Genomic DNA, 115,343 nt, shown 5'->3' with positions numbered 1-115,343 from the left:
TTGTTATTCGTTTGTAGTGCATATTCAAAAGGCGTCATTCCCTGAGAATCTTTAATGGATTTATCAGCTTTGTGCTTTAATAATAATTCGATAAGCTCTTTATTTCCAAATTTCACGGCCCAGAATAAGGGAGTAGATCCTGTAGCATCTGCAATATTCGGATCAGCATTTTTTTCCAGTAAATAAGTCGTAAGATCTTTGTTATATTTCACGGCAAGTCCTGCCAATGCAGTTCCTTCCTGGCTTTTGTAATTCACATCTTTCACATGATCCATCAGAAATTTGGCGACCTCTGTATTCCCCCTGTAGCAGGCAAGAATAAGCGGCGAAAAGCCCCCTTCATTGGTCTGATTAATGACATCCGGATTTTTTTTCATCATGTTTTTTAGCTCTTCTACCGTGCCGCTTCTGGCGACATCAAAGACCGTTTTCATCTTTTCCTGAGCGGTAATTAAAGAAAAGCTCAGAAAAAGCAGTCCTATAAAAATAATTTTTTTCATTGTTTTACAAGCGTATAATTGTATTCTACATTGACGTTTTCAGCCACTTTTTTCATGACCATTTTTGGGATCGTTACTTTAAAATCCGCAGATTTGGCAACGAAATTTCCTTTCATCACTATTTTGCCGTCTTTGGCAAAAACGGTTGCCGTTGAAGAAACATTTCGATCGACCCCGTGAAAGTTTAAAACTCCCTGAACGGTATATTTCTGAGGATTGGCGGTAAGCTTGGTTTTATCAAAGTTTACGATCTTTCCTTTAAAAGTTGCTTTCGGGTATTTTGCGGTTTCAGCATAGCTTTCGTTAAAATGCTCTTCCATCAGTTTTACCTTAAAATGGAAATTTTTTACCATGGATACAGAAGCCATTTCGCCGGTATCTGCATTAAGGATCACTGTATTATTATCATCCTGGGCAAATACATCTTCAAATAAAGGTACAGATGCCTCAATGGTCACTTTTCCTGTTTTTGAACTGTATTTCTGGGCAAAAGTCAGACTTCCGCATAGCGTTAAAGCTAGTATTACGACTACATTTTTCATTTTTGCAATTTTTTAGTTTTCTGTGAGCCCATCGGCTTTCCATTTAATGAAAATATTGATCTGCGATGGTGATAATGAACTTCCCTGCGGCATTTTCTGCGGGTCACCATTAGGACGCTGCAGCCTGTTGAGAATATTATCAATATTATTTTTTACCTGTGTGTAATCTGTCAGCGGAAATGCTCCGGAACCGCCTACAGCATGACAAGGCATACAGTTGGCATCAACGATCGGTCTGATATCTTTGGCGTACGTCACCTCATCCGGAATGGGGGTATTGTCTGAAATTTCCTCATACGTCCTGCTTTCGCAAGAGGTAAGAAATAGAACCGGGATTAATGTATAGATTAATTTTTTCATCTTAAAATACTCTGTAAAGATTAAACCCAAAGAAAATCTGTCCTTTCTCCCACTTCCCGGCTGCATTGGTAAGATACCCAATATCAGAATTCAGCTGTGAGTTGCTGAATAAAAGCTGGAAAACATGCCCTCCCGTTTCTATATCCATGCCTACTGACAGAGGGTTTTTATAGAAACTGTGATTGTCAAAATTCACAAAATACTCGGCATTGATCGAGATTCTTTTTGAAATTTTGTACCGTCCGCCCAATCCTGCCAAAAATTGGTTTTTGTCTTCAATCATAGGCTCATAAAGGTTTTTATGAACATAAGATGGAGACAGCTGTAAAGAAAACTGATCATTGAATCTTCTGGAGATCAATGCCTGTGTGAGATAAGAAAGCCGGTCACCAAACTGAAGGTTCGGATAATTATCTTTATCAAGATCTGTGTTTAAAGCCATCACATTGTAACCCACAATGTCTAAGGGAAAATTTTCATTTTGTTTTAAAAGTTTATACTTTGCTCCGAATTCAAAGGTTTTCATGTTGGTTTCTCTTGACAAACTTAACGATAAGCCATCGGTAACCCCATAAATCACTCCTAATTTTGTAGAAGCGTCATCAAGTCCGAAAAAATTTTTAAACCCTTCACTTACATCACCAAATCGATGTGCAATCACAATGTACCACTCTTTTTTTGCCGTGAGTTTGGTAGATTGGCCTGTAACGATCTGTAATGCTTTAAAAGCGGGTGGAGAACTTGATGCTGTTGTAGAAACGGTGTCAATATCCTTCAGCAAATCTTCCTGTGAATAGGCAAAAATTGAGAAAAATACCGACAAAAATAAGAGAGTTTTTGCCATATAATTTTAGTTAAAAATAATACAACAAACTTATAGAGTTATCCTTTTAAAAATGGGTGACAAAAGTCACCAGACAAATTGTTTTTATCAATTAAAATTCTAAAAGCATTAAAACATTATAAATTAGACATGACTAACATTATTGCTAACCAGGATTTTAATACCCTCTCTGTTTTGGGAAATTTCGCCTTCGTTTTCTATTTTTTTCAGGACGCGGCTTACCACTTCCCGTGATGTTCCTAAATGCGTGGCAATTTCGCGGTGGGTAATTTTGATGGGATGATTTCCTGTTACATTGATCTGATGTTTGATATAATTCAGGATTCTTTTATCCAGACGGTGAAACACAGCTTCATTTACCATGTTCATGAGTTCGGAAAACCTGTTGTCGTATTCCTGGTAGAAAATCCTGTTGATACCTGGAAAACGAATCAGCCAATTGTGCATTACAGAAACCGGGATCTGTAAAACATCAGAATCTTCTTCTGCAACGACATAAACCTTGCTGATATAGTCATTAAAAATAGTTGAAAATGTCATAAGACAGCTTTCATTTGGCCTTACATAATAATAGATCAGCTCTCTTCCATCATTCAATGAATATACTTTCACCGAACCTTTTAATACAAATAAAACATATTTCGTTTTCTGTCCTTCTCTGAGAATTTCAGTTTTTGATTTTATGGTTTCGGTATATGCAAATTTTTCGATCTCACTGATCAGATCATTTCCTAAAAACCCGAATTTATTAAAGATAAGCTGTTTATTCAAAGCATTCATTGCATCAGATTAAAATCCAAAGATATAAAATTGAACCTTCTATTATGAATTTTTTTCATCAAAATTAATTTTAATAGGGTATAATTTGCGTGTACAGATTATTCCCAGACTTTACGACAAAAAAAATACCCCAATTACTTGAGGTATTTTTTATATATCTTAAAAAAAATATTAAGCTTGAACATTATTTTGTCCTAATACAAACGGCTCAACTTCTTTGATTTCTCCGAATTGCTGCTCGTAATTGGTAATGTTTTGCTGAAGCGCAGATAAAACTCTTTTTGCGTGAAGTGGTGCAAGAATAACTCTTGAACGTACATTCGCCTGCTGTACACCCGGCATAAGCTGGATGAAATCCACTACAAACTCAGATGGAGAATGGTTTACTAAAGCTAAGTTACAATATACTCCAGACGCTACCATTTCGTTTAGCTGGATGTTGATGTTGTTTGGATCGTTGTTTTGATTTTGATTGTCCATGTTTTTATTTAAAATTATTTAGATTTAAATTATAGACCACGAATATAAATCATTTAAAATTTATATCCGTAATCTATAAATAAAATATTAGTTAATATCTTCGAATTCTTTCTTAGAACCTACGATAACACTTTGATATTCTTTAAGACCTGTACCTGCAGGAATTCTGTGTCCTACAATTACATTTTCCTTAAGACCGTTCAGGCTGTCAACTTTACCGGCAACTGCCGCTTCGTTAAGAACTTTCGTAGTTTCCTGGAATGATGCTGCAGACATGAATGACTTGGTCTGAAGAGCTGCTCTTGTAATCCCTTGCAATACAGGCGTTGCTGTTGCAGGAAGTGCTTCTCTTACTTCAACCAAAGCCTGATCCTCACGTTTCAGCTTAGAATTTTCGTCTCTCAATTCTCTTGCAGTAATCATCTGACCCGGTTTGAATTCTTTAGAATCTCCAGCTTCTGTTACTACTTTAAGACCGAATACTCTGTTGTTTTCTTCCAAGAAATCATATTTATGCTCAAGAGCGCCTTCAAGGAACTGAGTATCACCTCCATCAACAATAGATACTTTTGTCATCATTTGTCTTACAATGATTTCGAAATGCTTATCGTCAATTTTTACCCCTTGCAAACGGTATACCTCCTGAATTTCATTTACCAAATATTCCTGAACCGCAGTTGGGCCTTTGATTCTTAAGATATCGTCCGGAGTGATAGACCCGTCAGAAAGTGGTGAACCCGCTCTCACGAAGTCATTTTCCTGTACCAGAATCTGGTTGGATAATTTAACCAAATAAATTTTTCTTTCCCCGGTTTTTGCCTCAACGATCAATTCTCGGTTACCTCTTTTGATTTTTCCGTAAGAAACTACCCCATCGATTTCTGTAACCACCGCCGGGTTGGAAGGGTTTCTTGCTTCGAATAATTCGGTAACTCTCGGAAGACCTCCGGTGATATCTCCTGCTTTTGCAGATTTTCTCGGGATCTTGATTAAAACTTTACCAGCCTTAATTTTTTCACCATCATTTACCATTAAGTGGGCTCCTACCGGTAAGTTGTATCCTTTTTGTTCAACACCTTTAGAATCTACCACTTTCAAAGTAGGTACGGCTTTCTTATTTCTGGATTCAGAGATTACTTTCTCTTCAAATCCTGTCTGCTCGTCAATCTCCAGCTGGAATGAAATACCCTGAATAATATCTTCGTATTCTACTTTACCCGCTGTTTCAGCGATAATTACCGCGTTGTAAGGGTCCCATTTTGCAATAAGATCTCCTTTCTTCACTTTATCTCCTGATTTTACAACCAATTGAGAACCGTAAGGTACATTGGCAATCATCAACGGTGTTCTCACGCCGTTATCTGCAACCAATCTGAATTCTGTCGTACGGGAAACCACTACTTCTGCAGTATTTCCGTTTTCATCTTCAGAAGTAATCGTTCTTACTTCATCCAATTCTACGATACCATCTCTTCTGGCAACAATAGACGGATTTTCTGAAACGTTGGTAGAAACACCCCCTTGGTGGAAGGTTCTCAATGTTAACTGAGTTCCCGGTTCCCCAATAGACTGTGCTGCAATTACCCCTACTGCTTCACCCATATGGATTTTCTTACCGGTTGCCAGGTTTCTACCGTAGCATTTGGCGCAAATTCCTTTTTTGGTTTCACAGGTTAATGGTGAACGCACTTCAACCGCTTCGATTCCTGTTGCTTCGATTCTTTTTGCTAATGCCTCATCAATAATCTGATCTGCATCGGCAATCAAATCATCTGATTCCGGATCATAGATATTATGAAGAGATACTCTACCTAAGATTCTTTCAGAGATTTTTTCAACGATCTCATCATTTTTCTTAAGTGCCGTAACTTCTGTTCCTCTTAAAGTACCACAATCGGCTTCTGTAATGATCACATCCTGAGCAACATCTACCAATCTTCTCGTTAAGTATCCTGCATCGGCAGTCTTAAGAGCGGTATCTGCAAGACCTTTACGGGCACCGTGAGTAGAGATAAAGTACTCAAGGATCGAAAGACCTTCTTTAAAGTTGGCCAAAATCGGGTTTTCAATAATTTCCGCACCGGTAGAACCTGCTTTTTGCGGTTTTGCCATCAAACCTCTCATTCCTGATAACTGACGGATCTGTTCTTTAGAACCCCTTGCACCAGAATCAAGCATCATGTATACTGAGTTGAACCCACCTTGATCGGTTTTCATTCTACCCATGATCATTTCAGTTAATCCGGCGTTGGTATTTGTCCAAACGTCAATTACCTGGTTGTATCTTTCTGTGTCTGTAATAAGACCCATGTTATAGTTGGCTCTAATTTCGTCAACCGTTTCAATCGCTGAAGCAACCATCTGCTTTTTCTCAACAGGAACAACAATATCCCCTAATGAGAAAGAAAGACCACCTTTGAATGCGTTTGAATATCCTAAATCTTTCATTGCATCCAGGAACTTCACTGTTGTAGGGAAGTCTGTATCTGCAAGAATTTTACCGATCACGTTTCTTAATGATTTCTTCGTTAAAAGCTCATTAATATATCCTGACTGTTTAGGAACGATCTGGTTGAATAAAATTCTACCTACTGAAGTTTCAGTTAATCTTATAACCAATTCTCCGTTTTCTTTTACCGGTACTCTACATCTTACTTTAGCATTCAGAGAAACTCTTCCTTCTGCGTAAGCGATTTCCGCTTCTTCCGGAGAGTAAAATGCTAAACCTTCTCCTAAAACTTTCATATCATCGGTAGAGCTTAATTCTTTAGTCATAAAATAAAGACCAAGAACCATGTCCTGAGATGGTACCGTAATTGGAGAACCGTTTGCAGGGTTCAGGATATTCTGAGAGCCTAACATCAGCAACTGAGCTTCCAAAATCGCTTCCGGGCCCAACGGTAAATGCACCGCCATCTGGTCACCATCGAAATCGGCATTGAAGGCCGTCGTTACCAACGGGTGAAGCTGAATTGCTTTCCCTTCAATCATTTTAGGCTGGAAAGCCTGAATACCCAATCTGTGAAGCGTAGGTGCTCTGTTTAATAAAACAGGGTGACCTTTCATCACGTTTTCAAGGATATCATATACGACAGGTTCTTTTCTGTCAATAATTCTCTTTGCAGATTTTACTGTTTTTACAATTCCTCTTTCGATCAGTTTTCTGATGATAAACGGTTTGTATAATTCCGCTGCCATATCTTTAGGAATACCACATTCATGAAGCTGTAAGTTTGGACCTACAACAATTACCGAACGCGCTGAGTAATCTACCCTTTTTCCTAATAAGTTCTGACGGAAACGACCCTGCTTTCCTTTCAATGAATCTGAAAGTGATTTTAAAGGTCTGTTTGATTCAGATTTTACAGCAGAAGATTTTCTTGTATTATCGAATAATGAATCTACTGATTCCTGAAGCATACGCTTCTCGTTTCTCAAGATTACTTCCGGAGCTTTGATCTCCAATAATCTCTTCAAACGGTTGTTTCTGATGATCACTCTTCTGTAAAGGTCATTCAGATCGGAAGTAGCGAAACGTCCTCCATCCAACGGAACCAATGGTCTTAATTCTGGCGGGATTACAGGAAGTACACGCATAATCATCCACTCCGGTCTGTTGATCATTCTTGTATTGGCACCTCTCAATGCTTCTACGACGTTCAATCTTTTCAGAGCTTCAGTTCTTCTTTGTTTTGAACCTTCGTTGTGCGCTTTGTGTCTTAAATCGAAAGACAAAGCATCAAGATCAATTCTTTTCAGCAATTCTTCAACAGCTTCAGCACCCATTTTGGCGATGAATTTGTTGGGATCTGCATCATCAAGATATTGGTTTTCTACAGGAAGAGTTTCCATGATATCAAGATACTCTTCTTCTGTAAGGAATTCTTTATCGTCAAAATCAGAACCATCCAATTTCTTAGCGATACCCTGTTGAATCACAACATATCTCTCGTAATAGATGATCATATCTAATTTCTTGGAAGGAATCCCTAAAAGATAACCGATTTTGTTTGGCAAAGAACGGAAATACCAAATGTGCGCGATAGGAACAACCAAGCCAATATGCCCAATTCTTTCTCTACGTACTTTTTTCTCCGTAACCTCTACTCCACAACGGTCACAAACGATCCCTTTGTAACGAATTCTCTTGTATTTTCCACAAGCACATTCGTAATCTTTTACAGGACCGAAGATTTTTTCGCAGAACAACCCGTCTCTTTCAGGCTTGTGCGTTCTGTAGTTAATAGTTTCCGGTTTTAAGACTTCTCCTCTGGAATCCTGAAGAATGGATTCCGGTGAAGCTAAACCGATGGTTATTTTATTAAATCTACTTGATTTATTTTTATTTGACATAATTTAATTTTTGATTAAAAGATTAAAAGATTGAAAGATTTAAAATTACTTTCGCTCTTATCATCTCGGAGTTCATTAATGTTTTAATTTTTAATAATTAAATCTTTTAATTTACTCCTCCAATCTTACGTCTAATCCAAGACCCTGTAACTCATGAAGTAATACGTTGAACGATTCAGGAATACCCGGTTCAGGCATTGCTTCACCTTTTGCAATCGCTTCATAAGTTTTTGCTCTACCAATCACGTCATCCGACTTCACCGTCAAGATTTCTCTCAGGATATTGGATGCTCCGAATGCTTCAAGAGCCCAAACCTCCATCTCTCCGAATCTCTGACCTCCGAACTGAGCTTTACCTCCCAATGGTTGCTGCGTAATCAATGAGTAAGGCCCGATAGAACGTGCGTGCATTTTATCATCAACCATGTGTCCTAACTTCAGCATATAAATAATACCTACTGTTGCCGGCTGTGTAAATCTCTCTCCTGTTCCACCATCATAAAGATATGTGTGACCGAATTTCGGAAGACCTGCTTTCTCAGTATATTCTGTAATCTGATCAAGCGTTGCGCCATCAAAGATTGGTGTCGCAAACGTCATCCCTAATTTCTGACCAGCCCATCCTAGAACGGTTTCATAAATCTGACCGATGTTCATACGGGAAGGTACCCCAAGTGGATTCAATACGATATCTACCGGTGTTCCGTCTTCTAAGAATGGCATGTCTTCTTCACGAACGATTCTGGAAACAATCCCTTTGTTACCGTGACGACCCGCCATTTTATCTCCTACATTCAGCTTACGTTTTTTAGCGATGTAAACTTTAGCCAACTTCATAATTCCTGCAGGAAGCTCATCCCCGATAGAAATTGCGAATTTCTCACGGTTTTTAACTCCTTGGATATCGTTGAATTTGATTTTATAGTTGTGAATCAATTGTTTGATCAATTCATTCTTATCGTTATCAACCGTCCAGTCTGCACCGCTTACGTTAACATAATCTTCTACTGAAGTCAATAATTTGTGAGTGAATTTTACTCCTTTACCGATAATTTCTTCATCTAAGTCATTCGTAACTCCCTGAGAAGTTTTACCGCTGACCAGGGTATTTAATTTTTCGATTAAAGTGTTTCTCAACTCGTCAAACTTAGCTTTATAAGTATTTTCAATCTCTTCAAGCTTTAGTTTTTCTTCAGTTCTTTTCTTTTTATCTTTAATGTTTCTTGAGAACAATTTTTTGTTGATTACCACCCCTCTTAATGAAGAATCTGCTTTCAATGAAGCATCTTTTACATCACCGGCTTTATCACCAAAAATTGCTCTTAGAAGTTTCTCTTCAGGAGTAGGATCAGATTCCCCTTTTGGAGTAATCTTACCGATCATGATATCTCCAGGCTTCACTTCTGCACCAATTCTGATCATTCCGTTTTCGTCAAGATCTTTGGTAGCTTCTTCTGAAACGTTCGGAATATCTGCGGTCAGTTCTTCCATCCCTAGTTTGGTATCACGAACTTCAAGAGAATATTCATCAACGTGGATTGAAGTAAACCAGTCTTCACGTACTACTTTTTCGTTGATTACGATCGCATCCTCAAAGTTATATCCTTTCCAAGGCATGAAGGCAACTACCAAGTTTCTACCTAAAGCCAATTCTCCGTTTTCAGTAGCATATCCGTCGCAAAGCACCTGTCCTTTTTCCACTGTTTCACCTACTCTTACGTTTGGTCTCAGGGTAATGGTTGTACTTTGGTTGGTTTTTCTAAACTTCGTTAAATTATATGTTTTTGTAGCAGATTCGAATGATACTAAATCTTCGTCATCGCTTCTTTCATATTTAATGGTAATCTTATCAGCATCTACGTATTCTACCACACCTATACCTTCAGCATTGATCAAGATTCTTGAATCTTTTGCTACCTGCTGTTCCAGACCTGTACCTACGATTGGAGCTTGTGGCTTCAATAAAGGAACCGCCTGACGCATCATGTTGGATCCCATCAATGCACGGTTTGCATCATCATGTTCCAGGAAAGGAATCAATGAAGCTGAAATACCGGAAATCTGGTTTGGCGCCACGTCGATCAATTTAACCTGAGAAGGCTCTACTACAGGATAATCTCCATCTAATCTGGCAATGATCCTGTCTGTTAAGAATTCTCCGTTATCATTTAATTCTACGTTTGCCTGAGCAATTACTTTATCTTCTTCGTCTTCTGCATTCAGATAAATAGGATCAGCATGTAAATCTACCTTACTGTTTTCTACTTTTCTGTATGGTGTTTCGATGAACCCTAAAGTATTGATTTTAGCATATATTCCTAAAGAAGAGATCAAACCGATGTTTGGCCCTTCCGGAGTTTCAATCGGGCAAATTCTTCCGTAGTGGGTATGGTGAACGTCACGTACCTCAAAACCTGCTCTTTCTCTTGATAAACCTCCAGGTCCTAGTGCAGAAAGCCTACGCTTGTGCGTGATTTCTGACAATGGGTTGGTTTGGTCCATAAACTGAGAAAGCTGGTTGGTTCCAAAGAATGAGTTGATTACTGATGTTAACGTTTTCGCATTAACAAGATCGAGCGGAGTAAAGATTTCGTTATCTCTAACGTTCATTCTCTCTTTAATCGTTCTTGCAATTCTTGAAAGACCTACCCCGAACTGTCCTGCCAACTGCTCACCAACGGTTTTGATTCTTCTGTTTGACAAGTGGTCAATATCATCAACCTCCGCTTTAGAGTTTACCAATTCGATCAAGTGTCTTACAATCGCAATGATATCTTCTTTGGTAAGAACCTCAGTTGTCGTCGGGATGTTTAGACCTAATTTTTTGTTTAGTCTGTAACGTCCTACTTCTCCTAATGAATATCTCTGTTCAGAGAAGAATAATTTTTCAATGATTCCTCTTGCTGTTTCCTCATCGGGTGGATCTGCATTTCTTAACTGACGGTAAATATATTCTACCGCTTCTTTTTCAGAGTTGGTAGGGTCTTTTTGTAACGTATTCTGAATGATAGAGAATTCGTTGCTGTTTTCTTTGTGAATCAGGATCGATTTCACACCTGCATCCAAGATAAGATCTAAATGCTCTTTTTCCAGAATTGTTTCTCTGTCTAAGATAATTTCGTTTCTTTCAATAGAAACTACCTCTCCTGTATCTTCGTCTACGAAATCTTCGAACCAGGTGTTCAATACTCTCGCAGCCAAAGTTCTGCCTTCTACTTTTTTAAGGGCCGCTTTAGAAACTTTCACTTCTTCTGCAAGGTCAAAGATCTGAAGGATGTCTTTATCAGATTCGAAACCGATTGCTCTTAGTAATGTCGTTAAAGGTAATTTTTTCTTACGGTCGATATACGCGTACATCACGCTGTTGATATCTGTTGTAAATTCCATCCAAGATCCTTTGAAAGGGATAATTCTTGAATAGTACAATTTGGTTCCGTTTGCGTGGTACGTCTGTCCGAAGAATACCCCCGGAGATCTGTGTAACTGAGTTACAATAACACGCTCTGCTCCATTAATGATAAATGAACCAGACGGAGTCATATAAGGAACCGGACCTAAATACACATCTTGTACAACTGTCTGAAAATCTTCATGTTCAGGGTCTGTACAGTAGAGTTTAAGCCTGGCTTTCAGAGGTACGGAATACGTTAATCCTCTTTCCACACATTCGTCGATCGAATACCGTGGAGAATCTACCAGATAATCTAAGAATTCCAAAACGAATTGGTTTCTAGAATCGGTAATTGGAAAGTTTTCCTGGAAGGTTTTGTGCAAACCTTCTTTCTTTCTGTCTTCGGGAAGCGTATCCAGCTGGAAAAAATCTTTAAATGACTCTAACTGGATATCCAGGAAGTCAGGAGTAATGATTTTTCCTTTAGCTGTCGAGAAATTCACTCTCTCGTTTCCCTTAGTGATTGCTGTTGTTTTACTCATAAAACTTTTAAGAAAGGGTTAAAAAATATTTTGATTTTACAAAAAAATATCAGAAAAAAGACTGAAGATAAGTAGGCAAGATAAAGACATTTGATGTTTGGCGCTATCAGAAGTAGTCTTTATGCTTAATTCTTTATTCTAAACTCTAATTTCTAACTGCAACACTGGTATATCTTTTCACAGTGTAGTGCAAAATATTTCTAATGGGTTCTTTTGACGAAAATATTTGTAATTCTGTATAACACGAAATCTCCTCCACTATGATGAAAGAGTTGATTTACAATATATTACTGATTTATAAACAATTATTAGCGCCAAAAGAACTGCAAATATACTAATTTTCAGAAGATTGCGCAAGTATATAATTTAAAAATCTTTAAATACAAACTTATCTTAAGAGGTTGCAATTACTAACTAGAAACCTATACTGAGTTCCAAATCAAGAAAAACGCTGTCTAATTAATAGACAGCGTTTTTTTAATGAGCTAAATAATTAAGTAATTAATTCTTTATACATCGCACCGATGCTCCGGTTGCACGTGGTACAGTTGAAGTAGCGACTGTTGTAGCAGTAAAAGTATATGCAGATGATGAAGTACCAGAAATCGTACTGGTATAATAATTACCATTGGTTCCTTCGGTGCTTACAGCACCTGCTGTACTTCTGACACCTGCAGCAGGTAATTTTAAAACAGAAGCAAATGCCGCATTACCTGTAGCAAACCCTTCCGCAATAAATTCTGCTAATGTAGGAATACGAAAACCGTTAGGACAAGGATTATTGATACCGCCAATTCCTTGCCACAAGTTATTGTTTTGAGTTGAGCGCCAGTCATTAGGCGCCGTACCATTTGTAATAAAATTACCATTACCCGGTACGTCAGTAGTACTTAGCGTAGCAGTTGTTGCAGAAGTACGAACTTGATGCCCGTCTGTTAAACGTCCCCATTGGTAAAGGCTTCCATAAGCAGCAGCGTCAGTCAAAGCAGTTGCAACCTGCGTTGCACCCAGATTACGGTCCATCCACACCCTGCCTGTTGTTGCCGAAGTAACTGTTTGAACCCCATCCCAAAAAGACCATTCACTACCGTTGAAAACAGCCAGCTGATCTGGTGTTGTACCCGTTACATACACCATCATTCCGGGACTTGGATTTACAATATCCGTATATGAGTTTACTCTGGGCAGCACCATCGCCTTATCAGTATCTGCTAAAACCATAATACCGCTTGTCGTATTTGTTGCTGCGACTGTTGCACTGCTTGAAATAACCATTTTTGCCGTAGATATTTCTGCATTGGTATCAGCAACTCCTACACCCGCAGCCGGAGTTAGTGCTCCTGCAGAAAGATCTATATATTGACTTATTGCTGTAGCTCCACTGGTGGTAGAACTTCCAAATTTTATTTTTTTAGTCGCTGAATCAAAAAACAGCGTTCCGGTAATAGGTGCAGGAGTCGTTCCGCCAAGAACAGCTTCACTCGTTACCCATGGAAGAACGATTCCCTTTTGTCCTCCTGCTGCATCACCAAATTCGATCGATACAAAAGCACTTGCCGGAGTCAAAGTTGCTGCAGATTTACCAATGGTAATCTGACTGAAAATCTGCCCCGAAACAAATAAGCACAATGTTATTATATATTTATTCATTTTTCTTTAATTATTGGTTAAAATTATCACATGTCGGATTACTGAAACATCTCCAGGTATTGGAATCGTCATAAATTTTTAGACAGTTAACCGTTGTGTCATACACCATCATCCCTACAACCGGAGCAGTAATTAAAGCCAATTGAGTGGTTGGCATTCTGTTGATTACCAAACCTTTCGTTTTTGCATCTAATACAGTATACGCACCAGTAATTTTCATGGGCCAGTTGCCATTATTACCTCCTCTTGATAAAGCAGTAATACCATTACTTGTAGAAAGACCTCCTGTTCCGGGTGAAGTCGCAGGACGGAAACATCTTGCACAGTCTGCGTCACGTTGATTACTGTTTTGAGCCGTACCAATTCCCTGTCCGACATCTGCAGTTCCGTCCGTATTATCGGCAACACCTGCAATACCACCGGTATTATTAGTTGCATTGTTGACTAGTAAAGGTACACCGTTTGCAGCTGCAACCGTACTAATCACCTGAGAAGGTGTTCCTGTAGTCGTTCCGTTGGCTAATACTTTTATTTGCCCTCTGTAAGGATAATTAGTATCAGACGACGGTAAACTTAATGCATGAATTTGTGTAATACGGACATTTTCTGAACCCTCTACTGCATCAGCACAACCATCACCATCAGAATCGGTATCATATTGATTGGAGATTGAATCACCATCGGGATCACAAAAACCATTTTGTAATCCGTTTCCATTCCCTGTAATATAGGTGGTACCTACAACGGCTTGACTTAGTATTACATTATTTGCGCCCGTTGTATTCCAGGTAATTGTATTAAAAGCATTACCATTATAAAGTTCCAGCGGAAATAATGGTCCATTTCCTACTTTACTACCATACATGCTTACGCTTCCATTTTTATGTATTATAACTCTTACCAGAGGGTTAGTAGCGTTGCCGGTCATCGCGTAAATCTGCGGAATTGAGCCATTACCATATCTCTCACCTCCTATAAATCTTATATTATCTACCTGGTCCGGCTGAAACTGAATCTCACTGGTGGCTAAATTTACTCCGTTTATATTTAAGTTGAATGAATTATCTAAGGTATAAACATCAAATATAAATCCTAAATCTGCTGCCGGTGCTGAAAATGATACTGTTGTACCGTTTGTAGTATTGTATGGCTGATTAACTACTGATTGTGTACATTCAAAAATATCTAAAATTCCATCATTATCAGAATCAAGATCTATGCTGTTTGCCAGTCCGTCACTATCTGTGTCTGATTCTATCGTCGCCGTTGTAGTACAGGTTGTAGTACTTAAACCAATGGTAAGCGTGCGTGTTCCGGCCGTACCTCCACCTGTATATGTCATAGGAACATCAACAAATGTTGTTGTACCGGTAATGGTTACACTTTGATTGACCGTATTAAAGTCGGTTCCGCTTACAGAGATCGTATACGTTCCCGGAGCATATACTGCTGTGATAGGAATCCTCAATGTTCTTGTTGAAGTATATCCCGGTACAAATGGGTTTCCGCTGATAAATGTTGCCCCACCGCAGTTAAACTGAAACGGCAGATAATAATCTACAGAAGCCAAATCTTTACTTCCCGTAAAATTTACTGAAGCATCAAATGTTCTGTCAGTAACAGAAACACCCGTAATCAAATCAACTGTATACAGGACTTGTGGGTTTGTATTATCCACAACATACATTTTACCATTTAGGTAAGCTGATCCTAATGAGTTTGTAATGGTTGCAACCGGGCCTGTAACCTGAGCTACTTGTGCAGCTGTTGCTGTTGTTGCACTTGTTATTGTAATTTTGTATAGATACCTGTTGTTATCTGCTGAATTTGATACAATTGTATAAATATTGTTGAGGTAGTCGAACATTGTATCATTAAGAAGAATACTTACTGTACCTAAATTCCAGGTTGCATCACCGGTAATAACCATAGCGGCACTTGCTGTAGGATAAACCCTATATAAATTCTTTGAAGCACTTTGAAATCCAAAAACCTGACCGAAATAGGTTCCAGGTACGTTGTTAGTACCAAATCCCCCCATAGCAACCGGTAGCGTTACTCCTGTAGCCGCCCCATTTTTATTAATAGCAGATGCAGCCGTTGTATTCGAATGGATATACACTAAGGTATTAGGTTGAGCCGGAGAATCATAACCGACTGCTAAGTTAGTCACCGCAGTTCCCAAATTGGCATTTACACCAGCCGGAGTTGTTACCAAAGTAGGTGTAACCCCGGTAGTAATATCATAAATTCTCCCTGTTGTTGCTGAGGATATATAAAGCCTGCCTAATTGCTGGGAAGATACAGATGTATTAAACAGCACTACAAAAAATGCTGCGAGTAAGAGTATGTTCTTATTCATTTTTTTATTTTAATAATTAAAGAAAAGGCTTATTAATAAACCTATATTCTGACTCCTTAAAAGTCATTAGCTACGAAAATAAAGTATGGGGAGGCGGCCTTACAGAAAAGACTTTAGAGAAACAATGATCTAATGATTTATTATTGTATTGAATATATTTCTGAGAATGAAGATAATCTAGCGCTAATGTTATCAGTATACGATGATACCTATTAACCATTTTTGAATAATCATGGTGATATGGCGGCGTTATATAATCTTTAAAAATCTGATGACCTGCTAAAAACTTACCAGTGAACGGATCCGGATTAAATTGCTGACTCTGAAAATCTTTTTTTTGTTTTTCAAACTCTTTAATCCTTTTATCAATACTGTTTGTTTCTTTTTTCTTTTTCTTGACGGTATTCTTAAACTGATTTTGAAATGGCTCTTTTTTATTAGCAGCATCAGCCACAGATTTGATTATTACTTTACTGTTTTTGTCAGATTGATGATAGGTAAGCTCGCCATTTTTTAAATTCACCTCATTGTTAAGAATCTGCTTATTAAAGTTTTCATCAGTAGAATAGATGTAAGCACCATTGGTCATCACAATGTTTGGCTGCTCTTTTTTAGCGTTAGTAATAGAATCTTGAGCGAAGACAAATGATTGACATAAAAGCAAAATTAAAACTAAAAAAATGCGGAAAATATTGAAATGTTCTTTGTATTTCAAATTTTCAGCACCTATAATTTTAAATAATAAAGCTTTTTTCAACTATAATTCTTTATAGCTGCAAAAATAATCATAATTATGATTCAAACCATATTACGTATTAGTAATATATGAAATCTATCAAATTTCAGTAATAATGTTGAGGTGAAAATCATGGGTTTATTTTAATCTATTTTCCTTCGACCTTTTTTACTCATATTTTATCTCCATACTGTATTTCTGCGATAAGGAAAATACCAAATCGAATAATATTTATTTTGATGGAAATACGCTATTTAAAATCGGACAGCATTACATAAACTAACAAAAAAAGCCTGAACAAAAATGTTCAGGCTATAATATAATGTAAAATAAAATTACTTCAATTCTACTTCAGCACCAGCTTCTTCAAGTTGCTTTTTAAGCGCTTCAGCTTCGTCTTTAGAGATACCCGTTTTGATAGCAGCAGGAGCTCCGTCTACGATATCTTTAGCTTCTTTAAGACCAGCACCAGTTAAATCTTTTACCAATTTAACGATTGCTAATTTAGATGCACCAGCAGCTTTAAGAATTACGTCGAATTCTGTTTTTTCTTCAGCAGCTTCAGCTCCACCACCTGCAGACATAACTACAGCAGCAGCAGCTGGCTCGATTCCGTACTCATCCTTAAGGATAGTAGCTAATTCATTTACATCTTTTACGGTTAAGTTTACTAGCGTTTCCGCTAAATTTTTTAAATCTGACATTGTTGTAATGTTTTTGTTGATTATTTATTTAATTTTTTGAGAGTCTTTATTCAGCACTTGGAGTTTCTTCCGTGCTTTCTGCAGCAGGAGCTTCCGGAGCCGCCTCAGCAGGTGTTTCTTCTACAGCAGGCGCAGCAGTTTCTTCTGCTTTAGCTTCTCCTGTTTCAGATTTGTTTTGAAGAGCAGAAACCACTCTTTGAATTGGTGACTGAAGCAATCCGATGATTTCACCGATCATTTCTTCTCTAGACTTAATGCTTACTAAGGCATCAAGATTATTATCACCCACATAGAAAGTTTCCTGTACAAAAGCAGACTTTAATGCCGGCTTCTCTTCTTTCTTTCTGAAATCTTTGATTAATTTTGCAGGACCGTTTGCAGTCTCAGCAACCATTAATGCAGAGTTTCCTTTGAAAGTCTGGAACATTTCAGAGTAATCTACTCCTTCAATCTGTTCCATTGCTTTTTGCAAAAGTGTATTTTTTACTACTTTTACTTTGATATTCTGTTTGAAAGCCTGTCTTCTGAAGTCAGAAGATTTTGCAGCGTTCAAACCGTCTAGATCTGCTACATAAACTACTTTTGCATCCTGAAGCAAGTCTTTGATCTCTTGTATTGCTACAACTTTTTGGTCTTTTGTCATTGTCTTAAGGATATATATTAGTTAACAGCTTTAGTATCAATTGCAATCCCGGGGCTCATGGTAGAAGACAAATAAATGCTTTTTACATAAGTACCTTTAGCTGCAGTAGGTTTCATTTTGATCAATGTAGAAATTAATTCCTGAGCATTTTCTTTGATTTTGGCAGCATCGAAAGATACTTTACCAATACCAGCATGAATAATACCGTATTTATCTACTTTGAAATCAATTTTACCTGCTTTCACTTCAGTTACTGCTTTACCAATTTCCATGGTTACAGTACCTGATTTTGGGTTAGGCATCAAACCTCTTGGTCCTAAAACTCTACCCAAAGGTCCTAGTTTACCCATAACAGCAGGCATAGTAACGATTACGTCAACATCTGTCCAACCGTCTTTTATTTTCTGTAAATATTCATCAAGACCTACATAATCTGCACCCGCTTCTTTCGCTTCTGCTTCTTTGTCCGGAGTTACTAAAGCCAAAACTTTAACATCTTTACCGGTACCGTGAGGAAGAGATACAACACCTCTTACCATTTGGTTTGCTTTTCTTGGATCTACACCCAATCTTACAGCGATATCTACAGAAGCATCAAACTTTGCCGTGTTCACTTCTTTTACAAGAGCTGAACCTTCTTCAAGGTTATAGATTCTTCCTTTTTCTACTTTGCTTAAAGCTTCTTTTTGCTTTTTAGTTAATTTTGCCATTTCTATTAGTTTTAAGCGTTAGTGGGTTTAGTTCCTGTTACTCTTAATCCCATAGATCTTGCAGTACCTGCAACCATAGAAAGAGCTGAATCCATTGTAAAACAGTTAAGGTCTGTCATTTTATCTTCTGCAATTTTTTGAACTTGCGCCCAAGATACTGCCCCTACTTTGTTTCTGTTTGGTTCACCTGATCCTCCTTTGATCTTTGCAGCATCCATTAACTGAATTGCAGCAGGTGGTGTTTTAATTACGAATTCGAAAGATTTGTCTTCGTATACCGTAATTACTACCGGTAGAACCTGACCAGGCTTATCCTGCGTTCTTCCGTTGAATTGTTTACAAAACTCCATAATGTTTACACCGGCAGAACCTAATGCAGGACCTACTGGTGGAGACGGGTTTGCTGCCCCTCCCTTCACCTGAAGCTTTACCATTTTAAAGACTTTTTTAGCCATTTTTTCTTTTTTAAGTTTGAATAATTAATGAGTTGGAAGCATTTATTATTCAGCAGGTTACCTACTCACAAATAGTAATCCTACTTTCGGACTGCAAAATTATGAAATATTTTTTAATTAGCAAATACATAACTTATTAAATTTCAGATAAAATAAATATTTATTAGTCAATTTTTTACAGTAGAACAATAACGCTCATCAAAACTTTCTTTTTAATAATAAAAAATACCGCTCATTTCTGAACGGTATTTTTTATTTTTTATAGTAATTTATACTTTTTCTACTTGCATAAAGCTTAGTTCCATCGGAGTTTTTCTTCCGAAGATCAATACTGAAACTTCGATTTTCTTTTTATCCTCAAGAATTTTTTCTACCGTACCGTTGAATCCGTTAAACGGACCGTCGATTACTTTTACGTTTTCGCCAACGATGAATGGGATTTCGGCATCTGTAGCAAATTCTGAAAGCTCATCCATTCTTCCGAGCATTCTGTTGACTTCAGACTTTCTCATTGGAACAGGGTCTCCGCCTTTGGTTAAGCTCAAAAAAGAGATTACTCCGGGAATATTTTTGATAATGTGAGGAATCTCACCCATCAAATCTGCTTCTACCATTAAGTAACCAGGATAATAAGGCTTTTCTTTAGGTACTTTTTTACCATTCCTAAGCTGAATAACCTTTTCCATAGGAATAACCACCTGAGTCACATATTGTTCAAACCCAAAGCGCTTGATCTCTGACTCAATATAGTTTTTCACTTTATTTTCCTGTCCGCTGATTGCTTTCAGCACATACCATTTCAATTCGCTCATTATGGGAAAATACTTTTATTAGTTGAATACGTTGATTAGCATCCCTATTATATTGCTGATTGCTTTAGAAAACAATTCATCAATTCCGAAGGTAAATAATGCTAAAATAACCGTTGCAATCGTTACTACAATAGTTGAAGACTGCAGATCAGACCATTTTGGCCATTCTACTTTATGTCTGAATTCGTTATAAGAACCTTTTAAAAATTCTACTAAGCTCATTATTTTCTTTTTGCACGGGCACTAGGATTCGAACCCAGATCAACGGTTTTGGAGACCGGTATCCTACCATTGGACGATGCCCGTAGATTAAAAAGTTCCGTAAGTTTCCCTACGGAACTTTTATATTATTTTAGAATTAATCTAAGATTTCTGTAACCTGACCAGAACCAACTGTTCTACCTCCTTCTCTGATCGCAAATCTAAGACCTACGTTAAGAGCGATTGGCTGTAACAATTCTACAGTGATCTCTAAGTTATCACCAGGCATTACCATTTCTACACCTTCTGGTAAGAAGATCTCACCTGTAACGTCTGTAGTTCTTACATAGAACTGAGGACGGTATTTGTTGTGGAATGGAGTGTGACGTCCACCTTCTTCTTTAGAAAGGATATATACAGAAGCTTTCAATTTTTTGTGTGGCTTCACAGAATCTTTCTTAGCGATTACCATACCTCTCTTGATGTCAGTTTTTTCAATACCTCTCAACAATAGACCTACGTTATCACCAGCTTCACCTCTGTCTAGGATTTTTCTGAACATCTCAACCCCTGTAATTGTAGAAGTTAATTTTTCATCACCCATCCCAACGATATCAACAGGATCACCAGTATTGATAATACCCGCTTCAATTCTACCTGTTGCAACAGTACCTCTACCTGTAATAGAGAATACGTCTTCAATCGGCATCAAGAATGGCTTTTCTGTATCTCTTACCGGCTCTTCGATCCAAGTATCAACAGCATCCATTAACGCTTCAACACTTTTAAACCATTGATCATCAGAGTTTACAGGGCTTGCGGTAGCAGCAGTAAGTGCACCAAGTGCAGAACCTTGAATTACTGGAGAATTATCACCGTCGAAATCATAAGTAGATAATAAATCTCTAAGTTCCATTTCAACAAGCTCTAATAATTCAGCATCATCTACCATGTCAACTTTGTTCATGAAAACAACAATTCTAGGTACGTTTACCTGACGGCAAAGTAGGATATGCTCTCTAGTCTGAGGCATAGGACCGTCTGTTGCAGCACATACTACGATAGCACCATCCATCTGAGCAGCACCAGTTACCATGTTTTTTACATAATCCGCGTGACCTGGACAGTCAACGTGAGCATAGTGTCTTTTTTCAGTTTCGTACTCAATGTGAGCAGTATTGATAGTAATCCCTCTTTCTTTTTCTTCAGGAGCAGAGTCAATCGCAGAGAAGTCTTTTTTCTCAGCAAGACCTTTGCTCGCTAATACAGCACTGATCGCTGCAGTAAGTGTTGTTTTACCATGGTCAACGTGACCAATAGTACCAATGTTCAAGTGTGGTTTGTTACGATTAAACGTTTCCTTTGCCATGATTTAAATTATTTATTTTATTGTTTTATTCAATTTTTCAGTGTGCAAATATAATGAATTTTTAAATACTAAAATCTTTTTCTGTAAAAAAAAACAAGTTTCATATCCAAAGTATCCGCTGCCTATATATTTATAAGTATTGCGATGCAAATTTACACAAATTTATTAACTGAGAAAATCTGTTTCAAAATCCAGCAGGCTTTTTTCCTCGTAAGTATTATTAATCTATTTAAACATTAAAAAATTAAACTTATGAAAAAACTACTTACTTTTTATCTGGCAGCTTTTGCTGTCGTAACATTATTCTCATGTAATGATTCTGATGATGATGATAATGATATGATGACAGACATGGCAATTCCGGCCCCGGATCTCATGGTATACGGAATTACCGCAACCAACGAACTTGTACTTTTCAATGCAAATAATGCTTCCACATTTTCTTCAAAAACCGCTGTAACAGGTTTGGGGTCCGGAGAAAAATTATTAAGCATAGACTTCAGACCGGCAACTGGTGAATTGTACGCTGTTTCTGACGCAAGTAAATTTTACATCATCAATACTTCAAATGCATCTGCAAGAGCCGTAAGCACAACGGCTTTCTCGCCCGCCATTTCAGGCAGTATCGCTTCTATAGACTTTAATCCTACGGTTGACCGGATCAGACTGGTAACAAACACCGGACAAAATCTCCGTTTAAACCCTGAAACAGGGGCCATTGCTGCAACTGACACAAGTGTTGCAAACACATCTTCCGTTTCCGGTATTGCGTACACCAATAGCAAATCCGGCGCATCTTCAACGATTTTATATGATCTTGATGCAACGTCTGGAAAACTATTTAAGCAGGATCCTCCGAATAACGGAACTTTAGTAGAAGTGGGAGCTTTAGGAGTTACCTTCACGGGACAGGCTGCCTTTGACATTAATTATGATAATACTGTTGCGCTCATGGCTGCAACAAGCGGATCACAGAACAGTTTATACGCCGTAAATCTTATTACAGGAAAAGCTTCAGGTATTGCATCGCTGTCACAAAAAGTAATCGATCTTGCGATCCCGACAGAAGCTGTGGCATATGCAATAGATAATTCAAACGCGTTACAGATTTTTAATCCCAACAATCCTATGCCGGTCATGAAAACAATAACCGGTTTACAGACAGGGGAGAATATTTTAGGAATTGATTTCCGTCCGCTTAACGGACAATTATATGCATTGGGAAGCACAAGCAGACTGTACACGATTAATCTTGGTACTGGAGCGGCTACAGCTGTGGGAAGTGCGCCTTTTAGCACCGCACTTTCAGGAACAGATTTCGGTTTTGATTTTAATCCTTTGGTTGATAAAATCAGAGTAGTAAGCAATACGGGGCAGAATCTTCGATTAGATCCTGTAACGGGAACCATTACTGCTGTAGATGGAGTAATTAATCCTGGAACACCGATGCTAAGCGCTGCAGCGTATACCAATAATTTTGCAGGAACTACTGCAACCACCTTATACGTGATAGATCACAATACGGACAAATTGTATCAGCAAAACCCTCCTAACAACGGAACTTTAGTAGAAACAGGTTCTTTAGGAATCAATATTACCAGTACGAATGGATTCGATATCGGAAGCAAGAGCCAGAAGGCTTATCTGATGGCAATGATCGGAACCACCACAAAAATCTATACTGTGAATTTATCTAACGGATCAACGACCGTTCTTAAAGATTACCCAAATCCGGTAAAAGCATTCACGGTTGGCTTAGGTTTTTAGAAATACAGATTTCAATTATATATAGTTTGAGGATCCCGAGATAGAAATTCTATTTCGGGATTCTCTTATTACTATGCTTTAGGTTATTTAAAAATTATTTTATTATTTATTAAAAACCACAACAAAACGGTTCTTTTTCTCTGCAGGTGACTGATAAGAAATCGCTGCATTATGGTATTCTAAAATTCTTTTTGCAATTCTCAGCCCCAATCCGGATCCTGTTATATTCTGAGAATTGTTTCCGCGCATAAAAGCGTCAAAAAGCTTGGGCCGCTCTTCCGGCAAGATGGTATTTCCCACAGAAGTCACTTCCACCATAAGCTGTGTTTCGCTTTCGGTAATTAATACCTTTGCTTCGGAATGATCCGAATATACTGCCGCATTTTTAAATAAATTGATAAAAACGATGGTCAGAAGTGAATGAATCCCTCTTATAGTCAAAAAATCCTGGTCAGATTCATTTTCAGCGATCAGGAAATCCATTTTCAGGTGGGGATAGTTTTTCTGAACCCGGTCAAAAGATTCAAAAACCACCTCATCGATTCGTACCTCTTCATAAATGGTCTGGATATTTTCTTTATCAAATTTGGTGAGCAACAATAAAGAATTGGTAAGGTCAGATAACTGATACACATCTTTCAGCATTTGCTGTAAAGCAGAAAGTGTTTTAGGAGAATGCTGTTCTAATTTAATTAAATTTTCCAGCTGAAAAGCCATTCTGGTAATCGGTGTCCTGATTTCGTGGGAAGCACTTGCGGTAAAATCTTTCTGGGACTGGAAAACATCATTCAGCCGTACAATCATCGTATTAAAAGATTGGGCAAGAATGCTGATCTCGTCATTTGACTGCTCTACAGGGATCTGAGTAGCAAGTTTATGGGCAGTAACTTCAGAGATTTCATTATTAAGATCTTCCAAAGGACGCAGGAATTTTCCCATAAAGTAATAACTTAAAAACCCGATGAAAAGCGTGCTCATAATGTATGCCGTAATCAAAAGATATTTTAAATAGGCCAATTTCGACTGCCCGTTGGTATCAAAAGCACTGGTAAGAATGTAATAATTTTCGCCGTGTATATTTTTTAATGCTGCATAGATTTCAGGAATTGTTTTCTCGCTGTAAATGGTCTTTTTCTGATCCAGCTCTTTCAAAAGTGCATTGTCCCAGCTGACTTTTCTGTTTTTTACAGTGCTGTAAATAAGTTGCTTCTTACCATTAAAAATAAGAATGGTTTCGTTTAAAAGAAAATTATCTGAATGCTCACTGAAAAAAACAGGAGCTTCCTGCTCAAAGTTTTTTGATTTTGAAATAAAATCTGAAGTAAATTCTAAGCGCTGAATAAATCTGTTCTTAAACTCATCTCTCCTGAAATCATTAAAAGACATGTAAATAATGATGAGTACAATCCCGAACAGCAACGAAAAGGAAATGCTGAGTGTAAGGGCGATTTTTCTTTTTAAGGACATCTATAAAGGATTTAGGTAATATCCGAATCCGGAACGTGTGTGTATCAGCTTCACTTTAAAATCTTTATCTATCTTTTTTCTTAAAAAATTAATATATACCTCAACCGTATTGGTATTGGTGTTAAAATTATGCTCCCACACGTTTTCTGTAATCTGCTGCTTAGAAACCGTTCTTCCCTGTGCTTCTGCAAGATACGCCAGTAACTGAAATTCCTTCAGGGTAAGTGCAATTTCGTTCCCGGCTCGGTACACTTTCTGTTCGGTCTTATTGATAATAAGATCATCGATTCTGATGATTTCCTGATCTGAATTGTCGGAAGGAGATTTTCTTCTTAAAAGAGAGTTGATTCTCAGAAGTAGTTCTTCAAACTGAAACGGTTTCACCAGATAATCATCCGCAAGTCGTGTGAACGCATCTTTTTTATCGGCAAGGTCGCCATATGCTGAAATGATGATAATGGGTGTGTTTTTATCAAAAGAACGAATGGTTTGACAGACGTCTAAACCATTTATTTTCGGTACATTAATATCCAGCAAATACAGATTATAGGTATTGTCTTTAATCTGTCGGAGAAAAGTATCCCCATCATAAATTTTGTCACAGGCAAAATGATTTGCCTCCAAGAACTTGCAGAGCTCGGCAGAAAGGATAAGATCGTCTTCCAATAAAAGGATATTCATCAACAGTATATTTAATTACGAAATTAATCAAAATTAATAGGATTCCGTAACGATTATACTAATCACGGGTTAGTTTTAATTAAATTTTAATTTGACAATCTGAGTTTGAATTATTTCAGGACAGGATCTGCGAAAATGCCAATACCGATTTATAGTAGTTATTTGGTATGCTTTAAACAAAAAAAATCCCGAAAAGAATCGGGATAAATCTGAGCCAACTACGGGACTTGAACCCGTGACCTCTTCCTTACCAAGGAAGCACTCTACCGCTGAGCTAAGTCGGCCTTAAACAAAAAATCACACTCTGCAGCGTGATCTTGTTGAGCGGAAGACGAGGGTCGAACTCGCGACATTCAGCTTGGAAGGCTGACGCTCTACCAACTGAGCTACTTCCGCAATTTTGTTTCCAAAATTATTGGTAAACGCTGTGCAAACTTAGGAAAAACCTTTTATGTTTGCAAGTTTTTTTCTTAATATAAACTGTGGGAAGAGCAGGATTCGAACCTGCGAAGCCGAAGCAACTGAGTTACAGTCAGTCCCATTTAGCCACTCTGGAATCTTCCCTCATGTTTATATTAAAATAGAGCCTCCAGAGGGATTCGAACCCACGACCCCGAGATTACAAATCACGTGCTCTGGCCAGCTGAGCTATGGAGGCATTTTAAATTATCCGGTCTGAAAATAACAGAGAAACTCTACTCTACATTTTTCAGCAGTTTAAAAAAAAATCACCCTTTTACAGTGTGATTCTTATTGAGCGGAAGACGAGGGTCGAACTCGCGACATTCAGCTTGGAAGGCTGACGCTCTACCAACTGAGCTACTTCCGCAATTTTGTTTCCAAAATTATTGGTAACGGTCTGCAAACCTACAAAAAGCAAGTAAGAAATGCAAGACTTTTTTTAATATAAATGTGGGAAGAGCAGGATTCGAACCTGCGAAGCCGAAGCAACTGAGTTACAGTCAGTCCCATTTAGCCACTCTGGAATCTTCCCAGACATTGTATATTAATTGAGCCTCCAGAGGGATTCGAACCCACGACCCCGAGATTACAAATCACGTGCTCTGGCCAGCTGAGCTATGGAGGCAAAATAAAAAAGATTTCAAAAGATCGATATTCCTTTTTGCGAGTGCAAATATAGAATAGATTTTTTGAAATCTCAAACTTTTTATTGACTTTTTTAATTTAAATTTTTAAGCTAATTCTTTTTTCTTGATTAACAGTTTCTTAGCGGCATCAACGCACATATCTAAACTTTCTTCGAAAGAAGCCGACGTCTTTTTTACAACAATATCTTCACCGGGCACGACCAGAATAAGTTCCGCATTTTTATTTGCCTTATCCGAATGGTTTTCAACTTTTAGCAATACTTTGCACTCCAGAATTTTATCATAAAATGTTTCAAGTTTGCTTACTTTTTTTTCGATGTGAGACTCTAACGGTTCGTGTGGAGTTAACCCGATTGATTGTACTGAAATCTTCATAATTCTTCTTTTTTAATTGCTCTTGGATGAGCCTGATTAAACACTTTTTTCAACTGTTCTATATTGGCATTCGTGTACACCTGTGTGCTTGCAAGGCTTGAATGTCCTAATATTTTTTTTACTTTTGAAATCTCGGCCCCGTTATCCAAAACGTGTGTTGCAAAACTGTGTCTCAGGATATGCGGGCTCTTTTTTTCTTTAGAAGTAACAAGACTAAGGTACTTATTAACTATTAAATAGACAAACTTTTCCGTCAGTTTTTTGCCCTTCTTATTGACAAAGAAATAGGACGCATACTCTTCCAACGGCTTTCGTATTTTCAAATAGTTTGCAAGGATCTCTGCAAGATCTTTTGAGATGGGGATGTATCTTTCTTTATTTCCTTTACCCAGAATCTTCAGCTGTCTTTCTTCTATATGTACGCTTTCAAATATTAAGCCACAAAGCTCTGCTTTTCGGATTCCGGTCTGGTATAAAAGTTCTACGATGCACTGGTCGAGAATATCAGTTTTTTCATCTTGAATTTTGGTTTGTAGAGTGATCATCTCTTCCTTCGACATAGGAATCTGTTTTTCAGGATAAAACTTTAAGGATGGAATGCTTTCCACAGGGGAAACTTTGATTTCTCCTAATTTTAAAAGGAAAAGATAGAAGCTACGAAGAGAAGACAGCTTCCTGTTGATACTTCTTTTGGAAATATTTTTTTCGCTGAGATCTGCAATAAAATTTCTGATTATCTTTTTATCGGCCCTGGAAATATCTTCTGAAGATTCGGTATCAAGATAAAAATGGCAAAAATCCTCAAGATCTTTCCGGTAACTTGTGATGGTGTGAGGAGAATACCTCTTCTCAAACTGCAGATACTCTAAGAATTTTTCGTGCATAATTATCATATGATATAAACAAAAATCACTTCTCAAATATAATTATTTAAGAAGTGATAATGTATGTTTTTCAAGAAAATTCTTAAGCCTGCTCTTCCTTGCTTAAACCTCTTTGCTTATAAGCCGCTTTTAATCTGGCTTGTCTAAGGGTTACAGAAGGCTTGATAAACTGCTGTCTTGATCTTAACTGACGAACTGTACCAGTTTTATCAAATTTTCTCTTATATTTTTTAAGTGCTCTGTCGATGGACTCACCATCTTTTACCGGGATTATTAACATATATTACATCTCATTTTGGATTGCAAAAGTAAAACTTTTTTTTGGTATTCCAAATTATTCGGCTGAATATTATTTTTTAATTACAAAATATCAATGTAAACATCATAAAAGATGCTCTATATTCTTTGTTTAATTCATTCCAAGGATTCAAAAAAAGAAACAATATTTTATTAATATTCAGATGTTTATTGTATTTATAATTTTACTTAGATTTGCAATTACTAAAAACTATAAACCAAATAACTAAAAGAACGGTAAATTTCTGATTTATGTTTTGATGCTTATGCTACCGCAATCAGCCTGTTATTTCATTATACTTTTTAAACATTGATTTTAAAGATTTATTTTAATAAAACATAAATTCATGGTAAAAAAACTACTGTTTTCTTTTTTATTATTTTTCTACATTTCTTTTTTTGCACAGGAAGACTGTAGTTCTGCTATTACAGTATGTGGAAATTCAAACATTAACTACACCCCTTCCGGAATCGGAAATGTAAATGAAAGCCTTGGAGGATGTTTATCTTCAGGGGAACATCATTCCGTTTGGTATAAATTTACCATTGCCACCAGTGGAACGCTTACCTTTAACCTCACTCCGGCAGGAGCGGTAGATTACGACTGGGCAATTTATGGCCCGAATGTAAGCTGCGCCAACAGAGGCAATCCTATACGATGTAACGCTTCAGGAGATTTAGGAAGTACGGGAATGAATATGACCAATACCAATCTTACTTCTGCAGGAGGAAACACCACTCCTTATTGCAGATATATGGATGTGGTCGCTGGACAGACATATTATCTTTATTTAGACAACTGGTCTTCTACGGTTTTTACCTTTAATTTAACCTGGGGCGGAACGGCTACATTCGTCTCTCCCTTCAACAGCCCTACCATTGCACCAAACCCTTTTATTCCACCGGGAAATCCAGGTGCCAATATAAATTTACCCAGAGAAATCTCTATTTGCGGAAATACGGCGGTCTTCAATTTTGCAACTTTGAGCTCAGGAATCCTGAACGGGAATGCCAATTTTACGGTTACTTATTTTAACAATGCGAATGATGCGGCGACAGGAAACAATCCTATTACAGCTCCCACCACTGTAAATACCATCGCTACTTATTATTACAGCATTAATTATCATGATCCGAACAATCCGGGCGCGACCATCAACGCATGCCGGCAAACCGGATCTCTAGTGTTTAAAAACAAAAGCTTAACGGCAACCATAACCGCTTCTGCGACCACCATCTGTGCCGGCGGAAATGTTACACTTACATCAAGCAATGCTACCGGAAATACATGGTCAACAGGCGCAACAACTTCATCCATTACCGTAACCAACCCAGGAACTTATACACTGACAAGTACGAATGGAATCTGCACAAGTCCGCAAGCTTCCGTAACGATTGCTTCAGATACAGATCCTAATGTACAGATTGCCGGAAATCTTTCGATTTGCGAGTCGCCGACCCAGCTTACCGCTTCGTCAAACGGAACAGGAAACACTTATAGCTGGTCAACCGGAGCTACCGGAAATGTTATTTCTACCTCTACTCCGGGAATTTATACCGTTACAGTAAAAACACCTGCCAATTGCCTGTATCAGAAATCGGTTACCGTTGTACAGGGTGTGATTCCTGTAGTTCAGAATGCTGCTTTGAGCCAATGTTCCAATACGACAACGGGTACTTTTAATTTAACTTCGGCTCAGCCTAATATAAGCACGACCTCCGGAGTGACATTTGATTATTATGTAAATCAGGCAGATGCTCTTGCAGGAAATACCAATACTATTGCAACTCCTACAGCATATATTTCGGGGAACGCGATTATTTATGTCCGGGTGAAGTCTGCAACCTGCTCCAAAGTTGCTCAACTGCAGCTTACTGTTACTCAACTTGCAGCTCCCGCAATTACCAGCTCATCAAACACCATTTGTTTTGGAGGAAATATAATCCTTACCTCTAACCAACCGACAGGAAATACCTGGTCAAACGGTGCCACAACGCCATCAATTACCGTGACAACAGCAGGAACCTATACTTTAACTAATACAAACGGACTTTGTACAAGCACACCTGCATCTATAACTATTACTGCAGAGGGCGATCCTAATGTTCAGATTGCGGGGAATTTGGTTTTGTGTGAATCTCCTGCACAACTTACTGCATCGGCGTCCGGAACAGGAAATACGTACACCTGGTCAAATGGCAGCACCGGAAATACGATTTCAGCTTCAACTCCGGGAATTTATACCGTTACCGTAAAAACACCGGCCAATTGTGAATATCAGAAATCTGTTACCGTGACGCAAGGTATTGTTCCTGTAGTGCAGAATTCGACTTTAAGCCAATGTTCGGGGACTTCAACAGCAACATTTAATCTAATAAGCGCACAAACCAATATCAGTACCACTTCAGGAGTAACATTTGACTACTATGTAAATCAGGCAGATGCCGTAGCCGGAAATACGAATACCATTGCAACACCAACTGCCTATATTTCAGGAAATGCCATTATTTATGTTCGGGTAAAATCTGCAACCTGCTCTAAAGTTGCTCAATTGCAATTAATTGTCAATCCAAAGCCGCTGCCGGTTATTACTGCTTCAGCAACGGCAATTTGTAATGGAAATACCGTAACATTAACCTCAAATTTAGCTACCGGAAATGTTTGGTCAAACGGACAAACTACGCAAAGCATCATTGTTTCCAGCGCCGGGACTTATACTTTAACCAATAATAACGGGACATGTACGAGTGATCCTGTTTCTATAACTATAGCTGCCGGAACAGATCCCAATGCGCAAATCAGTGGAAATTTAACTTTTTGCCAAGGAAATTCCACTACATTGACCGCAACTGCAACCGGTACGGGAAACACATTTTCTTGGTCCAATGGCGTTAATGGAACAATCAATACCGTTACAAACGGAGGAATTTATACGGTAACCGTTACAACTCCAAGCGGATGTCAGTACCAAAAATCGGTCACCGTTATTATGGATCCTGCCATTACAATTAATATTGCTCCACCTGCACAGATTACCTGTACTACTCCACAGATTGTGCTAAATGCTTCAACTTCAGTTTATCAGGCCGGATCGACTTTTTTATGGACGGCAACCGGTGGCGGAAACATCGTTTCAGGAGCCAATACTTTAACACCGACCATTAATAACGGCGGAACTTATACGCTTACTATTACAAGCCCTACTCCACAAGGATGCACAAAACAGGCTTCAGTGACTGTTCTTAAGAATACCACACCACCTTCCATAACGGTTACAGCCCCCAATCTTACCATCTGTAAAGGGCAGTCTATAACACTAACAGCTTCTGGAGCCGCCACTTACACCTGGACCGGATTAACAGGAAGCGGAAACATTCAGACGGTTGCACCAAACTCCACAACGACTTATACCGTAACCGGCGTCGGAACAAACGGATGCGCTGCACAAACCGCTGCAACCATTACCATTAATGTTGTTCCTGACATTTCTTCTTCTTTGCACAATATTGAAATATGTAAAGGCGACACCACTATATTAGACGCAGGATCAGGTACAAACTACACGTATGTATGGAGTACAGGAGCCACCACACAAACAATCAGCACTTCTACAGCGGGGACTTATACCGTAACCATAAGTAATGGAGTCTGTTCGAAAACATTTACAGCCATTGTTTCTTATATTGTTACACCAGAAATTACTGAAGTGGTATATAACAACAATACTTTGACAATCAATGTAAAAAACAGCGGAAATACCGCTTTGGAATACTCAATTGATGGCGGAATAACTTGGCAGTCATCAAACGTTTTCACCAATATTTTCAGAAATACGCAGTATACCATCAAAGTGAGAAACAGAGGCGCTGCCTGTGATTCAAGTACAGAATACTATACGTTTTTCATGTCTAACGTCATCACTCCGAACAGCGACGGGATCAATGATGTAATTGATTTTAGTGAAATCAGTAAATACGGAAATTTTGACGGAAATATTTTTGACAAGTACGGCAAGGTTATTTTTAAGCCGACTTCAAAAACTCCGATTTGGGATGGAAAATATATTGGAAGACCTCTTCCGACCGACACGTATTGGTACAGGTTATTTTGGCTGGACAGAATAACCAAAAAGCCTGTAGAATCATCCGGCTGGATTTTGCTTAAAAACAGAGAATAATAATTTGAGATGCCGGAAATTAATTTCCGGCATCTTCGTTTTAATGCTATAAATTCAATATGAATCTAATTTAAACAAATTTCGTATATTTGTAGTCATTATTTACGGGGTTGACTGGTTTCGACAGCAAGGTCAATGGGTAAGTAAGCATGCAGAGAACCGTAGCGCGATCTCTTTAATCCCTTGCTACACACTTTTAACTGGCAACGAAGAGTTCGCTCTTGCAGCTTAATCCGAATAAAGTAAGATTCTAAGCGCTTTCCCGAAGATAGTAAGGAAGCAAGATGTCTCACAAATGCTCCGTTCTACGGCGTTTGATCCTGAGATATAGTAATGTAGAAATAAGGTTTTAGACGCTTCGGCTAAAACTCGAAAACCTCAGAAGATAAGCTGGAAGTTGGGTGTCTGCTCTCTGCCCCCAGTCGAAAACCAATAGCAGAATAAGCATGTAGAAATCTTATGTATTGCTTGTTTGGACGAGGGTTCGAATCCCTCCAACTCCACATTATGATTAAAGAGAATTTGTAAATTATTGAATTTCAAATAATTACATCTTCTCTTTTTTTTATGTGCCAAATCTACCCAAATTTTAATATACTTTATAATGCGAATTATGATAAAATTAGATTTTTTAAAAAAAATTAAAATCTTGGAATGAGCTGTTATTGTTCTGCAGAACTTTATTCATTACAAAAATCATTTCGTTTGGTAATATTATATAGATCTCTGTTTATTTAATCGTTTTTACTGACCCTAAAATTTCTTGAATGTGTTTTATTTGCTCTGGAGATAGATTTTTTTTAGGAATCAAGATAGCAGATAAATTGTTTTGATAGATTAGAAACCAATTTTTCTTTTCAACGATTTTATAAATTTTCGACCAGAGAATTTCCATATAGAAGGATTCGCCTTTGATTTTTATCTCATCTTGGGCTAAATCCATATCTAATGTTTCCCGTAGATGATTGCTCGAGTAATAATTTCTTATAATGGTAGTAAATATCACAGTCGGCTGAATCACGGCAATCAAAAGTAAAGTGATGTATTGATAAATTACAGGTTCTGGTAGATTTAAAATATGTAAGTGGTAAAGCGCAATCCATAGCGCGAGTAATAACGCGAAACAGACAAGAAATATCATGATTGGCTTTGAATAGGTTAAGCTAAATAATATTTTCAAATATTGTCTGATGGTCACTTTTGCTTTTAACTTCATTCTATCGTTTTTGAGATTTTCAAAATTTAATCATCACATCTGTCATCTAACGCCATTTAATCTACTATAAGTATCGTGTTCTTTCCATATGTTTCCTTAAAAAGCTTCGTAAGAACAAAATTATAAAATTCTTCACCTGATTTTTCACTTATTTTACGAGGTCTCAAACATAATAGAAAATTCAGTAAATTCGGAGGGAAGTTAATGATTTTAATCTAAGCTTAGGGAATTCAAATAAGGAAAACATAGCATGATAAAAAGTTTACTTAATAACATTCAAAATCTGATAGAATTAAACCAATCCGAAAAAGACATTGTCACTTCTTTATTTAAAGAGAAGGTTTATAAAAAAGGGGACTTCTTTTTAGAAGAAGGGGAAATTTGCAAACAAGTTGGATTTATTACAAAGGGGTTGATGAGGTATTACATTAATCATGATGGTGAAGAAAAAACATATGCTTTCTCTCAAGAAAATCAGTATGCATGCAATTATGAAAGCTTTCTTCCTCAAAACCCATCGTCAAAGATTATTCAGGCTTTAGAAGACAGTGATGTCTTAGTGATTTCGTATAGTGACCTGCAAATACTCTATGAAAAAGTACGTAACGGGGAACGTTATGGCAGAATTGCTATTGAAACGGTTTTTTTGCAAATGTTGAAGGATATCCATTCATTGTATACAGAATCACCTCAAGTACGTTATGAAAGATTTTTAAATAACCATCCAGATTTGCAACAAAGAATTTCACAATATCACATCGCGTCGTTTGTTGGTGTAAAGCCACAATCACTAAGCCGCATTCGTAAAAGAATTTTTAAGTAGAATTTGATTTATTAACTCAGGTGCACGAATAACGTGTCCCGCTATGCTAATTTTGTGTCATTATTAACACGTAAAACAAATAGCATGACTACTAAAATTTCTTATGGGATCGCATTATTATTAGGTTTGGGAATGATTTTTCTTGGCTCCCGCTTTTTTTGGTCTCCCGAAACAGCAACAGCCGAATATGGCATCCATTTTAATGTACAGGGAGATTATTCATTTCATTATATAAAAGGTATTAGAGACATATTCTCCGGGCTGATCATTTGTGTTTTTGTGCTATTAAATGAGCGGCGGGCTTTGGGAGTAACGCTGTTAGCGGGAACAATGATTCCACTTAATGATATGCTTATCGTGCTCAGCAAAAGTTATAACAGTATCTTTCAGGCGCTGCCCCATATTGTTGCCATCGTAATCTGTGCTGTATTCGGGATAATATTACTAGCCACTAAATCCCAGTCTAAAACGCTATGAAAGCAGCAGCAGGATATATCAAGCTGATTCATTCAATTGACAGCGATAATAAAAGCGTATTGGAACTGAATATTCTTCCCGGAGAAAAAACTCCGTGGCATTATCACACTTTCTTCTCAGAAACATTTGAAATCCTAAAAGGATGCCTGGAAGTAGGAAAAGGCAAAAATATCCTCCATTTAAAGCAGGGAGACATAGCTACCATAATGCCAAATGAAAAACATTACTATCATAACGTTTCTAATGAAAAATGTACTATAACCACCACCATTGTTCCCGGAAATAAAAACTTTGAAACTGCCCTTTTTATTTTAAAGGGTCTTGCTAACGATGATTTGACCAACAATTTAGGAACACCCAAGAGGTTTATAGATTTAGTATTGTTTGTATATTTAAGCAATTCCAGAATGGTTGGGGTTCGGAAAATAGCGGAGCCGGTATTTAACTTCTTTGCTAAAGCCGCTATTAAAAAGGGAAAACTTATTGAATTAACACAAAAATATTGTGTCGGTATTCTATAAAATAGATTGTTTACTCCTGTTTAACTTCATGAAATGCTGTTCCAAATTTATAATATTAAAAACAAAACAATATGGAAAACCTGAAACCTACTCCGATTACAGTAAACCCGACAGGCGGAGAAATATTATCTGTTGCTGGAGGTAATTACCGCATACTTGTATCGGGCAAACAAATCAATGGCGCATTTGCGGCTATTGAAATGCTAGTGCCCCCACAAAATGGTCCGGGACCTCATTCCCATGCCGATTTTTATGAATCCTTTTATGTAGTAGATGGCGAGGTAAACGTATATTCCGAAGCCGGATCCTACACCGCAAAAAAAGGGTCTTTTGTAGTGGTACCCAAAGGAGGAATCATACATTATTTTAAAAATGTAAGTGATAAGACGGCTCAATTGCTTTGTACGGTTGTTCCTGCGGGACTAGAAGAGTTTTTTGAAGAGATTGGCGATCCTGTAGCGGCAGGTGAATTTCTTCCGCCATCACCGATGAGCCCCGAATCGATTGAAAACTTACAGGCTACAGCGCTAAAGTATGGACAGGTAGTTTATCCACCAGACTTTCTCAATCAGAAATAACATTTTTTCATAAGTTAAATACTTGAAAATTGATCCGATAGTGTAAGAAATGCACTCATGAAGAGTTTTTCAGAATAGGTATTAATCTAATGATTCAATCAAGATTCACACGGTGATGAATCTTTATTGAAAATGTTTAATTCTATAGTTCGAGATAACTTTTAAATATTACTAATTATCTTACTGAAAGCATGGATACAAAGATTAAATAAAATTAAAATCTTGATATCAATGTAAAACTGTAGTCTCTTCAACGCATCGAATTAAAAGGTAATAAAAGTAATCGGCCATTCTCTTAAAATTAAACAGTTCGTTATCTAATTTATTCTGCAAAGTAACACCCATAATATAATCCAACATAAATTTGACAATACTGTATAAAAAAAAATCTAAACACCTGGAAATTAAAATACTAAACACAGACATCATAAAATACCGCTCTTCTGCCGACAAAAAAGTGTAAAAAAATGTTTTATCGTAAAGAATTTTATATATTTGCACCATCTAACAATAAAAAAATATTTACTATGTCAGACATTGCATCAAGAGTAAAAGCTATCATCGCTGATAAGCTTGACGTTGAAGAAACAGAAGTAACTCCTGAGGCTAGCTTCACGAATGATTTGGGAGCAGATTCACTAGATACAGTTGAGTTAATTATGGAATTTGAAAAAGAATTTAACATTCAAATCCCTGATGACCAGGCTGAAAAAATTACTACTGTAGGGCACGCTATTGCTTATATAGAAGAAGTAGTAAATAAATAATATCTTCAATAGGAAATTACAAGTTTATGGAATTAAAAAGAGTAGTTGTAACCGGCTTTGGCGCAATAACACCCATCGGTAATAATGCGAATGAATACTGGGAAAGCCTTGTAAAAGGTGAGGGCGGTGCCGCTCCGATTACTCTTTTTGATGCCAAAAATTTCAAAACGAAGTTTGCGTGTGAAGTGAAAAACTTCGATCCGTTGCAGTATTTTGATAAAAAAGAAGCAAAAAAAATGGATCGTAACACTCAGCTTGGGATGGTCGCTGCCAGAGAAGCAGTAGCCCACTCAAGAATTATGGAAGATCAAGTAGACAAAAACAGAGTCGGAGTAATCTGGGGATCGGGAATTGGCGGTTTAGAAACCTTTGAAACGGAAGTTTTAGGGTGGGCAAACACAGAAATTCCAAGATTTAACCCATTTTTTATTCCCAAAATGATTGCGGACATTACACCGGGACACATTTCTATAGAATATGGTTTCCACGGTCCCAATTATACCACTGTTTCTGCCTGCGCTTCATCTGCAAATGCATTAATTGATTCCAAAATGCTGATCCAGCTTGGTAAAGCAGACGTTATTGTCTGTGGAGGCTCAGAAGCCGCTATCACGGCAAGTGGCGTTGGAGGATTTAATGCAATGATGGCACTTTCTACAAGAAATGACGATCCTACTACAGCATCAAGACCGTTTGATAAAGACCGCGATGGTTTTGTCTTAGGTGAAGGTGCGGGAACGATTATTCTTGAAGAATATGAACACGCTGTAAAGCGCGGCGCAACAATATACGCAGAATTATTAGGAGGCGGTATGAGTGCCGATGCACATCATATGACAGCACCACATCCTGAAGGTCTGGGAGCTTATTTAGTAATGAAAAATTGCCTCGAAGATGCAGGATTAACTGCTGATGAAGTAGATCATATCAATATGCATGGTACCTCTACTCCATTAGGAGATGTTGCAGAATCCAGCGCAATTTCAAGATTATTGGGTGAGCATGCATATGACATTCAGATTAATTCTACAAAATCAATGACCGGCCACCTTTTGGGAGCTGCAGGCGTCATTGAAGCTATTGCTGCTGTAGGAACCATTATCCATGGTATTGTTCCACCTACCATCAATCATTTTACTGATGATGAGAATATCGACAGCAGGCTTAATTTTACCTTTAACCATGCTGTGAAAAAAGATGTGAAAGTAGCCATGAGTAACACTTTTGGATTTGGTGGGCATAATGCTTGCGTTCTGTTTAAGAAAATCTAATTATTACTGAATGGAGTTACAGAAATACTTTTCTAAATTCCTTCTCAAACAAAGAAAAAGAACATTAACGGAAAGGGATTATTTTCTGACGATGGAGCTTAATAAAATTTTAGGCGCTCAAATTCAGAATATAAGCTTTTACCGTGAAGCGTTTTCTATTAAAAGTTCTTCTAAAAGCCAGGACAGTAATTACGAAAGGCTCGAATTTTTAGGAGATTCTGTTTTGGGAACAATCGTTTCATGCCATTTGTTTCACACCTATCCTACAGCCAATGAAGGATATATGACACAGATGAAATCTAAGATTGTAAATAGGAAAAATCTTAACAAATTAGGAGAAGATTTAAAACTAACCGACCTTTTACAAAAAAATAACCACGCAGTGGCTTTGGGAGAAAACATTTCAGGAAATCTCTTTGAAGCGTTAGTTGGCGCGGTTTATCTTGATTTTCAATATGATACCTGTAAAAAAATTGTATTGGAAAGACTTTTGACTCCTTCCGAAATCAATAAGCTGGAAAACAAGATTGTAAGCTATAAAGGCCTGCTTCTTGAATGGAGCCAAAAGAAAAAACTGAATATAAAGTATGAAACCTGCGAAGAAATTCAGGTGAATAAAAGTATTGTTTTTCGCTGTCACGTCTGGCTCGGAGAAGAAAAAATCTCTAATGCCATGGAAACCTCCAAAAAAAAGGCGGAAGAAAAAGCTGCACAGAGAGCATTTTATATTTTAAACAAAAAAGAAAATATACTTGGAAATCCAAAAACTTTATGACATAGATGATATTGAATGTGAGGATATTACCATTGGTTTGGTAAGATTGGCTAAACATATCCCTGATCATGAATTTTTTTTCAGAATAAACGAGAAAAACAACCTTAACTTTTCAAGAATTGAAGATTTTGTTTTTCACGGATCGTATTTTAATTATTATTTTCCCAGATTTGAAGCTTATCATAAGTTTACAAAGACCTGTTTTACTTTCATATCGAATAAATCATCTGAGAGTAGTCAAAAAAAAATACAAACTGAGCTTTTCTCAGAAGAAGAAAACATTAAATTTTTATTAAATAATCAGACTGAAGTAGAATATATTATTCACAGTTCGGAACAATTCCCTGATTTTTCCGTAATTTTGCTCCCTGAAAATCTTGTCTTTCCGATTCAAGATTACCAACTGAGTTCTGAAGAAGAACTGTATCAAATTATCCAGTATTATGAATAAGTATTTAAAGAAAACAAAAATTATCGCAACATTAGGGCCCGCTTCATCTTCAAAAGAAGTAATGTTAGGCCTTATAAAAGCCGGTGTAGACATATTTCGAATAAATTTTTCACATGCAGATTACGATTTGGTGCGATCCAATATCGAAATCATCAGAGAACTCAATAAAGAATATGGTTTTTCTGTAGGTATTTTAGGAGATTTACAAGGACCAAAATTAAGAGTAGGTGTTGTAAAAGAAGGGTCTTACCTTAATCCTGGAGATATATTAACTTTTACGAATGAAAAGATTGAAGGAGATTCTACGAAGGTGTATATGACGTATCAGCAATTTCCTCAGGATGTAAATGTAGGAGAAAGAATCCTGATTGATGACGGAAAGCTTGTTTTGGAAGTTTTGGAAACCAATCAGATTGACACCGTAAAAGCAAAAACAATACAAGGAGGGCCATTGAGTTCTAAAAAAGGGGTTAACCTTCCCAATACCAATGTTTCGCTTCCTGCACTTACCGAGAAAGATATTTTGGATGCCAATTTTATGCTTGACATGGAGGTCGACTGGATTGCGCTTTCGTTCGTACGTCATGCACAGGATATTATTGATCTTAAAGAATTGATTTCCAAGCACCCGAACGGTAAATTCAAAACTCCGATTATTGCAAAAATTGAAAAACCGGAAGGAGTAAAAAATATTGACCAGATTTTATTGGAATGTGACGGTTTAATGGTTGCCCGTGGAGATTTAGGAGTAGAAGTACCGATGGAAGAAGTTCCGGCAATTCAGAAAACGTTGGTAGAAAAAGCAAGATTCTACTCCAAACCTGTCATTATCGCCACACAGATGATGGAAACGATGATCAACAGCCTGACTCCTACAAGAGCGGAAGTGAACGATGTTGCCAATTCTGTACTGGATGGTGCAGATGCCGTAATGCTTTCTGGTGAAACTTCTGTAGGAAGATATCCTGTTCAGGTGGTGGAGAATATGTCTAAGATTGTTAAGAATATTGAAAAGACAAATTTTTATCAGCATAAAAATGCTCCTATTGAAAAAGACTTTAACTGCATCGATGAGAGATTCATTACCAACAGAGTTTGCCTTGCCGCTGTAAGAATTGCAAAAAGCACCAATGTTGCGGCTATTGTTACTTTGACGCATTCCGGATATACTGCTTTCCAGATTTCGGCGCACAGACCAAATTCTCACATCATCATCTACAGCTCAAACAAGAGAGTGATTACAATGCTGAATCTGCTTTGGGGAGTACGTGCCTATTATTATGATATGAATAAATCTACTGATGAAACGATAATTCAGGTAAATATGTTGACGCATAATCACGGATACATTGAAACCGGCGATTTTGTTATCAATATCAATGCGACACCATCATACGAAGGCGGGAAAACCAATACGCTGAGATTAACAACGATATAATTATTTTATCTGAAAAAAACGCCCGAAAATAAATTTTCGGGCGTTTTCATTTTCAATTAGTTTCCTATAATCGTTTTTGGCGTAACAAATTCTTTTAAGGCCAGTAAAGAAAGCTCAGTACCATATCCGGAAGATTTTGTTCCCCCAAATGGAAATCGCGGGTCAGAACTTGTCATCCTGTTGATATTCACCGTTCCGGATTCAAGGCCGTTGATAAAAAACTGCTGACGTTCGGGATCTTTAGTCCACACTGCATTAGAAAGACCGAAAGGGACGTTATTCGCAATTTCTAATGCTTCTGCGTCATCTTTTGCAATTAAAACCATTCCTAGAGGCCCGAATAATTCTTCCTTTAAAATTGGGTTTCCTTCTTCCACTTTAATTAAGCCGGGTTTGAATTCGGTATCGGACATTCTTTCTAAAGCTATTATAACTTCTGCCCCATTCTCTAATGCTCTGTGATATTGTTTTTCCAGATCATCCGCCAAATCCGGTCTTGCCATACCTGCGATTTTAGTTTCCTTTTTCATAGGATCTGCAGGAATGTATTTTTGATATTCAGCAATAAATTTGGGAAGAAAATCAGCTTCAATATGTTCCTGAATGATAAACCTTTTTGCGGCGACACAGGTTTGTCCACAATTTTGTAACCTCGCTAAAGCGCCTACTTTTGCTGCTTCATCCAGATCTGCATCATCCAGAACAATAAAAGCGTCACTGCCTCCAAGTTCTAAAAGAGACTTTTTAATTTTTTTACCGGCAATAGATGCCACTTCCGCACCCGCTTTTTCACTTCCTGTAAGGCTTACTGCTTTAATTGTTTCATGTTCCAGAATTTCTTTTACATCTTTATGCCCCACTTCTAGATTCTGAAATATACCTTCAGGGAAACCTACATCCGTAAATATTTTTTCAAGGGTATTCCCGCTTCCGAAACAGATCGAAGCATGTTTTAACACAACGGTATTTCCTGCTAAAATTGCCGGAACTGCGAATCTTAAAACCTGCCAGAATGGAAAATTCCAGGGCATAATTCCTAAAATCACTCCTTTAGGAACGTAATGAATTTCTGAAAAATGATACTCCGATTGTATTTTTTCGGGTTGAAGTACATTTTCAGCTTCAGCATAATACGTCATCATCAAAGCGCATTTTTCAATTTCTGAAACAGATTGAGAAATGGGCTTATTCATTTCTTTTGTGATAATTGTACCCAGCTCTTCTGCATTTTCTCTAAGAAATGCTGCTGCTTTTGCAATCAGTTTTTGTTTTTCAGCAAATGGAACTTTTTTCCATTGTTCAAAAGCGGCATCGGCTTTAAGTAATTTATTTTCGATAGATTTATCCATGTAATACTTAATTATAATTGAGGAAAGAAAAATTTCTTTCTTTTACCTGAAGCAACAAAATTGCAAAAATTTGTATACTTACAGTGTTCTTAAATGATGATACTTTCTATGATTTGCATTAATTTGTTAAATCATAAACCATTCATTCACGAGACTTGCAGCGAGTTTTGATGTTCTTTCATGGATATCAAATTCCGGATTCACTTCTGCGATATCCAATGCGATCAGTTTATCATTTTTAAGAATATGTCTGTAAAAATGCATGAATGCGGCATCTGCGAAAATCCCGTTATACGATGAAGCTGAAACTCCGGGCGCAATCGAAGCATTAAAAACATCCATACAAACTGTAAGGTAAGCGACATCTACTTCTTCCAGCAAATCATCAATTCGCTGATAAATGGATGGTAAGTTTTCGAAAAAAATTTCATCTGCAAGAATGTATTTCATCCCGTATTGATGGGCAGTATCAAATAATTTTAGTGTATTTGAATTTTTCTGAATCCCTATATGTAATGAATGGATATTTCCTTCCTGCGCGATCTGCCAAAATCCTGTACCTGAAGTTGCGCCCACTCCACTTTCTGGCTGTCTGTTGTCAAAATGAGCATCAATATTGATAATCCCAACCTTTTTACCGGGAAAAGCTTTTTTTATTCCGGAATAATGGGCAAAAGTCACTTCATGGCCACCACCCAAAATCAGGGATTTTCCACCTTTTGTTAAAACCTGCGAAACTTTTTCAGCAAGTAGATTTTGTGTCTGCTCCAAATTTCCGTTTTCACAGGTAATGTTTCCAAAATCTAAAAGTGAAAAATCAGGAAGGGTAACCGGGAAATTAGCCATATTTTTTCTGATGATATCCGGAGCATTTTTTGCACCCACTCTGCCTTTATTTCTTCGGACTCCTTCATCCACGGCAAAACCGTGTAACACGAAATCATTCGTTGAAATGTTTTCATAGTGCGTCTCTTCCTTTACTCTCTGAAAAATCCTGTGGTAAAGAAGCTCTTCACCGTCTAATCTGCCTTGCCAAATCATATTAATACGTATAAGTGATGTAATTAAATTTTATTTCCGTTGATATATACATGTTCAGCTTTTAGGCTTCCCTGATGATACAGAATATTCTGAAAATTATCTGTTTTGAACGTGACAAAATCAGCTTTTAAACCATTTTCCAATTTTCCCCGGTCTTCCAAACCTAATGCAAAAGAAGACCTAAATGTCATTCCTGCTAAAACTTCTGCAGTAGTCAGCTTTTCATATGTAGCTAAAATGGAAGCTTGTGTTATTAAATTTCCCATGGGTGCGGAACCCGGATTCCAGTCACTTGCAATTGCCAGAATTGCTCCCGCATCCAGCAATTTTCTTGCCGGTGTAAATTTTTCTCCCAATCCTAAACTCGCACCCGGTAATGCTGTAGCAACCGTATCCGATTGTGCTAAAAACTCAATATCTTCATTAATAGTTGCTTCCAGATGATCAGCAGATTTTGCGCCGACTTCCACGGCAATTCTTGAACTTCCCGGAGTAAACTGGTCTGCATGAACTGTAATTTCAAAACCTAAACCTTTAGTTTTAATCAAGAAATCTTTACTTTCCTCCGGCTGAAAAGCCGACTTTTCAATAAAAATATCAACTCTCTTTGATAAATTTTCTTCTTTTACTTTCGGTAAAATTTCGGTAAGAATATATTGCAAGTATTCTTCGTTGTCCCCATCAAAATCTTTAGGTTTCAGATGAGCAGAGAGACAGGTAGAAATTAAAGTCGCTTCTGTCTGTTCGCCTGCTTTTTTGATGATACGGAGCATTTTAAGCTCGTTTTCAATGTCTAATCCATACCCGCTTTTTACTTCTATTGTCGTAATTCCTAATGAAATTAAAATAGTAATTCTTTCTAATAAAGTTTTTAACAATTCCTCTTCAGACGCATTTCTCGTATGCTGTACCGAGCTCCAGATTCCGCCGCCGCTTTCTGCGATTTCAAGATAGGTTTTCCCAGCATTACGCATGGCAAAATCATTGGCGCGGTTTCCGCCGAAACAAATATGAGTGTGAGAATCTATAAACGCGGGAAGAACAACCTGTGTCCCTTCCATTTCTTCAATCTCGGTATATGGATTTTCAGATTTTAATTGTTCAAAATTTCCGATCTGCTGAATTTTGTTGTCTTGTATTAAAATACCTCCATCTGTGATAATTTCAAGCTGATCATCCGATAATTTGCCTCTCAGAGAAAGATGGGCAAGTGTTATAATTTGCTTAAATGGTCCTACTAATTTCATGCTTGCTAAATTACAAATACAATTTCAGACTTGACCTAAATTTGCTATCTTTGAAGTAAATGAAATGAATTAATGCCAGATTTTTTACATCCTGATAAGGAAAATTATTCCGATGAGGAACTCATACAGGAAGAAAAAATTCGTCCGCAGAGTTTTAAGGATTTTGCCGGACAAAGAAAAACGCTTGAGAACCTCGAGGTTTTCGTTGCTGCTGCCAAAAACCGTGGCGGCGCACTCGATCATGTCCTGTTACACGGGCCACCCGGTTTAGGAAAAACGACCTTATCCAATATTATTGCCAACGAACTTGGGGTGAACTGTAAAATCACTTCTGGTCCCGTTCTTGACAAACCCGGAAGTTTGGCAGGCTTGCTTACCAATCTGGAAGAAAATGATGTGCTTTTTATTGATGAAATCCACAGATTATCACCCATTGTTGAAGAATATTTATATTCTGCAATGGAGGATTTTAAAATTGATATCATGCTTGAGACAGGACCGAATGCAAGGAGTGTCCAAATCAGCTTAAACCCTTTTACATTAGTGGGCGCTACGACAAGAAGCGGAATGCTGACAAAACCGATGTTGGCAAGATTCGGGATTCAGAGCAGGCTGGAATATTATAGTGTTGAGCTTCTCTCAATGATTATCATCAGAAGTGCGCGGGTTTTAGGAATAAAAATTTATGAAGATGCAGCGATTGAAATTGCCAGAAGAAGCCGCGGAACCCCGAGAATTGCCAATGCCTTACTGAGAAGAGTACGCGATTTTGCTGAAATAAAAGGAAACGGAGAAATAGAAATAGAGATTACAAAATATGCTTTAAATTCTTTAAATGTAGACGAGTTTGGCCTAGATGAAATGGATAACAAAATCATGCGGGTCATGATTGAAAACTTTAAAGGAAAACCGGTAGGAATTTCTGCTTTGGCAACTTCTATCGCCGAAAATCCGGAAACACTGGAAGAAGTCTACGAACCTTTCCTGATTCAGGAAGGATTTATCATCAGAACGCCAAGAGGCCGTGAAGTGACTGAAAAAGCATACCGTCATCTGAATATTGCAATCCCCAGAAACCCGGGAGAATTATTTTAACGAATCATGTTTATCCCAAAATTATACAGGAGTGAAGATTACAATCTGATGAAAGAAATTATCAGAGAAAATGCCTTCGCTTTACTGATCTCCGCTGCTGATAAAATAAGAGCAACGCATTCTATGATGTTGCTGAATGAAGATGATCTGGAAAACATGTATATTGAAACTCATATTTCCAGAGCAAATCCGCAGGCAAAAATATTGAAAAACGGAGATGATGTTTTGTGTGATTTTCTGGGTGCCCACGCTTATATTTCGAGCAGTTGGTATGATCACGTCAATGTATCAACCTGGAACTATGAAGCCGTTCAGGTTAATGGAAAAGTAGAATTGATGGATTCGGACGATCTTTACAATCATTTGGAAAAATTAACCTCAAAATACGAGAAATGGCAAAAATGCCCAATGATGGTAAAAGATATGGGTAAAGAATTTATTGAAAAAGAAATGAAAGGTGCTTTTGGATTAAAAATAATACCGACTGAAATATTCATTGCACAAAAGCTTTCCCAGAATAGAAAAGAAACAGATTTTCAAAATATCATTATCCAGCTGGAAAATTCGGACGATGATGGAAAGAAAATTGCCGAAAAAATGAAGCAAATCAACAGAAAAAAAAATAAAACATAGTATATGAAACTATATCCTTTACAATGCGGAAAATTCAAGCTGGACGGCGGTGCCATGTTTGGTGTTGTTCCGAAAAGTCTATGGGAAAAAACGAATCCGGCAGATGAGAAAAATTTAATCGAACTCGGAACACGGTCTCTCCTTATCGAAGACGGTAAAAAGCTTATCCTGATTGATTGCGGACTTGGAAATAAACAGGATGAAAAGTTCTTTGGCCATTATTCGTTGTGGGGTGATGACAGTTTAGATAAAAACTTAAAAAAATACGGCTTTGTAAAAGAAGATATTACTGATGTGTTCTTCACCCACCTTCATTTCGACCACTGCGGTGGCGCTATTGAATGGAATGATGACAGATCCGGCTACCGCCCTGCATTTAAAAATGCACAGTTCTGGACCAACGAAAATCACTGGAAATGGGCAACGGAACCCAATCCCAGAGAAAAAGCAAGTTTTTTAAAAGAAAATATTCTTCCGATACAGGAAAGCGGGCAGCTCAACTTTCTTTCTCTTCCGAAAACCGGAAATTACGGTTTTGAACCTGATTTGAAAATGGATGTCATTTTTGTTGACGGCCATACTGAGAAACAAATGCTTCCGGTCATTCAGTACCAGGAAAAAACGATTGTTTTTGCTGCCGACCTCATTCCTACTGCAGGACATATTCCTCAGGTTTATGTAATGGGATATGATACAAGACCTCTTCTAACGGTAGAAGAAAAAGCGAAATTTTTGAAACAATGTATTGATAATGATTATCTGTTGTTTTTTGAACATGATGCTCATCACGAATTGGCAAGTCTGAAAATGACTGAAAAAGGGATACGTCTTGATGAAACATTCAGCTTTAATGAAGTTTTTGGATATTGATTATGGAAGATTTAAATTCAGAAACAACAGCTCAGGAATCTGAACCCGGCCCCAAGATCATCGGTCTTACAGGTGGTATCGGCTCCGGAAAAACTACAGTGGCAAAGTGTATTGAAAACTGCGGATTTCCTGTGTATTATTCTGATGAAAGAGCAAAAACAATTGTAAATGATGATGAAGCGCTCAAAAGTAGAATTAAGGATCTTTTAGGCAGCGATTCTTATGATGAAAATGAATTGTACAACAGAAAATATGTAGGGCAAAAAGTTTTTAATGATGAAGAATTGCTTTTACAGTTAAACAGCATCATTCATCCCGCCGTACGTGTGGATTTTGAAAAATGGGTTTCGCAGCAGACTAAATATCTGATCTTTAAAGAAACGGCTTTATTATTCGAATTAAAGCTTCATAAGGAGTGCTATAAGTCACTTTTGGTTACTGCTGAAGATAATATCCGAATTAAAAGAGTGATGGACAGAGATGCTAAAACCTACCGTGAAGTACAGTCTGTCATTGAAAAGCAAATGCCTGAAAAAGACAAAATAAAACTGGCAGACTACATTATCTATAACAACACCAATATTGATGATCTGAGAGAACAAACTGAAAGGATCATTTTCGAAATTGAATAAAAAGCCGCAATAACTGCGGCTTTTTTTACCTTAAAACAAAAAAAAAATAAGCTCTCATTTCTGAGAGCTTATTTCCTTTAAAATTATTGATTATTCTTTAATAAATTTCTTCTGTATAGATCCTTGAGCGTCTTCAATATCCAATACATATAATCCGTTAATCAACTTGCTTACGTCAATCTTATTATTTAAGATTACTCCGCTTGATACGAGTTGTCCACCAGCAGTATAAATTTTATAATTTGCTTTTTTGCTGATATTTTTAACGTTTAATATTGAACTTACCGGGTTAGGATAAATCAAGATATCGGTTTGGTTAATAGGATTAACCACAGGAACCTTAGAAATTCTTACTGTATAATCTTCAACCTCACCAGTCTGGAAGTTGGTACAGTTTACAGGAATTCCGTCTTTCTGCATCGCCACTCTCATTACTACATATTGGAAATTGGTGTTGCTTACATAAGCATCCGCTGGTACATTAAATGTTCCGTTAACCGTAGCATTGGTATTTGGACCTGAAGAAAATACTTTTTCATTAATATCAAAATAACCATTTCTGTTAAAATCGATCCAGACTGCTACTCCGGTATTGGTTGTAGCACCGGTTTTCTTCTCTATAGAAATCTGATTATCTGCAGACCCCTGAATCATTTCTATAAACTTCGCAGGAACTCCTGTGAAATCTGAATAGTTTGATGCAAGTGTGTTACTTTCCATTACAGGTTTACCATTAGGCGTTACTTTAACTTTAGAGATATAATCTGATGCAGAAGCAGAAGAAGACATCTGGCAATATGTAATTGTAGGCGTAGTAAAGAAGTATGGAGGAGTATAGTTACCCGGAGTTCCATTACAAATATTCACTACCTGCATTTCATATTTTGTCAATTCTAGCAATCCTGTCAATGTATAGGTATTCGTAGCCACCGGAATTGTAGTCCAGCTCGGAATACCTACTTTTCTATATCTTAACATATAAGTTGCACCAGGGAAAGCATCCCAGTTAACAACTGCACTGGTAGGTGTAATTGCTGAGATCGTAAGTCCTGGAGGAGGTAACTCACAAATTCTTACAGTCGTAAATACTTGTGGATTTGAGTACGTATTTGGCGTAGTTTCACCGTTACAGATATTTGCAACCTGAACTTCATATGTTACAAAAGAACTCAGTCCTGTAAGTGTGTATGTATTTGCAGGAGGCAATGGCAATGTTACATTATTCCATGTTGTTGTTCCTACAATTCTCCATCGCAATACATAGGTTGCACTTGGTACAAGTGGGTTCCATGTAATTACTGCCGAAGTAGAAGTTATATTTGTTACCGTAACATTTGGAGGTGTAGGATCACATCTTGTCTTAAATGTTTTAATTGCAGTATACGTTCCGGGTGTTGCTCCACAAATCGCCGCAACCTGTACTTCATACGTTGTAGCAGGAGTTAAACCTGTAATGGTAATAGGCGGGTTACCTGCAAGAGTAGATACGTTTACACTTGTCCATGTAGTAGTTCCCTGAACTCTATATTGTAATATATAATTAAGATTATTTGTTGCTCCTGTCCAGTTAATCGTTGCTGAATTATGCGTAACCGCACTAAATGTAGGTGCTCCAGGTGTTGCATTGCTGCACGGTCTTAATTTTACCGCATAATCTTCAACTTCACCATCGGTTGCATTCTGGCATAAAACAGGTGCACTTGTACGTTTCAATACCACTCTCATTGTCGTATTTAAAGGTCCGTTATAGGCACCGGCAGGAACTGTGAAATTCAGGTTCGTTATTGGGGTCACCGTACTTGCCGCAGAATTTAAAATCTGTTCCGTAGTTTCAAAGAATCCGTTTCTGTTATAATCAATCCATGCAGAAACCGCATCACTGTACGTAGAACCAACCCAGCTTTTAGATACAGATATTTTATTATTTGCAGAACCTATTTCTAAATTGATTAAGGTTGCCGGAGTAGTATAACTAATATAATTTGTCTGAACAGATGTATTGTTCATCACAGGAAGATTGGTAGGAGTAACCGTTACATTCGAGATGTAATCATTAGTTCCTGTTCCTGTCATAGGACAATATGATAAGGTAGGCGTAGTGAATGTTGTAGATGCCCCAAACGCTCCTGTAGTTCCGCTACAAATTGTTGCAATCTGAACCTGATAACCGGTCTGTTCTGTAAGACCTGTAATAGTGTAGTAACTTTGCCCTGCAGGTAATGTCAAACCTGCTGCACTTGGCAACCAAGCACCTGTAGCACCTACTCTCCATCTGATAATATAAGTAGCTCCTGCAGTAGGTAACCAAGATACATCGGCAGTAGTTGCTGTAAGATTAGAAACCGTTACGTTGGTTGGTGGTGCTGTTGTACAAGGTAACAGATCTATTAGTCGTACGTTGTAATCTTCAACTTCACCCCAAGTAAATGTACCACATGCATTAGGAGTACCTCCTTCCTGCAATATCACTCTCATTTTAATATTCTGGGTTCCCGCATATACTCCTTGAGCAAGGGTAGGAACTGTGAAAGTATTATTTACTACAGATGTTGTATTGGAAGGAGAATCGAGAACTACTTCAGTAGTTTCAAAAATTCCGTTTCTGTTCCAGTCAATCCAGGCTTTCGTACCGGCACTGTAAGAAGTTCCCGGCCATATTTTTGTCACCGAAATGCTGTTATTAGCCTGACCTCTGATTAACGTAACCAATCTTGTAGGATCAGCAGAATAATCGGTATAGAATGGCGGAGGCGTAGATGAGTTACTCACCATAGGTGCCAATCCATTAGGCGTTACCGTTACGTTAGACATATATTCGTAAACCGTAGTACTTGTAGGTCCGGCTGTACAATAAGATATTGCAGGTGTAGTAAAGGTAGAACTTGCAGAGAATGCTCCTGTAGTACCACCACATACTGTAGCAACCTGAACTTCGTATTGAGTAGTTTCATTTAAACCAGTAATCGTGTAGCTATTGGATAAAGGTGCTGTAACATTTACGGTTATCCAAGGTCCGCTTGGCGCTACTCTATATCTTACAACGTATGTAGCTCCCAAAGAAGGTGTCCAAGAAACTGTAGCACTTGTAGGTGTTAAATTATTAACGACAATATTCGCAGGAGGAGCTGTTGTACAAGGTTGTAAGTTTACTCCTACCAGCTGAACTCTAGGAATGTCAGAATATCTGCTGCTCGCAGTTGGTGGGCTTGCAGGATTAGGATTTGTAGTATCATTATAATACAAAATACCTCTATTGGTACCTGCAGCATAACTTCCCCAGTTTGCAGTACATGAATATCCTGCAACATTTTCGTCAACCGCAATTACAATATTGCTGGTCCCATTCCATAAAAACGGTGTACTTAACGGGATTTCTACCCAGGTACCGCTTGTCATATTTGGTAATGTTCCGGAATAAACCTGAGACATATTCGCTAAAGGCACCCAACTGGTTGTCGTAGCAAAATTTGCCTGAGTCGTATTCCCCATATAAACTACCCATTGGTTGTAATTAGCCTGGGTAGCTGCTGTCGCAGATACATAAAATCTGATTGACGTAATATAGTTATTGGTTCCCACCGCTCCTGCTACTTCTGCAGCAGTGTATATTTGTTGGGAGTAGTTATATCCGTAGCACGAATATACCGGTAAGTTTCCTGTTGTTCCGGTACCAGAACCAATTTGTCCCGGCGTGAATGCAGGGCCGGCTGCCCAAGTACTTTTATCTGTTGCAGAACATACCGCTCTTACCCACCAGTAATAGGTAGTTCCTGGTACCAATGGAGATAAACTCACAGAAGTTCCTGAAATTGCAGTTCCCGCCGTTGCGGCAACCGGTGGTGTGCTGCTTGTAGAATAATAATATTCGTAGCCGTTTGCCGGTGCAGGGCTTGGTGCAGTCCATCCGAGTGTAGCACTGTTAGGCGTAATAGTAGGTACAACTAAAGCTGAAGGCACCACACACGTTGGAATTAAAAGAGAAATATTATCAACGGCAGCCGCTGGGCTTGTTCCCACAATATCATCATTTCTCCATTCAAAAACAAGACGCATTGTACTTCCGGCGAAAGTACTTATATTTAAAGCTGTTGTATTATAATTCTGCCATGTAGTCTGCTGATTAAGATCTCCTCCAACTTGGATTCTGCCCCCTCCTGCGGTAATCTGTGTTCCACTAGTAGGCGTAAAAGTTGCAGGCACCAGCCAAACTCTCAAATAGTCATAACCACCTTCTCCTACGCCTTTCCAATCGAAAGAAAAAGTTGCATTTGTAGCTCCTGCAGGAATTGTAATATCCCTGTAAGCGAAGACCACACTTGTTGCTGTGTTGGTATACGCATTGGTAGTTCCATTATCATTTGAAACATACATAGAATTTGCAGCATTTCCTGTTGCAGATCCTACTACCCATTTGTTGGTTGCTGATCCATTGATAAAAGTAAGATCATTACCCGTCGAAAAATTCTGCGTATAGGGTAATGTAGCAGCTGTCTGACCGAATAGTTTGGGCATAAAGCCTACATCAATCAAACACATCAGAAGAATCAAATAAGTAAAAAATTTCTTCATAAGTTATTATTATATTATATTAATATTACAAATCTAATCATTTTTTATTATTAAAATCTCAGTTCAAATATTTTTTTTATACAAATTACATAAAAACTCAATTTTATGATTGCACAAAAAATCCCCATGTAATGATACATGAGGATTTTTTATTGATGAGAATAATCTTTTACTTTTTAATGAATTTGGAATTGAATGAATCTTTTCCTTTTTCTTCAACAGTAATTACATAAGCACCTTTAATTAATGCAGATACATTAATTTTTCCGCCACTTACGTTTCCGTTTCCTACAAGCTGACCTGCTGCATTATAAATTTTATAGGTCGCTTTGTCAGATACTTTAGTAATATTTAATACATCAGTAGCAGGATTTGGGTACATTTGGATACCACTGTTTGCACGAACTTCAGATGTTGAAAGCGGGCTTGCAACTACTACATTGTAGTCTTCTGCCTCTCCGTAACTGATTGTTCCACAACCGGCATATGTTGTATTTAAAGAAAGTCCTGCATTTGCCTGACCAGCATAATATAAAATAACTCTCATTCTCAACGGCTGATTTGTAATCGCCGTAGCAGGAACCGTGAAAGAACCTGTAATAGGTGCTGTTGCAAGTGCTACAGGATAATTCAATACTCTCTCTGAATTTTCAAATACACCATTTTTATTATAATCTATAAATACAACTGCTGTATCATAATCTGCAGTTGCAACAGTTATTGATAATGTATATGTACTTCCTGCTGCTAAATTCGGCTGAAGTGAAGTATTGGTAGTAAAATCTGAATAGTTAGAAGGTCCCGATGTGTTATTCAACAGTGTACCAGTAGTACCTGTCATACTCACATTAGAGATATATTCAAACTGTGGATTGTTCGTTGCTGAAACCGTACAGTAAGCAGTAACCAGTGTTGTGAAAGTTGTGCTTGCTGAGAATGGACCCTGAGTTCCACACACAGAAGCAACCTGTACTTCATATGCTGTACTAGACGTAAGACTTGCAATATTCACCGTATTAGTTGCAGAAGTAGTGGTCTGCCAAGTAGCATCGGTAGTTTTCTTATATTGAATCACATACGAAGTAGCACCTGAAATAGGAGCCCAAGTTACTGTAGCACCGGTTGCCGTAATATTGGAAACAGTAACACCTGTAACTGCGCTTCCACAAGCTGCCTGAGTAGCTACCGTCATTTTCTTAATCGCATAAAATACGTTTCCGATAGAAGATATTCTGAATACGACAGTCTGACCATTTAGAGAAGCCGGCATATTGACACTTTCAGTTCCGTCATTTGCAGTACTTGCAGCAAGAACAGTCCAAGTTACTCCGTTATCCGTAGAATAGTCTAATTTAACATTCGGAGAGTTATATGCACCACCTGCTGTGTTGGCAACATCCCAAGTTACAGTATTGGCAACATTTGAGAACAGATAAGCACCTGAGCTAATTTTAAAAGGCCCGTCTGCTCCAACTGTAATTGACTGAATTTCATACTGAGTCTGCTGTTGAGCAACGTTTGGATTATTGTCTCTTACCGTAACTGCAAAAGTAGAACTTCTTGCTACCTGGGAAGTTGATTCCCAAGTATTTAATGTATTATCTAACACTCCTGCCAAAACAGAAGAAAATTTAGGGAAATATCTTGTAGGACTTGTACTAGGCGCTATAGATCTGAAAGTAGCACCATCAGCAGTTGTACCTAAATTCGTTTTATTAATAACTGCAGATGCATTGTCTATTTCTTCCCACGTGTATGTCATCGGATTATTTTCAGGATCCGTAGCAGAAGCAGTAAGTACGAATGCTGTTCCCTTAGGAATTGTATAAGCTGGTAAAGCAGCAATAACCGGTGGGTTATTCGTTGTTGTAGTTTCTACATCACACGTCTTAGCGGCCAAATTATTCTGAACCTGAACAATACTTATCATATGAAAATAAGCATCAGAATGTGCCTGAACATCTGTTGTTGCACCAGTAATCCCTGCATATCCCATAATTGTAGATCCTGAACCCGGCTCTACATTTACACCTGCTCCTTCAAGAGCGTGAGAGAAGGTATGGTTACCTCCTAATTGGTGGCCCATCTCGTGTGCTACATAATCAATATCAAAATTATCACCCTGAGAAATACCATCACCTGGAGAAGTATATCCAGAACCTTTTTGCTTAGATAAAGAAGTTGCCGGAGTTCCTGTAGGGTCTATACACACACAGCCGATACATCCTGCATTACCTCCACCTCCGGTATCTCCGAATAAGTGTCCGATATCATAGTTTGCACTTCCTACATTCACGCTTAATGTTTGTTGTAATTGAACATTCCATCCGATTGCAGCATTTGCATTTGCAGGAGCCGTACCTATAGCAGGATCCGAATAAGGATCTGTAGCGCCGTTAGTATAAATTACATTCGGGAAATTCTGTACATTTAAATGCAATGCGAAATCTTTTTCAAAAACTCCGTTTACTCTGGTCATCGTTGCATTAATTGCCGCTAAAGCTCCAGCAACTGTACCCCCGTGAAATGTTGTATATTCTCCCGTTACAGACATTACCAATCTCATGGTACGGTATTTCTTATCAGAAGATTTTGCAAAATCGGTAGGCTGATTGGTAAATGTTGATCCTTTCTTAAGCAATTCAGCGATCTGCTCTTTTACAGCAGGGGTTTCGTCTGTACTACATACAAAACTCTTCCCACCTGTAGGCTTAGATTTTGCGTGTACTCCATAAATTGTTTTATCAGCTAAGGTAGGTTCGATAAATTCATAATCTCCTCCTCTTACGATCATTGACTGGAAATCATTTGGTGCTAAAGAGAATCTTACATATTTGGTAGGATCATCAATACCTACACCTACATAAGAACCTAACTGATATTGATCAGCTAATTCTTTAACCACTACAGGAAAACTATACACTGCAAATCTTTCAATTTTACCTTTTAGAGTAGGCAAAGAAATCTCAACAGGCTTTGCATTAGGACCGGTTTCCTGAGCATTCTTAAGCTGATCTCTCATTTTATTGAGGTCTAGCTTATACGAGGTTGTTATCTGAGAAAGTTCAACATTTGAACTTCTCTTCACTGTAGTCGGCGTCCATTGTGCTATAGCAGAGCCACCAATAAGACTACAGAATAAGACAGTAATCAGTTTCTTCATTAAACAAAAATTATATTTATTGCCAAATATAAGTAAATTGTCTCATTTATTTTCAAAAAAAATATACGTATTGTGTTAAAATGGTAATCTCACAAAAAATCCCCAGGACTTTTCTGAGGATTTAATAGGTATTTTTAGAAAATATTATTTTTAATAAACTTTATACTTTCCTTGATGTTATTGTCTTTAATAGTTATAAAATATACACCTTTGAAAATACGGAAACTTTCACCCGATTGTTTTTATATACCTGCTTTTACAATTTGTCCTACTGCATTGCATATTTCAAATGTAGTCATATTTAAAATCCTGGTGATGTTTAACAAATCTGTCACCGGATTAGGATACACCGAAAACATTTTTAACAGCTTCCTGTGTTTGTAAAAATGTTCACTTTCAGAATTTTTAAAATTTATAAGCAATATTCCATGCAAAACCCATATTGAATTTTGAAGAGCTTCTCCCGAATCCCGGAACAATCATAGGAACAACCTCATCCTGTTTTGAAGTGACCATAAGATATCTTGGCTGCATATTGACATCAATATAAAAATTGGATTCAAAAAGCTGAACCCTCCCTCCAATGGTTCCTTCCAGCCAAAAAGAAGACTGTGAAGAGGATGGTAACGCCACAGAAGAACTGCTTCCGCCAAACCCACGAATGGGAATTGCAAAATATTCCTGAGTATAAAATGAACCCGCTAATTTCCCTCCTGCGTAGAAGCCGTTGAACTCATTTTCACGGTCTTTCGCCAACATATAAAAAGCACCGATTTTCGCAAACGGACCATTGGCTTTCGCATCATAGCCATTCTTTTGGTAAATATTGCTTTCAAAACCGGCCTCAATAACTGCATGGATGTTGTTACTAATCTTTGATGATACAAAACCCTGAAACAATTGCCGGTCTGAAAAAAATGAAACACCTGTGTTAAGTACGTCTAAACCTACCATAAAATTAGGTTCATATTTCCATTTTTCTTTCTGCACTTCTTTGTTTTGCTGAGCAAAACTCAACAGGCTGAAAAGGCTAAAAAAGAAGGTATAGATTCGTCTTGTCTTCATTCTCAATAAAATTTTGTCCGGATTCCAGTTTTTTAACACTTATCGATTCCAGCAATTGTGAATTTAAATTTTCATACGTTTTTTTTACGCCGCATCCGGGAGAAACATAGGTGGATTTTGTGGTGTAGTTTACCCTTACTTTTGATTGCTGCTCATTGAGCCTTGTTTTAAAATACAAATCCGTATAAGGGGAATCGTCTACGCGTATCGGAACTAAAATAGAATCTACATTCGCATTTTTGCCCAGACTTACTTTCCCGGAACCATAATCTGCATATACATATAAAGTGTCTACTTTTCTGAGCTTATTGTCAATAAGGTTTCTGAATCTGATCTTCATTCTGGGTGTTCCTTCCCCGCTCTCACAGATATCATTGTCTCCGCCGCATGATGTGAGCATCATCAATAAAGAAAAGAATATAAAAAACTGGCAATATTTCATAATTATTTTGGATCTAAAGCTTTTTCAATACGGAAGATTAAATCGTCATAATGATATTTGTTTACAAGATCTTCAGTATTCGATTTTGATGAAAGTTCTTTTTTAATGGTATTTAAATTTCCTCTTACAATCGCAGAAATATCAGACTTGTCATCACTCTTGCTATCAATTAATTTTATCTGGCTATCGATATAATCTCTCTGAAGGTTTCTTCTGTAAATATCTGTATCTCCTTTTGTCATAATAGCAGTATTGAGATCTGAAAACAATTCAATCACAGAATAAGAATTCTGGTCCACCGCTTCCATCTGGTACATATTCTGCAGTACCATTGGGCTTAAAATTCTGTCTAATACTGCATTTTGAAGATCTTCAACAGTTTTCACGGGTGTTTTTCCGGTTTTTTCAAAAATTTCTTTTTTCAATAGCCATTGTGGAGTGGTAAAAATATTCTCATCCAGAAACTTCATGGCGTCTTTCTGATCTTTTTTAGCAACAATTTGATAAACAGGGCCGGATTGCTCGGCGGTTTTCGGAGTTTCCATCTGTCCGCCGATATATTTTGAGACATGCCCCAAATATCTTCTGAACTGTCCGGTTACCTGATCATACATGGTTTCAAGATTGCTAAAATCTTCATTGGGTTTCTGGGTCCATTTTTCCAAATTGTCTACGATTCTCTGTAGATTTTTTATGCCATAGTTGCCTGCAAGCATTGCATTATCACCTACCTGCTCGCTTTGTGATCTTGGATCAAGCGGATTGGATTCTGTACCAAACCAAAGTCTCTCATTTTTCAGGTTTTTAATTACCCACTGGTTCAGGAATTCTTTTTCAGATTCCGGGGTTTTATATTGATTAAATCTTCTGTAGCCCCATTCAATTGCCCAATAATCATAATCTCCGATTCTCGGCATAATTCCTGACTCTTCGATATGGTCTTCGGGCTGCGCTACATAATTGAATCTTGCATAATCCATAATGGAAGGAGTGTGGCCGTTTTTCTCAAGCCATTTTTTATCTCTTAATTTCTCAACCGGAACTGTAGAACTCGACCCGAAATTATGTCTCAGACCTAAAGTATGCCCTACTTCATGAGAAGAAACAAAACGAATCAGCTCTCCCATCAGTTGATCATCAAACTCAGGGTTTCTGGCTCTCGGATCATTGGGAGCGGCCTGTACAAAATACCAGTTTCTCAGAAGCATCATCACATTATGGTACCAGTTGATATGACTTTCCAGGATTTCCCCTGTTCTGGGATCTGCAATAGATGGTCCTGAAGCATTCGGAACATCGGAAGGCTTATACACAATGGCTGAAAATCTTGCATCTTCAAGGCTCCATTCCGTATCTATTTTAGGATCAGGAACTTTGGCAAAGATTGCATTTTTAAAACCTGCTTTCTCAAATGCTTTCTGCCAGTCATTGACTCCCTGAATCAAATAAGGGACCCACTTTTTTGGTGTTGCGGGATCAATATAAAATACGATAGGTTTTACAGGATCTACCAGTTCACCTCTATTGTATTTTTCGAGATCCTGAGGTTTTGGTTCCAGGCGCCATCTTTTGGCAATCGAAATTCTTTTTACGCCTTGAGGATCAAGATCAAAATCTGTATACCCTACTGTAAAATAGCCTACACGAGGATCAAAGTATCGTGCCTGCATTTTATTTTCCGGCAAGAGAACAAATGAGGAATTGATTTCAACAGTATAATTCCCACTGATTTTAGGAACATCTTTAATTAAAGGATTGGGTTTCCCGGCTGTTCTGGAAAATGTTTTGGTGGTATTGATTTCTATATTGGAAGGAAAAGATTTTACGAAATTGACAAATGACATATCTTTCTGAAAAGCGCCCACTCGATAATCGTCTTTTGCACGAACCGAAAATGATGTAATCTCATTGTCTGAATTTAAAATATCGGTCACCTCAATCACCGAAGAGTTTTTCTGAATTCCGTAGGCTTTTACATCAAAGGCTTTAATAATGGGCTGCACATTATTTCTGATCACAGAATTGTACATATCTGATGTAGAATCTTTTGCATAATCTACATAAGAAATTGAACGTACAAAGATCTTGTCTTTGGTCCCCTTTTCAAAAGTGATTACCTGCTGCCCGATCTGATCACCTGCATATCCGGAAGTTCCGGAACGCATTTCTGCCGCAGCTTTTGTAAGCCTTGTTACCAGAAGAAATTCCTTCTTCAGCATCTTATCCGGAATTTCAAAATAATATTTATCATCTACTTTGTGAACCGTGAAAACGCCCTGATCAGAAACAGCCTTATCGGTAATGACTTCTTTATAAGGCTTGATCAGGCTTTTCTTTTTATCATCTTTTTTTACTTTCGCAGTGTCTGTTTTTACCGTTGCAGAGTCTTTACCTTTTTCCTGCGCGGAAAGTGTTTGCTGAATACATAATAATAAAGCAATTATTAAAGAGACGGTTTTAAAGTTTTTAAAAATGTTCATTAAGTTTGATTTATATTCAAATGTAATTAATTATTTTTTTATAAGTAATGCAATATTTTCTACATGATGCGTTTGAGGGAACATATCTACCGGAAGTATTTTTACCAAAGTATATTGCTCTTTCATTAAGGCGATGTCTCTTGCCTGTGTAGCAGAATTACAGCTTACATATACTACTTTTTCCGGAGCAAGTTTTAGAATCTGTTCTACCACTTTCTGATGCATCCCGTCTCTTGGCGGATCAGTGATGAGTACATCGGCTTTCGGGTGGTTTTCCAGAAATTCATCATTAAAAACGTTTTTCATGTCTCCACAATAGAATGTGGTATTGGTTAACCCATTTAGTTCGGCGTGTTCAATCGCGGCATCAATGGCTTCCTGTACAGATTCTATCCCGATCACCTGTTTTGCATTTCTTGCTACATATTGTGCAATGGTTCCGGTTCCCGTATATAAATCATATACGACCTCATCCCCTTTCAAATCTGCAAATTCAAGTGTTTTTCTGTATAATTCCAACGCCTGCTTATAATTGGTCTGAAAGAATGATTTCGGACCTATTTTGAATTTCAGCCCATCCATTTCTTCCATTAAAAACCCTTCCCCGTAATATATATTGACATTCAGATCATAAATAGAATCATTCTGCTTCGGATTAATGGCATATACTAAGGTTTTGATCTGCGGAAAATTTTCAAGCAGATAATCGAAGAGTTGTATGCGGTTTGCTTTCTCTTCTCGGTAGAGCTGGAATAAAACCATCCATTCTCCCTGAGAATTCTGCCTCATCATTAAGGTTCTCAAAAACCCTTCCTGATTTTTTACATCAAAGAAATCTAACCCGTTTTCTACGCCAAATTTTCTTACCGCCAAGCGGATTGCATTGGAAGGATCTTCCTGCAGCCAACATTCTTTAAGATCAAGAATTTTGCTCCACATTCCCGGAATATGAAAACCTAAAGCATCCCTGCTTCCGAAATTTTCTTCAGAGCTGATTTCGTACTGAGTCAGCCATCTTGAATTGGAGAAAGAAAATTCCATTTTATTTCTGTAAAAGTACTGCTGTTCGGCACCCAGAATACGAACAGTTTCAAAATTATCTACTCCTCCGATTCTTTTGATATTATTATATACTTCTTCCTGTTTAAAATCCAGCTGTTTTTCATAGGCCATATTCTGCCATTTGCAGCCTCCGCAAACACCGAAATGAATGCATTTCGGCTCAACTCGGAATGGGGATTTTTCAACAATCTCTTTTACCTCCGCTTCAAAATATTTTGATTTTGATTTTTTCACTCTTGCATTTACCACATCTCCCGGTATTGCTCCTGAAATCAAAACGGTTTTTCCATCTTCGGTTTTTCCTATCGCTACTCCTTTTGCACCTGCCGTTAAAAGTTTTATATTTTCAAGAATTACGTCTTTTTTCTTTTTCATATTAATTTCTATCACTACGAAGTTAATTTTCTATTTTAACTCCGTACATTTCTATTTTTATATCAGATTCACCTATCGGCTTCACTTTGCAAAAATACAATAAAAAAAACCTTATCCGTAGACAAGGTTTTTTTCTATTGTGCAAATTTTATTATTTTGTCTGAGCCGATTGCTGAGGAGCTTCCTGAACTGGAGGCGCCTGCTGAGCTGAAGGATCCATATTCATCTGTGGCATCATTTGCTGAGGCGCAACTTTAGGTGCAGAAAGACCGGTCTGTTTATCTAAGATTGAGATCAATTCTGCATCACCGAGATTCACAAATGTTCTGCTTGCTATTTTACCGTTTTTATCGACTACAATAAAGCTCGGTAATTTGAAAGCATAGATTCCGTATTTTTTAGCAACATCAGAATTAAGGCCTCCGTCACCAAAAACATTTTGACCCGGAACCCCTTTAAACATGGAGTTGCTGGTTTTTACAAACTGATCTTTAGTATCATCTACATTAACAAATACGAAATTCATTTTAGACTTGTAAAAATTTACCACTTCTTTAAGAACAGGCATAGTCCCTTCATTGATATAAGGATTCCAAGATGCGTAGAATACCATCATATAAGGTTTTCCTTTATTGTCTGTAAGGTTGTAAGCGGCACCGTCTTGCTTTACTAAGTTTGCGGCAGGAGCATCATCCCCAATTTTAAATCCGTTGATGGCAAACTGCATTTTTTTAAGGTCAGCCTTAATCCCGGCATCTTTAATATCTTCTTCAATGATCTTTTTAATTTTATCTGTCGTGGCCGCAGGAGTTTGCGGATGAATGTCTGACTGAGCCATTACAAATGCTAAAAGATAATCTTTTGTCGTCTGGGACACTTCTTTTTTGGTTTTCAGATACTGATTAAACAATTCTGAAGTGGTAATATCTGTTTTTCCTTTGCTATTGGCTTCTGCATATTTCTGGAAATCGGAGCTCATTTTAGTCAACAAATATTGTCTGTAGAAAGGGCTTATTTTTACCATTTCTTCTTTGTTATCCTGAAGTTTGTTTTCGTAATCCGAAAACGCTTTACCAACTTTGAATGAAGGATTGCCCGACATTTGTCTTTTGCTCATTTCATAGTTTGCCAAAAGGTTCAGGATTGCGGTTCTTGCATCAATTCTTTTCCACTCTGTAACTTCTTTACCGGGATTATGTTTGGTAACATTTTCATCGATATTTTTATTAAGATCAGCTTCAATTTTCTGGATCCCTTTAAGGAATTTGTTTTCGTCTCCGGACGCTAGTTCCTGCATATTCACTTTCTGACCATATGTCATTAAGAATTTCTGGCAAGCCTGGAAGAATTCGTTGTCATTCTTTGCATCGCCGGTAACTACATATTCATTTGGAAACGTAGTGGCATTTCCTGAAATCGTCACCGACTGACCTCCTTTAAGGAAAATTAAATTTTGTTTTCCGGCGTAGTTGATTACATACATTCCGTTTTTAGGCGCTTCAAAACTTCCGGTGAAATTCCCTTCTTTATCTACACCTACGTTGATTAACGGTAAAGTAGCGACCCCTGAAGCCTCTACAAACTCCACTCTTTCTAATGGAGAACCGCCTGCGATTTTTCCTTTAACTTCGACTTTTTTTGAACAAGACATTGCAAATACTGCAATGACAAACAACAAAAGATATTTTTTAATCATTATTGTGATATTATTTTTTTGAAATGATTGAATTTTATATTTCATTTTGAAATTAATAATTAAGCAAAAATAAGTTTTTCAATATACTAAATACAATATTGCTAAGTATTTTATGAAAGATTTAACTAAAAAAATCGTCTTCACTGCGGAAGACGATAATTTATATATGGGATTGATCTTATCCCTTATCTGCCATGGCAGACATATACTCTCTATTCATTCTTGCGATGTTTTCCAGGGAAATGCCTTTAGGACATTCTACTTCACAAGCTCCGGTATTTGAACAGTTTCCGAAACCTTCATCATCCATTGCTTTTACCATATTCAGAACTCTTCTCTTGGCCTCTACTCTACCTTGAGGTAAAAGTGCGTATTGAGAAACTTTGGCTCCTACAAATAACATGGCAGAACCGTTTTTACAAGAAGCGACACAAGCTCCGCAAGCGATACAGGCTGCAGCATCCATTGCTTTGTCTGCGTCTTCTTTAGGAACCGGAATTGCGTTGGCATCTAATGTATTTCCTGAAGTATTTACAGATATAAATCCTCCCGCAGCCATTACTCTGTCAAATGCGCTTCTGTCTACAATTAAATCTTTAATTACAGGAAAAGCAGCGCTTCTCCAAGGTTCTATAACAATCGTTTCACCGTCTTTGAACATTCTCATGTGCAACTGACAGGTTGTAATCCCGGTATCAGGACCATGCGCTCTACCATTGATATAAAGAGAACACATCCCACAGATTCCTTCACGGCAGTCGTGATCGAAAGCGATGGGTTCTTTTCCTTCGTTAATTAAATTTTCGTTCAGAATGTCTAACATTTCCAAGAATGAAGAATCTGTAGATACATCTGATATTTTATAAGTCTCGAACTGACCTTTAGATTTATTATTTTTTTGTCTCCAAATTTTCAGCGTAAGATGTAAGCCTTTTTTTGCACTCATAATGTTATATTTATAGGTTGGAGATTATTTTATTGGTTTATCTGCATTTTGAAATTTCATTTCTGAATTTAAAACGGCAATTTTATTTGAGTTCTTTGTTTTCAACTCCTGATACTTTTCCATTGCTTTGGCAATGTTTTCAGATTTATCGTCATTTGACTTTGCATATATCTGTTTAGTATCATTTTTAATTACCTGATAAAAAAGTTTTTTATCTTTAAATTCGTTAGGATTCATAGGCTTAAGATTAACTCCAGCCACAAAAGCGCCCATTTGCCCCTCTGCATTGATAACATACACGCTGTTAGGTTCAAGATTGGCTTCTACATAATCTCTGTTTTCTGCACCTGCCCAAAACAAATGTTTTCCGGGATCGCATTCATACACAAGATACTTGCCGCTTGGAACTGATCCTAAAAACAAATCCTCATCATACAGTCTGAAATTAATTAAAAGACCCGCTCCGGTTTTTAAGATATATACCAATGATTTTCCCTCTGATGGTTTATCAATAGATTGCGTGGTCACTTTTTGAGCTAAAACAGTAGAAAATCCTAAGAGAACTACTACAAATAATAGTATTTTTTTTAAACTCTTCATAACTGTTATTTATAGCTTCTTGTTTTCACTTCAATGTTTTCATAGATCAGATCTTCCTTATGCAGAACCTCCTGATTGATGTCTCCTCCTTGGTATTCCCATGCTCCTACATATTTGAAATTAATATCGTCTCTCTCAGCTTCGCCTTCCGGAGTAGAATGGTCTTCACGGAAATGACCGCCACACGACTCGTTTCTGTGTAATGCATCAATAGCCATTAATTGACCCAATTCTAAGAAATCTGCTACTCTGAAAGCTTTTTCAAGCTCAGTATTCATTCCTTCAGCATCTCCCGGAACTTTTACGTTTTTCCAGAAGTCTGCTCTTACTTCTTCAATTTCTTTGATTGCCTCTCTCAATCCTTCAGGAGTTCTTCCCATTCCTACTTTATTCCACATGATGTGTCCTAATTTTTTATGGAAATAATCTACTGAATGAGATCCTTTATTATTCAGGAAGAAATCTACTTTACTTCTGATTTCTTTTTCTGCTTCATCAAAGTCTGCCGAAGCAGTCGGGATAGAACCCGTTCTGATGTCTGCAGAAAGGTAATCTGCGATGGTATATGGAAGTACGAAATATCCGTCTGCAAGACCCTGCATCAGTGCAGAAGCTCCTAATCTGTTGGCTCCGTGGTCTGAGAAATTGGCTTCCCCAATGACAAAACATCCCGGAATCGTAGACTGTAGGTTATAATCAACCCAAACTCCACCCATTGTGTAATGAACTGCCGGATAAATTTTCATCGGTGTTTTATACGGATCATCTGCAGTAATCTTTTCGTACATTACGAATAAGTTACCATACTTTTCCTCGACCCAGCTTTTTCCTAAATCATACAGCTGCTGATCTGTAGGATTGCTGATATGTTTTTCAATAGCGGCTTCTCTACCTTTTTTCATGATTTCTGTAGAGAAATCGAGGTAAACCCCTTCCTGAGTATCATTATTTTCGATTCCGAAACCTGCATCGCATCTTTCCTTAGCAGCTCTGGACGCAACGTCTCTGGGAACCAGGTTCCCAAACGCCGGATATCTTCTCTCCAAATAATAATCTCTATCTTCTTCTTTAATATTTTCGGGTCTTAATTTTCCTTCTCTGATTGCTACTGAATCTTCAATTTTCTTAGGAACCCAGATTCTTCCTGAGTTTCTTAAGGATTCGGACATCAAAGTCAGTTTAGACTGCTGCGTTCCGTGTACCGGAATACATGTCGGGTGAATCTGTACATAACAAGGGTTTGCAAAGTACGCTCCTTTTTTATGGATCTTCCAGGCTGCGGAAACGTTTGAACCCATTGCATTTGTGGATAAGAAATATACATTTCCGTATCCTCCGGAAGCAATGACTACCGCGTGAGCAGAATGTCTTTCAATCTCGCCGGTTACCAGATTTCTTGCAATAATCCCTCGTGCTTTTCCGTCTACTATGACCAGCTCCATCATTTCATGACGGTTGTACATTTTAATTCTGCCCTTCCCGATCTGACGGCTCATTGCAGAATAGGCTCCCAATAATAATTGCTGACCGGTTTGTCCCTTAGCATAAAAAGTTCTTTTTACCTGAACCCCGCCAAAAGAACGGTTGTCTAACTGACCGCCATATTCTCTTCCGAATGGAACTCCCTGCGCAACACACTGATCAATAATATCTGCAGAAACTTCTGCCAGTCTATACACATTTCCTTCTCTTGCTCTATAGTCACCCCCTTTGATTGTATCATAAAACAATCTATAAGTAGAGTCACCGTCACCCTGATAATTTTTAGCAGCGTTAATCCCGCCTTGCGCAGCAATAGAATGCGCTCTTCTTGGTGAATCCTGATAACAGAATGCCTTTACATTATATCCCTGCTCTGCTAAAGTAGCTGCAGCAGAACCTCCTGCCAAACCTGTACCTACCACAATAATATCAATTTTATCACGGTTGTTAGGCGCAACAAGGTTCATATGGTCTTTATGATTTTTCCATTTGTCCTTTAAAGGACCTGCCGGAATTTTTGCATCTAATTTACTCATATTCGTATGATTGATATTATTGAGTTATAAAGTGATAAACAGCAATGAAAATAAATCCTGCCGGAATTAAAATTGAATACCAGTTTCCAAAAGCTTTGATTACCGGAGTATATTTCGGATGTCTTGCTCCTACCGACTGGAAAGAAGACTGGAAGCCGTGTCCTAAATGCAATCCCAATAAAACAAAAGAAACTACATACAGCGCCACTCTCCAGATGTCATTAAATTTATTATGAAGATCTCCCCAGAAACGGGTTTCTTCTATCGGAAGACCATTAATATATTTGTAATTCATCTCATGAAACCAGAAATCATACATGTGCAAAAACAGGAAAGCCAGTATTACCGCTCCTGAAATAAGCATATTGCGGGACATCCAGGTAGAATTGGCCGAGCCTTTATTCATATCATACCCAATAGGACGCGCACTTTTGTTTTTAATTTCCAGGACAAAACCCATCACAAAATGGAAAATGACCGCAAACATCAAAACGGGCTGCATTACAAACTGAATCAGAGGATTATACCCCATAAATTGCGAAGCATTGTTGTATGCCGATTCTCCGAAAACCGATAAAAGGTTTACCGAAAGGTGCATCACCAAAAAGATCAGCAAAAACATAGCCGACAATGCCATAGCATATTTTCTACCTATCGTAGAACTTGTTAAACCTGCCATATTAAGTTTAAATTTGAATTTGTACAAAATTAGGAAATGTTAACAAGAATAAAAACTGAGAAATCTCACTATTAGACAGTTTGTAATGTTTCTAAATAAGATTGCTAAACATAATAAAATCAGAATAAATTATAACATTAAATATCATTTTAAAGAATAAATTTTACCATTAAAAATCACACTTCCAGCATTGGTCGGTAAAATTTTCACATCAACATTTTTCACCCTTCTGGAAGATTGATAAGGATCGATAATATATTTTTTTATCAATTCCTGATCATCTTTACTTGCAATCCAAAAACTGGCATTTTCTCCTTTTTTTACAGATACAATTTTATGCTTTCGGTATTGATGAATGAGTATCTCCGACTGCTGGTTTTCTAATACAGTACAGGAAATCCTTACAATGCAAAAACCTATTACAGCCATTAACAAATGAGATCGGTTCTTAAAATTATTTTTAACCATCATACATCTTAGAAAATACAGAACAAGAAACAGTATTGAAACCTCTGCCAAATTCATCGGAATATGCCCGAAAAAAAGCTGGTCAAAATCTGCGAACCAATGAATCACATGCAGTAATATTTTTACGATCTCATCATACACAATGATCATCCAACTAAAATCCAATCCTATTGCAAACAATCCCGTCATTATGAATGAAAAAACAATAATAACTTCTGAAAATGGTACGATAAAAAAATTAGCAATAATAGAAATGAATGAAAACTGATGAAAATAATACAACACCAACGGAAGCGTTGCGAGCTGAGCAGAAAGTGAGACCGATACCGTATTGTAAATCAGCTTTTTAAAGTAATTATTTTGTTTCGGCAGATACGATAAAATCGGTTGGTTTAGCCAGAATATTCCGAGAACAGCCAAAAAACTAAGCTGAAAACCAACATCAAAAATCTGTTGGGTATCAATGATTAAAATAATAAAAGCAGATAAAGCCATTGAATGCAGCAAATCTGGTTTTCTCTGCAGTAAAATATATCCAAAATATACACTCAACATGATACAGGAACGCACGACCGAATTTCCGAATCCTATACATAAGGCAAAAAACCAAATGCAGCCTAAGCTGATCATAACAGCTGATTTTCTAAATTTTAAAGGAATGATTCTGACCAGGAAATAATACAACAGCCCAAAGATAACCACAATGTGCGTCCCTGAAATGGCCAGGAAATGCACTAATCCGGATCTGTTAAAATCCTGTAAAGTTCCGGAGTCAATTTCCGTGCGGTCTGCCAAAATAATTCCTTTCAAAAACTCCTGGGTCTTAGCAGATAATTTTGACCGATTGATATTCAGAAGAACCTCAAGGCGTTTCTGCAGAACATTTTCGTTCAGAGACAGGTCATTTCTTGGAGCGGAAGAAATTTTTTCATTGATATAACATTGGTAATTGATATTTTTTCGGTGCAGATATTTTGAGTAGTCAAACTGAAAATCATATTCCGGAGACTGAGGCTCGCTTATGTAGGACAGAGCTTTGTAATAGTGCTTAAAATCAAGCTCTTTACTTTTTTTAGGAATGAGTAAGACGGCATTAAAAACATGATGATCCAGAGAAACAACCGCTTCATATTTTTTATTTTTTTCTGTAGAATTTAGCTTTTTGGAAATCTTAAAAACAATGGTTTCGTTTTTTCCAATATTCAATTTTTGGTTTTCAAAGCTGTTGATACAGTGGAGAGCCATACCGATTCCGATGAAAGAAACGGCAAGAAATACCGGTTTACATTTGCTGATAAAATAAGTGTTGAAAAAAATCAAGATGATTAATGCAAAACTTACTCCTACCACTGCATGAATAATTTTCAGGTCAAAAGAAAAAAGATCCTGAAAAAAAATCCCGGCGATGAAACAAATGACAAGAATGAATAGCGGCTGTCTGTTCAAAATTTGTGTTTTGAACAAAATAAAGCAATTTATTCTGTTTTATAAAGCTTTTTGCGAAAAATTTATATAAATTACAATAAAGTATCAGAAAAGAATCAGTTACATATTCAAAATAACCTCAGCCGCATTTTCACTCGCCCCTTTTCCGCCCAATTTTTCCTTCAAAACGGTATATTCGTCAAGCATTTTTACCCTTTTCTCTCCCTCTAGAATCAGTTTCAACTCCTTCATCAGGTTTTTCGTATTTAAATCATTTTGAATCAATTCTTTAACCACTTCCCGATCCATAATCAAATTTACCAGAGAAATGTACTTGATATTTTTTACCAGCCTTTTTGCAATCGCATACGAAATTGTACTTCCGCGATAGCAAACCACTTCCGGAACATTTAGCAAAGCCGTTTCTAAAGTTGCGGTGCCCGAAGTGACCAATGCCGCTTTTGAACACCTCAGTAGATCATAGGTTTTATTGGATACAAAATGCACATTCTCATCCACATACTTCTGGTAAAATTCTTTGGGAAGACTGGGTGCTCCTGCGATAACGAACTGATATTCTTTAAAATAAGGCCGTACAGAAAGCATGATTTCAAGCATTTTTTCTACTTCCTGCTTCCTGGAACCCGGCAAAAGTGCAATAATTTCTTTTTCATTAAGACCATTTTCGGACTTAAATATTTCAGGATCAAGATCTTCAAGGCTCGAAATCGCATCCAGTAAAGGATGGCCTACAAAGTGAGAATGTACTCCGTGTTTCTGATAAAAATCTTTTTCAAAAGGAAGAATCACCATCATCTCATCCACGTATTTTTTGATGATTTCTACCCTGCCTTCTTTCCAGGCCCAAAGTTGCGGCGAAATATAATATACTACTTTAATTCCCAGTTGTTTCGCAAATTTTGCAATTCTGAGATTGAACCCCGGATAATCTACCAGAATTAAAACATCCGGCTGATGATTTTTGATGTCTTCTTTGCAGAATTTAATATTGTTTAAAATCGTTCGTAAATTCATTGCCACTTCCAGAAAGCCCATAAAAGCAAGGTCACGGTAATGTTTTACCAAGGCTCCGCCCTGTTTTGACATCAGATCGCCGCCCCAGAATCTGAATTCTGCGTGAGGATCTTTTTGCTGTAAAGCTTTCATTAAATTGCTTCCGTGCAAATCTCCGGAAGCCTCTCCTGCAATAATATAATATTTCATGTTGTTGAAACCTTTATTCGTTTATATCTAAACCTCTCGATTGTACTATTAAATGATGTATAATGGGAGGTTTCTATGATAAGGATAGAGAACAAATTAATCGTTATTGAATCTTAATTTGTAAATTTGTTCAAAGATAATGATAAAAAATGTCAGAAGAATTTGAAATAAAAAATAAAGTAGCCTCCAGTGGCCTTATCAATTTTGACCTGGCTGACCTGGTTCCTAAAGGGGAGCGAAAAGGCATTGACCTGAAAGATTTTCTTTTTATGGAAATGATCCTGAAAGAAAAAGATTTCCGTGAAAAAGTAGAAGCAATCCCTACGGCAGAGTATGAAAACACATATGTCTATATTTATAATTCGGCAGATGCTATTGTTCCGCTCTGGGCTTATTTCTTAATCACGGCAAAATTAACGGATATCACTAAAAAAATTATTTTCGGAACCCGTGAAGATCTTGAAGTGATTTTAATGCATAATGCGATTCAGACTCATGATTTTGATGAGCTAAAAGACAAAAGAGTTTTGGTAAAAGGATGTTCTGATCAGGAAATTCCTGAAAATGCCTATATTGAACTCGTAGAGCAACTGAAACCTATTGTGAAATCACTGATGTTCGGGGAAGCGTGCTCTAATGTCCCTATTTTTAAAAACTAATGAATGAAAAGTAGGGCTATTCCTTTCTTAATTTTTTTACTTTTTTTCCTGATCTATGATATCGGAAGTTTTTCTAAAATATCGTTCGGAGACTGCATAGGATTTGTCTTAGATGTTGAGAATCGTAGGTTTATCACTAATGTAACTCCGCTTGACCACTTTTTATACATTAATATCCCCATATTTTTCTCAAAATTTCTAGATTTTGAAAGCATTTTTCTAATGCGTCTGATGTCTGTTATTCCTGCTGCTTTAACAGTGAGTCTGGTATTCATCTTATTAAAAGAATTTATTGCAGAAAACTGGATCGCCGTGACCTCAACATTCATATTTGGCCTGAGTTTTACTTTTTGGCGCAGTGCTGAAACGGTAGAAGTTTATACCTTCAATTCCTTAGCTGTAATTATTTTTTTTATCTTTTCAGTTAGATCGTTAAAGGATAATTCTCAAAAAAATATTCTACTTTCGGGTATTCTTTTGGGCGTAAGTTTTTGGATTCATATTCAGAATATCATGCTGATTCCGGCATATATGGTTTTGCTCTATTTGGTAAGACATAACAGAAAAAATGTTTTATGGTCGTTGATCTCTTTTCTTTTTATTTTTTCTTTAATGTTTCTTGTAAATTATATTAACGATATTGAATTTAAATATGTTTTTACTTCAAAGAAAGGACCCTGGGTGGAGAATACATTTTCGCAAAGCTTTTTTGATTTGGGTAAAGATGTTGTAAAATCAATTCTTTATCTGGTCTACAATTTTAATGTTTTTATTACCTTTTGCGTCGCCGGTATTATTTATTTGTACAGAAATTTTAAAAATCAATTTTTCTTTCTGGCTATCGCTTCGCTATTCACATTTGGGTTTGCCACTTTCTATGCTGTTTCCGATAACTATGTCTATTTCATTCCCTTCTATTTGATATTTGTAGTGTTTATTGCATTAGGAATTAAGGTTCTAGACCCTAAGTTTCAATTGAAAAAGCTAAGGTTTTCCCCCTTGCTGATCCCTTTATTTTATGTATCGTGTTTTTACATGGTGTCTTTTACCCAAGCCGGTGAAAAATTTCATCAGGAAAAATTGTACAAAGATGGTTTGCGCTATTACATGTTGCCTTGGCTTCATAATAATGTGGGCTGTATAGAATTTACATTAGATAATATACAATGCAATGATAACGTTGATGCAATGAGAGAAGCTTCTAGACAATTTATAGAATTACGTAAAAAAAACGAAACACTGGATGAAATTCGAAAATTATAATGTGCCCTCAAAATATAATATCGATTTAAAATTTAGAGAAAATTCCGTGTAAAAATTGTTAATGGAATATTTTTTGATAACTTTGGCTAACTAACAAATAAAAAAAACACAATGAGTTTATTAGACCTACTTACAGGTAACACCGGAAATCAGGTTGCAGAACAAGCAGAAAACAAATTCGGCATCAGTAAAAATCAGATTATCGCGCTTTTGGCGGTAGCCACTCCACTTGTTATTTCTTATCTCAGAAATAAATCTCAGGATGCCAACGAAGCAGAATCCTTAAATAAAGCTTTAGATAAAGATCATGACGGGAGCATTTTGGATGACCCTTCGCAGCTTGAAAACAGACAGAATGAAGGTGGATCTATTCTTTCGCACATTTTTGGCAATCAGAAAAATACGGTTGAAAATCAGTTATCTCAAAATACGGGGATCTCAATTGATAAAATCGGTCCCGTTTTAGCAATGTTGGCGCCGGTTATTATGGGATATATCGGAAAAGAAAAGCAGCAGAATAACGTAGGCGCAGGCGGATTGGGTGATTTGTTGGGAGGAATTCTTGGAAACGCATCCAACCAAGCTCAGGATCAGAGCGTAAGTCCGTTAAATGATATTTTGGGCAGCGTTTTAGGCGGTGGAGGCCAATCTTCCGGAAATCCTTTAAATGATATTTTAGGAAGTGTACTCGGCGGCGGTCAACAGCAGAAACAACAAAGCGGCGGCATCGGTGATCTTCTCGGAAACCTGTTGGGAGGAAAGTAATTAACAATTCATTACATAAAAAAGACCGAAGATATACTTTCGGTCTTTTTGTTTTTACGCTTTTTCTTTTTCAGATGAAGCGGCGGTAGATTTTGAAGCTTTTCTTGGTCTTCTTTTGCCGTAGCTTCCTGCAGTAATCTTACCTTTTCTGGATTTCTTATCGCCTTTTCCCATAATGAAATATTTATTGGTGAAGTGCGAAGTTATAAAATATGAATGTAAACGTCAAAGATTTCATATGCTAAAAAATTATAATTTCGTAATGGCATCAAACTTTGACCTTTTTCCATTTTCCTTTTTTGAATAAAATAAACGCAGCAATAGTAAGCGCAATTTCTGCAACGGGTATTGATATAAAAACGCCTTTAGGCCCCATCCCCAAAAATTTTGAAAGAACATATGCCATCGGAATCTGAAACATCCAGAATCCGAAAAAATTGAGCCAGGTTGGCGTCCAGGTATCACCTGCACCATTGAAAGCATTAATGGTTACCATACCGATGCCATAAAAAACAAATCCGGTACTCATGATATGAAGTGCACTTTCTGCAAAATCTTTAATATGAATATCATCCGTAAAAAAGCTTACCAGAAAATCTCCCAGGAAGAAAAAAATAAGACTCACAGTAAGCATAAAAACCACATTATATTTTACGGTTTTCATAACTGACTGCTCTGCACGCACCATTTCATTGGCACCCATGTTCTGTCCTACCAAAGTAGAAGCAGCGTTACTCAGTCCCCACGCGGGAAGCATAAAAAACATCATCAGACGGAGTGCCGTCTGATATCCCGCGGAAGCATCTTCCCCTCCCGTTGTAGCTACCAGCTGAGCCAGGAAAATCCAGCTGCAAGACGCGATTACAAACTGAAAAATCCCCGGTGTTGCTATTTTCACAATGGATGTAATAAGCTTACCATCGGGTTTAAAATATTTTGTTTTTATTCTCACTAAAGAATCTGCCACAAAAATATGATACAACTGATATGAAACGCCTATACTTCTGCCAATCGTAGTTGCAATTGCAGCACCTGTTAAACCCATTTCCGGAACGGGTCCTAATCCTCTGATCAAGACGGGGCAGAGAATAATATTGGCAATATTGGCAATCCAAAGACTTTTCATAGCAATGGCAGCATTTCCTGCACCCCGGAAAATCCCGTTGATTAGAAAAAGAAGCATAATAATTACGCTGCTTCCCATCATAATTCTGGTAAAATCTTGACCGTAAAAAGCCGCCTCAGGTTTTGAACCCATAAGCATTAAAATATCTTTAGCATAAATAACGCCTAATAAGCTCAAAATTAAAGTAATCACAAAAGAAACTGAAATGACCTGCGCTGCACTTCTGGATGCCTGTTCTGGATTTTTCTCGCCAATTCTTCTCGCAACTACTGCTGTTGCGGCCATACTCATCCCGATTGCAATAGAATAAATTATTGTAAGTACAGATTCTGTAAGGCCAACTGTCTGTATAGCAAAACCACTTTCTTTAAGATGACCTACAAAATATAGGTCTACCAAAGCAAATACAGATTCCATGGCCATTTCCAGCATCATGGGAATCGCTAGAAGGAGAACGGCACTTCTGATACTGATTTTTGTGTAATCGGTTTCTTCTTTACTAAAAGCTTTTTTGAGAAAATCGAGATATTTTTTCATATGTTTCTGCAGATTTTCAAAAATACAATTTCGTGCGTAAACTATTTAATATTGACAATCAAAAAAATAATTAAGAATATAAATTAAAGATCAAATTAAGAATTATAATAACGATTTATAAATAAAATTCAGAAAAATAGATCAAATGGATGAGTAATTAATAAGATGTATCAAAAAAATTATTAGATTTGTATATTGTTTAGAAAAATAAAATCTATGAAAAAAATAATTACTTCTACTCTGATCTTCGGAATTTCTATGTTTGCCAATGTTTTATTTGCTCAGCAGCTTTCTAAAGTACAGAGACAGGCTATCCAGTCAGACAATATACAGGCCTTTAAAACCGCTTTTGCAAAAGCAGATTATGACAAATGTTTTGGGGTAAAAAGTGAATCTTTCACGATGCTGTCATATAGCGCTCTTAATAATAAGAAAACGATTTCCAACTTTTTATTAGCTAACAAAGCTGATGTAAACAAAGCTTGTAACGGAATGACTCCTCTTATGAATGCAGCGGTTTTCGGGAACGCAGACATGGCAAAAATGCTATTGAAAAAAGGAGCTGATAAAAACATCAAAGATCAGAACGGACTTACCGCAAAAGATTATGCAGTAAAAAACAACCATTCTGCCTTAGCTGAGCTTTTAAAATAAAAAAATTACATTCTATAGTATTTAAAAACTTCCTCCAGGAAGTTTTTTTGCTTTTAAACCTTTTTAAAAATCTTATCTTTGCCCACGAAAATTTCAAACAAATAATTATGTTTCGATCACACACTAACGGAGAATTATCTCTTCAGCATCTTAATGAAGAAATTACCCTTTCAGGATGGGTACAGACCATTCGTGATAAAGGATTTATGATCTGGATAGACCTTCGGGACCGTTACGGAATTACACAGCTGGTTTTTGATCAGGACCGTTCATCGGCTCAATTGATGGAAGAGGCAAAAAAACTGGGCCGCGAATTTGTAATCCAGGTGACAGGAAAAGTAATCGAAAGAGTAAGCAAAAACCCCAATATCCCTACAGGAGAAATTGAAATTTTAGTTGAAAAATTAACCGTGCTTAATGAATCTCAGCTTCCACCCTTCACAATTGAAGACGAAACGGACGGCGGTGAAGAATTGAGAATGAAGTACCGTTACCTGGATATCAGAAGAGCTCCGGTAAGGGACAAGCTGATTTTCCGCCACAAGATGGCGCAAAAAGTGAGAAATTATCTTTCAGATGAAGGATTTATCGAAGTTGAAACTCCTGTTTTAATTAAATCTACTCCTGAAGGAGCAAGAGATTTCGTGGTTCCGAGCAGAATGAATCCGGGACAGTTTTATGCATTGCCACAATCTCCACAGACATTCAAGCAATTGCTGATGGTGGGTGGGATGGATAAATATTTCCAGATCGTAAAATGCTTCCGTGATGAAGATTTAAGAGCAGACCGACAGCCGGAATTTACACAAATCGACTGCGAAATGGCTTTTGTAGATCAGGAAGATGTAATGAATGTTTTTGAAGGAATGACGAAAACATTAATCAAAGATATCACCGGTCAGGAATTCGGAGCTTTCCCAAGAATGACGTTTGCGGATGCGATGCAGAAATATGGAAACGACAAACCGGATATCCGTTTCGGAATGGAGTTCGTGGAATTGAATGATTTGGTTAAAGGAAAAGATTTCAAAATATTTGATGACGCTGAATTAGTGGTCGGAATCAATGTTGAAGGTTGTGCAGAATATACAAGAAAGCAAATCGATGAGCTTGTTGATTGGGTTAAAAGACCTCAAATAGGAGCTTCAGGAATGGTTTGGGTAAAATTCCAGCACGATGGTGTAAAAACTTCTTCTGTGAATAAATTCTACAGCGAGGAAGATTTAGCGAAAATCATCGAGAAATTTGGTGCGAAGGAAGGCGATTTAATGTTAATTCTTTCTGGAAACGAGCACAAAGTAAGAACCCAGCTTTCAGCATTGAGAATGGAGCTTGGAAACCGTCTCGGATTAAGAAAAGGCAACGAATTTGCCCCTCTTTGGGTGGTTGACTTCCCCTTATTGGAATTTGACGAAGAAAGCGGGCGTTACCACGCGATGCATCACCCTTTCACCTCTCCAAAACCGGAAGATGTTCATTTGCTGGAAACAGATCCCGGAAAAGCAAGAGCCAACGCGTACGATATGGTTTTAAATGGAAACGAAATCGGCGGCGGTTCCATCAGAATTTTCGACAGAGAGCTACAGTCAAAAATGTTTGATCTGTTAGGATTTACAAAAGAAGAAGCAGAAACTCAGTTCGGATTTCTGATGAACGCCTTCAAATACGGAGCACCGCCTCACGGTGGTTTGGCTTTCGGGTTTGACCGTTTGGTGGCTATCCTTGACGGAAACGAAGTAATCAGAGATTATATTGCATTCCCTAAAAATAATTCAGGGCGTGACGTGATGATCGATGCGCCGGCTGCAATTGCTGATGAACAGCTCGATGAATTGGAATTGAAACTGAATATAAAAGCATAAATTAAAAGTGGAGAAAATTCTCCGCTTTTTTTATTTTATTCATATGAAGAAATTAAATTATCTTTTTCTGCTAATAGGATTTTTCAGTTCAGCTCAAAATTATATGGTTGAAAATGAAAAATTAAATGGGAATATAAAATCTATTGACTTATTTATTATCGAATATGGTAGTAAAGAAAAACCTGTTGAACTAAAAACTTTCGACATTAAAGGAAGACCTCTTGTTGAAAAAAAATATAATGATGGATATCTCAGAAGTGAAGAACGAAATAAGTACAAATCCAATCAAATTATTACCACACTGTGCGAATCTTGTGGTGATAATTTTGACCGGTATTTTTCTAAATTTTCAATAAAAGAAAATCAGAAATATCCGTATTCTGGTTATGGAACGAATGAACCAAGCGTAAGAAATAAAACCTACAAAACCATTGATAAAAAAAGTAATGTTGTTTTGGCAAAATATTATACAGAAGATGGATATCTGATTTCTATCACGAAATCTACTTACAATACTCAATCAAAACTTCTTTCAAAAGAAAGTAATGATGATGAAAATAAATTGCTTTCGAGCATTAAAAATATCTACAACAAAAATAATTTAATAACTAAAGAAATAAATAAAAGTGAAAATCAACCCGAATTAAAAATAAATTATTTCTACGATAATCTTGGAAGAATAAAACTGGAAAAACAAAGCGATACTAATAGCTTTTACGAAATATCTTATGAATATATTAAAGAAAAAGATACTGCAAAAGTTTTAAAATATTCTGCAAGTCCGCCAAAAGATAAAAAGCTTTATCAAATTGAATTAACCTATCCCAAATTAAAAGGGAAAGTAGTAGAAAAACAAAATGTGTCTAATAATAAAGTTGGTCACAAAACACTTTATGAATATGATGAAAACCAAAAACTAGTTGCACAGAAATATTACGATGATAAAAATGAACCGATTAAAGAATCACATTATTCTTATGATAAAAAAGGAAACTGGAACGAAATCAATATTTCAGAAATCATAAACGTAATATATAATAACGACGCTCCTAAAAAAGAGATTCAGAAAAAGAAATATGTGAGACGAATTCAATATTACTGATTTTAAGTCAACTATTGAAAAGGCATAATCTATCTTGAAAATAAAAAGCGGAGAAGTGTTTCTCCGCTTTCTTGAATTTGATATAAAAATCTTACAAATATCCATTTTGCACCAGCCATGCCGTAATTCTTTTAAGCGTAAGCGCATTAGGATCTACTGCGGATGAAAGAAATTTCACCTGCTCTTTCTGCGGTATAGAAACTATTTTTCGAACTTTATCTTTGGCAGTGAACAATTCAAAATTCTGCGCGTTGTTCCCGCCCGCAAAACTGACTTTGGCGACCAAAATACCCTCTGGAATAAAATACTCATAAGAATCCTGGCCACCCCTATTTCCGGTAGAGGTAAAAAAGCCTATTTTTTGTCCGTCCTGTTCAACATCCTTTGATTCTTTCAATTCGATCGGCCAGCTTTTATTGCGCGATACCAATGTATAGTTTACGGCGGTTCTTGGGGACACTCCTTTTGAAGCAATCAGTTCTGTAATTTTATCGGCTTTCAGAGAATTTCCATCTATGATACCTCCTTTCCCGATAAGGTTTACAAAGCCTTTTTCCATTCCTAAAGTTGAAATTTTAAAAATTCCCACTTGATTGGTTGGCAAAAACGTGAAGCGATAATACATACTTGTATTGTCATTTTTGTCTCCCTCAAACTCTGTACTCAGAACAGCAATCACCAGCTTTTCACCCTCCATAGAATACAGATTAAAGTTTTTGGTAAGTCCCAGATTTTGCTTCTGCACTTCTACCTTCCCTATTTTTTGTCCGTCAACAGTGATGATATTATTTTTATACTCTACCTTTTGAGCAGATGAGAAAATGTTTATTCCAAGGATAAACAATACAGTAAAAAAAGTTTTCATTATAGATATTTAATTGATGACTAAAGTACAAATAATAAGTGGATGCTTTATAATCACTCCGCTATATGAATTTTACATTCCCATCATTCCATTTCAACGGCACAATGATTGTACTTTCTTACAAAATATAAGACAATGAAAGCAATTTGGAACGGTGCCATTGGCTTTGGTTTGGTAAATATCCCTGTTAAAATTTATTCTGCAACAGAGACCAGCAAATTAGACTTGGATATGCTGGATAAGACTGATTTTTCCAATATCAAATTCAAGAGAGTGAATGAAAGTACAGGCAAAGAAGTAAAATGGGAAAACATTGTTAAGGGTTACCTTATGGAGGATCGCTATATTATTCTGGATGAAGAAGATTATGAAGCAGCAAGCCCCGAAAAGTCAAAAATACTTTCTATAGACCAGTTTGTAAAAGAAGTTGAAGTAGACAGTGTCTATTTTGAAAATCCTTATTTTTTGGAACCGCAGAAAAATGGCGAAAATGCTTACCGACTTTTACTGAAAGCTTTATCGGAAACCAAAATGGTAGGAGTAGGAACTTTTGTACTCCGCGAAAGCCAAGCTATAGGAATGATCCGGCCTTATAATAATGAAGTCTTGATTTTAAACCGGCTCCGTTTTGAGCAGGAAATCAGAGATTATAAAGATTTAAAAATTCCTGAGAAAAAAGCCCCGAAACCCGCTGAGCTCAAAATGGCAGTCAGTCTTATTGAACAGCTTTCTCAGGAGTTTGACCCCTCTATGTACAAAGACACTTATTCTGAAGAATTAATGAAGATCATTAAACAAAAAGCAAGAGGAAAAAATATTAAAGCTAAAAAAGCTGAGCCCGCTAAAGAAGGTAAAGTTATTGATCTGATGGCACAGCTGAAAGCAAGTTTACAAAGCCCGAAATCTAAAAACGCATCATAATGGCTCTTAAAGATTATAACGATAAACGGAAGTTTGACGAAACAAGCGAACCAAAAGGGAAAACAAAAAAAAGTAAAGACCAGCTTATTTTTGTTGTTCAGAGACATGCTGCATCACGTCTTCATTATGATTTCAGACTAGAAATGGAAGGCGTTCTGAAAAGCTGGGCCGTCCCGAAAGGGCCTTCATTAGATCCCAAAGACAAACGTCTTGCCATGATGGTAGAAGATCATCCTTATGATTATAAGGATTTTGAAGGAAACATCCCTGAAGGTAACTACGGCGCCGGACAAGTCGAGGTCTGGGACAGCGGAACCTATGAACCTTTAGATGAAACCAGTACGCTTTCTGATGAAAAAGAACTTCTGAAAGAATTACACGCCGGTTCTCTGAAATTTATTTTACACGGAAAAAAGCTGAAAGGTGAATTTGCTCTAGTTAAAATGAAAAATACAGACAACAATGCGTGGCTGCTTATCAAACATAAAGATGATTTTGCAGAAAGCCCCTACAATGCGGAAGAAAATACCTCAGAGAAATCTGAAGTTACCCAATTTCTAGAGGAAAAAAAAAGCCTAAAAAGCAGCAAAAAGAAAGCATAACTTCGGAAACCAGGCCTAGATTTCAGAGATTCAATGATCTAGTGGATGAAAAAAAATTAGAAAACTTTATCCGGCCTATGCTTGCCAAATTAACCGAACAGGCTTTTGACGATGAAGACTGGGTATTTGAAATCAAATGGGATGGTTATCGCGCAATTGCTGATTTAAGCAATGATGACCCTTTATTTTATTCACGAAACGGAATCTCCTTCCTTTCAAAATTTGAAAAAGTTTCACGGGATTTTAAAAATCAGAAGCATAAAATGATTCTGGACGGTGAAATCGTAGCCTATGATGAACATGGAAAACCCAGTTTTCAGCTTCTTCAGCAAATCGGTGACAATCCGAATTTAGCCTTGGTATATCAGGTTTTTGATATTCTCTGGCTCAATGGCCATTCCACCGAAGAGTTGCCTTTGATCCAAAGAAAAGAGCTTTTGAAAGAAGCTCTGACTGAGACCGATGTCATTAAATACTGCGATCATATTGCTGAAAAGGGAATAGATTTTTTTAATCAGATGAAAAAGATGGAGCTTGAAGGAATGATTGCAAAAAAAGCAGACAGCCCTTATACTGAAAACCATAGAACTAATGACTGGCTTAAAGTAAAATTTACCAATACCGAAGAAGCCATTATCTGCGGATTTACAGAACCCCGTGGTTCCAGAGAAGGTTTCGGCGCCCTTATTTTAGGTAAATATATTGACGGAAAACTGATTTACGCAGGACACACTGGTACGGGTTTTAATAAACAATCTTTACTGGAACTTCACCAACGATTACTGAAAATGGTTATAAAAACAACGCCATTTGATAAAAGACCAAAAACCAATATGCCGGTCACATGGACAAAACCGGAATTGGTATGCGAAATAAAATTTTCAGAAATTACAGATGACGGAATTTTCAGGCATCCTGTTTTTGTAGCCATCCGTGAGGATAAGGAACCTGAAGAAATCACAGGTTCAACTGATATTTCAGCCAACAAAGTAGACAATCATAATACCAAAAAGACCAACGATATGAAAAATACAGCACCACTTAAAAAAACTCCAAAACTTTCTGACAAAGAAAAAGAAATTACACTCAACCGACATCCTGTAAAGTTCACCAATCTGGATAAAATCTATTTTCCGAAAGATGGGATTACCAAAGGTGATGTGATAGAATATTATCAGTCTGTTGCCGAATATATTCTGCCCCATTTGAAAAACCGCCCGCTTTCTTTAAACCGCTATCCAAACGGTATTGAAGAGCAAAGCTTTTATCAGAAAGACGCGAGTGACAATATTCCGGACTGGGTCAAAACGACCCAGGTTTATTCGGAATCCAATGATAAATACATCGATTATATCTACTGTAACGATAAAGCGACTCTGGCTTATCTGAATAATCTGGGCTGTATTGACCTTAATCCTTGGAACAGTGCTTTACCTGATCTGGATCATCCTGATTTTATGGTTTTGGATCTGGATCCTTCAAAGAAAAACAGTTTTGATGATGTGATTGAAACCGCTTTACAAGTCAATGAAGTTCTTGAATCTGTTAAAATTAGGGGATATTGCAAAACTTCAGGAAGTACAGGTATTCACATTTATATTCCGATGGGCGGAAAATACGATTTTGATCAGGTAAAAGATTTTGCCCACATCCTGATGAAACAGGTTAATGAGAAACTTCCGAAAATCACCACTTTAGAACGAAGCTTGCAGAAACGGGACGATAAGAAAATTTATATGGACTATTTACAAAACAGAACCGGCCAGACTTTGGCAAGTGTGTACAGTATACGGCCAAAAGAAGGGGCATCCGTTTCAATGCCTTTGGAATGGAATGAAGTAAAACCAGGCATGAGACCAACAGATTTTAATATTCACAATGCATTAGAAAGAATTAAAGAGAAAGGAGATTTATTTAAACCTGTGTTAGGGAAAGGAATTGATATGATGAAAACCCTTGAATTGCTGCAGGAGAACGGATAAACTTTTAACGCAAAGAGTACAAAGTTTTTTTATAAACTATTTGTTTTTAGCCCGCAAAGGCGTTTCACTCAGCAAAGAAAAATTAGCTGTTAGAATTAAGGTAATTTCGCTACCAAACTCTCCGGTAAAACTTTTAAAATTAAATAAATCAATTTCCATTTAAAATTTGGGACAATGATAAACGAATTTCCGGCGCCAACGATATGTTTTGCGACATAATCGGGTTCCATCAAGAGACTTTTATTGAGGTCTAATCCGGCATTGATTTTTGTATTGATATAGCCGCTGATCAAAACATTGATGGTTATCTTTTTTAAAGCCAATTCCTGTCTTAAACCTGATAAATATGTTGTAAAGGCTGCTTTTGTACTACCATATACGAAGTTGCTTTTTCTTCCTCTTACTCCCGAAAGTGACGATAAACCAATGATTCTTTCCAGATTTTTGTTGCTTTCATCCATTGCAATGATATTTAGGATGGAAACAGCACCCATGTAATTGGTAACCATCATTTGTTGCGTTCCTTTAAAATCTTTTAAAGCCTTTTCATTATCAACTAAAAAACCTGCAGCATACACAACGGTATTTGGTTTTGTGAGTAATTCTTCGTAAAACTTCTGGTGGGAAGCAAAATCTGCAGCATCAAAGTACAAAATCTGAATTTTTGAAGGATCCAGGTTATTGCGAAGGATCAACTGCTCTAATGATTTTGTATTTCGTGATGCCGCAATCACGGAAAATCCTTTTGCCACATATTGTAAAATGCATTGCTTTGCCACATCTGAATTGGCTCCCAAAATGAGAATGGTTTTATCTGTGTTTTGATTCATTGAGCAAAGATATTTAATAAAAATGATTAAAAAGATTACGGCGCGGTGAGCAAAGCTCACCGCGCCGTAATCAATATATTAAACCGAATTATTTCTTTTCAGTTTCAATTTCTTTTTTATCAGTTGCCTTTTCAGTTTTCACTGCTTTTTCGCCAAAACGGGCATCTGTGAATTCTCTTGAAATGGCAGCTTTTTCAAATTTCAGCTTTCCGGATAAGGTTTCGATAATGATTCCGTCATCATGAATCTGAGCTATTCTTCCATGGAGACCGGAAGTAAGTACTACCCTGCTTCCTACTTTCAGGTCATCCTGAAATTTTTTCTCCTGCTTTTGCTTTCTCATTTGCGGTCTTATCATCAGAAAATAAAACCCTACCACCATTACTCCCATCATGATCATCATCATAGAACCGCCGCCTTGAGGCTGTGCTGCCTGCAAAAATACTGTCAGTACGCTCATATTAAGGTTGAATATTAGCGGTGAATGTTAATTTGATCGGCGCTTTTTCTACGTTTGCAAAAACATCCGCATATTTATTTACATTTCCGTCAAAGTTTGAAGAATCAAAATGCAAAGTGATTTTTCCTTTTTGTCCCGGTAAGATCGGTTCTTTGGTAAAGTCAGGAACGGTACATCCGCATCCCGGTTTCACTTCAGAAATTACAAGTGGATTTTTTCCTGTATTGGTAATATCATACACATGTTCTACTTTATCACCTTTTTTAACTTTTCCGAAATCAAAATTGCTTTGAGACAATACGATGGTCGTTAAAGGCTGGTTAGATTTTACAGGAGCTGCTTCCATTCCCGGCGCCGCTACAGGAGATACTGCAGTAGAATTGGAATCGGTAGAGGTTACCGGTGCATTAGTAGAATCTAAACTCACAGATTCTGAATTATTCTGCATTTCTTTGTTTTGCTCTTTTTTACAAGAAACCAAACCAAATCCTATAACCGATAAAGCGATGATTGATAATGTTTTTTTCATTTTATTAAATTCTATTTTGATCTTTACAATATTTATCTAAAATTCCGTTGATGAAGATATTTGAGCGGTCTGTTGCAAAAACTTTTGCAATCTCGATATACTCATTGATGATGACTCTTGAAGGCGTGAAAGGAAAATTGTCAAGTTCCGAAATGGCAGTAGTTAAAATTACTTTATCCATCAATGCGATTCTTTCCAGGTCCCAGTTTTCAAGTCTCTCGCTCAGCTTTTTCTCATTGGCTTCCCAGGTATTCAAAGTATCTCTTAATAATTTGCTGGCAAAGTTTTTATCTTCATCATCTTTCACCATCCTGATCAGCGTTCTGCTTTCTTCATTTTCTTTCATAAATCCAATTGTTTTCTGAACCATTGAATTGGCGATATGAATATCATCGGACCAGGTGAGTTCCCTGTCGCTGATATAATCATGAAAATCGTCATTTTCCGCAATATACCTTAAAAATAATTTACCGATAAATTTCTGATCTTCCTCAAAAGAATATTCTTCTTCTTTCATGAAATCCTGATATCTTTTTCCCGCTGTCATTCTCTGGAAAGTCTTTACAAGCATATCATCGTGCAGATCCCATTTAAGATCTTTATGCTGTCCGGTGAAATACAGTCTTTCAGGGTTTTGATCAAGCTTAATTAAAATCTGATTGTTGATGAATTTCTGATTCGGATCAATTTCGGAAGCGGTTTTAAGGTACTTGTTTTTACCAATTTCCATCTGATGCTCTGCGAGATCTTTAAGAGCTACCAAAAAGTTAAGCTGATAAATATAGAGATTATAGATTTTTTCTATGCCATGGAACATATTTTTCTCTAATACGTCAAATTTTATTGGATTTTGATAGTAAGAATATACATTTTCTACTACTTTTTCACGGATTTGTCTTCTTCCTAACATTCAAAGAGCTTTTTATAGGCGCAAAGATACAAAATTTAAAATTTAATGAATTCCTAGTATGATGCTATTTTCGTAAATTTGCAAAACTTTATGAAAGCTTTAAAAACTCTGAACCCTTACTTCTGGAAGCACAAAATATTATTATTTTGGGGGTTGTTATTTATCATAGCCAGTAATTTTTTTAATACCTATAAAGTACAGTTTGTCGGGAAATCTGTTGACGAGCTTACCAAAGGCGGCCATCTTGGTTTTAATCAGCAAGTACTTTTTTATGTTGGTATCATTGTAGGCTGCTCGCTTTTGACCGGCTTTTTTACCTTTATGATGAGACAGACCATTATAGTAGCCTCCAGAAGAATTGAGTACGAACTGAAAAATAAAATTTACAGGCATTACCAGGAATTATCCCTTACAGATTATAAAAAAACCACGATTGGAGATTTGATGAACCGTTTAAGCGAAGATATTGTAGCGGTAAGAATGTATCTGGGCCCCGGTGTGATGTATGTTGTCAATCTATTGGTGCTTGTCATTATCACCAGTATTTATATGGTGAAAACCGATGCATCAATGACACTCTGGACTTTACTGCCGTTGCCAATATTATCTTTTGTCATTTACAAGGTAAGTTCTATCATCAACAAAAAGTCGAAAATAATGCAGAAAAGCCAATCTGCGATTTCAACATTTGTGCAGGACAGTTTTTCAGGAATCAGAGTGGTGAAATTTTTTGCCAAGGAAAACTACATTAAAAAAAATTACGGGGTAAAAGTAACCGATTATCAGGATAAAGCTTTGGACCTGGCAAAAACGGAAGCCTATTTTTTTACCATTATCCTGTTTGTGGTAGGTTTATTAAATGTTACAATTATCGTCATTGGCGGACAAAAATATATTGATGGCGAATTAAGCATCGGTAAAATCGCCGACTTTTTTATGTACATCAATACCCTGATTTTTCCGTTTTCTATGGTAGGCTGGGTAACTTCTGTAAATCAGCGTGCGGAAGCGTCGATGCAGAGAATCAATGAATTTTTAGATAAAAAATCTGAAATAGTCAATACTAATTTTGAAAATTATCCGATTAAAGGAGATATTGAGTTCAAAAACGTATCGTATGTTTATCCAAATACAGGAATCAAAGCGTTGGAAAACTTAAGCTTTAAAATCAATGCAGGAGAATCTTTAGCAATAATGGGAAAAACAGGAAGCGGAAAATCGACTGTTGCATTGCTATTATGCAGATTGATTGACCCTACAGAAGGAGAAATTTTAATCGATGGAAAAAATCTCAAAGAACACAATTTAGAAAACTACAGAAACTTTATAGGATATATCCCACAGGAAAGCTATCTTTTTTCAGATTCTATTGAAAACAATATCGGGTTTGCCATCGATCATCCCTCCCATGAAAAAGTGGTAGAATTTGCTAAAATTGCCGATGTCGATAAAAACATTATCGAATTTAGAGAACAGTACAATACAATGGTGGGAGAACGCGGTGTAATGCTTTCCGGAGGCCAGAAACAAAGGATATGCATCGCGAGAGCCTTAATTAAAAAGCCAAATATTATCATTTTTGACGATTCTCTTTCTGCATTAGATACCGAAACTGAGCATAACATCTTGGAAAATATTGAAAAGAACATCAAAAATGCTTCTTCCATTATTATCACTCACCGGGAGTCGAGCGCTCAGAAAGCAGATAAAATCATTAACCTGACCGAAATTACCAATTCTGTAACGGCATAGTACATTTGTTTGGAATTGTTAAATAAATCATAAAAAAAATTTTGTGATTAAAAGAAAAATTTTATATTTGTTCTTACAAGATTAAAAAATATCTAATAATGAGTGATTACAAGGAACGCCACGAAAATGAAATTTTTACGAAGGTGTTAAAAGCAGGAAGAAGAACTTATTTCTTTGATGTGCGCGAGACGAAAGCGGGAGATTATTATCTTACGATTACCGAAAGTAAGAAGAATTTCGGGGAGAATGGAGAAGCTACATTCGAGAAGCATAAAATTTATCTTTACAAAGAAGATTTTAAGAGTTTCCAGGAGATGTTTAATGACTCTACAGATTTCATTATCAATGAAAAGGGTGAGGATGTAATATCTGAAAAGCATGATAAAGATTTTAAAAGCAGAACATACACAATAGATTCTGACGAAGAAATTTAGTCCTTAGTCATAAGTAAAAACACAAGCATCTTGAGGAAAAAGGATGCTTTTTTTATGCAATCATTTTAACAAATACAACTCAATACTGTTGTTGTATTAGAATAAGTTACTAAAAGAAAAAAACACATTCTCAAAAGAAAATGTGTTTTTAGGGTGAATGAGGGGTCTCGAACCCCCGACCTCCGGAACCACAATCCGGCGCTCTAACCAACTGAGCTACAATCACCGTTTCGTGGGTGCAAATATAGAAATTTTATTTCAGTTACAAAACAATTCCTTCAAAATTTTTCAGCGCGATTAATTTTTCAGATGTAAAGCCTTCTGCATAAGCAACGCCGGACAATCTTCCTAAATCCTGAGCTCTGTACGTCAGGCTTTCATAGAAATCTTTCGTGGCAATAGGAGTTACCGGTTCATTGGATGACGGGTCATAAAACTGTGATTTAAAAGCCATACAAGCTTCCAATTTCTTTTCAAGATATTCTGAGATATCGATAACAAATTCCGGCTGAATGTGCTTCCATTGGATATAATGGAAAATTTGTTTAGGCCGCCATACTTCCTGTTCTTTTCCTTCATTCACTGTTTTAATTTTTCTTAATCCTGCTAAAAAGCATGCATCAGAAACTAATTTCGCTGCTTTGGCATGATCCGGATGTCTGTCATCAATGGCATTGGCTAAAACAATTTCCGGACGATATTTACGAATCATTGTAACAATCTGCATCTGATATTCTTCAGAGTTTATCAAAAACCCATCTTTCATACCAAGATTTTCTCTTGCAGAAACACCTAATATTCTTGCAGACTCGGTTGCTTCCTGATGTCTGATCTCATCAGATCCACGTGTTCCCAATTCACCTTTTGTAAGGTCAATTATTACGCATTTTTTGCCTTCTGCAACTAGTTTGGCAATTGTACCGCCGCACCCTAATTCAATGTCATCAGGATGAGCTCCAAAAGCAAGTATATCTGTTTTCATATTTTCAAATATAAATAAAAATGAAAACTTCCCAAACAGTATGAATGGGAAGTTAGTGTTTATTGTGGAAATATTATTTATTAATTTCCGTATTTAGTTTTACAGCATCCTGATAAGAAGGATCCAGCTGTAATGATTTCGCTACGTAATCTTTTGATTTTGCCAAGTCTGAATCTTTTGACAAATAAGCAACGGCAAAATAAGCATATGCTAAAGTCTGCTTATTCGCTTCAACTTCTGCAGGTTTTACAGTGGTGATATATTTTTCATAAGCAATCTTAGCAGCATCATTATTTGTTGCTTGTTGATAAGCATACCCTAAACTATAATATGCAGGTGCCCAATCCGGTAACAATGTGCTCATTTTTTGCCATGTAACAATAGCTCCGTTCCAATTTTTAACATCTTGATATGCTGTTGCCAGTTTATACAATGCATCGGTATCCTGAGCATTTGCTGCAACCTGCTTTTTCAAAGCTTCAATTGTTGGACTGGTAGGTCCGGAATCTGCGGAAGATTGTGACGCAGCTCCTCCACCTGCGATTTTAGCAAGTTCCATATCCCATTTCATGGTTTCATCTTTTGCTCCTTTCGCAATAGCTACTTTTTGCTGAGCTTCTGCCATCAAAGCAGACTTTTTTGCAGCGTCTTTTTCATCTTTGGCTAATCCTGCAGCAATTAAACCTTGTAATCCCTGATCTGCAGGCTGTACTCTCGATTTTTCGGCCTGAGAAGTAAAGGAATCCATATTTTGTTTCGCCTCAGTATATTTCCCATCTGCGTACAATTGATATGCTCTTAGTTTGAACTTGATAGGATCTTGAATCTTATCAAATATTTTATCCAAAATTGCTTTCGAGTTTGCATAATCTTCATTGGTAAAATAAAGCTTAGCAATCTCTAACTGCGTATAAGGATCTTCATCAGCATATTTCGTATAATTGATCAAATCCTGAGTTGCTTTTGCGTTTTGCTGATATCGTATATCATAAGCTGCTAAAGCCTTGTAAGCAGGAGCGTAAGAAGGGTCTGTCGCAATTGCTTTGTCAATACTTGTTTTTGCCTGCTGCCATTGCTGCGCAGCCATCCACAACGTACCTATTCGGGTGTATACAGAGGCTTTATTTTTTGCGAGAGGCAATGCTTTATCATATGCAGACATTGCATCCCCAGGAACTTTTTTCAGCCTGTATGCATCCCCCAATGTATAATAATAATGTGCAGGAACTTCTTTTTTCTGCGCTCTTTCAATAGCTTTATTCAAAAACTGAATGGCAAGATCCGGCGAATTATTTTTTTCGAATAATGTTAAAGCTTCAGCTGCTCTGAATAATACTTCGGCATCTTTTTCTTTTGAATCGGTAACAATTCTCTGAATCTCAGCAATGGCATTTTTATCTCCTTTACCTAGTTTAACAGTCGCTAAACCTAATTTATTTAAATTACTTTTGCTGTCTGCAGCCAGTCCTTTATTAAAATTTTCTGTTGCACTGGCAAAATCCGGCTCAGCTTGTTTTAAAAATGTATTTCCTAAATAGAAATAGTTTTCAGCTTTAGGCTCTTTGGCAATCATTTGTGTGAAGTTTGTTTTTGCCTGCGCATATTTATCACTGTCAACACTATTGATGCCATCTTGCAATGTTTGTGCAAACGCAAAATTTGCATAAAATACAGCGGCTGCTCCTAAAGCAATTTTCTTTACATTCATTATATCTTTCATTTTATATTTTCTAAATTGAATTTACTAAATCACAATTTTCAGACCAAAATAATATAATTATCCTGGACTGAAGTGTATTTTAATATTTTTTAACGCATCTGTACTTCTCTTCTGTATATGTTATAAGGCTGTAATCCTTCTTTCTCAACAATCATCTGGCCCAGCTGCGTACAAGAATATCTTATAAAGCCGTTTGCAATGTTAAAATTACCTTCATTTGTTAAGAAATAAAGAACTCTTGTAAATGGGTATTTCATTTCACGTAACCCGTCGGAATTTGGCGTATATAATTTTCCATTGACATCGATTGGCAAAATTTTTACCATTTCTCTTAACTTTTCAGAAGTTTCGTCGTAGGGACGGCTGAAAGTATTCAGGCCGATTACTCCTATTTTATCGGGATATTTATTTAATTCTTCAATGACATTGACACTTCCTGGAATAATGGAAAATTTCAGATCTTTAGGCTGCTTTTTTAATTTTTGAGCTACAAAATTCAGATTGCTGGAATTACCCCCATCAAAAATGAATTTTTTGTCTTCAGACTGCATTCCTTGTTTTATTTCATCCATAGTAATGCTCACTTTAGCTGAATTTTTAGGAACGATAAAAATAACGGCATCAGCAGCAAATTTTGCAGGTAAAAATTTTAAATCTACCTGCTCTTCATATGCTTTAATTTCTTCAGCAGACAAGTCTTTAGACATTACCGCAATTCTTGCTTTATCATTTAAAAGATCCAAAAAACCTAAATCTTCTTTCTTAGTGATTACCTTAATCTTAGTATCAGGATAATTGATCATGTATCCTTCTGCCAAAGCTTCGGTGACACTTTTGAATGATTCATCAGTTAAAATAGTGAGATTTCCTTTATAATAGGATGGAGATTTATCTTCTTTTTTCGAACAGCTTATCACTGTTACTAATAAAAGAATCAACAGCAATTTAAAATTATTCATCATTTCCTGTATTTTTAATTCTTGATACTGCTCTCCAGATTCTAAAAATACCATACAGCATTACCACTGCACCTAAAGGATAAGCTACGGTAGGTTCAAGAATAATAAAAAAGAATTTGTAAATTATAATTACAATTCCCAAAGCGATATAAAACAATCCTGTTACTAAGGATAACCAATTGAACATCATATAACAAAAGTATTAAAAAAAATAAAAAGAGAAGCGATTGCTTCTCTTTTTTGATTATAATTTAAAGATAAATTATCCTTCAAAATTCATTGTTAAAGGCAATCTGAATCTGTATCGAACGGATTGTCCATTGATTTTTGCAGGAGTCCATTTATTTTTAATAGACTTAATCGTTCTAACAGCTTCAGCGTTAAAATCTGAATTTTTACCGTTTGCTTTAACATCCGTAATTGATCCGTCCCTTTCTACAACGAAAGTGATTTCAGCTTTTACAGTTCCTTCATCACCATTCATAGATGAGCCATCAAAATTGCTTGATACTTTATTTCTGAATGCATTGATTCCTCCAGGGAATTCAGCGGTTTGTTCAACCTCGCTATACACTTGCGTATCACTCACCTGTGGTTTAACTTCAGCTGTTGAAGTTCTGGTACCAGTAGAAGGTGGTGGCGGTGGCGGTGTATAAGCGGGAGCTTTTACCCCTTCCTGATTCTGTAAACCTGTCGTTGTTTCTAACTGCTTAGAAATTGGTGGCGGTGGAGTCTCAATTTTCGGCGCTTTCACCGGTTCCGGAACTACGTTCTGAATAACCTCGATTTTTTCTTCTTCTTTCGGAGGTGGTGGAGGTGGTTCTTCTTCTTTAGGCTCTTCAATGATCGGATCTTCTTCAATAATGTTGACCAAATCAGACTTTACTTCTATTTTATCAGGAGCATTAAGATTTTTAATGGTAAGATAGATAAAAGGGGACAAAGCAGCCACTAAGAATAATGATGTACCAATGATAAAAGATTTCGTCAATAATCTCGGATATTGACTTCTAATATCATATGCACCATATTCCTTATTTCTATTTTCAAATACAATCTCATCTAAACTAAGATTTTGACTGTACACATGTTCATCTGCCATCGTAGTGTTAATTTAATGGTTAAAATTACTTTGTAGCAGCAGCCGGAGTTCCGGAATTGCCCACTTTTCTATCATAAATCGCTTTTTCCCAAGGCTTAACATCAGTAACACCGTACTGTTCACTTTTGGTAATGGCCATTTCGTCAAGAATATCTACGAAGTTTTTATATACAGCGTCATCAGTTGGCTTGATAATAACAGTAAATTTTGTTCTATCTGCCGCTCTTGATTTTGCCTGCTCAATTATTTTTCTAATTCCTTCTCTATCAAAAGAAGTTTCGTTCAGATTCTGATCATTCAGGGACGTATTATCTTCCTGGTGCCAGAAAACTTTATTGTCTTTTCCTAATAATAAAGAAATTGAATTAGAAAGTTTAATTTCTGTTGGTGGTGGTTTTGGAGTATTTTCTTTCGGTTTTGCCGGAAGACCCAAATCCATTACATTCGGTTTACTGAATGTGGTTGTAAACATAAAGAAGGTGATTAATAAAAACCCTAAATCCACCATCGGAGTCATATCTACTCTGGTACTCTGCTTCTTGGAACGTACCTTGCCGCCTTTGGCGCCTTTTTCCTGTACTTGTACTTCTGCCATTTCTCTAAATGATATTATTCATTAGGTTTACCTTCTTGTGACGTTATCAACCAAAATTTAAGAAAATCAATATCTCTTAAACCCTCAAATAAACTTTTAACTTTAGGATACTTTGTCGTTACGTCTCCTTTGATTGCTAATTTGTAATCTTTGTTTACGCTCAAACTTTGTTGTACCCAATCTACCAACTGTTTATTTGTACTGTCCATAGGAATCCCTGTAGGACTTTTAAAACTTTTCTGCTCATCTTCAGGCAAATCCAAATATCCTTTCAACTGGTTCATAGGAACTCCAATTGCCTGAACTCTCTGGAATGCGGCTTTTTGCTTATTGTCAAAAGCAACCCCATACTTTTGCCCCATTTTCTCTAAAAGCTGTAATCTTTCTGATGCATTATCTACCGGCTGAAAGTAAAACTTTCCGTCTGGTGTTGCATTAATAGTCATTAAACTGGCATCAGGAAGTAATTTTTCTGAGATTGAAGATGGCGGCTTGATCTGCTCCACGTCAGGTTTTTTAAACTGAGTGGTCAATATAAAGAATGTAAGCAGCAGGAATGCAACGTCACACATTGCCGTCATATCCGTCACTACTCCATGTCTTTTTGGTTTGACTCTCGCCATTATTTTTATAATTTTTGATTAAACTTCTATTTACAATGCAAAACTCTTGCGGAATTCTTAGTTGAATTCTGCAAAAGACTGCTGGATGCTCATTGCGATCTCATCGATCTTATAAGTTAACCCGTCAATTTTTGATGTAAAGAAGTTGTAAAGCATGATTGCAATAGCAGAAGTACCAATACCTAAAGCTGTGTTGATCAAAGCTTCAGAGATACCTGTAGAAAGTGCTGCTGCATCCGGAGTACCACCACCAGAACCTAATGCGAAGAATGCTTTAATCATCCCGATTACTGTTCCTAATAGTGCAATTAATGTTGCAACCGTACCTAAAGTAGAAAGAATCATCATGTTTTTCTCTAACATTGGCATTTCAAGCGTTGTAGCTTCCTCAATAGCCTTATTAAGAGCTACCATTTTCTGCTCTTTATTTAGAGTCGTATCATTTGATAGAGCTTTGTACGTTGTAAGACCTTCTTTTACAACATTACCAACAGAACCTTCCTGTCTGTCGCACTCTTCTAACGCTTCGTCTATTCTGTTTTGGTTCAAAAGACTTCTCACCTTTACTACGAAGTTGTCTAAATTTCCCTTTCCTGCTGCTCTACCAAGCACGAAATATCTTTCAATAGAGAAAACGATAACCGTGATCATAAATGTAATCAATACCGGTACAATAACTCCTCCTTTGTAGATAATACCCAAAAACGACTCTGGATGAATGTCTTTTCCTTCAACACTTGAAAAAGCAACAGAACCACTTCCCAGTTTGTCTGCATCTTTGAAGTTTCCTGGGTTCCCAAGAACGAATAAATAAATACAAATCCCTATAACCAATAGAATAGGAATAATTACAGCCGGGTTTAAACCTCCTGCTTTTTTAGCAATTACTTGCTCCTCATTTTTTGAAACATTCATTTCCATATTTAACTAAATTATATTGTTTTAAAATTTTAAAGTTGTAAAATAAAGGCAAAATAAATTAAAATGCAATAGTCTTAAATAAACATTTCGCCTTTTTTTGATAAAGAAACTTTGATACGATTTCGATATTGTAATTATTCTCTAAATATTTATTAATTATTGTTAATTTCAGACATTACGTTAAAAAATCAAAAAATTTAATGCCTTAAAATTTATAATTTACCAATGTTAATTTTTTTTTAAATTACTACGTTCACAATTTTGTGATGTACAACAATAACTTTTTTAGGTAATTTTCCTTCTAAAATCTGTTGTGTTTTTTCGTTATTCAACACTAATTCTTCAACTTCTTGTGTAGACAATGCCGCTGAAAGGGCCATTTTAAATTTCATTTTCCCGTTAAAGCTTACCGGATATTGTATCTCATCTTCTACCAGATAACTTTCATCCAATTCCGGGAATTTTTCAAATTCGATCGATTGTGTATGACCAAGCAAATTCCATACCTCTTCGCAGATGTGCGGCGCATACGGGGAAATTATAACGGCTAAAGGTTGTAAAATATTGCGTTTGTTGCATTTTAATTTCTGCAACTCATTAACAGCGATCATAAATGACGATACGGATGTATTGAAAGAAAAGTTTTCGATATCGTATACCACCTTTTTTATTAAGGTATGCAATACTTTATACTCTGCCTTTGTAGGTTCTTCTTCAGAAACCTCAAATGTATCTTCATTGAAATATAAATTCCAGAATTTTTTCAGGAAACCGTAGACTCCGCTTAATCCTTGTGTATTCCAAGGCTTGGATTGTTCTAACGGACCTAAGAACATTTCATACAATCTTAACCCGTCTGCTCCGTATTCTTGGCAAATATCATCTGGATTGACTACGTTGTATGTCCTTTTAGACATTTTGTCGACCTCTCTCTCTGTTATTAACTTACCGTCTTCAAGTATAAATTCTGCACTATTGAACTCAGGTCGCCAAATTCTAAGCTTTTCAATATCAATTTCATCTGTAGTTCCAATTAGCATCGAAATGTCAACAGGAATCCTTTGAGTTTTGTATCCATTTGCAAGACTTTTAGACACAATTGTATTAGTACCATCAACTCGATGAATTAACGCACTCATCCCCAAAATCATTCCCTGATTGATGAGTTTCTGGAAAGGCTCATCATGATTGATATATCCTCTGTCTTTTAAAAACATATTCCAGAAACGGGAATACAATAGATGTCCAGTCGCATGCTCGCTTCCTCCAATATATAAATCTACCTGTCCCCAATAATCTGCAAGTTCTTTATTCACAAAAACCTCATCGTCATTTGGGTCCATGTATCGTAGGAAATACCATGAACTTCCCGCCCAACCCGGCATGGTAGATAATTCTAACGGGAAAACCGTCTGATCATCTATTAAATCTGTCGCCACCACTTTTTGGTTCGCTTCATCCCAGGCAAATGTTTTTGCATTTCCTAATGGCGGATCTCCATCTTCCGTCGGTAAATATTTTTCAACTTCTGGAAGTTCCAAAGGCAACGCAGAAGTTGGTAATGTATAAGGCATTCCATCTTTATAATAGATAGGAACCGGCTCTCCCCAATACCGCTGTCTTGAGAAAATCGCATCACGCTGTCTGTAATTTGTCGTGCCGTGACCAATAGCTCTTTTTTCGATGGCTGTAATGATTAATGCTTTGGCTTCATTGTAATTCAAACCGTTTAAAAAATCTGAATTGACGCATACGGAATCTTTAGAATCAAAAGATTTTTCCTGAACGTCTTCTTCAGTTTCAACTACTTTCTTAATTTCAAGATTAAATTTCTTTGCAAACCTGTGGTCACGCTCATCATGCGCCGGAACAGCCATTACCGCTCCTGTCCCGTAACCCATCAACACATAATCTGAAATATAGATCGGCATCTTTTCATGACTGAAAGGATTGATTGCATAACTTCCTGTGAAAGCACCTGAAACATTCTTTACATCAGACATTCGGTCTCTTTCGGTTTTTTTGGACGTTTCTTCAATATAATTTTCCACTTCAGCTTTTTGTTTCAGAGTGGTTATTTTTTCCACCAAAGGGTTTTCCGGAGCTAAAACCATAAAGGTTGCTCCAAAAATAGTATCGGGTCTCGTGGTGAAAACCTCAACGGTTTCGTCATAGCCATCTATATTGAATCTCACCTGTGCTCCTTGCGATTTTCCGATCCAGTATTCCTGTGAATCTTTCAAAGGTTGCGGCCAGTCTAACGTTTTAAGACCTTGTAATAATCTTTCAGAATAAGCAGAGATTCTCATGCTCCACTGCATCATTTTTTTCTGATAAACAGGAAAGCCTCCTCTTTCGGATTTTCCGTCTTTTACTTCGTCGTTTGCTAAAACCGTTCCTAAAGCTGGACACCAATTGACCGTAGTTTCTGCTCTGTATGCTAAACGGTAATTTAATAAAATATCTTCTTTATCAATGTCAGAAGCGTTTTTCCATTCTTCTGCCGTGAAATTTAATTCATCATTTTGATTGGCATGTAAATCTTCGGTTCCTTTTTCTTCAAAGTGTTGAATCAATGTTTTGATAGATTCTGCTTGGTCTGTATTTTTATTATACCAGGAGTGGAATAATTCAATGAAAATCCATTGTGTCCATTTATAATACGACGGATCAGAAGTTCTTACTTCCCTGCTCCAGTCAAACGAAAAACCTATTTTTCTTAGCTGCTCTTCGTATCGGGTAATATTCTGTTCTGTGGTCACTGCAGGATGCTGCCCTGTCTGAATGGCATATTGCTCAGCAGGAAGCCCGAAACTGTCGTACCCAACCGGATGAAGTACATTAAAACCCTGATGCCTTTTATATCTTGCATAAATATCCGATGCGATATATCCCAGTGGATGGCCTACGTGAAGACCCGCTCCCGATGGATACGGAAACATATCGAGAACATAAAATTTGGGTTTGTCTGTGTTATCAGAAGTTTTATACGTCTGGTTTTCTTCCCAGTATTTCTGCCACTTTTTTTCTATCTGCTGATGATCGTAAAACACTTTATTATGATATTAGAGGTTAGATTTGATGTAGACTTTAATGCTACATCAAGATTCACAAAAATAATGATTTTAAAAGAACTATTCAAGTTACATTCACCATGGGTCAAAAAAAATCCCGTCCAAAGACGAGATTTATATTTTACATAATAATTAAATTATGGTGTAACAATTCTTTTGAATGTGTAAGTCTCAGAACGAAATTTAGTAGGATCTGTTTTATCTTCAATCATCAGATTGAGAGTAGTATCGCTGAGCGTCACAATTTTACCCTGATCAGCCATAACAATCCCCTGATATTTTATCTGGATGGCTTTGCTGTCTTTATCATACGTATATGTAAAATTTCTGTCAAAGGTTATATTGCACGTTCCCGGAGTTGCACTGTCTCCGAATTCTTTTCTTTTTCCTACTCCATTTTCAAAAGTCCATCGTGATGTTTTCTGACATTCGGAGTCAAAAGAAATACCGTCAGAAACCGGAGCCTGTCCTGTGGCAACGGTGGTGACTACTTTTTTAATAGGTTGCCAAACTCCGTTAAGCGGGTACTCCATTGGAGTTTCTTCGTCATCGTTGTTACAACCTGTCGCTATAAATAATGATAAACATGCAAATAGTAAAGCTAATTTCTTCATGATCAAATTTTTCAAGGTCTAAAATTATGATTTTTTTTAAAAACTCAATCATTTTTTTTGAAAATTGAAGTATAATTTCGGATTTATTAAAAAATCGCCTTGCAAAACTCTTTCTTCAAAACCCTATATTTGCAAAAAAACACATGCCCGAAGTTTCCATCATTACTCCCTGTTATAATTCTTCCCGATTTCTGGAGGAGACCATCAATGCGGTGATAAATCAGACTTTTATCGATTGGGAATGGCTCATTACGGATGACCGCTCAACGGATCATTCTGTAGAAATTATTCAGAATATCAATGACCCCAGAATAAAGCTCACCATTGCTGAAAAAAACGGCGGTGCAGGTCATGCAAGAAATATTTCCCTGAGAAATGCAGAAGGAAGGTTTATCACATTTCTTGATGCCGATGACTTTTGGGAACCCAACTTTTTAGAAGAAATGGTCCATTTTATAAAAAAAGAAAATACTGAACTTGCTTATTCTGCGTATGCAAGATGTGACGAAAATTTAGTTCCAAAACTTGAAGATTTCCAGGCAGACAAAGATGTAACTTTTAACAATATGCTCAAAACCTGCCGTCTTTCTCTGCTCTCTTCCATGTATGATTCTCAGCGGGTGGGAAAAGAATATTTCCCAGAAGGAAGTAAGCGTGAAGATCATGTTATGTGGCTCAATCTGCTCAAGAAAATTACTGTGGGTAAACCTTTGAAAAAAACGATGGCCAAATACAGAATGCACGCTACAAGTGTATCCCGAAAAAAGAAAAACATTATTAAAGACCAATATTTGGTATATAGGGATTTCATGAAATTTTCAATTCTAAAATCACTATATTATACTGCAAACTGGGCATTAAACGGATTTATGAAATATTCAAAACTATTTAACTGATGGAATATTCAAAAGAATTTAAAACTGCGCTGAGCAATTTTTCTTCTGTAGAAAAAGACCGTCTGATTTTCAGACTATTGAAGAAAGACAAGCTTCTCTCAAAAAAGCTGTATTTTGAACTGATTGATCCCGAAACTGCCGATCAGAAAAGAAGCCAAATGGAAGAATATATTGCAGAAAAAGTGCTTTTAGCCTCAAAATACATTGGCAATCCGAAGTACTTTTTGGTAATTATCCGGAAATTAAGCGCTGAAATCACAGAGCACGTCAAAATTACCACCGATAAATTTGGGGAAGTATCACTTCATCTTATCTTGGTCAACACCATTCTGAACAGCAATGAAAAGCTTAACCAGCAAAGGTTTGATAATATTTATAAATTGTACATCTATTTAATTAATAAAGTTATAAAAGCTTTGATTCTCATCAAAAAGCTGGATGAAGATTACTGGATCGAAATTGATGAATACCTGGAAGACCTGAAAAATAAAATTCATGAGAACACCTATCTGGAAAAGCTCTGCATCAACAACAGCTTTGATTTTGACTGGCTGAAGTGCGAGCAGATTCCGGATCATTTAGATTTAATTGTAAAAGATATCCGAAACCAGGGATTTTTAAAATGACATCATTTTTTTGATAATCAGGGCTGAAGAATCCGGTTTTTCTAAGACAAAATTTTCTGCATTTGCAGACATCTCTTTAAGGATTTCTTCATTATTAAAAAGATCAAGAATATATTCTGCCGCCTGATTTTCATGTTCAAAAGACCGTCCTCCATCTGCTTTAATCAGATCATCTGCTTCGGGATTTTTCCTGTAATGATTTCCGAAAATCACAGGAACTCCAAAAGCTGCTGCCTCAAGAATATTATGAAGACCTGTATTGTGAAAGCCACCTCCCACGACAGCTACATCTGCGTAAGAATACAGCTTAGAAAGCAACCCTATACTGTCTATGATGAGTATTTGCGTGTTTAACGGCTTCCCTATCTGCGTATTTTTACATTCGCTGTACAAAAGAGCATCTGGGAAAATATTTTTTAAAATGTTTACTCTTTTCAGATCATGCGGTGCGATGATTATTTTTATGTTTTCATTTTTTTCAGAAATCAGCTGAGCTATTTTCTCTTCGGTTTGCCACGAACTCCCAAAAACCAGAGTTTTGTCTCCGGAGATAAAATCTTTTATAAAAGCAATATGATGATCCTGATTTCTCAATTGCTTAACTCGGTCAAACCTTGTATCTCCTGTCACAGAAGACTGTTGCAACCCTAAACTCTTTGCAAGAAGATATGAATGCTGTGTCTGATGAAAAAACCAGTCTACATTTTTCTGCAGCTGTTTTACAAACCATTTTCCATATGATGCAAAAAATGACTGGCTTTCGTAAAACAACGCTGAAATTACAAAAATCTTTACCTTATTATTTTTGAGTTCCTGGAAAAGATTATACCAGTAATCATATTTCACCGTAAAAAATAGTTCAGCATGAAAGCAGGATATAAAATCTTTTATCTGTGTTTTGGTATCAAACGGCAAATAGCAGATTGCATCGGCAATATTTTTCTTTTTAATCACATTTTCATATCCTGAAGGTGAGAAAAATGTCACCAGAATTTTATGTGAAGGAAATTTTTCTTTCAGTTTTTCCAGTACTGGTAATCCTTGTTCATATTCTCCGAGGCTTGCTGCGTGCATCCAGATGATCTTATCGGAAGCTGAAAAAGCTGTCTTAACGATATTCATAGATTGCTTTCTTCCTTCAACGCCTTTTTTAGTTTTGGCATGAAATACAGCAAAAACTTTCATTCCGAAAATGAGAAGCCTGATGAATATGTTGTATACTACATTCATCAGCTTTTTATTAAACCTCTGAAAAATTGGATTCCGCCGAATATAATCGCGCCGTACGCAATGATACCGCCTTTTCCGCTAGCGACAGAAATTACAGTTACAATCAAACCACCAGCAAGCCATAACCCGCCGTACAAAACATCATTACCGGCATTCTTTTTTTCAAATTGTTCGATCTGGGCAACGCGTTCTCTCTGAAGTTTCTGCTTATAAATTCTTTCTTCATCGCTTTTTTCTAAAAACATTGTTTTTGAAGAGGAATATTCATGATAATCTTTCACCCCTTGGCTTTCAAAAAACTTGCTTTCGAGTTCTGAAATGGTTTGTCCTTTATGGGCAGAAAATTCTGAAATTGCTTTCTGCAACTGATCGCTGATCGGTATATTTCTTTTCTTAAGTTCTGATAAAGCACGGATAATTGTTTCATCATTGTAGTTGTTCCAATGGGTCAAAACTTCTGATAATCCTGCGTTTTTAGTATGGGAAATTTCGAGTAATGTTTTATTCATGTTCTTTGTTCAGACTTTTGATTTAAATTTCAGACTTTTTTTTAATTATTGAATGATTCTGCTTTACTTCCTTTAATCATTCTAAAAATACTGATCCCAAAAACGCCAAACAACAACGCAAGGATAAAAAAGACTGCATCTGTCATGGTATTGAGTTTACCTTTGGATACAAGAATACTTTCCATCACAGTATCTCCCAATAAGAGCATCACCGGAAAAAGCATACTGTACATATACAGCTTTAATGTTTCTGTATTGCGGAAACTTTTGGGAACGTTCAGCAATGGAGAATCAGGATTTTTGGGGATTGAAACCAACATGAGAAAAATGAAAGTGGAAATTACCGGTAAAATCCAGATAGAGTTTTTATTTCCTTCCCCGTTTACCGTTCCGTTTATGGTAAAATGAGTGGGAATGGTTTCTGGTAATCCTGTATAGTTAACCGCGGTAAAAACCCAGATAAAAAGAAGTATGAGACTATTAAAAATCAATAATATACTGGACAGTTTAACCATTATATAATACTTTTTATCACTCTCAGTTTATGGGTGTGCTTATTCAGTTCTTTATTAAAGATGCCTGAAGAATCAAGCGTATCAATGCGCACTTTTCCTGATGCATGAATGATTTTCTGATGATCAAGCATGATGCCTACATGAATAATTTTTCCTTCAGAGTTTTCAAAAAAAGCGAGATCTCCCGGCCTGCTTTCTTCAACAAAGCTTAGAACCTCTCCCACTTCTGCCTGCTGAAAAGTATCTCTGGGAAGTTTGATGTTGTGGATTTTAAAAACAAGCTGTACAAAACCCGAACAATCTACCGCAAAGAAGCTTTTCCCGCCCCATAAATACGGAACGTTTAAAAATTCTTTTGCCGTTAATGCAATACTTTCACGCACATCATGGCTTCTGCGGGATGCAACGGCAGGAAATTCTACTTCCGATCCCATAGAAAGCAGCGTTTTACCGTCATTGGTCATTACCGAAGCAAAATCTTCTGTAATCAATGTAATTTTTCTCCCTGCTAAATATTCATCTGTAACGGGTCTGATCTGTTTGGTATCCATCCAGCCTTCATATCCGTCGTAGTGCATTTTTATCTTGGTCCAGTTTTTATTCACTTCAAGAATATCTGCACTCTCTCCGAACAATATTTCTGTAACGATTTCTGCCCTGTCAGAATTTTCTGCCCGAACCGGCGCTACCGTAACCGTACAAACTCCTTTATTCATAATAAGCATTTAAGATGATGAGATTTAATAAAAAACAATGGGATTTTTTATCTACATATTCGTTAATTCAATTTTCTAACTATTTTCTGCGTAAGAGATTTATTCCGTCCCGCAAAGGTAAAATAAGATTTTCAAAATCATCGTCTTTTGCTGCCAAATCGTTTAATTCCTTAATGATTTGGGTAGATTTTTGCTTAGGCTGCTCTTCCAGCACTTTCCCATACCAAAGTACATTATCAAACATCACCACAGATCCGGATTTGGTTCTTGGTTTTATAAGTCTGAAATATTCTGCATAATTTTCTTTGTCGGCATCAATAAAAATGAGATCAAAAAACGCGTTGGTTTCTTTCAGGAATTCTTTGGCATCCTGAAGCCTGAAATCGATTTGATGGGAATATTCACTTTCTGAAAAATATTTCTTAGGAAGATAAGCAAGGTCTTCATTAACGTCTAATGTCGTTATCTTTCCGTCTTTCGAGAGTCCTTCCGTCAAGCACAGTGTCGCATATCCTGTAAATGTACCGATTTCGAGAATGTTTTTTGGCTGCAGGATTTTAGAAATAATGGTCAGCAATCTTCCTTGCTGATATCCTGAAATCATATGCGGCTGAGTGGTTTTCTGAAACGTTTCTCTTCTTAATTTTTTTAAAATTTCCGGTTCAGCTGATGCGTGGTTTTCCAGATAGCGGTCCATTTCCGGATTTTTTTCTTCGAAAAAGCTCATGATGATTGTAATATTTTTCAAATGTAAAGAAAAAAAATCTATGGCATTTAAAATGAAATTCAGTATAAGTACGCACGCCAAAATCGTAGAAGTGCTGATTGCCGGCTCAAGAATTATCAGGAATTTTGTATAAGAAAACAAAAAGTATATGACATGAAGAAAACAGAAAAATTTAACCAACAGATCGTTTCTTCAATCAAAAACAAACAGTTCAAGAAAAAACGAACGTCTCTTTTACATCAGATTATCCTTATTCTCAGAAGAGAAGATGTAGTCTGAATTAAAAAAGTCCCGATCAATTGATCAGGACTTTCTTATTAGAATTATTTTATTTACTTTTTAGGAGTGATGTCCATCAGTTTCATAAATTCATCCAGCTTAGGCATAATGATAATTTCAGTTCTTCTGTTTTCTGCTCTTCCGGAAACGCTCATATTGGTTGCTTTAGGATTGTACTCAGAACGGCCTCCTGCTGTAATTCTCGCAGGATCTACCCCAAACTGGCTCTGTAATACTTTTGCAATTGCAGTACCCCTCAATGCAGAAAGATCCCAGTTATCTCTAGGCAAATTGGGAGAGCTTAACGGAGCATTATCGGTATTTCCTTCGATCAATACCGAATATTTATCATAATCGTTAATCACTTTTGCAACTTTCCCAAGAACTTCCTGAGCAGCCGGTAATACATTATAATCTCCCGTTTTGTATAATAATTTATCTGATAATGAAATCATGACAACACCTTTCAATACTTTTACCTGAACATCGTCATCCGTCACATTGTCTAAAGATCTTTTCAGCTTGTTTGACAAGGCAAGATTTAAGCTGTCATTTTTTGCATTAGAAGAAATCAGCTGCTTAATATACATATTTGAAGAATTGATCTCTCCTACCAGTTTATCAATATTTGCAGAACTTTTACCGGTGTTGGCAAGACACGCGTCTAAAGATGATTTTAAAGCATCATGCTGGCTTTTCAATAAATTATTTTCTCCGGCTAAACTGGAATTCTGAGACTTCAGATCCTGAATTTCTCTCTGTCTTTCGCCGATATTTTCGATACACTGTTTGTAATTACCGCTTAAAGCGTCATACTGTTTTTTACTTACACAAGATGTCATTCCCAACACCATTGCAGAAACTGCTAAAATTTTAATAATCTTCATACATAATCTTTTTTAGACTAGTCAAATTTAGGAAAATTCATTTTAATTTTATGGTTTATCTTTGCGCAAAAGAAATTCTGGGCACTATGCTGGAAATATCAAAAGTCAGAAAACAACTCGAAAATCTCACTCATTTTCCTGAAAACCAAACTTATCTTTTAGCGGTAAGCGGAGGAGCAGATTCTATGGTTTTGGCGTTCATTTTTCAGGATATAGGACTTCATTTTCAGATTGCCCATGTTAATTATAAACTGCGTGGCAAAGATTCTGATCTGGACCAGCAAACCGTGGAAAATTTCTGTGTGAAAAATAAAATTCTACTTCATCTGTATGAAGTTTCCGAAAAAGACGACCAGCCGGAAAATTCTGTTCAGCTTTGGGCGAGAACGATTCGGTACCGTTTTTTCAGGAATATTCAGGAAAAAGAAAATCTTAACTTTCTGGTAACCGCGCATCATCTGAATGATCAGTTGGAGACTTTTATCATTAATCTCTCCAAAGCATCCGGAATTAATGGTTTAAGCGGAATCCCATCCAATGATAATAATATTCTCCGACCTCTTTTACCGTTTTCAAAAGAAGAGATTTATGTTTTTGCAAAAGAAAATAAAATTGAATACCGTGAAGATCTTTCCAATAAAAAAAATGATTATTTAAGGAATGAAATCAGGAATGAAATTGTTCCGAAATTATTGGAAACCAATGATCATTTTCTTGATAACTTTAAAAAAAGCATATCCATTTTAGATCAGACCAAAAATTTTGTTCAGGAACAGATTGAGAAAATTGAAGCCAGAATTTTGATTGTAAATAATGAAAATATTGTTTTAGATAAAGAAAAACTTAATAAAGAAAGTCGTTTTGTAAAATATGAGATTCTTAAAAAATATGGTTTTGAAAAGGAAGAAGAAATTCGAAAAATCTTTACTGCTGAAACCGGAAGTTCTTTTTTTTCAAAGGATTTTCAGGTAATCATCAACAGAAACGAACTGATTTTCATCAGAAAAGAGCAAAAACAGGATCAAAATGAAATTATTCTGGCTGAAAAATTTGACTTCTCCCAAAACCAAATTACCATTAATCTCGAAAATAGAATTACAGGCATTGAAAAAATCCATAAGAATATAGATTGGGAGTTTGATGCAGAGAAGATGGTGTTCCCATTGAAACTGCGAAGAAAAAAGGAAGGTGATTTCTTTTATCCATTAGGTTTTTCGGGGAAAAAGAAGGTATCCAAGTTTTTTAAGGACGAAAAATTGTCTATTTTAGCGAAGCAAAAAATATGGCTTCTGAGTGACGGAAACGACATTGTTTTAGGTATTCTTCCATTCAGACAAGACAAGAGATATGCAAAAGATGAGAAAACAAAGTACGTTCTCAAAATTTTTAATGAAAAGAAAAATGAAATTTAAAAACTGGTTTTTACTGATTCTTTTATTTTTATGTACAGGAATTAACGCTCAAATTAAAAATCCCGTAAAATTCAAATTTGCTGTTAATGATTTAGGAAACAATCAGTACGAAGCCGTTCTGAATGCGACTTTAGAAAGCGGATGGCATATTTACTCAAGAGATATCCCGGAAGATACAGGAATCCCTACAGAATATAAAGTATCCGGAAAAAACATAGAACTGATCGGAAAATTTCAGGAAATAGGAAAAAAACATGAAGAATTTTCTGAGGCTTTCGGCGGAACCATCATCTATTATTCTAATGCTGCAGGTTTTAAACAGAAATTCAGATTAAAAGACGGCACAAAACCCGGAGATGTGATTGCCGAAATCACCTATCAAACCTGTGATGACAGAGTCTGTCTCGCTCCGAATACTTTAGAATTTAACCAAAAGATTACCCCAAAAGGAGTAACTCCTGAATTAACTGCTGAAACCGCGGTAAAAGGAAAAGATTCTATTAAAACTTCAGAAATCACAGTAGTTGCGCCTGCAAATTCAAAAATTACCATTACAGAAACTTCAAAATTAGACCCCAAAGAATTAAAAATAAAATCGATTGATATTCAGAATCCTTTGACCGATTGTGGAACAGGCTCTTCAAAAATCAGTGAAAATTACTGGACGTATCTGTTATTAGGATTTCTTGGCGGATTGATTGCTTTGCTCACACCTTGTGTGTTCCCAATGATTCCTTTAACCGTGTCTTTCTTTACCAAAGGAAACAAAAATAAAGCAAAAGGAAAAAGAGATGCCTTGATGTATGGTTTTTTCATCCTGTTGATTTTTGTTTTATTAAGCGTGCCTTTTCATATTGTTGACGGAATTGCGGGAAATATTTTCAACCAGATTTCTACCAGTGTATGGCTGAATATCGTCTTCTTCATTATCTTTATTTTCTTCGCAGGAAGTTTCTTCGGATATTACGATATTACTTTACCAAGCTCTATTGCCAATAAATCTTCAAAAGCGGAAGAAGCAGGCGGAATGATCGGTATTTTCTTCATGGCTTTAACTCTTGTCATCGTTTCTTTTTCCTGTACAGGTCCTATTTTGGGCAGTTTATTAGGAAGCGCCGTAACAGGATCTGCCAACGTTCCGATGTTGCTTACGTTTGCTTTGGCAGGATTTGGTCTGGCTTGGGCGATTGTTTTCGGGTTATTGGCATTATTTCCTCAGGCTTTGCAAAGTCTTCCAAAATCCGGTGGCTGGATGAATACCGTGAAAGTGGTTTTGGGTTTTGTAGAATTGGCCCTGGCTTTAAAATTCTTATCAAAGGCAGATTTAGTGTCTAAAACATTTTTAATAAAAAGAGAACTGTTTATCGCCATATGGATTGTGGTCGCTATAGGTTTAGCCTTATATTTATTCGGATTGATCAAATTTCCGCATGATGATAAAAAACCAAAACTATCTATTGGAAGAAAAATACTCGGGGTTTTAGGAATTGGTTTTGTAATCTATTTAATTCAGGGATTTATTCCTGCAGAGCGCCCGAAACTGCAATTGCTAAGCGGAATTTTACCTCCATTAAATGTAAGCTACTTTCATGATGAAAAGGATGGTATTTTGGGAATGCATCCTGAACATGACTTTTTTACAGCCATTGAATTAGCTAAAAAAGAAAATAAGCCTGTTTTAATTGACTTTACAGGTTACGGTTGTGAGAACTGCAGAAAAATGGAAGAATTTGTCTGGAGCGAACCCGATATTTTACCTATTCTTCAGAATGATGTTGTGTTGGCGTCTCTGTATGTAGATGATAAAGAAGAACTTCCTGAAGATCAGAAAACTAAAATTGATCTTGGCGACGGACAAGTGAAAAAAGTAAACACAATCGGTGACCGCTGGAGTTTATTTCAAACCGTAAATTTTAACAACAATTCCCAACCGCATTATGTACTGATCACTCCGGATGGAAAGGTTATCAATACACCTGTTTCCGGATATATGGAAAAAGAAAAATTTAAAAAATTCCTGGAATGCGGGGTCAATTTTTATAAGAAAAACAAATAATTATTTAATCTAATCGTACAAACTCACATCGAAAGGTGTGAGTTTTTATTTAATACAATGCAGTACATTTTAATTTAAATATAAAATCACAACCATTTTCATATTTTAGGTATAAACTTTGCATTGATTTTAACAAATACAGATCAATATTTTAAAGTTTATTAGAATTTGTTTCACATTAAAAAATACCAAAATGGCGGAAATAGCAGTACAAGAGAAACAGATCGGGCGACAAAAGAAAAAACCCATCAGAGTAGACATGACGCCTATGGTGGACCTGGGATTTTTATTAATCACCTTTTTTATGTTCACCACCAATTTTACAAAACCCAATGTAATGGATCTGGGCTTGCCCGCAAAAGGACCAACTACAGGAATTGTAATGGACCAGAAAAATCAGATCACATTTATTCTAGGGAAAGACAACAGAATTTTTTATCATCAAAGCAATGAAAAAGACCTGAATGTAAATAATCTAAAAGAAACAGATTTCAGCGGGGTAAAAGTGTCACAGATCATTTCTGAAGCCTACAGCAAGGCTCCAAAAAAAGAAATTTTCACTGTTATTGTGAAGCCTACTGATGAGGCCAACTACAAAAATTTTGTAGACATACTCGATAATATTGCGATTGCCAAAAAAGAAAGGTACGGCGTTACAGATATCAAACCATGGGAAACGAAGGTGTATGAAAACATGACGAAATAAATCGGAAGAGCATTTTTTAAATGCTCTTTTTTATTTAATTTTGGGAATCATTTAAATCATTGATGAAAAATAGCACCCTTCTCTTTCTTATCGGATGCTTATCTTTTTCCTGCTCAAAAAAAGATGGGCAAAGCAAAGTAAACAACATCGACAGCATCAAAATTATTGATTCTATTAATGCTGTAAGAACAGCAATAAATGACAGCATCAGATCAAAAAACCATTTCAGAGATTTTAGCGGAAGTCATCAGTTTACCCATAATTTAATCGATAGGCAAGGCTCTGTCAGTTTCAAAAAAATTGATGGAGAAGCTGATCATTACGATGTTTCCGGAGATATTAAATCTGGCGGGAATTCTGTTATGATTAAAGGCTTTATGGCCGTTGTTTCTGAAAAGCATATGAATTTTACCGGAAATATCACCCAACATATTTCTGAAAATGACCACGGAAAACCCTACACGAGAAAAGGCACTAAAACGTTTATGTCTAAAGACGGCGGAAAAACATACAGACTTCAGGATATGGTAAATGGTTCGGGTTTTGTAGATTATATTGACATTCATTTTTAAATATCATTATGCTCAATTTCGAAAAAAAGGGAAACGGAAAACAAAATTTGGTTCTTCTTCATGGTTTTATGGAGAATATTGCCATATGGAATGATCTTGAATCTTGTCTTTCTAAGGATTTTACATTAATAAAAATAGATTTGCCCGGTCACGGAAAATCTGATATTCTGGCAGAAATTCATACTATGGAATTGATGGCAGATGAAGTAAAAAAAGTTTTGGATCATGAGAAGGTAGGTCAATTTCATCTTTTAGGGCATTCTATGGGAGGATATGTCTCTTTGGCTTTTGCCGAGAAATTTCCAGAATCGCTGAAAAGCCTTACTTTATTTTTTTCAACCTTTTTAGCAGATGATGAAGAGAAAAAACAACAACGCATCAAAAGCTACAGAATTATCAAAGAAGCCTACTCAAATTATGCAAGAGCCGGAATTCCCAATCTTTTCAATCCCAACGAAAGAGATATTCTGGAAGGTAAAATTGAAACCGCGCTTGAGATCGCACTTTCTACCAATAATCTAGGTGCTTTAGCCTGTGTAAAAGGAATGGTTGCCAGAACTGATAAAAAAAACGTCCTGGAAAACCTGAATGCTAAAATATTGGTTTTAGCCGGTAAACATGATAATGCCGTAAAAACAGAAAATACCATTAAACATCTTCCCGACAAGACAAATATCAAATCTTATATTTTGGATTGCGGACATAATGGGCACTGGGAAAAACCGCGTATCTGTGCGGAAATCATCAATACAGAACTGCTTCATAATATGCCCAAAAATCTCATCCTCTAGTTTTATTTTATCATGGGATTTTTTTCATCTAAAAAGAAAAAACCGGTTATTGGGCTTACCCTTTCCGGCGGCGGAATGCGCGGAATTGCCCATATTGCCGTTTTAAAAGCTCTGGAAGAATACAGCCTGAAGCCTCAAATTATTTCCGGAACCAGCGCAGGCTCTATCATTGCTGCATTTTATTCCTTAGGGAAAAGTCCGGATGAAATGATGGATATCGTGAGAGAAACCACGTTTTTCTCGCGTTCTTATTTAAAATTATCCAGAAACGGGATTTTCAGCTCAAAATTTATCCTGAAACTCCTGAACGATCATTTTCCTGAAGATGATTTTAAAGTTTTAAAAATTCCTATTTATATTGCTGCAACAGATCTTACGCACGGTATTGTCGATTTTTTCTCAGAAGGTGAACTTTTCGGGCCGCTTTTGGCATCGTCCAGTGTTCCGTTTGTGCTTCCTCCTGTAAGAATTGGTGAAAAAGTGTATGTAGACGGAGGGGTTTTAGACAATCTTCCGATAGAACCTATTATCGACAAATGTGACTTCCTGATCGGTTCCCATGTGAATTCCATCAGTTATGACGGGTTAGAAAATATGAGTATTATGAAGGAATTTGACCGTATTTTACATTTAGCCATTGCAAAATCGGTGTACTCTAAGGCAAAATCGTGCGATATATTTTTAGATCCGCCGAAAATGACGAAATTCAGTTTATTCAACAAAAAGTTTTTCGACGAAATGTTTTCTGAAGTCTATGAATATACCTGTACTGAGCTTGAAAGCAAAGGATATAAAAAGAGTGAGTATCTGATTTAAATATTACATATTTTCTTCTGCTAATCTCTGTGTAAAGGTTCTAATAGTTTCCTCTAAAGTTTCGTCTGATTTCCCTCCTGCTGCATTAATGTGGCCTCCCCCGTTAAAATATTTTCTTGAAAACTGGTTCACATCTACATCATCTTTACTTCTGAAAGAAATCTTGATAAAATCCTCATATAAATCTTCCATAAAAAATGCTGCCATTTTTACTCCGATGATACTCAGTCCATAATTGACAAAACCTTCAGTATCCCCCTTCTGAAAGCCATATTCTTTCAGTTCTTTTCTTGTTAGATACAAAATAGCTGCTTTCCCATCATTCACCACTTCAATTCTCCCTAAAATCAGGGCTAATAAATGCAGTCGGGAAACCGTATTTGTATCCCATGTATTAGAGGTAATAATGGAAGGATCTGCACCTTTTTCAATAAGATTAGCCACAATCCTGTGGGTTGCCGCACTGGTAGACCTAAAACGGAAACCACCGGTATCCGTCATGATTCCTGTGTATAAACATTCTGCAATTTCTTTATTAACAAGATTTTCGTCACCCATTGCTTCAATGAAATGATAAATCATCTGACAGGTCGCAGGAATCACGGTATCCGAATATACAAAATCAAAAGGTTCCGGCTGCTGATGATGATCGATAAGAATCTTTTTTGCTTTGGCTCTGGTTAACCAATCTCCTAAAATACCAATTCTGGACGGTGAATTAAAATCTAAGCAGAAAATTACATCGGCATCTCTGATGAGATCTGATGCGATTTTTCTTTTGTATTCGGCAACAATATTTTTCTTTGCTTCAGGCATCCATTTCAGGAACTTGGGAAAATCATTAGGTGTGATCACCTCCGCTTCGATACCTTTTGCATGCAGATAATGTTTTAATCCTAAACTTGAACCGATCGCATCACCATCCGGATTGTAATGGGTAAGAATGACAATTTTATTTTCCGGAATAAGTAACGTATTGATTTCTAAAAGTTCTGCAGGTGTAAACATCGGTCTGTTCTTTAAAATTGAGTTTCCAAAGATAAGTATTTATATGCATGCAAGAATAATAATCAAGGATAAGTTGAATCAATTTAACAACATAAAACAGAACAAAATACCACTGCATAAATCTGAAATAATATTAAAAAAAGACTTGATAAATTTGCATCTTATAAAAAAATATATATCTTTGCAACCTGAAAAATTAACAGTAATAATTACGATTTAAAAATATAGTAATGAGTAAAAGAACATTCCAGCCATCAGAAAGAAAGAAAAGAAACAAGCACGGTTTCAGAGAAAGAATGTCTACGCCAAATGGAAGAAGAGTTTTGGCTGCAAGAAGAGCTAAAGGCAGAAAAAGTTTATCGATCAGCTCCGCAAGAGCAAAAAGATAATTTTATCTTACAATATACAAATCATGCTTGAAAAGAAGTTTTTCAGGCATTTTTTGTTGTTAAAATTTCCTAAATTTTAGGTTTGTTAAGCTTCTTTTTTCTATTTTTAAAATCTGAAAAATATTTTAGAAAAAGCCTCTAAAAATTAAATTATGCCACACACACATATCTCCGGAGACAACATCATCAATTTACAGCATGCAAAAATTGCCCAGAAAAATTTCACGGTGCTTTCTGATGTTAATCTGAACATTAAAAAAGGCAGATTCTGCTATCTTATCGGGAAAACAGGCTCCGGAAAAAGCTCTCTTCTGAAAACATTATACGGGCACATTCCTTTGGTGGCAGGACAAGGCGAAGTGGTAGGCTTTGATCTTGCAAAATTAAAAACTTCTGATGTTCCGAACCTAAGAAGAAAGCTCGGAATTGTTTTCCAGGATTTTCAACTGCTTTCGGACAGAACGGTAGAAAAAAACCTGAAATTTGTACTCGAAGCTACCGGTTGGAGCGACAATACGAAAATCGATGAGCGTATCAATGAAGTGCTTTCGAGCGTGAATATGAAAGGGAAAAAACATAAAATGCCTCATGAGCTTTCCGGTGGTGAACAGCAGCGTATTGCTATCGCAAGGGCTTTATTAAATCATCCCGATCTTATTCTTGCTGATGAACCTACAGGAAACCTGGATCCTGAAACCTCTAACGAAATTATGACTTTGCTGAAGCAGGTAGCAGCAGATAACGGAGCGGCAGTGGTGATGGCAACGCACGATTACCACATGATTCAGAACTTTCCGGGAGAAGCGATCAGATGTGAAGACGGTAAGGTTTCCGTATTGGATACGGCAGAATTATTTGAATAAATAATGGATTGAGAAATTAAATCAATTTCTAATCTAATTTCTATTTTTTAAAAACATGAAACTCCTTCGTAAGTTTAAGATATTGGTCCGAGTATTTTCTCGGACTTTTTTCTATAATAAAATCAGACTCTTCAAATTGTTTTTCAGTAGGAGAAAATTCTAAGATCAGTCTTTTTACTTTTGAGTTTTCAATTCCATAAATATTGATTTTACGGATAAGAAACAATTGATGCTTACGAGCTGTACCAATAAATTCTTCCCCTGCTTCAAAAGGAATAACCACTGAAAAAATTCCGTCTTCCGAAAGCAGTTCTGAAGATTTTGAAATTAGCTGTTGAAAATTTAATTCTACAATCTGTCGTGCCACTTTATCTTTTACAGACCCCGACTCTTCGAAATACGGAGGATTTGAAACAATGAAATCAAATTTTTCCTGTGATGTAAAAGTTTTAAAATCCTGCAAAATATTTTTTAATCTCGAATGAAAAACTGAATTTTCAAAGTTAATCCGGGTAAGATGTACCGCTTCTGTATTGATATCAATTCCTAAAAATTGGGCTTCAGGATTTCTTTGAGCTAACATTAACGATATCAAACCTGTTCCGGTTCCTATTTCCAATACGTTTTTTGCATTATCGATAGTAGCCAAAGCGCCCAATATCACGCCGTCTGTTCCTACGCGAAAAACATTTTCAGACTGCTGAATATCAAAATATTTAAACGTAAAAGGCTTCACTATAAATTGGTGGGTAGAGTAATGATAAACGTAGAGCCTTTTCCAACTTCAGATTTTACGCTGATGACGCCTTTGTAATCTTCCACCATTTTTCTGACCATCGATAAACCCAGACCCATTCCACTACTTTTTGAGGTGAAATTCGGCTCGAAAATACGCTCAAACATTGCTTCCGGAATTCCGATCCCATTATCCTGTACCGAGATCATGACACGTCTCTGATGCTGTTCTATATCTACATTCACGAGCAGTTCACGATCTTCACTCTGAGCCTGCTTTGCATTGGTCACCAAGTTGGTAATGATTCTGGAAAGGTAGATCCTATCTATATTAATCATGATATTGCTTTTATTGGAATGAACAAAAATATGATCATCATTGAATACTCTCAGAATATCATCAATTTCGGTATTAAGATTCAGCACTTCATTATATTTTTCGGGAAGTTTGGCAAACTCCGAAAATGCAGAAGCAACAGTTGCAATCAGATCAATCTGATCTACCATGGTTTTACTCATCTGCTTTACCCGTTCTTTGGCATTCGGATCTTGAGGATCAAACTTTCTTTCAAAATTCTGAATGGTAAGTTTCATTGGTGTCAAAGGGTTTTTCACCTCGTGAGCAACCTGTTTTGCCATCTCGCGCCATGCTTCCTCGGAAGCTTTAAAGCGAAGCCTTTCTTTCTGATCCTGAATCTGGAGAATCATCCGGTTATAGGCTCTGGCTAAAGCATTCAACTCGTCATTTTTATAATATCTGATAGGATGCATTTCGTTTTCGAAAAGCGTGATTCTGGTGATCATATCAGAAAATTTGGTGATTGTTTTCGCTAAATTGTTAGACGTTACCCAACTTAGCCAGACACTGAAGAAAATAAGCAGTACATCAATCAGAAGGATATACATTACATATTTATGCAGAACATCCAGATAAGCAGATTCATTATGGTAAAGTGGAATATAAATAATTCCTATGGGCTCCCAAACATTATTTCTCAACAACAGATAAGAAGATGTAAAAACGGCATCTTTTGAAGCATCATATCCTCTGATGTCAACCCGTGCCTCATTGGAAAGTACTTTATTAACAATTTTGATAGGAACACGTTTCTGCTCCACGAGATTTTTATCTTTATTAGAAAGCAGATAATTTCCCTTAAGATCATAGATCACGATATCATGATGATTGATATCTGCAATCTCAAAAATCTTATTTCCTAAAACCTGAGGCAGATCTTTTGTCTCAACGGCAGATCTACTGAGTGCATAATCGAAAAAACCCATTACAGCATTGGTTTTTTCCTGCATATCAATCGTACTCTGTTCTGAAGAGTTATTTTTTAAAACGAAATAAGGAACAAGCGATGACGCGGCAATACTTAAAAGACAGACAAGTAAAAAACCGAAAAAAACCCGGTTCCTTAAACTATATCCCTTATATTTATTCAATGCCATTCTGCCTGTGTATTAATTTTGCGATGTATTTACCGATAATATCAAATTCAAGGTTTACCCGATCTCCTATTTTTGCATGCTGCATATTGGTAAATTCCCATGTGTAAGGAATAATGGCAACAGAAAACTGAGAATCTTCGCTTTTGGCGACGGTAAGGCTGATTCCATTCATTGTGATTGAACCTTGAGGTACCGTTACAAAATTACCTTCTGAATTATACCTTACTGTAACAAAATAGCTGCCATCTTTATTTTCAATGTTGATAATTTCTCCGGTTTTATCTACATGACCCTGAACAATATGTCCGTCAAGCCTTCCGTCCATCTTCATGCACCGTTCAAGATTCACCACACTTCCCGTCTCCCATTTTCCGAGATTTGTTTTTTCTAAAGTTTCATGAATTGCTGTTACTACATATTGATGACCGCTGATTTCAACCACGGTAAGACAGCAGCCGTTATGCGCAAGACTTTGATCGATCTTTAATTCCTGCGTAAAAGGACAGCTCAAAGTAAAATTAATATTGCTTCCTTTTTCTTCAATTTTCTCGATCACGCCTACTGCTTCAATAATTCCTGTGAACATATTATTTTTTGCTAAATTTGTAAAATATTGTAATCTTCAAATATAATCAAAATGAGCCCAAAAAACCATAAAGTACGCGTAGGAATTTCAATTGGCGACTTCAACGGAATCGGTCCGGAAATCATCATGAAATCTCTG

106 protein-coding genes, 9 tRNA genes and 1 other RNA gene (2 of these 116 cut by a window edge) are annotated in these 115,343 nt (G+C 36.8%); 39 read left to right on the top strand and 77 right to left on the bottom strand.

Features of this window, described 5'->3' with window-relative positions; all coding sequences use genetic code 11:
- The 19 genes from N0B16_RS13745 to tuf all read right to left on the bottom strand — a co-directional run.
- Positions 1-500, bottom strand: the 5' portion of a protein-coding gene (locus tag N0B16_RS13745; RefSeq protein WP_262991515.1) for an ankyrin repeat domain-containing protein. It extends 28 nt beyond the left edge of the window; only the first 500 of its 528 coding nucleotides appear in the window; its start codon is at positions 498-500; its stop codon lies off the left edge, out of view.
- The gene (locus tag N0B16_RS13740) at positions 497-1,042 is read right to left on the bottom strand and encodes a YceI family protein (protein WP_262991514.1); all 546 of its coding nucleotides are present in this window, start codon (positions 1,040-1,042) and stop codon (positions 497-499) included. Before N0B16_RS13740 ends, N0B16_RS13745 begins: the two co-directional genes overlap by 4 nt.
- Before the next feature lie 12 nt (positions 1,043-1,054).
- The gene (locus N0B16_RS13735) at positions 1,055-1,402 is read right to left on the bottom strand and encodes a c-type cytochrome (protein ID WP_262991513.1); all 348 of its coding nucleotides are present in this window, start codon (positions 1,400-1,402) and stop codon (positions 1,055-1,057) included.
- Position 1,403: 1 nt separating this feature from the next.
- Positions 1,404-2,246, bottom strand: a complete 843-nt coding sequence (locus N0B16_RS13730) for a DUF5777 family beta-barrel protein (RefSeq protein ID WP_262991512.1) — start codon at positions 2,244-2,246, stop codon at positions 1,404-1,406.
- A gap of 123 nt (positions 2,247-2,369) precedes the next feature.
- Entirely contained in the window at positions 2,370-3,026 is a 657-nt protein-coding gene (locus tag N0B16_RS13725) for a Crp/Fnr family transcriptional regulator (RefSeq protein ID WP_262991511.1), read from the bottom strand.
- Between the two features lie 171 nt (positions 3,027-3,197).
- Positions 3,198-3,506 carry a DUF3467 domain-containing protein gene (locus N0B16_RS13720; RefSeq protein ID WP_262991510.1) on the bottom strand — a complete coding sequence of 103 codons (309 nt, stop codon included), beginning with the start codon at positions 3,504-3,506 and terminating at the stop codon, positions 3,198-3,200.
- Between the two features lie 87 nt (positions 3,507-3,593).
- Complete coding sequence (rpoC, locus tag N0B16_RS13715; RefSeq protein ID WP_262991509.1) at positions 3,594-7,859, bottom strand: DNA-directed RNA polymerase subunit beta'; 4,266 nt, start codon at positions 7,857-7,859, stop codon at positions 3,594-3,596.
- 111 nt (positions 7,860-7,970) lie between these two features.
- Positions 7,971-11,792: a DNA-directed RNA polymerase subunit beta gene (gene rpoB, locus N0B16_RS13710; protein WP_262991508.1), complete on the bottom strand. Its 3,822-nt coding sequence runs from the start codon at positions 11,790-11,792 to the stop codon at positions 7,971-7,973.
- Positions 11,793-12,293: 501 nt separating this feature from the next.
- The gene (locus N0B16_RS13705) at positions 12,294-13,442 is read right to left on the bottom strand and encodes a phage tail-like protein (protein ID WP_262991507.1); all 1,149 of its coding nucleotides are present in this window, start codon (positions 13,440-13,442) and stop codon (positions 12,294-12,296) included.
- A 10-nt stretch (positions 13,443-13,452) separates the two neighbouring features.
- The gene (locus tag N0B16_RS13700) at positions 13,453-15,804 is read right to left on the bottom strand and encodes a phage tail-like protein (RefSeq protein ID WP_262991506.1); all 2,352 of its coding nucleotides are present in this window, start codon (positions 15,802-15,804) and stop codon (positions 13,453-13,455) included.
- 70 nt (positions 15,805-15,874) lie between these two features.
- Complete coding sequence (locus N0B16_RS13695) at positions 15,875-16,561, bottom strand: hypothetical protein (protein ID WP_262991505.1); 687 nt, start codon at positions 16,559-16,561, stop codon at positions 15,875-15,877.
- Positions 16,562-16,875: 314 nt separating this feature from the next.
- Positions 16,876-17,244, bottom strand: a complete 369-nt coding sequence (gene rplL / locus N0B16_RS13690; protein WP_219970376.1) for a 50S ribosomal protein L7/L12 — start codon at positions 17,242-17,244, stop codon at positions 16,876-16,878.
- Between the two features lie 46 nt (positions 17,245-17,290).
- Entirely contained in the window at positions 17,291-17,887 is a 597-nt protein-coding gene (rplJ, locus tag N0B16_RS13685) for a 50S ribosomal protein L10 (RefSeq protein ID WP_262991504.1), read from the bottom strand.
- A gap of 17 nt (positions 17,888-17,904) precedes the next feature.
- Positions 17,905-18,597 (bottom strand): 50S ribosomal protein L1, encoded by a 693-nt coding sequence (gene rplA, locus N0B16_RS13680; RefSeq protein WP_262991503.1) that lies wholly within the window; start codon positions 18,595-18,597, stop codon positions 17,905-17,907.
- A gap of 11 nt (positions 18,598-18,608) precedes the next feature.
- Complete coding sequence (gene rplK / locus N0B16_RS13675) at positions 18,609-19,052, bottom strand: 50S ribosomal protein L11 (RefSeq protein WP_162088342.1); 444 nt, start codon at positions 19,050-19,052, stop codon at positions 18,609-18,611.
- Between the two features lie 269 nt (positions 19,053-19,321).
- Positions 19,322-19,864 carry a transcription termination/antitermination protein NusG gene (gene nusG, locus N0B16_RS13670; protein ID WP_262991502.1) on the bottom strand — a complete coding sequence of 181 codons (543 nt, stop codon included), beginning with the start codon at positions 19,862-19,864 and terminating at the stop codon, positions 19,322-19,324.
- Positions 19,865-19,882: 18 nt separating this feature from the next.
- Positions 19,883-20,086 (bottom strand): preprotein translocase subunit SecE, encoded by a 204-nt coding sequence (secE, locus tag N0B16_RS13665; RefSeq protein ID WP_262991501.1) that lies wholly within the window; start codon positions 20,084-20,086, stop codon positions 19,883-19,885.
- A 13-nt stretch (positions 20,087-20,099) separates the two neighbouring features.
- Positions 20,100-20,170 (bottom strand) — tRNA-Trp (locus N0B16_RS13660).
- Between the two features lie 52 nt (positions 20,171-20,222).
- A complete protein-coding gene (gene tuf / locus N0B16_RS13655) occupies positions 20,223-21,434 on the bottom strand; it encodes an elongation factor Tu (protein ID WP_262991500.1) in 1,212 nt (403 codons plus the stop codon).
- 252 nt (positions 21,435-21,686) lie between these two features.
- Here tuf and N0B16_RS13650 point away from each other — a divergent pair, with 252 nt between their 5' ends.
- Positions 21,687-23,201: a DUF4394 domain-containing protein gene (locus tag N0B16_RS13650; protein WP_262991499.1), complete on the top strand. Its 1,515-nt coding sequence runs from the start codon at positions 21,687-21,689 to the stop codon at positions 23,199-23,201.
- Positions 23,202-23,303: 102 nt separating this feature from the next.
- On the opposite strand, the gene N0B16_RS13645 is transcribed toward N0B16_RS13650, so the two are convergent.
- The 12 genes from N0B16_RS13645 to rpsU all read right to left on the bottom strand — a co-directional run bounded on the left by N0B16_RS13645 (position 23,304) and on the right by rpsU (position 27,997).
- On the bottom strand, positions 23,304-24,668 hold the full coding sequence (locus N0B16_RS13645; protein ID WP_262991498.1) for a sensor histidine kinase: 1,365 nt from the start codon (positions 24,666-24,668) through the stop codon (positions 23,304-23,306).
- Positions 24,669-25,349: a response regulator transcription factor gene (locus tag N0B16_RS13640; protein WP_262991497.1), complete on the bottom strand. Its 681-nt coding sequence runs from the start codon at positions 25,347-25,349 to the stop codon at positions 24,669-24,671.
- A gap of 212 nt (positions 25,350-25,561) precedes the next feature.
- Positions 25,562-25,633: transfer RNA gene (locus tag N0B16_RS13635), tRNA-Thr, on the bottom strand.
- Between the two features lie 39 nt (positions 25,634-25,672).
- A tRNA-Gly gene (locus N0B16_RS13630) sits at positions 25,673-25,745 on the bottom strand.
- Between the two features lie 87 nt (positions 25,746-25,832).
- A tRNA-Tyr gene (locus N0B16_RS13625) sits at positions 25,833-25,913 on the bottom strand.
- A 20-nt stretch (positions 25,914-25,933) separates the two neighbouring features.
- A tRNA-Thr gene (locus N0B16_RS13620) sits at positions 25,934-26,007 on the bottom strand.
- Between the two features lie 98 nt (positions 26,008-26,105).
- Positions 26,106-26,178: transfer RNA gene (locus N0B16_RS13615), tRNA-Gly, on the bottom strand.
- A gap of 84 nt (positions 26,179-26,262) precedes the next feature.
- A tRNA-Tyr gene (locus N0B16_RS13610) sits at positions 26,263-26,343 on the bottom strand.
- Between the two features lie 19 nt (positions 26,344-26,362).
- A tRNA-Thr gene (locus N0B16_RS13605) sits at positions 26,363-26,436 on the bottom strand.
- A gap of 106 nt (positions 26,437-26,542) precedes the next feature.
- Positions 26,543-26,833: an HPF/RaiA family ribosome-associated protein gene (locus N0B16_RS13600; RefSeq protein WP_262991496.1), complete on the bottom strand. Its 291-nt coding sequence runs from the start codon at positions 26,831-26,833 to the stop codon at positions 26,543-26,545.
- The gene (locus tag N0B16_RS13595; RefSeq protein WP_262991495.1) at positions 26,830-27,717 is read right to left on the bottom strand and encodes a tyrosine-type recombinase/integrase; all 888 of its coding nucleotides are present in this window, start codon (positions 27,715-27,717) and stop codon (positions 26,830-26,832) included. The genes N0B16_RS13600 and N0B16_RS13595 overlap by 4 nt, the downstream gene beginning before the upstream one ends.
- Before the next feature lie 82 nt (positions 27,718-27,799).
- Positions 27,800-27,997: a 30S ribosomal protein S21 gene (rpsU, locus tag N0B16_RS13590; protein ID WP_262991494.1), complete on the bottom strand. Its 198-nt coding sequence runs from the start codon at positions 27,995-27,997 to the stop codon at positions 27,800-27,802.
- Between the two features lie 364 nt (positions 27,998-28,361).
- Here rpsU and N0B16_RS13585 point away from each other — a divergent pair, with 364 nt between their 5' ends.
- Together N0B16_RS13585 and ssrA are read left to right on the top strand one after the other, a co-directional pair.
- Positions 28,362-32,192, top strand: coding sequence for an FIDD domain-containing protein (locus N0B16_RS13585; protein WP_262991493.1), 3,831 nt, complete (start codon positions 28,362-28,364; stop codon positions 32,190-32,192).
- 106 nt (positions 32,193-32,298) lie between these two features.
- Positions 32,299-32,698, top strand: a transfer-messenger RNA (tmRNA) gene (ssrA, locus tag N0B16_RS13580).
- 224 nt (positions 32,699-32,922) lie between these two features.
- Here the strand turns inward: ssrA and N0B16_RS13575 are convergent.
- Positions 32,923-33,408, bottom strand: a complete 486-nt coding sequence (locus tag N0B16_RS13575) for a YcxB family protein (protein ID WP_262991492.1) — start codon at positions 33,406-33,408, stop codon at positions 32,923-32,925.
- A gap of 250 nt (positions 33,409-33,658) precedes the next feature.
- Here N0B16_RS13575 and N0B16_RS13570 point away from each other — a divergent pair, with 250 nt between their 5' ends.
- From N0B16_RS13570 to pyk, 9 genes are all read left to right on the top strand, one after another.
- Entirely contained in the window at positions 33,659-34,231 is a 573-nt protein-coding gene (locus N0B16_RS13570) for a Crp/Fnr family transcriptional regulator (RefSeq protein WP_262991491.1), read from the top strand.
- Between the two features lie 84 nt (positions 34,232-34,315).
- Positions 34,316-34,708 carry a DUF4267 domain-containing protein gene (locus N0B16_RS13565; RefSeq protein WP_262991490.1) on the top strand — a complete coding sequence of 131 codons (393 nt, stop codon included), beginning with the start codon at positions 34,316-34,318 and terminating at the stop codon, positions 34,706-34,708.
- Positions 34,705-35,229: a cupin domain-containing protein gene (locus tag N0B16_RS13560; protein ID WP_262991489.1), complete on the top strand. Its 525-nt coding sequence runs from the start codon at positions 34,705-34,707 to the stop codon at positions 35,227-35,229. Before N0B16_RS13565 ends, N0B16_RS13560 begins: the two co-directional genes overlap by 4 nt.
- 206 nt (positions 35,230-35,435) lie before the next feature.
- Complete coding sequence (locus N0B16_RS13555) at positions 35,436-35,807, top strand: cupin domain-containing protein (RefSeq protein WP_262991488.1); 372 nt, start codon at positions 35,436-35,438, stop codon at positions 35,805-35,807.
- Positions 35,808-36,334: 527 nt separating this feature from the next.
- Positions 36,335-36,574: an acyl carrier protein gene (locus N0B16_RS13550; RefSeq protein WP_002976354.1), complete on the top strand. Its 240-nt coding sequence runs from the start codon at positions 36,335-36,337 to the stop codon at positions 36,572-36,574.
- A gap of 26 nt (positions 36,575-36,600) precedes the next feature.
- Positions 36,601-37,845, top strand: a complete 1,245-nt coding sequence (gene fabF / locus N0B16_RS13545) for a beta-ketoacyl-ACP synthase II (RefSeq protein ID WP_262991487.1) — start codon at positions 36,601-36,603, stop codon at positions 37,843-37,845.
- 10 nt (positions 37,846-37,855) lie between these two features.
- Positions 37,856-38,620 carry a ribonuclease III gene (gene rnc, locus N0B16_RS13540; protein WP_262991486.1) on the top strand — a complete coding sequence of 255 codons (765 nt, stop codon included), beginning with the start codon at positions 37,856-37,858 and terminating at the stop codon, positions 38,618-38,620.
- Complete coding sequence (locus N0B16_RS13535; RefSeq protein ID WP_262991485.1) at positions 38,598-39,071, top strand: IPExxxVDY family protein; 474 nt, start codon at positions 38,598-38,600, stop codon at positions 39,069-39,071. The genes rnc and N0B16_RS13535 overlap by 23 nt, the downstream gene beginning before the upstream one ends.
- Positions 39,064-40,509, top strand: coding sequence for a pyruvate kinase (gene pyk / locus N0B16_RS13530; RefSeq protein ID WP_262991484.1), 1,446 nt, complete (start codon positions 39,064-39,066; stop codon positions 40,507-40,509). The genes N0B16_RS13535 and pyk overlap by 8 nt, the downstream gene beginning before the upstream one ends.
- Positions 40,510-40,565: 56 nt before the next feature.
- Here the strand turns inward: pyk and N0B16_RS13525 are convergent, their stop codons facing one another.
- The 3 genes from N0B16_RS13525 to hutI form a co-directional block, all read right to left on the bottom strand.
- Complete coding sequence (locus tag N0B16_RS13525; protein WP_262991483.1) at positions 40,566-41,858, bottom strand: aldehyde dehydrogenase family protein; 1,293 nt, start codon at positions 41,856-41,858, stop codon at positions 40,566-40,568.
- A gap of 126 nt (positions 41,859-41,984) precedes the next feature.
- Positions 41,985-42,905 carry a formimidoylglutamase gene (hutG, locus tag N0B16_RS13520; protein WP_262991520.1) on the bottom strand — a complete coding sequence of 307 codons (921 nt, stop codon included), beginning with the start codon at positions 42,903-42,905 and terminating at the stop codon, positions 41,985-41,987.
- A gap of 17 nt (positions 42,906-42,922) precedes the next feature.
- Complete coding sequence (gene hutI / locus N0B16_RS13515) at positions 42,923-44,146, bottom strand: imidazolonepropionase (RefSeq protein WP_262991482.1); 1,224 nt, start codon at positions 44,144-44,146, stop codon at positions 42,923-42,925.
- A 72-nt stretch (positions 44,147-44,218) separates the two neighbouring features.
- On the opposite strand from hutI, the gene ruvB reads away from it, so the two are divergent.
- The 4 genes from ruvB to coaE are packed head-to-tail and all read left to right on the top strand — an operon-like array spanning position 44,219 to position 47,376.
- On the top strand, positions 44,219-45,241 hold the full coding sequence (gene ruvB / locus N0B16_RS13510) for a Holliday junction branch migration DNA helicase RuvB (protein ID WP_262991481.1): 1,023 nt from the start codon (positions 44,219-44,221) through the stop codon (positions 45,239-45,241).
- A 6-nt stretch (positions 45,242-45,247) separates the two neighbouring features.
- The gene (locus tag N0B16_RS13505) at positions 45,248-45,874 is read left to right on the top strand and encodes an FMN-binding negative transcriptional regulator (protein WP_262991480.1); all 627 of its coding nucleotides are present in this window, start codon (positions 45,248-45,250) and stop codon (positions 45,872-45,874) included.
- Between the two features lie 3 nt (positions 45,875-45,877).
- Complete coding sequence (locus N0B16_RS13500) at positions 45,878-46,744, top strand: MBL fold metallo-hydrolase (protein ID WP_262991479.1); 867 nt, start codon at positions 45,878-45,880, stop codon at positions 46,742-46,744.
- Positions 46,745-46,746: 2 nt separating this feature from the next.
- Positions 46,747-47,376, top strand: a complete 630-nt coding sequence (coaE, locus tag N0B16_RS13495; RefSeq protein WP_262991478.1) for a dephospho-CoA kinase — start codon at positions 46,747-46,749, stop codon at positions 47,374-47,376.
- Positions 47,377-47,466: 90 nt separating this feature from the next.
- On the opposite strand, the gene N0B16_RS13490 is transcribed toward coaE, so the two are convergent.
- The 14 genes from N0B16_RS13490 to lpxB form a co-directional block, all read right to left on the bottom strand.
- Entirely contained in the window at positions 47,467-51,945 is a 4,479-nt protein-coding gene (locus N0B16_RS13490; protein WP_262991477.1) for a fibronectin type III domain-containing protein, read from the bottom strand.
- A 169-nt stretch (positions 51,946-52,114) separates the two neighbouring features.
- Complete coding sequence (locus N0B16_RS13485) at positions 52,115-55,108, bottom strand: reprolysin-like metallopeptidase (RefSeq protein ID WP_262991476.1); 2,994 nt, start codon at positions 55,106-55,108, stop codon at positions 52,115-52,117.
- A 242-nt stretch (positions 55,109-55,350) separates the two neighbouring features.
- The gene (locus N0B16_RS14175) at positions 55,351-55,467 is read right to left on the bottom strand and encodes a T9SS type A sorting domain-containing protein (RefSeq protein ID WP_497006662.1); all 117 of its coding nucleotides are present in this window, start codon (positions 55,465-55,467) and stop codon (positions 55,351-55,353) included.
- Between the two features lie 46 nt (positions 55,468-55,513).
- Positions 55,514-56,173 (bottom strand): DUF6048 family protein, encoded by a 660-nt coding sequence (locus N0B16_RS13480; RefSeq protein ID WP_262991475.1) that lies wholly within the window; start codon positions 56,171-56,173, stop codon positions 55,514-55,516.
- On the bottom strand, positions 56,139-56,615 hold the full coding sequence (locus tag N0B16_RS13475; protein WP_262991474.1) for a DUF6452 family protein: 477 nt from the start codon (positions 56,613-56,615) through the stop codon (positions 56,139-56,141). The genes N0B16_RS13480 and N0B16_RS13475 overlap by 35 nt, the downstream gene beginning before the upstream one ends.
- Before the next feature lie 2 nt (positions 56,616-56,617).
- On the bottom strand, positions 56,618-59,095 hold the full coding sequence (locus N0B16_RS13470; RefSeq protein WP_262991473.1) for a zinc-dependent metalloprotease: 2,478 nt from the start codon (positions 59,093-59,095) through the stop codon (positions 56,618-56,620).
- Positions 59,096-59,125: 30 nt separating this feature from the next.
- Positions 59,126-60,532: a 23S rRNA (uracil(1939)-C(5))-methyltransferase RlmD gene (gene rlmD, locus N0B16_RS13465; RefSeq protein WP_262991472.1), complete on the bottom strand. Its 1,407-nt coding sequence runs from the start codon at positions 60,530-60,532 to the stop codon at positions 59,126-59,128.
- A gap of 151 nt (positions 60,533-60,683) precedes the next feature.
- A complete protein-coding gene (locus N0B16_RS13460) occupies positions 60,684-62,228 on the bottom strand; it encodes a TlpA family protein disulfide reductase (protein WP_262991471.1) in 1,545 nt (514 codons plus the stop codon).
- Positions 62,229-62,406: 178 nt separating this feature from the next.
- The gene (locus N0B16_RS13455) at positions 62,407-63,174 is read right to left on the bottom strand and encodes a succinate dehydrogenase/fumarate reductase iron-sulfur subunit (RefSeq protein ID WP_262991470.1); all 768 of its coding nucleotides are present in this window, start codon (positions 63,172-63,174) and stop codon (positions 62,407-62,409) included.
- Between the two features lie 24 nt (positions 63,175-63,198).
- Positions 63,199-63,774, bottom strand: coding sequence for a hypothetical protein (locus N0B16_RS13450; RefSeq protein ID WP_262991469.1), 576 nt, complete (start codon positions 63,772-63,774; stop codon positions 63,199-63,201).
- A 5-nt stretch (positions 63,775-63,779) separates the two neighbouring features.
- Positions 63,780-65,792 carry a fumarate reductase/succinate dehydrogenase flavoprotein subunit gene (locus tag N0B16_RS13445; RefSeq protein WP_262991468.1) on the bottom strand — a complete coding sequence of 671 codons (2,013 nt, stop codon included), beginning with the start codon at positions 65,790-65,792 and terminating at the stop codon, positions 63,780-63,782.
- A gap of 16 nt (positions 65,793-65,808) precedes the next feature.
- The gene (locus N0B16_RS13440) at positions 65,809-66,471 is read right to left on the bottom strand and encodes a succinate dehydrogenase cytochrome b subunit (protein WP_262991467.1); all 663 of its coding nucleotides are present in this window, start codon (positions 66,469-66,471) and stop codon (positions 65,809-65,811) included.
- A 144-nt stretch (positions 66,472-66,615) separates the two neighbouring features.
- Positions 66,616-68,385, bottom strand: a complete 1,770-nt coding sequence (locus N0B16_RS13435) for a ComEC/Rec2 family competence protein (protein WP_262991466.1) — start codon at positions 68,383-68,385, stop codon at positions 66,616-66,618.
- Between the two features lie 99 nt (positions 68,386-68,484).
- A complete protein-coding gene (gene lpxB / locus N0B16_RS13430) occupies positions 68,485-69,588 on the bottom strand; it encodes a lipid-A-disaccharide synthase (RefSeq protein WP_262991465.1) in 1,104 nt (367 codons plus the stop codon).
- Between the two features lie 149 nt (positions 69,589-69,737).
- Between lpxB and N0B16_RS13425 the strand changes: the two genes are divergently transcribed.
- From N0B16_RS13425 to N0B16_RS13415, 3 genes are all read left to right on the top strand, one after another.
- Positions 69,738-70,247, top strand: coding sequence for a DUF2480 family protein (locus N0B16_RS13425; protein WP_262991464.1), 510 nt, complete (start codon positions 69,738-69,740; stop codon positions 70,245-70,247).
- A gap of 3 nt (positions 70,248-70,250) precedes the next feature.
- On the top strand, positions 70,251-71,510 hold the full coding sequence (locus N0B16_RS13420; protein ID WP_262991463.1) for a protein O-mannosyl-transferase family: 1,260 nt from the start codon (positions 70,251-70,253) through the stop codon (positions 71,508-71,510).
- A gap of 111 nt (positions 71,511-71,621) precedes the next feature.
- Positions 71,622-72,275: a DUF937 domain-containing protein gene (locus N0B16_RS13415; protein ID WP_262991462.1), complete on the top strand. Its 654-nt coding sequence runs from the start codon at positions 71,622-71,624 to the stop codon at positions 72,273-72,275.
- A gap of 54 nt (positions 72,276-72,329) precedes the next feature.
- On the opposite strand, the gene N0B16_RS13410 is transcribed toward N0B16_RS13415, so the two are convergent.
- Both N0B16_RS13410 and N0B16_RS13405 read right to left on the bottom strand, forming a co-directional pair.
- Complete coding sequence (locus tag N0B16_RS13410) at positions 72,330-72,449, bottom strand: 30S ribosomal protein THX (protein ID WP_262991460.1); 120 nt, start codon at positions 72,447-72,449, stop codon at positions 72,330-72,332.
- Between the two features lie 94 nt (positions 72,450-72,543).
- A complete protein-coding gene (locus tag N0B16_RS13405) occupies positions 72,544-73,938 on the bottom strand; it encodes an MATE family efflux transporter (protein WP_262991459.1) in 1,395 nt (464 codons plus the stop codon).
- Positions 73,939-74,154: 216 nt separating this feature from the next.
- Here N0B16_RS13405 and N0B16_RS13400 point away from each other — a divergent pair, with 216 nt between their 5' ends.
- From N0B16_RS13400 to N0B16_RS13390, 3 genes are all read left to right on the top strand, one after another.
- The gene (locus N0B16_RS13400; RefSeq protein WP_262991458.1) at positions 74,155-74,592 is read left to right on the top strand and encodes an ankyrin repeat domain-containing protein; all 438 of its coding nucleotides are present in this window, start codon (positions 74,155-74,157) and stop codon (positions 74,590-74,592) included.
- 107 nt (positions 74,593-74,699) lie between these two features.
- On the top strand, positions 74,700-76,454 hold the full coding sequence (gene aspS, locus N0B16_RS13395) for an aspartate--tRNA ligase (RefSeq protein WP_262991457.1): 1,755 nt from the start codon (positions 74,700-74,702) through the stop codon (positions 76,452-76,454).
- 43 nt (positions 76,455-76,497) lie between these two features.
- The gene (locus N0B16_RS13390) at positions 76,498-77,556 is read left to right on the top strand and encodes a hypothetical protein (RefSeq protein WP_262991456.1); all 1,059 of its coding nucleotides are present in this window, start codon (positions 76,498-76,500) and stop codon (positions 77,554-77,556) included.
- Positions 77,557-77,647: 91 nt separating this feature from the next.
- On the opposite strand, the gene N0B16_RS13385 is transcribed toward N0B16_RS13390, so the two are convergent.
- Positions 77,648-78,421 (bottom strand): hypothetical protein, encoded by a 774-nt coding sequence (locus tag N0B16_RS13385; RefSeq protein WP_262991455.1) that lies wholly within the window; start codon positions 78,419-78,421, stop codon positions 77,648-77,650.
- A gap of 135 nt (positions 78,422-78,556) precedes the next feature.
- Here N0B16_RS13385 and ku point away from each other — a divergent pair, with 135 nt between their 5' ends.
- From ku to ligD, 3 genes are all read left to right on the top strand, one after another.
- The gene (gene ku, locus N0B16_RS13380) at positions 78,557-79,342 is read left to right on the top strand and encodes a non-homologous end joining protein Ku (RefSeq protein WP_262991454.1); all 786 of its coding nucleotides are present in this window, start codon (positions 78,557-78,559) and stop codon (positions 79,340-79,342) included.
- The gene (locus tag N0B16_RS13375) at positions 79,342-79,944 is read left to right on the top strand and encodes a DNA polymerase ligase N-terminal domain-containing protein (protein ID WP_262991453.1); all 603 of its coding nucleotides are present in this window, start codon (positions 79,342-79,344) and stop codon (positions 79,942-79,944) included. Before ku ends, N0B16_RS13375 begins: the two co-directional genes overlap by 1 nt.
- Before the next feature lie 77 nt (positions 79,945-80,021).
- Positions 80,022-81,926: a DNA ligase D gene (ligD, locus tag N0B16_RS13370; RefSeq protein ID WP_262991452.1), complete on the top strand. Its 1,905-nt coding sequence runs from the start codon at positions 80,022-80,024 to the stop codon at positions 81,924-81,926.
- 95 nt (positions 81,927-82,021) lie between these two features.
- On the opposite strand, the gene N0B16_RS13365 is transcribed toward ligD, so the two are convergent.
- The 4 genes from N0B16_RS13365 to N0B16_RS13350 form a co-directional block, all read right to left on the bottom strand.
- Positions 82,022-82,756 (bottom strand): SDR family NAD(P)-dependent oxidoreductase, encoded by a 735-nt coding sequence (locus tag N0B16_RS13365; RefSeq protein ID WP_262991451.1) that lies wholly within the window; start codon positions 82,754-82,756, stop codon positions 82,022-82,024.
- 88 nt (positions 82,757-82,844) lie between these two features.
- Positions 82,845-83,216, bottom strand: a complete 372-nt coding sequence (yajC, locus tag N0B16_RS13360) for a preprotein translocase subunit YajC (RefSeq protein ID WP_262991450.1) — start codon at positions 83,214-83,216, stop codon at positions 82,845-82,847.
- A gap of 1 nt (position 83,217) precedes the next feature.
- The gene (locus N0B16_RS13355) at positions 83,218-83,745 is read right to left on the bottom strand and encodes a DUF1573 domain-containing protein (RefSeq protein ID WP_262991449.1); all 528 of its coding nucleotides are present in this window, start codon (positions 83,743-83,745) and stop codon (positions 83,218-83,220) included.
- Positions 83,746-83,749: 4 nt separating this feature from the next.
- Entirely contained in the window at positions 83,750-84,655 is a 906-nt protein-coding gene (locus N0B16_RS13350; RefSeq protein WP_262991448.1) for a transcription antitermination protein NusB, read from the bottom strand.
- A 90-nt stretch (positions 84,656-84,745) separates the two neighbouring features.
- On the opposite strand from N0B16_RS13350, the gene N0B16_RS13345 reads away from it, so the two are divergent.
- Positions 84,746-86,407 carry an ABC transporter ATP-binding protein gene (locus N0B16_RS13345; protein WP_262991447.1) on the top strand — a complete coding sequence of 554 codons (1,662 nt, stop codon included), beginning with the start codon at positions 84,746-84,748 and terminating at the stop codon, positions 86,405-86,407.
- A 98-nt stretch (positions 86,408-86,505) separates the two neighbouring features.
- Entirely contained in the window at positions 86,506-86,841 is a 336-nt protein-coding gene (locus N0B16_RS13340; protein ID WP_262991446.1) for a DUF3276 family protein, read from the top strand.
- A gap of 151 nt (positions 86,842-86,992) precedes the next feature.
- Here N0B16_RS13340 and N0B16_RS13335 read toward each other — a convergent pair.
- From N0B16_RS13335 to N0B16_RS13285, 11 genes are all read right to left on the bottom strand, one after another.
- Positions 86,993-87,068 (bottom strand) — tRNA-His (locus N0B16_RS13335).
- A 35-nt stretch (positions 87,069-87,103) separates the two neighbouring features.
- A complete protein-coding gene (gene bshB1 / locus N0B16_RS13330) occupies positions 87,104-87,823 on the bottom strand; it encodes a bacillithiol biosynthesis deacetylase BshB1 (RefSeq protein ID WP_262991445.1) in 720 nt (239 codons plus the stop codon).
- A gap of 73 nt (positions 87,824-87,896) precedes the next feature.
- A complete protein-coding gene (locus N0B16_RS13325) occupies positions 87,897-89,543 on the bottom strand; it encodes a tetratricopeptide repeat protein (RefSeq protein WP_262991444.1) in 1,647 nt (548 codons plus the stop codon).
- A gap of 89 nt (positions 89,544-89,632) precedes the next feature.
- Positions 89,633-90,505 carry a PstS family phosphate ABC transporter substrate-binding protein gene (locus N0B16_RS13320; protein ID WP_262991443.1) on the bottom strand — a complete coding sequence of 291 codons (873 nt, stop codon included), beginning with the start codon at positions 90,503-90,505 and terminating at the stop codon, positions 89,633-89,635.
- A complete protein-coding gene (locus N0B16_RS13315; RefSeq protein ID WP_262991442.1) occupies positions 90,495-90,692 on the bottom strand; it encodes a C4-dicarboxylate ABC transporter in 198 nt (65 codons plus the stop codon). Before N0B16_RS13315 ends, N0B16_RS13320 begins: the two co-directional genes overlap by 11 nt.
- Before the next feature lie 72 nt (positions 90,693-90,764).
- A complete protein-coding gene (locus tag N0B16_RS13310; protein WP_262991441.1) occupies positions 90,765-91,604 on the bottom strand; it encodes an energy transducer TonB in 840 nt (279 codons plus the stop codon).
- A gap of 25 nt (positions 91,605-91,629) precedes the next feature.
- The gene (locus N0B16_RS13305) at positions 91,630-92,199 is read right to left on the bottom strand and encodes an ExbD/TolR family protein (RefSeq protein ID WP_262991440.1); all 570 of its coding nucleotides are present in this window, start codon (positions 92,197-92,199) and stop codon (positions 91,630-91,632) included.
- A 14-nt stretch (positions 92,200-92,213) separates the two neighbouring features.
- Positions 92,214-92,822: an ExbD/TolR family protein gene (locus tag N0B16_RS13300; protein ID WP_262991439.1), complete on the bottom strand. Its 609-nt coding sequence runs from the start codon at positions 92,820-92,822 to the stop codon at positions 92,214-92,216.
- A 57-nt stretch (positions 92,823-92,879) separates the two neighbouring features.
- Positions 92,880-93,743, bottom strand: coding sequence for a MotA/TolQ/ExbB proton channel family protein (locus tag N0B16_RS13295; RefSeq protein WP_262991438.1), 864 nt, complete (start codon positions 93,741-93,743; stop codon positions 92,880-92,882).
- 239 nt (positions 93,744-93,982) lie between these two features.
- Entirely contained in the window at positions 93,983-96,796 is a 2,814-nt protein-coding gene (leuS, locus tag N0B16_RS13290; RefSeq protein ID WP_262991437.1) for a leucine--tRNA ligase, read from the bottom strand.
- A 158-nt stretch (positions 96,797-96,954) separates the two neighbouring features.
- Positions 96,955-97,431 (bottom strand): lipocalin-like domain-containing protein, encoded by a 477-nt coding sequence (locus tag N0B16_RS13285; protein WP_262991436.1) that lies wholly within the window; start codon positions 97,429-97,431, stop codon positions 96,955-96,957.
- A 143-nt stretch (positions 97,432-97,574) separates the two neighbouring features.
- Between N0B16_RS13285 and N0B16_RS13280 the strand changes: the two genes are divergently transcribed.
- Positions 97,575-98,327, top strand: coding sequence for a glycosyltransferase family 2 protein (locus N0B16_RS13280; protein WP_262991435.1), 753 nt, complete (start codon positions 97,575-97,577; stop codon positions 98,325-98,327).
- The gene (locus N0B16_RS13275) at positions 98,327-98,953 is read left to right on the top strand and encodes a deoxyuridine 5'-triphosphate nucleotidohydrolase (RefSeq protein WP_262991434.1); all 627 of its coding nucleotides are present in this window, start codon (positions 98,327-98,329) and stop codon (positions 98,951-98,953) included. The genes N0B16_RS13280 and N0B16_RS13275 overlap by 1 nt, the downstream gene beginning before the upstream one ends.
- Here N0B16_RS13275 and N0B16_RS13270 read toward each other — a convergent pair.
- The 5 genes from N0B16_RS13270 to N0B16_RS13250 all read right to left on the bottom strand — a co-directional run bounded on the left by N0B16_RS13270 (position 98,945) and on the right by N0B16_RS13250 (position 102,650).
- Positions 98,945-100,183 carry a 3-deoxy-D-manno-octulosonic acid transferase gene (locus tag N0B16_RS13270; protein WP_262991433.1) on the bottom strand — a complete coding sequence of 413 codons (1,239 nt, stop codon included), beginning with the start codon at positions 100,181-100,183 and terminating at the stop codon, positions 98,945-98,947. The genes N0B16_RS13275 and N0B16_RS13270 overlap by 9 nt on opposite strands.
- Positions 100,183-100,692: an SDR family oxidoreductase gene (locus tag N0B16_RS13265; RefSeq protein ID WP_262991432.1), complete on the bottom strand. Its 510-nt coding sequence runs from the start codon at positions 100,690-100,692 to the stop codon at positions 100,183-100,185. Before N0B16_RS13265 ends, N0B16_RS13270 begins: the two co-directional genes overlap by 1 nt.
- A gap of 41 nt (positions 100,693-100,733) precedes the next feature.
- Positions 100,734-101,207: a DUF1648 domain-containing protein gene (locus N0B16_RS13260; protein WP_262991431.1), complete on the bottom strand. Its 474-nt coding sequence runs from the start codon at positions 101,205-101,207 to the stop codon at positions 100,734-100,736.
- The gene (locus N0B16_RS13255) at positions 101,207-101,923 is read right to left on the bottom strand and encodes a C40 family peptidase (RefSeq protein WP_262991430.1); all 717 of its coding nucleotides are present in this window, start codon (positions 101,921-101,923) and stop codon (positions 101,207-101,209) included. Before N0B16_RS13255 ends, N0B16_RS13260 begins: the two co-directional genes overlap by 1 nt.
- Positions 101,924-102,002: 79 nt before the next feature.
- Positions 102,003-102,650 carry an O-methyltransferase gene (locus N0B16_RS13250; RefSeq protein ID WP_262991429.1) on the bottom strand — a complete coding sequence of 216 codons (648 nt, stop codon included), beginning with the start codon at positions 102,648-102,650 and terminating at the stop codon, positions 102,003-102,005.
- A 153-nt stretch (positions 102,651-102,803) separates the two neighbouring features.
- Between N0B16_RS13250 and N0B16_RS13245 the strand changes: the two genes are divergently transcribed.
- Entirely contained in the window at positions 102,804-102,929 is a 126-nt protein-coding gene (locus N0B16_RS13245) for a hypothetical protein (protein WP_262991428.1), read from the top strand.
- 53 nt (positions 102,930-102,982) lie between these two features.
- Here the strand turns inward: N0B16_RS13245 and N0B16_RS13240 are convergent, their stop codons facing one another.
- On the bottom strand, positions 102,983-103,816 hold the full coding sequence (locus tag N0B16_RS13240; RefSeq protein WP_262991427.1) for an OmpA family protein: 834 nt from the start codon (positions 103,814-103,816) through the stop codon (positions 102,983-102,985).
- 86 nt (positions 103,817-103,902) lie between these two features.
- Here N0B16_RS13240 and tilS point away from each other — a divergent pair, with 86 nt between their 5' ends.
- The 6 genes from tilS to N0B16_RS13210 all read left to right on the top strand — a co-directional run bounded on the left by tilS (position 103,903) and on the right by N0B16_RS13210 (position 110,169).
- Positions 103,903-105,228 carry a tRNA lysidine(34) synthetase TilS gene (gene tilS / locus N0B16_RS13235; protein WP_438265280.1) on the top strand — a complete coding sequence of 442 codons (1,326 nt, stop codon included), beginning with the start codon at positions 103,903-103,905 and terminating at the stop codon, positions 105,226-105,228.
- Positions 105,218-107,284, top strand: coding sequence for a protein-disulfide reductase DsbD family protein (locus N0B16_RS13230; protein ID WP_262991519.1), 2,067 nt, complete (start codon positions 105,218-105,220; stop codon positions 107,282-107,284). The genes tilS and N0B16_RS13230 overlap by 11 nt, the downstream gene beginning before the upstream one ends.
- Positions 107,285-107,477: 193 nt before the next feature.
- On the top strand, positions 107,478-107,990 hold the full coding sequence (locus N0B16_RS13225) for a biopolymer transporter ExbD (protein ID WP_262991425.1): 513 nt from the start codon (positions 107,478-107,480) through the stop codon (positions 107,988-107,990).
- A 62-nt stretch (positions 107,991-108,052) separates the two neighbouring features.
- On the top strand, positions 108,053-108,562 hold the full coding sequence (locus N0B16_RS13220; RefSeq protein WP_262991424.1) for a hypothetical protein: 510 nt from the start codon (positions 108,053-108,055) through the stop codon (positions 108,560-108,562).
- Positions 108,563-108,570: 8 nt separating this feature from the next.
- Positions 108,571-109,353 carry an alpha/beta fold hydrolase gene (locus tag N0B16_RS13215; RefSeq protein WP_262991423.1) on the top strand — a complete coding sequence of 261 codons (783 nt, stop codon included), beginning with the start codon at positions 108,571-108,573 and terminating at the stop codon, positions 109,351-109,353.
- Positions 109,354-109,365: 12 nt separating this feature from the next.
- Positions 109,366-110,169 carry a patatin-like phospholipase family protein gene (locus N0B16_RS13210; RefSeq protein ID WP_262991422.1) on the top strand — a complete coding sequence of 268 codons (804 nt, stop codon included), beginning with the start codon at positions 109,366-109,368 and terminating at the stop codon, positions 110,167-110,169.
- A gap of 3 nt (positions 110,170-110,172) precedes the next feature.
- Here N0B16_RS13210 and N0B16_RS13205 read toward each other — a convergent pair whose 3' ends face one another.
- Positions 110,173-111,177 carry a DHH family phosphoesterase gene (locus tag N0B16_RS13205; RefSeq protein ID WP_262991421.1) on the bottom strand — a complete coding sequence of 335 codons (1,005 nt, stop codon included), beginning with the start codon at positions 111,175-111,177 and terminating at the stop codon, positions 110,173-110,175.
- 230 nt (positions 111,178-111,407) lie between these two features.
- Between N0B16_RS13205 and rpmH the strand changes: the two genes are divergently transcribed.
- Positions 111,408-111,566, top strand: coding sequence for a 50S ribosomal protein L34 (rpmH, locus tag N0B16_RS13200; RefSeq protein WP_034755721.1), 159 nt, complete (start codon positions 111,408-111,410; stop codon positions 111,564-111,566).
- A gap of 152 nt (positions 111,567-111,718) precedes the next feature.
- Positions 111,719-112,429: a cell division ATP-binding protein FtsE gene (locus tag N0B16_RS13195; protein WP_262991420.1), complete on the top strand. Its 711-nt coding sequence runs from the start codon at positions 111,719-111,721 to the stop codon at positions 112,427-112,429.
- A 40-nt stretch (positions 112,430-112,469) separates the two neighbouring features.
- Here N0B16_RS13195 and N0B16_RS13190 read toward each other — a convergent pair whose 3' ends face one another.
- The 3 genes from N0B16_RS13190 to N0B16_RS13180 are packed head-to-tail and all read right to left on the bottom strand — an operon-like array spanning position 112,470 to position 115,205.
- Entirely contained in the window at positions 112,470-113,165 is a 696-nt protein-coding gene (locus tag N0B16_RS13190; RefSeq protein ID WP_262991418.1) for a tRNA1(Val) (adenine(37)-N6)-methyltransferase, read from the bottom strand.
- On the bottom strand, positions 113,165-114,619 hold the full coding sequence (locus N0B16_RS13185; protein ID WP_262991417.1) for a sensor histidine kinase: 1,455 nt from the start codon (positions 114,617-114,619) through the stop codon (positions 113,165-113,167). Before N0B16_RS13185 ends, N0B16_RS13190 begins: the two co-directional genes overlap by 1 nt.
- Complete coding sequence (locus N0B16_RS13180; protein ID WP_262991416.1) at positions 114,606-115,205, bottom strand: riboflavin synthase; 600 nt, start codon at positions 115,203-115,205, stop codon at positions 114,606-114,608. The genes N0B16_RS13185 and N0B16_RS13180 overlap by 14 nt, the downstream gene beginning before the upstream one ends.
- Positions 115,206-115,256: 51 nt before the next feature.
- Here N0B16_RS13180 and pdxA point away from each other — a divergent pair, with 51 nt between their 5' ends.
- On the top strand, positions 115,257-115,343 hold the start of the coding sequence (gene pdxA / locus N0B16_RS13175; protein WP_262991415.1) for a 4-hydroxythreonine-4-phosphate dehydrogenase PdxA. The gene runs 1,005 nt beyond the window's last position; the window shows 87 of its 1,092 coding nt (coding positions 1-87); its start codon is at positions 115,257-115,259; its stop codon lies off the right edge, out of view.

Source organism: Chryseobacterium gilvum (assembly GCF_025628965.1).
GTDB classification, from domain to species: Bacteria; Bacteroidota; Bacteroidia; order Flavobacteriales; family Weeksellaceae; genus Chryseobacterium; species Chryseobacterium gilvum.
This window is presented reverse-complemented; position numbering and strand designations above follow the sequence as displayed.

Excerpts from the sequence above, each read along its gene's own strand:
- N0B16_RS13570 (WP_262991491.1), top strand. The coding sequence starts at position 33,659 with ATGATAAAAAGTTTACTTAATAACATTCAAAATCTGATAGAATTAAAC.
- N0B16_RS13475 (WP_262991474.1), bottom strand. The coding sequence starts at position 56,615 with ATGAAATATTGCCAGTTTTTTATATTCTTTTCTTTATTGATGATGCTC.
- tilS (WP_438265280.1), top strand. The coding sequence starts at position 103,903 with ATGCTGGAAATATCAAAAGTCAGAAAACAACTCGAAAATCTCACTCAT.
- lpxB (WP_262991465.1), bottom strand. The coding sequence starts at position 69,588 with ATGAAATATTATATTATTGCAGGAGAGGCTTCCGGAGATTTGCACGGA.
- N0B16_RS13250 (WP_262991429.1), bottom strand. The coding sequence starts at position 102,650 with ATGAGCTTTTTCGAAGAAAAAAATCCGGAAATGGACCGCTATCTGGAA.
- N0B16_RS13405 (WP_262991459.1), bottom strand. The coding sequence starts at position 73,938 with ATGAAAAAATATCTCGATTTTCTCAAAAAAGCTTTTAGTAAAGAAGAA.
- N0B16_RS13480 (WP_262991475.1), bottom strand. The coding sequence starts at position 56,173 with ATGAAGACAAGACGAATCTATACCTTCTTTTTTAGCCTTTTCAGCCTG.
- N0B16_RS13385 (WP_262991455.1), bottom strand. The coding sequence starts at position 78,421 with ATGAAAACTTTTTTTACTGTATTGTTTATCCTTGGAATAAACATTTTC.
- N0B16_RS13215 (WP_262991423.1), top strand. The coding sequence starts at position 108,571 with ATGCTCAATTTCGAAAAAAAGGGAAACGGAAAACAAAATTTGGTTCTT.
- N0B16_RS13600 (WP_262991496.1), bottom strand. The coding sequence starts at position 26,833 with ATGAAGATTTCAGTACAATCAATCGGGTTAACTCCACACGAACCGTTA.
- hutI (WP_262991482.1), bottom strand. The coding sequence starts at position 44,146 with ATGAAATTAGTAGGACCATTTAAGCAAATTATAACACTTGCCCATCTT.
- bshB1 (WP_262991445.1), bottom strand. The coding sequence starts at position 87,823 with ATGAAAACAGATATACTTGCTTTTGGAGCTCATCCTGATGACATTGAA.
- nusG (WP_262991502.1), bottom strand. The coding sequence starts at position 19,864 with ATGAGCGAATTGAAATGGTATGTGCTGAAAGCAATCAGCGGACAGGAA.
- N0B16_RS13375 (WP_262991453.1), top strand. The coding sequence starts at position 79,342 with ATGGCTCTTAAAGATTATAACGATAAACGGAAGTTTGACGAAACAAGC.
- N0B16_RS13730 (WP_262991512.1), bottom strand. The coding sequence starts at position 2,246 with ATGGCAAAAACTCTCTTATTTTTGTCGGTATTTTTCTCAATTTTTGCC.
- N0B16_RS13565 (WP_262991490.1), top strand. The coding sequence starts at position 34,316 with ATGACTACTAAAATTTCTTATGGGATCGCATTATTATTAGGTTTGGGA.
- N0B16_RS13220 (WP_262991424.1), top strand. The coding sequence starts at position 108,053 with ATGAAAAATAGCACCCTTCTCTTTCTTATCGGATGCTTATCTTTTTCC.
- N0B16_RS13350 (WP_262991448.1), bottom strand. The coding sequence starts at position 84,655 with ATGTTAGGAAGAAGACAAATCCGTGAAAAAGTAGTAGAAAATGTATAT.
- N0B16_RS13420 (WP_262991463.1), top strand. The coding sequence starts at position 70,251 with ATGAAAAGTAGGGCTATTCCTTTCTTAATTTTTTTACTTTTTTTCCTG.
- N0B16_RS13485 (WP_262991476.1), bottom strand. The coding sequence starts at position 55,108 with ATGAAGAAACTGATTACTGTCTTATTCTGTAGTCTTATTGGTGGCTCT.
- N0B16_RS13310 (WP_262991441.1), bottom strand. The coding sequence starts at position 91,604 with ATGGCAGATGAACATGTGTACAGTCAAAATCTTAGTTTAGATGAGATT.
- rpmH (WP_034755721.1), top strand. The coding sequence starts at position 111,408 with ATGAGTAAAAGAACATTCCAGCCATCAGAAAGAAAGAAAAGAAACAAG.
- N0B16_RS13390 (WP_262991456.1), top strand. The coding sequence starts at position 76,498 with ATGAAGAAATTAAATTATCTTTTTCTGCTAATAGGATTTTTCAGTTCA.
- N0B16_RS13560 (WP_262991489.1), top strand. The coding sequence starts at position 34,705 with ATGAAAGCAGCAGCAGGATATATCAAGCTGATTCATTCAATTGACAGC.
- ligD (WP_262991452.1), top strand. The coding sequence starts at position 80,022 with ATGCTTGCCAAATTAACCGAACAGGCTTTTGACGATGAAGACTGGGTA.
- N0B16_RS13585 (WP_262991493.1), top strand. The coding sequence starts at position 28,362 with ATGGTAAAAAAACTACTGTTTTCTTTTTTATTATTTTTCTACATTTCT.
- pyk (WP_262991484.1), top strand. The coding sequence starts at position 39,064 with ATGAATAAGTATTTAAAGAAAACAAAAATTATCGCAACATTAGGGCCC.
- N0B16_RS13265 (WP_262991432.1), bottom strand. The coding sequence starts at position 100,692 with ATGAATAAAACATTACTCGAAATTTCCCATACTAAAAACGCAGGATTA.
- N0B16_RS13725 (WP_262991511.1), bottom strand. The coding sequence starts at position 3,026 with ATGAATGCTTTGAATAAACAGCTTATCTTTAATAAATTCGGGTTTTTA.
- N0B16_RS13270 (WP_262991433.1), bottom strand. The coding sequence starts at position 100,183 with ATGAATGTAGTATACAACATATTCATCAGGCTTCTCATTTTCGGAATG.
- N0B16_RS13415 (WP_262991462.1), top strand. The coding sequence starts at position 71,622 with ATGAGTTTATTAGACCTACTTACAGGTAACACCGGAAATCAGGTTGCA.
- N0B16_RS13640 (WP_262991497.1), bottom strand. The coding sequence starts at position 25,349 with ATGAATATCCTTTTATTGGAAGACGATCTTATCCTTTCTGCCGAGCTC.
- fabF (WP_262991487.1), top strand. The coding sequence starts at position 36,601 with ATGGAATTAAAAAGAGTAGTTGTAACCGGCTTTGGCGCAATAACACCC.
- N0B16_RS13470 (WP_262991473.1), bottom strand. The coding sequence starts at position 59,095 with ATGAACATTTTTAAAAACTTTAAAACCGTCTCTTTAATAATTGCTTTA.
- N0B16_RS13400 (WP_262991458.1), top strand. The coding sequence starts at position 74,155 with ATGAAAAAAATAATTACTTCTACTCTGATCTTCGGAATTTCTATGTTT.
- N0B16_RS13340 (WP_262991446.1), top strand. The coding sequence starts at position 86,506 with ATGAGTGATTACAAGGAACGCCACGAAAATGAAATTTTTACGAAGGTG.
- aspS (WP_262991457.1), top strand. The coding sequence starts at position 74,700 with ATGTTTCGATCACACACTAACGGAGAATTATCTCTTCAGCATCTTAAT.
- N0B16_RS13425 (WP_262991464.1), top strand. The coding sequence starts at position 69,738 with ATGTCAGAAGAATTTGAAATAAAAAATAAAGTAGCCTCCAGTGGCCTT.
- N0B16_RS13735 (WP_262991513.1), bottom strand. The coding sequence starts at position 1,402 with ATGAAAAAATTAATCTATACATTAATCCCGGTTCTATTTCTTACCTCT.
- N0B16_RS13285 (WP_262991436.1), bottom strand. The coding sequence starts at position 97,431 with ATGAAGAAATTAGCTTTACTATTTGCATGTTTATCATTATTTATAGCG.
- N0B16_RS13315 (WP_262991442.1), bottom strand. The coding sequence starts at position 90,692 with ATGATGTTCAATTGGTTATCCTTAGTAACAGGATTGTTTTATATCGCT.
- N0B16_RS13550 (WP_002976354.1), top strand. The coding sequence starts at position 36,335 with ATGTCAGACATTGCATCAAGAGTAAAAGCTATCATCGCTGATAAGCTT.
- rplL (WP_219970376.1), bottom strand. The coding sequence starts at position 17,244 with ATGTCAGATTTAAAAAATTTAGCGGAAACGCTAGTAAACTTAACCGTA.
- N0B16_RS13595 (WP_262991495.1), bottom strand. The coding sequence starts at position 27,717 with ATGCACGAAAAATTCTTAGAGTATCTGCAGTTTGAGAAGAGGTATTCT.
- N0B16_RS13505 (WP_262991480.1), top strand. The coding sequence starts at position 45,248 with ATGTTTATCCCAAAATTATACAGGAGTGAAGATTACAATCTGATGAAA.
- rplJ (WP_262991504.1), bottom strand. The coding sequence starts at position 17,887 with ATGACAAAAGACCAAAAAGTTGTAGCAATACAAGAGATCAAAGACTTG.
- N0B16_RS13490 (WP_262991477.1), bottom strand. The coding sequence starts at position 51,945 with ATGAAGAAATTTTTTACTTATTTGATTCTTCTGATGTGTTTGATTGAT.
- N0B16_RS13225 (WP_262991425.1), top strand. The coding sequence starts at position 107,478 with ATGGCGGAAATAGCAGTACAAGAGAAACAGATCGGGCGACAAAAGAAA.
- rlmD (WP_262991472.1), bottom strand. The coding sequence starts at position 60,532 with ATGAAAAAGAAAAAAGACGTAATTCTTGAAAATATAAAACTTTTAACG.
- N0B16_RS13180 (WP_262991416.1), bottom strand. The coding sequence starts at position 115,205 with ATGTTCACAGGAATTATTGAAGCAGTAGGCGTGATCGAGAAAATTGAA.
- rplK (WP_162088342.1), bottom strand. The coding sequence starts at position 19,052 with ATGGCTAAAAAAGTCTTTAAAATGGTAAAGCTTCAGGTGAAGGGAGGG.
- N0B16_RS13295 (WP_262991438.1), bottom strand. The coding sequence starts at position 93,743 with ATGGAAATGAATGTTTCAAAAAATGAGGAGCAAGTAATTGCTAAAAAA.
- N0B16_RS13650 (WP_262991499.1), top strand. The coding sequence starts at position 21,687 with ATGAAAAAACTACTTACTTTTTATCTGGCAGCTTTTGCTGTCGTAACA.
- N0B16_RS13525 (WP_262991483.1), bottom strand. The coding sequence starts at position 41,858 with ATGGATAAATCTATCGAAAATAAATTACTTAAAGCCGATGCCGCTTTT.
- N0B16_RS13645 (WP_262991498.1), bottom strand. The coding sequence starts at position 24,668 with ATGTCCTTAAAAAGAAAAATCGCCCTTACACTCAGCATTTCCTTTTCG.
- rpoB (WP_262991508.1), bottom strand. The coding sequence starts at position 11,792 with ATGAGTAAAACAACAGCAATCACTAAGGGAAACGAGAGAGTGAATTTC.
- N0B16_RS13280 (WP_262991435.1), top strand. The coding sequence starts at position 97,575 with ATGCCCGAAGTTTCCATCATTACTCCCTGTTATAATTCTTCCCGATTT.
- ku (WP_262991454.1), top strand. The coding sequence starts at position 78,557 with ATGAAAGCAATTTGGAACGGTGCCATTGGCTTTGGTTTGGTAAATATC.
- N0B16_RS13445 (WP_262991468.1), bottom strand. The coding sequence starts at position 65,792 with ATGAGTAAATTAGATGCAAAAATTCCGGCAGGTCCTTTAAAGGACAAA.
- N0B16_RS13740 (WP_262991514.1), bottom strand. The coding sequence starts at position 1,042 with ATGAAAAATGTAGTCGTAATACTAGCTTTAACGCTATGCGGAAGTCTG.
- N0B16_RS13305 (WP_262991440.1), bottom strand. The coding sequence starts at position 92,199 with ATGGCAGAAGTACAAGTACAGGAAAAAGGCGCCAAAGGCGGCAAGGTA.
- N0B16_RS13300 (WP_262991439.1), bottom strand. The coding sequence starts at position 92,822 with ATGGCGAGAGTCAAACCAAAAAGACATGGAGTAGTGACGGATATGACG.
- N0B16_RS13205 (WP_262991421.1), bottom strand. The coding sequence starts at position 111,177 with ATGTTTACACCTGCAGAACTTTTAGAAATCAATACGTTACTTATTCCG.
- rplA (WP_262991503.1), bottom strand. The coding sequence starts at position 18,597 with ATGGCAAAATTAACTAAAAAGCAAAAAGAAGCTTTAAGCAAAGTAGAA.
- N0B16_RS13410 (WP_262991460.1), bottom strand. The coding sequence starts at position 72,449 with ATGGGAAAAGGCGATAAGAAATCCAGAAAAGGTAAGATTACTGCAGGA.
- N0B16_RS13275 (WP_262991434.1), top strand. The coding sequence starts at position 98,327 with ATGGAATATTCAAAAGAATTTAAAACTGCGCTGAGCAATTTTTCTTCT.
- N0B16_RS13345 (WP_262991447.1), top strand. The coding sequence starts at position 84,746 with ATGAAAGCTTTAAAAACTCTGAACCCTTACTTCTGGAAGCACAAAATA.
- N0B16_RS13185 (WP_262991417.1), bottom strand. The coding sequence starts at position 114,619 with ATGGCATTGAATAAATATAAGGGATATAGTTTAAGGAACCGGGTTTTT.
- N0B16_RS13440 (WP_262991467.1), bottom strand. The coding sequence starts at position 66,471 with ATGGCAGGTTTAACAAGTTCTACGATAGGTAGAAAATATGCTATGGCA.
- N0B16_RS13700 (WP_262991506.1), bottom strand. The coding sequence starts at position 15,804 with ATGAATAAGAACATACTCTTACTCGCAGCATTTTTTGTAGTGCTGTTT.
- N0B16_RS13255 (WP_262991430.1), bottom strand. The coding sequence starts at position 101,923 with ATGAATAAAGGAGTTTGTACGGTTACGGTAGCGCCGGTTCGGGCAGAA.
- N0B16_RS13240 (WP_262991427.1), bottom strand. The coding sequence starts at position 103,816 with ATGAAGATTATTAAAATTTTAGCAGTTTCTGCAATGGTGTTGGGAATG.
- secE (WP_262991501.1), bottom strand. The coding sequence starts at position 20,086 with ATGAGCTTAGTAGAATTTTTAAAAGGTTCTTATAACGAATTCAGACAT.
- rpoC (WP_262991509.1), bottom strand. The coding sequence starts at position 7,859 with ATGTCAAATAAAAATAAATCAAGTAGATTTAATAAAATAACCATCGGT.
- yajC (WP_262991450.1), bottom strand. The coding sequence starts at position 83,216 with ATGAGCGTACTGACAGTATTTTTGCAGGCAGCACAGCCTCAAGGCGGC.
- N0B16_RS13320 (WP_262991443.1), bottom strand. The coding sequence starts at position 90,505 with ATGATGAATAATTTTAAATTGCTGTTGATTCTTTTATTAGTAACAGTG.
- N0B16_RS14175 (WP_497006662.1), bottom strand. The coding sequence starts at position 55,467 with ATGTTTTCGGTGTATCCTAATCCGGTGACAGATTTGTTAAACATCACC.
- N0B16_RS13260 (WP_262991431.1), bottom strand. The coding sequence starts at position 101,207 with ATGGTTAAACTGTCCAGTATATTATTGATTTTTAATAGTCTCATACTT.
- N0B16_RS13450 (WP_262991469.1), bottom strand. The coding sequence starts at position 63,774 with ATGAAGAGTTTAAAAAAAATACTATTATTTGTAGTAGTTCTCTTAGGA.
- N0B16_RS13355 (WP_262991449.1), bottom strand. The coding sequence starts at position 83,745 with ATGAAAAAAACATTATCAATCATCGCTTTATCGGTTATAGGATTTGGT.
- N0B16_RS13500 (WP_262991479.1), top strand. The coding sequence starts at position 45,878 with ATGAAACTATATCCTTTACAATGCGGAAAATTCAAGCTGGACGGCGGT.
- N0B16_RS13230 (WP_262991519.1), top strand. The coding sequence starts at position 105,218 with ATGAAATTTAAAAACTGGTTTTTACTGATTCTTTTATTTTTATGTACA.
- rpsU (WP_262991494.1), bottom strand. The coding sequence starts at position 27,997 with ATGTTAATAATCCCGGTAAAAGATGGTGAGTCCATCGACAGAGCACTT.
- N0B16_RS13210 (WP_262991422.1), top strand. The coding sequence starts at position 109,366 with ATGGGATTTTTTTCATCTAAAAAGAAAAAACCGGTTATTGGGCTTACC.
- N0B16_RS13575 (WP_262991492.1), bottom strand. The coding sequence starts at position 33,408 with ATGAAGTTAAAAGCAAAAGTGACCATCAGACAATATTTGAAAATATTA.
- tuf (WP_262991500.1), bottom strand. The coding sequence starts at position 21,434 with ATGGCAAAGGAAACGTTTAATCGTAACAAACCACACTTGAACATTGGT.
- N0B16_RS13325 (WP_262991444.1), bottom strand. The coding sequence starts at position 89,543 with ATGAAAGATATAATGAATGTAAAGAAAATTGCTTTAGGAGCAGCCGCT.
- N0B16_RS13245 (WP_262991428.1), top strand. The coding sequence starts at position 102,804 with ATGAAGAAAACAGAAAAATTTAACCAACAGATCGTTTCTTCAATCAAA.
- coaE (WP_262991478.1), top strand. The coding sequence starts at position 46,747 with ATGGAAGATTTAAATTCAGAAACAACAGCTCAGGAATCTGAACCCGGC.
- N0B16_RS13720 (WP_262991510.1), bottom strand. The coding sequence starts at position 3,506 with ATGGACAATCAAAATCAAAACAACGATCCAAACAACATCAACATCCAG.
- N0B16_RS13455 (WP_262991470.1), bottom strand. The coding sequence starts at position 63,174 with ATGAGTGCAAAAAAAGGCTTACATCTTACGCTGAAAATTTGGAGACAA.
- N0B16_RS13195 (WP_262991420.1), top strand. The coding sequence starts at position 111,719 with ATGCCACACACACATATCTCCGGAGACAACATCATCAATTTACAGCAT.
- ruvB (WP_262991481.1), top strand. The coding sequence starts at position 44,219 with ATGCCAGATTTTTTACATCCTGATAAGGAAAATTATTCCGATGAGGAA.
- rnc (WP_262991486.1), top strand. The coding sequence starts at position 37,856 with ATGGAGTTACAGAAATACTTTTCTAAATTCCTTCTCAAACAAAGAAAA.
- N0B16_RS13705 (WP_262991507.1), bottom strand. The coding sequence starts at position 13,442 with ATGAATAAATATATAATAACATTGTGCTTATTTGTTTCGGGGCAGATT.
- N0B16_RS13460 (WP_262991471.1), bottom strand. The coding sequence starts at position 62,228 with ATGATTAAAAAATATCTTTTGTTGTTTGTCATTGCAGTATTTGCAATG.
- N0B16_RS13365 (WP_262991451.1), bottom strand. The coding sequence starts at position 82,756 with ATGAATCAAAACACAGATAAAACCATTCTCATTTTGGGAGCCAATTCA.